Raw genomic sequence first — 90250 nt, 5'->3', positions numbered from 1 at the left:
GAAGAACAAGTCACCACTCCTCGTCGGACTCGGTGACGGCACGTTCAACGTCGTCGCATCGGACGCGATGGCGATGCTCCAGGTGACAGATCAGTACCTCGAGCTCCACGACGGCGAGATCGTCATCCTCACACGTGAGTCGGCGACGATCAAGACGCTTGACGGCGAAGTGCTCGAACGTGCACCGTACACGGCCGAGATCGATGCGTCAGACATCGAGAAAGGTACGTACGCGCACTACATGTTGAAGGAGATGGACGAGCAACCAGCCGTCATCCGCAACATCATCCAGCACTACCAGAACGAAAACGGCGACATCGAACTCACGGACGGCGTGCGCGAGCTCGTCTCGGAAGCGGACCGCGTCTATATCGTTGCGTGTGGAACAAGTTACCACGCTGGTCTCGTTGGGAAACAATTGATCGAGCGCGTCGCAGGTGTACCGACTGAAGTACACGTCGCGTCAGAGTTCGGTTACAACATGCCACTTTTGACAGAGAAGCCACTCTTCCTCTTCATCTCACAATCAGGTGAGACAGCGGACAGCCGTGCCGTCCTCGTCGAAGTGAAAAAGCTTGGCCATAAAGCGCTCACGTTGACAAACGTAGCAGGATCGACACTCTCGCGTGAAGCGAACGAGACGATGCTCCTCCACGCAGGACCGGAGATCGCCGTCGCGTCGACGAAAGCGTACACGGCACAAATCGCCGTCCTCGCGATTCTCGCATACGACATCGCTCGTGCAAACGGGAAGAAACTTCCGTTTGATTTGATGCAAGAGCTCGCGCTCGTTGCAACAACGATGGACTCAATCATGGCACAAAAAGAAATCTTTGAAGAGCTTGCTGATAAGTTCTTGAAAGAATCACGTAACGCATTCTTCCTCGGACGTGGATTGGATTCATATGTAGGTCTTGAAGGCGCATTGAAGCTCAAAGAGATCTCATACATTCAAGCAGAAGGATACCCAGGTGGGGAACTCAAACACGGCCCGATCGCGTTGATTGAAGATGGGACACCAGTCATCACGCTTGTGTCGCAACCAAACACACACCTCAACATTCGTGGAAACATCAAAGAAGTTGTGGCGCGTGGTGCAGTAGCTTGTACGATTTCAATGGAAGGCATGGAGCACGAGAACGATGCATTCGTTCTTCCACGTGTTGAACCACTTCTCACGCCACTCGTGACGGTTCTTCCACTTCAACTCATCTCGTACTATGCGGCACTCGCCCGCGACTGTGATGTCGACAAGCCACGTAACTTGGCGAAGTCTGTAACAGTTGAATAATCATCCATGGCCAGAATCTTTCGGGATTTTGGCCTTTTTTGTTGCAGTCAGTTAACAAATCATCGGAATGCTCTCAAACATGTCTGTTTCCTTGAAAGAGCGGGTACACTCAACGTGAGTATGAATAAAAGGAGAGATTCGATGAAACAGAAGAAATGGATGACGGGCTTAGGTGTCATCGTGCTCGCTACATCGTTAGCCGCATGTGGGGATACGGCGGACGATACATCGATGGAGATGTCAGAAGAACAAAGCATGGATCATTCGGCAATGGACCACTCAGGGTCTGGAGAGATACCGGACGGACTGATGGAAGCGAATGATCCGACATATCCGGTCGGGTCGACAGCGATGATGACAGCGGATCATATGCCGGGGATGGAAGGTGTCGAAGCCACGATTGTCGGTGCGTATGATACGACTGTATACGCAGTCAGTTATACACCGACGACAGGCGGTGATCCCGTAGAGAATCATAAATGGGTGATTCATGAGGAACTCGAGAACGTGGATGACGCGCCATTAGCAGAAGGTGAACAAGTCGTTTTGGCCGCCGATCACATGGAGGGCATGGATGGCGCGGAAGCGACAATTGATATGGCTGAAGAGACGACGGTTTATATGGTGGATTACACGACGGAAGATGGAGAAGAGGTCACAAACCATAAATGGGTGACCGAAAGTGAACTAGAAGCGATGAAGTAAGGAAAGAAGACCTCAAGAAATTTTTTGAGGTCTATTTTTTTCGATAAATATTTATTGATAAACGATAAATAAGGGCGTATGATAAAGGAAATAAAATGAGTGAGGTGTATGACAGGTGAAACGAGAAACCGTCTTTTTAAAACTATCGGTGATTGTCTTAACCCTTCCGATTCTTGCAGCCTGTATCTTTTTACTTCCGTTTCTTTGGCGAGACGCAACCGAGAGCGGGGGTTGGATTGCGAATTCGATGCGTTCGATTGTCGTCGGGATGTATGTGGCGGCAGTTCCCTATTTTGCGGCTCTTTTTCAGACATTTACCTTGCTAGGATTGATTGATCGGAATGAGGCATTCTCCTATGGAGCGGTGAAAGTACTTCGGGTAATCAAGTATTGTGCATTGACCATCACGGTCATCTATACGGCGTTGCTTCCGTTCTTCTATTGGTTCGCCGAGCGTGATGATTCCCCGGGTTTCTTAGTCCTCGGGCTCGTCTTCGTGTTCGCCGCATTTGTCATTGCCGTCTTTGCTGAGTTGTTACAGAAATTATTGAAGCGAGCCATCGATATGAAACAAGAAATCGATTTGACGGTCTGAGGTGAGAAAAATGGCGATGATTGTGAATCTAGATGTGATGTTAGCGAAGCGGAAAATGAGTGTGACAGAGCTGTCGGAACGGGTCGGGATCACCATGGCGAACTTGTCGATTTTAAAGAATGGAAAAGCGAAAGCGATTCGTTTTTCGACGCTCGAAGCAATTTGTGAAGCGCTCGACTGTCAACCGGGGGACATACTAGAATATCGAGCGGACGAACGAGCAGAGTGAATCTCTGCTTTTTTTGTGTGAACATGAAACGTATTTGAACGATATAGCGTATATAAGATAAATCATTCAGGGGGAGACTAGAAAATGGTTCAAACATGGACAGAACGGACACACGAAGCAATTAATGGGAAACGAGGTCTACTGTTAATCTGGTCGTTTCTCTGTGCCGTTATATTAGAATTTAGCGCATTGCTCGATCCGACACTTTACGGGGCGAAAGCCGATTCAGTACAGGCGATTGTATTCCTTTTAAGTACAATTGTTGTATCCTTCATGCTATATCCAATCATCATTGGGTATCACTGGGTCATTCTTTCAATCATTCGCGGACAAGACGCGCAGTTTCGTGATGTGTTTCGACCGATGAAGGAACGATTTGGTAAGCATGTGGCTGCTGTCATCCTACTAGCCATCTTCCAGACGCTTTGGACACTATTGCTCATTGTTCCGGGAATCATGAAATTCTTCTCTTACGCGTTCACGTACTTTATTTTGCGAGATGAGCCAGCATTATCGGTCAGAGAATCGATCACGAAGTCACGCGCGTTGATGCATGGTCGGAAGTGGGACGCATTTAAACTAATTTTGCCGTTCATCCCGATTTATTTGATTGGCTTCACGTTATTTATGGTCGTGAATTCGGTTTTACTTGCCGCATTCTCCCTATCGATTGCGACGATTCTGATTCGTCCATTCGTCGTTTCGCGTTTCGCTGTCATGTATGAAGACTCGCGTCGGGCGTACGACGAACAATGGAACAAACCAGCCTGAAGCATATCAAATAGAGGTTGAAAGGAAAGAGCATGCTACAATCTTCATGAAGGAAAGGGGAAATGCTGAATGAAGATTGGAATCATTGGGGCTGGTCTGAGCGGAATCATCGCAGCGCGTGAACTGATACGTCGAGGTCATACTGTCGAATTAACCGAAAAGAGTCAAAGCGTCGGGGGACGTTTGGCAACTCGTCGAATCGGTGACGGACGAGCGGATCACGGGGCCGTCTATTTCACCGTACGTGGGGAAGCGCTCAAACGCGAGGTACAGTCGTGGATGAGTGCGAACTGGGTACGTGTCTGGTATGCGGACCCTTATCCGCGATACGTGGGGACGGATGGCATGAATGGACTCGCCAAGCATCTTGCTGAGGGATTGACGGTACACTTGAATGAACATGTGGAGCACGTTCACATAGAAGAGGATAGTACCATCAGCGTGAAGACAGATGTGACGAGACGTTCATACGACCAAATCGTGATGACGGCACCGCTTCCGCAATCGTTCGAATTACTCGGGAGTTTGGTTGATCAGGTCACACCTTCCTTGCGACGTCTCGTGTATGCGCCGACGTTCGTTGGTCTCTTCGAATGTACGGGTGATGTACAGATTGGGGAAGATGGGATTCTCGATCATGACCTGACACCTGGATTGTTGAAGGTGATCAATAATCAGCAAAAAGGAATCACTGCGACCTCGCTCATCAGCGTCTATATGGAAGAAGCGTGGAGTGAGGAGTGGTATGAGCGACCGGAAGAGGAGACGCTTGCAGAAGTTGAGCGGTTATTCCGGGAGGAAGTACGCGATATCGACATCGTGTCACGGCAGTTGAAACGGTGGCGCTATGCGCAAGCGAAAGACGTGTGGCATGAACCGTTTTATCGAGTAAGCCATCAGCCCATCTATTTAGCTGGCGATATCTTTCTTGAAGCGGATGATCCATCCGGACGAACTCGATTTGAGAGTGCCTATTTGTCTGGATTACGTGTGGCAGAAGCCATTGAAAAGAACATAGGTCGATGAGGACACCCCTTATCGGTCTTTTTATTTGACGTTATTTAGTTTAGGACATAAACTATAACCATCTAGTTTAGGGGGTAAACTAAAAATGAAAGCATTGATGCGCGAAGCCGTGCAGTTATTTGAAGAAGTGATGTTCCATGGGACGGAACATGTCATCGAAGCGATGGAAGGGGATGTATGGCGTGAATATTCACGTGAACAACTCCAACTCTTAAAGCTGCTCGATCAATTCGGACCGACGCCAGCTGGACAGTTGGCACAAAAGCAAGGTGTCCATAAAAGTGCGGTCTCGAATCGACTCAAAAAACTGGTCGAAAAAGAACTTGTCACGAGTCGACGTGGACAAGACCAGCGCGAACGATTGATTGAATTGACCTCAGAAGGAAAGCGGCTCGTCGAGGAAGTGGACGGTGCCGTCTATCGATATGTAGAATCCCTCATCGATGGAGAAGTAGACGAAATTGAAATTGAGCAATTTGTCCGGACGTTCCGGAAAATAAAACAATTGCTCCGAATCGGGGAGGAATAACGCATGCATAAAATCATTCAATGGCGTTGGGGAATCCTCATTTCCCTCATCGTATTGACGGCGGCACTATTTGTCGTAGCGCCGAACTTAACAAAGCAAGCAGAAGAAGCTGGTAGTTTTCAGCTAGCGGACGATATGGACTCTCAGCGTGCACAAGCGATTTTAGATGAGGCCGGGAAGAGTGATAAAACCATCTCGCTCGTCTACGAGTTCGAGTCGATTGGCGAGACCGAGCGAACGGATGTCGCTCGTGTCATCGAAGAGCTTAGACAGGATGAAACGGTCGTGACCGATGTTCTCGATCCGTTTGAAAGTGAGGAGACAGAGGCACAGCTCGTCTCAGAAGACGGACGCATCGTCCTCGTCCCGATCACGGTCGAAGGTACGACAGAAGAAATCAATGCGTTTGCTGATGATGTCCGTGAAAACGTGCTTCCTCAAGAGGAAACAGTATATATCACTGGAGAAGAAATCATTAACAATGATGTGAACTTGAGTGCCCAAGAAGGATTGAAAAAGACGGAAATCATCACGGTCATATTGATTTTTGGATTGTTGCTCCTCGTGTTCCGTTCTATCGTGACACCGTTCATTCCACTCATCGCGGTCGGCTTCACGTATTTATTGAGCCAATCGTTTGTCGCGTTCTTTGTGGATTGGTTCGGATTCCCGGTATCGAACTACACACAAATATTCCTCGTGGCCATCTTGTTCGGGATTGGGACAGACTACTGTATCCTACTTCTTAGCCGTTACAAAGAGGAGCTGAGTGCGGGGCATGCGATTGAAGACGCAATCGTCAACACGTACAAGACGGCAGGACGGACGGTCTTGATCAGTGGGCTCGCGGTCTTCGTCGGTTTCGCGGCCATCGGATTTGCAGATTTTCCAATCTTCAAATCAGCCGTCGCCGTCGCAGTCGGGATTGCGGTGTTGCTGTTGATTCTCTTCACGGTCGTCCCATTCTTTATGGCGACGCTCAAGCAACGACTGTTCTGGCCATCGAAGAAAGCAGGCGAGCATCATGATAGCAAGCTCTGGGCTGGATTGAGTCGATTGTCGGTCAATCGCCCGTTCGTATCGATTTTGGTCGTTGGATTGATCACGGTGCCAGTCCTGTTCACGTATGACGATGCCCGTTCGTTCAATACGGTCGATGAGATTGGAGACGGGTACGATTCGGTTCGTGGACTGAATTTGATTTCAGAAGGGTTCGGTCAAGGGGAATCCCTTCCGGTACAAATCATTTTGAAACAAGATCAAGCCATTACAGAATCGGAAGTCCCATACATTGAAATGTTCGCAAGTGAGCTCGAAAAAGTCGATGGAGTGAGCGGCGTGCGTGCCCTCACACGCCCGACTGGTGAAGTCATCGACGATTTCTATGTCGACACGCAACTCGGTGAACTCAGTGAAGGCTTGTCTGACGCACAGACGGGTCTCGGTGATGTCCAGGCCGGATTAGGTGAAATTGAGCAAGGGCTAAACGCGGTCGTCGGACAATTGCCAAGCGGTTCAACCAATGCCGGGGCACCGCTTGCAGAAGCAGCAGCTGGGCTGAATCAGTTAAACGGTCAACTTGGTCTCATTGGGCAAGGATTGACAGCGACTCAAAACATCCCTGCTGCAGTCGGACAGCTCGGTCAAGTGTCGGCAGGGCTCACACAAATCGAATCGGGCATCAGTGAAGCCGCGTCTGCATTGAATGCGCAAGGATCTCAGGTTGGTGAACTTAGCACCGGACTATCGCAACTCGCGACAGGTGTCGGCGAAGCGAACGACGGATTAGGACAAATCGAGTCGGGCCTCGGCGAAGCGGTTTCGTTCTTGCAACAGTTGAGTGAAGCAGATTCGCTCCGTGAGACAGGCGTCTATCTTCCTGAAGGGACACTCACATCAGATGAGTTTTCACCTGCCGTCGAACGCTACGTCTTTGACGAAGAGACAGCGACTCAGCTCGAGGTCGTATTAGAGATGGATCCGTACTCACCAGAAGCGATTGATGTCGTCGAGACGATTAAAGAGACGATGGACCGTTCTGTGGCAGGGACACCATATGCAGATGCGACCATCGGATACGCTGGGATCTCAAGCATCAACAGCGATTTGAATGAAACATCTACGAACGACTTCAATCGGACGGTAGCCATCATGCTCGTGACGTTGTTCATCGTCTTGACGGCATTGTTCCGCTCGATGATCATGCCGCTCTATATGATTGCTTCGCTTCTCTTGACGTACTATACGTCAGCAGCGATCACAGAGCTGATCTTTGTGGAAGGTCTTGGCTATGACGGAATCAGCTGGGCCGTTCCGTTCTTTGGATTCGTCATGTTGATTGCACTCGGAATTGACTATTCCATCTTCCTACTGGATCGATTCCGGGAAGAGACGATCAATGGGAAGACGGTCCGTGATGCGCTCGTCTATTCGATGACGAAGATGGGTACCGTCATTATGACCGCTGCAGTGATCCTCGCCGGGACGTTCGGCGCCATGATTCCGTCAGGCGTGCTCAGTCTCGTTCAGATTGCGACCATCGTCATTACTGGTCTGTTGCTATACGGATTGATTGTATTGCCACTCTTGATTCCAGCCATTACGATTTCGTTTGGTGACGGTGTATGGTGGCCGTTCCGACAAAAGAAAAAGTCATAAACAGAAACGGATGTCTCGTACGATGAGATATCCGTTTTTTGGGATAGATTGCGGTAGATTCGGGAACAGAAAGGCAGGTCCATTATCGAAGGAGGAATACTGTATGGAAATCGTCATTACTGCAATCTTGAAAGCTCATCCTGGTAAAGAAGAAGCGTTACGTGAGGCGCTACACCGTGTGATTCCACCGTCACGAGCGGAAGAGGGATGTCTCGCGTACGTTCTTCACGAAGCAATCGATGCGCCAGGAACGTTTGTCTTCTATGAAAAGTATCAAGACGAAGAGGCGCTCGATCACCACATCCATTCATCGCATTATCAGGCATATCGTGATGAAGCTGGGGAGCTTCTCGCCGTGCGTGACGTCTATCGTTTGCATGAAGTCTGAAAGGAGACTTTCTCATGATTACGCAACCTGTGATCCCATGTATTTGGTTTGAGGAGAACGTCGAGGAAATCGCCAAGTGGTATGTCTCCATCTTTCCAGATTCGTTTGTCGACTATACGACGAAATTTTCAAGCTCGCCAGCAGGCGAGACGACGATTGTGACGTTATCGCTCGCTGGACAGTTCTTTCAGTTACTCGGGGGAGGTACGACGCAAGAACGAAATCCGTCCATTTCCTATATGGTATCGCTCCCGACGACAGAAGAAATCAATGCGCTATGGGAACGATTATCTGACGGAGCGGATATCTTGATTCCATTAGATACGTACGACTTCAGCCAGCGTTATGGATGGTTGAAGGACCGTTACGGGGTTTCTTGGCAAATCATGCATGATGGGGGGATGGACATTCAGCTCGTGACGCCATGCCTCTTATTTGTCCAGAATGCGTTCGGTCGCGCCGAGGCGGCGATGAACGATTGGATTTCCATTTTCAAAGATTCGTATGTATTGGACGGACATACGGTACGATACACGGAAGAAGACGGGGATGAGCTCAACGGGAAAATCAACTATGCCCGCTTCGTCTTATCCGGCCGAGAATTTGTCGTGATGGATAGTAATGAGAATCATATGTTTTCATTTAACGAAACACAGTCGCTCATCGCTTTTTGTGAGACACAAGACGAAGTCGATACGTACTGGGAGCGGTTATCGGCTGTACCGGAAGCAGAGGAGTGTGGGTGGCTGAAAGATCGCTACGGCGTCTCGTGGCAAATCATTCCGTGGGAAATGGAAGAGATGATGACGGTCGGTTCGCAAGAGCAGATTGAACAAGTCGTACAGGCGTGTCTGCCCATGAAAAAACTCGATATCGCGACGTTGCGTAAAGCCTATTAAACAAACCTCCCGAGACAAATAGCTCGGGAGGTTTTTCATGGACTCATTTGTGAGAGGGCATCTTTCTCGATGATGGTATCCGAGAGACGGAGCTGGCTGGCCGCACGGTCAATGTAAGGGGCGCATCGATCGAATGCGACCGGTTCTTCCGTCTCGACGGAATAGCATGTGCCGTTACCAGAACGTTCGGTCAAGTCTGGTTCATAGTAATGGTCTTCATATCGGAAAGCGCCCGTCCGAAAGACGGTCAAATTCGGCGTATCATTCAAGAGGGAGTCGCCAAGCATATACGCCGGGGAGATTCCAAGTACATCGAGAATCGTCGGTGCGATATCGATTTGTCCACCGCTCGCCTCCATGACTTTTCCTGTCGTCAATCCTGGTGGTTTGATGAAGAGAGGGACAGCACGGTCGAGTTGAAACGCGTCAACCGTTGAGTCCACTTCTTCGATGGTAGCCATTTCTTCTCCAGGTGCCGTCAGACCGCTATCATGGTCACCATACATGACGAGAAGCGTCTCATCCCACAACCCATCTTGTTTCAATCGTTCGATGAACTGACCGACCGCCGCATCGACGAAATGAACGGTATGGTAATAGTTTTCGAGAAGCGGGTCGTCAATTTCTGACAGGTCCAATTGTTTCTGGTCCTCCGGAATGTCGTACGGCGTATGACTCGTCAATGCGACTAAAAACGCATAAAACGGTTCATCCAACTCTTCCATGAATCCGACGGACGTATTCAAGAATTCCTGGTCGTTGAGTGCCATCCCGATGATGCCTTGGTCGGGGTAGTCTTTGTCGCTAAAGAAATGATTGAATCCGATATTGTCATAAAAATCATCCCGATTCCAAAAGTCTTTACGGAAGGAGTGCATGGCTGCCGTATCATAGCCGGCCTCGTTCAAGGACTGAGAGAGCGCGCTAAATTGATTTCCCGGGAAACGTGTGTACACTGAACCGGATTTGACAGGGTAGAGTGACGTGTTGACGATGAACTCCGCATCGGATGTCCGCCCCTCATGCGTCTGATGATACACGTTCGGGAAATAGAGCATGTCACGTCGCAATCGATTTAAGTTCGGTGTCAATTCCTGTCCATTGATGCGTTGATCGATGACAGATGTTTGGAACGATTCGAGTTGTAGGACGATGACGTTTGTATCCGGACTCGGGGCACTTAATTCTTGATAAGAGAGTGCTTGGATTTGAGAACGCTCCTCGTCTGTCAGGGCTTCGTTCCATCCCATCGCACGTTCGACACCTCGAGCGACATCCATCGCGTGATAGCCCCAATAACCGAGATGATAGTATTCACGCATATTCGAGATTGGGTCGTCTGCAATCCATTTTTCTCCGCGCTGATAACTGAGGGTGAGCGGAATCGTGAAGAGAAGAAATCCGAGTGCGAAGCCGGCAATTGCCAATCGTCTTCCGTTCCGCTTCGCTTCACGGACAGGGTGATACTTGATGTAACGTAAAATCAAGCCGTAGATGATGAGGTCGATGAAGAAGAATGCATCAATCGGGCGGATAAGCGTCAAGAAGCCACCCCCGACATCTCCCATCTGTCCGATATCAGACAGTAAGGCGACAGATAATAAGTCTTCAAAATAGCGATAGTACCAGACGTCCGAGACGAGTAGGGTACTATGTAAGAACAGAGAAACGTATAAAATCCATCGACGAATCGGGTAAGACACGGCGAGTGCCCAGCTCGTCAGGAGTAGAATCGTCGCCAAATTGATGAGGAAAAACGAGAAGTCGAACGCCGTCGCGGTCAACCAGCTAAAAAAGAAGAGCTTTGCCAGGGAGAGTGACAAGTAGCTCCAATAATCGAGATATTTGATCATGAACAACACATCCTTTTCATACCCATTCCCGATGAGGTGAGTGAGGGAAACGTGAAGATGTGTCCAACAAAAAAAGAGGCACGGGGCCTCAGTTAATCAGAAACGTATCGCGCAATTCGATGATGGTTCCTTCCGGTGCTTTCAATTTACTTAAATGACCGTCGACGACGAAGTAGATGTTGCCACCGTGCTTCGGCAAGAACGTGACACCGAGCTGTTCGAGTCGAGCGACTTCCGCTTCGAGATCATCCACATAGAGGGCGAAATGGACGGGACCGGCCGCATGTTTCGAATAGTCTTGTAACGTTTCATCCGTTTTAGCAGTCTGGAGCTCGATATAAAAATCTCCGAGTTTGAGCCAACTATTGAAGTCACGTGTGTGGAAGTTTGGCGACTCTTGGACGAGCTCAAAACCGAGCGCTTCGTAAAATGACTTTGATGCGGCATAATCTGGTGTTTGGATACAGATATGGTGAATTTGTTTCATTAAGACTTTCCTTTCGTTTGTAGGTCGTTCACGCGATTGCGGTGGAACGGGGAAGTCATATCTTCCGAGATAAGACTGATCGTATGGCCATCCGGGTCCACTACGTCAAAACAGGACATGCCTCCGAAATCGTGAAGCGGTGTCGCAATCAACCCTGCTTGTTCGAACGATTGATACGCGAACTGGATGTCTTCACAAATGACGTTGAAATAGACATGGGCTTGTCCTGACGCATCTTTGAACGTTACGGATTGTGGTGACGAGGTTTGGATCAATCCGAGCTGAGTCGAACCGCCTGGTAGACACAAACCGATGCCTCCTTCCCAGCGACCAATTTCTTGAGCATCAAAATAAGTGGTATACCAGTGTAGGGACCGTTCTACATCTGATACGGGAATGAAGATACTTCCGATTCGGAACATGTGATAACCTCCCTTTCTATTTCTAGTGTAGCGAATGCATGGTCTCGAAGATACGGGGGGAGAAACTTTTTACGGGAGAAAGCGTATGAAAGAGAGAGAAAATCAATGAGGTGAAAGCATGAAAGGAAATGAAATCACGATTCAACCGATTGATGCACTCAATCGAGAGGCAATCATTGCTCTGACAGTGGACGAGAAACAATCACGGTTCATCGAGACAAATGCCGAGTCGCTTCAAGAGATGGTCGAGGATACGAAATATAATTGGCAGAGCTATGCATTTTATGACGGTGCGCAACCGGTGGGTTTCATGATGGTCGGAGCAGAAAATCAGACAGAACGCTATGTGTGGCTCGATCGTTTCATGATGGATCAACACGAACAGGGGAAAGGCGTCGGGACGAAGTGTCTACGCATCGCAGTGGCATTTATCCAGACAGAGTACGATGTGGATGATATCATCCTGAGCCTCCATCAAGAGAATGAAGTCGCGAAACGATTTTATGCAAAGAACGGCTTTGTCGACAGCGGCTTAATCGATGAATCGAACGGCGAAGCAATCTGGGTCTATCACACAAAAAACCGACCGTCATGAGTCGGTCGGATTCCTAAATCAAAATACGTTATTTGAGTATGCTCGGTCGCAACTGTTTGACACGTGATAAGACGAGCCAACCGAGAAGCGCGCCTGTCAAACTAGAGGCAAGGAACGCTGGAACGAAGAAGAAGGCACCGAACGTCGAACCCATCAACAGTTTCGCATACGGGACGGCAATCAACGAGGCGATGACACCGGTTCCGATGATTTCTCCGAGAGCGGCAGCATAGACGCGATTCGTGCGAACGAAGAACATACCAGCAAGAAGTGCACCAATCATGCCACCGGGGAACGCGAGAAGTGACCCTGTGCCGGTCATGACGCGAATGAGTCCGGTCACGAATGCGACGAGGACGGCTCCGATTGGGCCGACGGTAACTGCGGCAATCACGTTCACCATATGTTGAATCGGATAAGCGCGGGCGACACCTGTAGGAATCGAGATGAACATCGAGCCGACGACGGCGATGGCAACGAGCATTGCCATCCAAGTGAGTTGTTGAATACGCATGAATAGTCTCCTTTCAAAAATAAAAACGCCACGTTTCCAGACGGAAAAATGGCGTGGACATACAGAGACGTATCCCAAGCCACTTCCCTACGCTGGTATGAGCCAGATCAGGTTCGAAGGGTCCGGCACAAATGCCGTCTCAGCCCGAAGGCTCCCCTAGTGGTCGTTTATTGACTTGAGTATAGCATAGCTAAAATCGGAAGGGGGGTGAACTTATCCCTCATTCTTGGCTAACAGGTCCTCATAGTCCTTCTCGCTCCAAAAGAGCGGTGAGATGGATTCGGGACCTTTTAAAATTTCTCCATCCTGGTCGTATACGATGGCATACCCGCTCTCGACATCGAACACGAACAAGTCGGCAGTGACTTCGGTCACGCCATTCCCGGCGATAATCACATCGTCGATTGGTTCCCGTGCCAGTTCGACACCTGCTTCATCGAGTTCGACGAGGAGGGCTGACGTGTAGGCGTGACGGTCATAGACCGATTGAAATTCATCCTGCGTAAGGACGACATCGGTAGGAGGGGCACTCGTTCCGAATTTCCGATTCTCTATCTCTTCGACATACTGAAGGAAAGACTCCTCTTGCCAAAACAGCGGAGCGACCGACTCGGAACCGTTGATCAACGTCCCGTCCTGACTGTCGAATACCGTGGCATACGTCCCGTCGTCGAGCTTGAACGGATAAATATCTGCATATGTGTGCTCGAGACCATTGCCGGCGATGATGACGCGTTCAAACGTTTCGCGGAACGGTTTGATGCCTTGTTGTTCGAGCGCAGCGAGGAGCGGTTTCGTTTGTTCATATTGGTCATAGACGTCTTTAAAGTCTTCACGTGTCCATTCTGTGATGGGTTCATCCGGTGATTCGATTGGAATCGGATTGTCTGCCACCGTATCCGTACAACCCGTCAGTAAAAGTGCACTTAATCCGAACATCGCCCATCGTCTCATGATTTCATCCCCTCAACTTACATTTTCCACCATTTTATCATTCATGACGAAAAAGCAGAACCTGTGCACATTCTCACTCGGGGTGAGGGCGTGTTGTGTAGGAATCGAGTGTATTCTTAAAGTGGAGTGTGTCTTCTTCAGAAATCGTTACTCCTGAGGATGTGCCGTAGCGAACCGCATGATAAACGGACGGATTCATCGGTAAATCGATGCGTCGGAACCACTCTTGCAGTGTCTCATGAGCACGCAATCGCTTGGCTGGTACGAGAGATTGGTTGAATGTGATCAGTGCATCGCGAATCGGGACGTTCGTGAACGCTGTGAGCGTCGAAACGGACGAAGCGTTTTCGTGTTGTAGCGATTCGACAAGCTGGTCTGCGTTTGAATCAACATGATCTCGTGCGCGAACCACACGTCGTTTCCGTTTTAGATAGATATAAAAGGACAGGCAACCGAGCGCAAGTAAAGCGACGAATAACCCGAGATTTCGTCGTGTGGATTCTCCAGATTCCGTGATTCTCTCAAAAAAGTTAAGCTTTCCTTTTCGAGGATCTAATTCATACGGGTAATCTGCTTTGGATTCACCAATTAAAATTCCATCATCTTCATCCGATAAGAGATCAGTCGGAGGACTATTATTTTCCTCGACCGGTATCGTTTCCGGGTTATAGAGCCACTCGAATACACTCGTCGCAATCACCATCATCGTGAACGTGCCGATGAGTGTGGTGGCAATCATGAGAAAAAACTTGTTCGTCCAGCGCAAGAAGTTACCTCCTTTTTGAATGTTCAGACTATTTGTTGTTTATCTTACCATAAAAAGGTAAAGTTTGATTAAGACAAAAAATGGAGGTCATCATATGGGCATGGAACAGGTCATCAAACAGTTGAACGAGGTGTATTTAGGCAAAGAGGATGTCGTACGTCTCTGTTGTACGGCGTTACTCGCGGAAGGACATATTTTGTTAGAAGATGTTCCGGGAACGGGGAAAACGTTACTGGCCAAGGCGATTGCAGCTAGCTTCGACGGCGCGTTTTCTCGGATTCAGTTCACGGCCGATTTGTTACCGTCTGACGTGATTGGCGCAGATTATTTCAACATGCAGACCCAGACGTTCGACCATCGACAAGGACCGATCTTTGCGAATATCGTCTTGATTGATGAAATTAACCGAGCGGTCCCACGAACGCAGTCCGCCTTGCTCGAGGCGATGGAAGAGCAGCAAGTCTCCATCGGGGGAGAGACGTATCCGATGCCAAAACCATTTTTCGTCATCGCGACGCAAAACCCGATCGAATCGGCCGGGACGTTCCCGTTACCGGATGCCCAGCTCGATCGCTTCTTGATTTCAATTCCAGTCGGTTACCCTGATGTCGCGGAAGAACGGGAGCTCCTCTTGCAAGTCATGCGTCAAACACGGAAAATCGTGGAGGCGGTCGCGACGTTAGACGAGTTACGCCGCGCACAAGAAGAAGTGAAGCAAGTATCGATTCAAGATGACGTTCTCGATTATTTACTCGGGCTCGTCCATGCGACACGAGAACATCAATCTGTCGAGGTCGGTGTCAGTCCACGAGGAGCCGTCGCGCTCATGCGGGCGTCTCAAAGTTATGCCTATCTGAACGATCGATTGTATGTCATTCCGGAAGATGTGAAAGCCGTGGCACCTTATGTATTGGCACATCGCCTGACGTTGACGCTTGAAGGAGGCATCAAATCAACGAAACAGGACATCATCCGTTACATCTTAGACACCGTTTCTGTTCCGGTCGAGGGTTGACGATGACGTTCTCGACACATAACGCCCTACAGAAACAATGGATTACGGTCTATGGATTCGCTGGGGTGATTCTCGTATTCGTCCCGTACATGGAGATTGTCGGATATGCCCTCTGTTTACTTGCGGGCATCGTCTGGTTCTTCGAATGGACGCGGAAACAGTTAGAGCGAGCCCTTCGTCTTCATATACATACACACGAATCTCTTCTCTTTGTTGGGGATGAGACGGAAGTGCAAGTGATGCTAGACGGAAGTGAAACCCTCGAACGACTCGGGCTTCCGGTTCGCGTTCGTCTGAAATCCAATACAGCGCTTAGCTTTCCAGACCACGATCGTTCCCCAACTAGTTTAGATATGACGTTACGGACGGATCAGGCCCGTCACGTGCTTCGTGTTCAGGCCGAATTTCGGGGACCGGCTTATATCGAAGAGTGTGTACTCGCTGTGACGCTCCCGTTTCATCTCGGGACGTATCTTCTTGAGTGTCCCATCGAGAAACGGTGGACGGTGCTGCCATCCCTCACGTTACATCCTCCGGTCGGTACGAAACGATTAGCACTCGGTGACCGTCCTTTGACCGCATCGCCTCTACGGAATCCATTACAGATTCTAGGTTCGAAGCCTTACGAAGGAGAACCGGTCAAGGAGATTGACTGGGTCGCGACGGCGAAGCTCGGACGTATTCAGTCCAAAGTCTTTCAAAAGACATCACTCGATACGTTCACGTTCGCAGTCGATTTGAGTGGACCGTCCGGCTATACGTTGCATCACGATTTTGAGTCGATCATCAGCCAAGTCGCGTACGTGACGACCCGACTCTTAAAAGAAGAGTGTAAAGTCGAGCTGTTCATCAACCGTTTCAATGGTGAAGGGAAGATGGAGCATATCTCCCTTCAGGAAGGAGAACGAGGGACACGGATCATCCTCATGTTGCTGGCCGACCTTCATCCCGGAAACCGCTTCATCTCGACAGACGCGTTCGTCCGAATGGTTGAACGGAAACGTTTGAAACAAAGCCATCTCGTCTGGTTCAATCAGCATAACCTGTACGACTAACAAGGAACTTTCCTTCTTCTGGCGAACTGTATCATACAGAGATGACCGAAAGGGAGAGATCCATATGGCAAAACGGAAGTATGCGAATCGACGAGACTGGGAGCGAATTTTAAAGAACCGTTATGCGCAAGAACGCGTTCAGACGGAACAATTTTCAGGGGTGGTTGCCTTATTCCAAATCGATGAGGTTCGAGCGCCACTATATAAAAAACATAAAGGGGAAGAATTTATTGTGGCGGATGCCGGTTTTAGTTGGCTCCAATATTTCCCGGACAATGAACCGTTCGGTGTGACGGCGATGATCAATCCAGAAGGTGAAATCGTGCAGTGGTATATCGACCTCGTCGACCGGATCGGAGACGAGGATGGCATCCCGTATATGGACGACTTGTTGCTCGATATTCTCGTGTTTCCGAATGGGGACATCGTCAAAAAGGATGAAGATGAGTTCGAAGAGGCGACCGAGAACGGCGAATTGACACCTGAACAAGTCGAGCGGGGATGGCGTGAGTTTGAAACGACACTCGAACGGATCAAACGTGGAGACTTCGTCTACTTTGATTTGGCAAAAGGACATTACGAACAGTTAAAACAAAAGCTATGAGTGGATTCACTCTCTCTGCTACAGTAAGAGCGTAGGAGGGGGAGTTTTTTATGAAAGAAATTGAAATCGAGACGTGGGCGCGACGAAAACACTTTGAGTTTTTCAAAGCGTTTGACGCGCCGCATGTTAACGTGACGGCGAACGTAGATGTGACAAATCTCTATACATATGCGAAAGCGAGCAATCAATCGTTCTTCAAACTCTTTTTGTACGGTGCGGTGAAAGCGGCGAACGCGATTCCGGAATTGCGCTATCGGATCCGTGGTGAAGCGGTCATCGAACACGAGGTGGTCCACCCGTCGTTCACGGTCATGTTAGACGAAGATGTCTTCAACTTTTGTGCGGCCACGTTCAGTGAAGATTTACCGACGTTCTTACAGGAAGTGACGACGCGGATGGAGCAAGCTGCTGACGAAGTCGTAGTTGGGGATGACGAGCCCGACGACTTACTGTATATCACGAGTGTGCCGTGGGTCACGTTCACAAGCATCATGCACCCGACGCATCAGCAACAACATGACAGCGTCCCGCGCATCGCCTGGGGCAAGTTTGAGCGTCAAGGAGAGCGTCTAAGGATGCCGTTATCCGTTCAAGCCCACCACGCACTCGTCGATGGGGTGCATATCGGCAAGTATTATGAAGCGCTCCAATCATGGTTAGACCAAGATTTCGCTCAGGAGGTGACCGACGTGACAGAAGAAAATGAGTTTAACCGAGCAGTACGTCTCCGTGAAGAGGGACAGCTCGAGCAGGCGAAGCAACTGTTTTTATCGCTCTTACGGAAGGATGAGAAGAATCCTAGACTTCATGCGTACTGTGCATGGTGTTATGACTCGCTCGGTGAAGAGCGTCAAGCGGTACCGCATTATGAGCGGGCCATCCGACTCGGATTGACGGGAGATGAGTTGGCGGAATCGTATCTCGGACTCGGTAGTACGTATCGGGCACTTGGTCGATACGCGGAAGCGGAACGGTTATTTGCAGAGGCAATCGAACATTTCCCGAATCATGGGGCGCTCAAAGTGTTTCAGGCGATGACTCACTATAACGTCGGCCGTCATGAAGAAGCGACGAGCGCGTTACTCGAGCTGCTTGCCAGTCCAAAACCGGACGAAAGCATCGCAAGGTACCGTCGTGCCATCGCGTTCTACGCACGGAATTTGAACGAAACATACGAGTAAAGGAGAATGACATGATTTCATTACGACCGATCGATGCACAAAATTGGTATACATGCTGTCACTTGGCACTGAGTGAACAACAGCAAACATATATGGAGCCGAATGCGATTTCGTTACTCCAGGCGATGTACGAACCGACGCTACACCCGCGCGCCATTTATGAGGAAGAGACGATGGTCGGCTTCCTCATGTACAACACGGAGCCAGAAGAGTTGGATGCATGGTGGATTTATCGAATCATGATTGACCATGCTCATCAAAGTAAAGGAATCGGTCGACAAGCGACAGAGCTGATGCTTGAAGAAATCGGAGAAGGGAAATCAATCGTTGTCGGGTATCATCCTGAGAACGAGGCGGCCCATCACTTATACGAAAGCTTAGGATTCGTCGATGAAGGACACCGATTCGGTCGTGAGATGGCTGTGATTCGTCGAGGAGAATAAGGCAGGAGAACCCTGCCTTGTTTTTTTAAAATCAAATCGATTGACGGCAAAATCGTCACGTGATATATTTATCTCGAATTAAAGATATTTGAATTTAAGTTAATGACTCTCTTGGACAAAGGAGGGAGACAGATGGAACCATCTGATGCATTAAAAACGATTACTGTGCTGTTACGCGCCTCTCAGTCGTTACAGGACCTGGTGAAACAGGAAGTAGCGTCTTACGGATTGAACGCGACCGAATTCGCGGTACTCGAGTTTTTATATCATAAAGGGGATCAACCGATTCAAGTCATCGGAAAGAAAATCCTTCTCTCGAGCGGCAGCATGACGTACGTCGTGGACCGGTTAGAAGAGAAAGGGTATCTCGTCCGAAAAGCTTGTCCGAGCGATCGCCGCATCACATATGCCGCGTTGACGAATGACGGAGAGCACTTGATGCAAGATATTTTTCCGAAGCATACGGAGCATATGAATGCATTGTTTGAAGGATTGTCTCTGACAGAAACGATTGAACAGTTGAAACAAATTGGGAAGCGGGCAGAAGCCGCAAAAAATTTTAATCATGTATCTTGAAATCAAGATATAAAAGGAGAGAGAACGATGAACCACGTAAAAGGAATTCACCACGTCACAGCGATTACAAGTAGTGCCGAAAAAAACTATGATTTCTTCACCCATATTCTTGGGATGCGCTTAGTGAAGAAAACAGTCAATCAGGACGACATTCAAACGTATCACTTATTTTTTGCAGACGATAAAGGAAATGCCGGTACAGACATGACCTTCTTCGACTTCCCGGGTATCCCGAAAGGCAAGCACGGAACAAATGAAATCGCGAAGACGTCGTTCCGTGTGCCGACAGATGAAGCGTTGACGTATTGGGTCCGTCGCTTCGACCGTCTCGGTGTCGAACATGAAGGGATTCAAGAACAGTTCGGGAAAAAGACGCTCTCGTTCATCGATTTCGACGAACAGGCGTATAAACTCATCTCGGATGAGTTCAACGAAGGGATCGCATCAGGAGAGCCGTGGAAGAACGGTCCAATCCCGCTTGAGTACGCCATCACAGGACTCGGTCCCATCTTTATTCGAATTGCCGACATCACGTATTTCAAACAAGTGATGGAGCAAGTGATGCTATTTAAAGAGATTGCAAGAGAAGGTGATGTCTATCTCTTTGAAGGAGGTGAAGGTGGAAACGGAGCGCAAGTGATCGTCATTCATGACGAGACATCTCCACAAGCGCGTCAAGGGTTCGGTACTGTGCATCACGTCGCATTCCGTGTCGAAGACCGTAGCGTCCTCGATGAATGGACAGCACGTCTCCAACAGTTCGGTTTGCCGACTTCTGGCTATGTCGACCGCTTCTTCTTTGAATCGTCTTATGCGCGTGTCGCACCGCAAATCTTGTTTGAATGGGCGACAGACGGACCTGGATTCATGGGAGACGAGCCGTATGAGACGGTCGGTGAGAAATTGTCACTCCCGCCGTTCCTCGAAGCGAAACGTTCGCAAATCGAGGCGATGGTACGACCAATCGATACGGTCAGAAGCACGAAAACATTTGAGAAAGAATATGAGGGCATGAAATGAGTTTCTTGAATCGCTTATTTGGAAAATCAGATGAATCACAACATAACCAAGGAGGAACTACTATGTTAAACATCGGAATCGTACTCGGATCAACTCGTGAAGGTCGCGTCAGTCCACAAGTCGGGGAATGGGTGAAAGAACTCGCCGACAAACGTGGCGATGCCAACTATGAAGTCATTGACATCGCAGACTACAACTTGCCGCTTCTCGGTGAAGCTGGTCAAGACGCATCAGGTGCAGCGGCCTGGTCGGAGAAAATTGCGCAAATGGACGGATTCATCTTCATCGTCCAAGAATATAACCATTCCATCTCAGCATCTCTTAAAAACGCACTCGACTACTTACGCGTCGAATGGAACAACAAAGCAGCTGGAATCGTCTCATACGGTTCTGTCGGTGGAGCACGTGCAACAGAGCATTTACGTGGCATCTTGAGTGAATTGTCAATCGCTCACGTACGTGTCCATCCTGCACTCTCACTCTTCACGGACTTCGAGAACGGCACGCATTTCGCACCGAAAGATGTGCAAGCACAATCGGTCAACGACATGCTCGACCAACTCCTTCCGTGGACGGAAGCGATGCAATCGGTCCGTACAAAAGCCGGAGAAGTTGCAAACAATTAACAAATCGCGAAGCCAGCCTGAATTCAGGCTGGTTTTTGTGCGTTTTCAAGTTGATTGCGCTAAAGTGGAGAAGAATGGAAAGAAAGGATGGATTCGATGGTGACACGAAAAATCATCGCAGCTTCCTGGACCGTACCACTCTATGCGCTTCTTTTAAGCATCGTTGAATTTTCGCAACAAACCCTTATGGAAACTTCATTTTTAGAGAGCGTATCGGGATTTCTTTTATTGTGTACGATTTACATGGCATATAGTTTCCCTATTATTTTGACATATGGTGTCGTGACATCATGGTTTAGCGATTGGGTCGCAAAGCGATTCAGTTCAGAACGCATACAGTCGTTCACTTCGATCGTTTTACATATTCTATTTGGGCTCGTCTTGTCATGGTTGAGTCTTCTCGCAGCCATCTTGTTCTTCCTGATTGATCGTCGATTGATGAATCGGATGACCTTGACCAAACGAGCTGCTATCAAAAGTTTTTTCATCCCGATCGGGTGTTTGCTTGTCATGATGGGAAGCGTGTATCTGATTGGGGTCGTTCAAGATTTTTTCGTTCGATTCAACTCCATTTAGGGAAACGAACAAGGACAACCTTACATAAGGAGGGGTAACCATGAGATGGATGATTTACGGGGCGAACGGATATACAGGGGAGCTGATTGCCCGTCAGGCTGTCAGTGACGGATTGCGTCCGATTCTTGCGGGTCGCACTGGGCGTGAGATTCATCGACTCGGAGACGAGCTCGACTGCGAGACATCGATTTTCGCATTAAGTCGTGAGGCGGCAATCAAAGCGCTTCGCGATGTGGACTTAGTACTTCACTGTGCGGGTCCGTTCACGGATACGAGTCAAGTGATGATCGAGGCATGTCTGGAAACGGGTACGCATTACTTGGATATTACCGGGGAAATCGATGTGTTCGAATATGTCCATTCCAAACAACGGGCGGCTCAAGCGAAGGCGCGAGGTGTCATTCTATGTTCTGGCGTTGGATTTGACGTCATCCCGACCGACTGTGTCGCGCGAAAATTAAAGGAACTCTTACCGGATGCGACATCACTCGCCCTCGGATTTTCGGCAGCAGGTGGCATCTCACCAGGAACGATGAAGACGGCTGTTCGTGGACTTGGGTCGAGTAGTGTGGAGCGCGTGAACGGAAAGCTATCACCGTTCCCAATCGGGGCAAAGCGCAGGACAATTGATTTTGGGCGAGGAAGCCGCACCGCGATTGCGATTCCGTGGGGAGACGTTTCGACCGCCTACTATACGACGGACATCCCGAATATTACGACGTGGGTGCCAGTGCCGACAGCGGCAGCCTATGTGGCACGCGTTTTGTCTTGGTTCAGTCCCATTCTTGGGAAAGTTGCTGTGCAGCAGCGATTGCTGCGTTATGTTGATGAGAACGTATCGGGACCGAATGAAGCCGAACGCGAAAAAACCTCGACGTATGTATGGGGAGAGGCGACAAATGAGGAAGGGCGCAAGATCGTCGTTCGCATTCAAACGGCGAGCACGTATGCCTTCACTGTTTACGGTGCACTCGCCGTCGTCAACCGATTGCTCGGTTCCGGTCGGATGCTTGCCGGAAGTTTCACACCGGCCATGTTGTTTGGATCACATTTCATCGAAGAGATCCAAGGTTCGTCTTCATTCACGATTGATGAGATTCGTCCATGAGCCGAGAAACGTGGGATTTACTAGACGAAAATCGGCAACCGCTCGGACGAACGCATTTTCGCGGAGATGAACTGGAACCGAATACGTTTCACACAGTCATCGAAGTATTCACATTTGATCCGGATGGTAAATTGTTACTCTCGAAGCGCCATCCCGATAAGAAATATCCTCTTCTTTGGGAAGGCACGGGTGGCTCGATTTTAACGGGTGAGACGAGTCGACAAGGTGCGGTCCGTGAACTCCAAGAAGAATTAGGACTAACCGTCGACCCCGAACAGTTGCGTTTCGTGACGACAATCAAGCGCGGGACGTACTTCTTAGATGTGTATGTCTACACGAGCGAGCAGCCGATTGATGTAAATCAACTTTCCTTACAAATCGATGAAGTGGTCGATGTGAGATTAGAGGAGTGGGACACGGTGCTCGATTCTGTTGAGCTCGTGCCTACTGTCAAAGAACGGTTGATCCAGTACGGGCACTTGATTCGAACGTGATATGCTACACTCAACATGGAAAAGCAAGGGAGGGAACAAAGTGAAACGTTTAGAATTGGCACGACGCATCGAAAGCATTAAAGCAGAGGGAACGTCTGCTTATATTCGACACCGCAAACAAACCCCTCCCTATGAAGGTGCGGAGTTGCACGTAGAAGGTAAGGGGCACGTGTTCAAAATGGGGAATATGAGCTTTGCAGTTGGGTTCGGACTCAATCGACCGACAAGCTTTTACGATCTGCACCAGATGGAAAAGTGGGTGCGTGGAAAAAATGTGTCCCGACTACATATCGAAGTTTGTCCGTTAGCGGACGATTCCTTACTGCGCTTACTGCAAGAACGTAACTATACGCTCGATCACTTTTTAGACGTATGGACGTTAGATGTGACGCAATATGACGGACCGCCTGCTTCGAATCAAGTGGAAAAGGTGCAAGATGAGACGCTCCATGAATGGGCGCACGCGATTGCGGCCGGATTTGCCGAATCTGGAACGATTCTTCAAGAGACGGTCGATACGGCGAAAGGATTTTATGCGCTACCGAGTAATCATGCTTATCTCGTTCGGGAAAAAGACACTGTCGTAGCGGGTGGGATTCTCGCCACGCAAGACGGAATCGGGGAACTGTTTCTGACGAGTACCGTACCGTCTTACCGTCAAAAAGGCTATCAAACCCAACTCATTTTAGAACGAATTGCCGAAGCGAAAGCGCTTGGCTGTGACGTACTCACCGTCACGACGAAGGTCGACTCAGCTTCAGGGCGAAATATGGAACGACTCGGGTTTCAACCGTTTTACCAAAAAGCGGTCATGAAAAGTCCGATTCTCAAATAAAAGCAGACCACTTCGCATGAGGTGGTCTGCTTTTCGATTACAAGAGAGATTCAGCACCGTCAACGTACACTTCAGAACCGGTGACGTGGCTCGACATGTTGCTCGCAAAGAATAAGACGACGTCAGCGACTTGTTTCGCGGCACCGGACTTTCCGGCAAGCGGTTGGTTGCCGAGCGGATACTCGATAGGGATGACGATTTCTTCTAGCAATGCATCGTCTCGATTGGTCGAATCGTCGATATTCGTATCGATGGCCCCTGGGCAAATGGAATTCACGCGTATTCCGAATTGCGCGAGCTCCGCAGCTGCCATTTTCGCAAATCCGGTCTGACCTGCTTTCGTCGTCGCATAGCCACTGAAACCAAAGTTTTTAAAGTATCGATTGCCGTTGATTGACGAAGTGATGATGATACTGCCACCATTCTCTTTCAAATGAGGAATGGCATGTTTGACGGTCAAAAACGTTCCCGTCAGATTCGTCTCCACGACACCATTCCAGTCTTCAATGGACAAGTGTTCAATTGGTGTGATGGTCCCGTTTCGTCCGGCGTTCGCGAAGACGATATCGATTTGTCCGAATCGTTCAATCGTCCGTGCATACGCTTCTTTCATCGCGGCTTCATCCGCAACATCGGCGCTGATGCCGATGGCCCGTTCCTCTCCGACGAGACTGGCGAGACGCATCGCGTCTTCTTCATTCAAGTCGAGAATGGCGACTTTCGCACCCGCTTGGATGAAACGGATAACTGCGGCACGTCCGATACCGGAAGCCGCTCCAGTGACGAGCGCTACTTTTCCAGATAGTAATTTATTTGAAATCAATCCGATCACTCCTTTTTATGACTCTTTCTCATATTCCACAGTTCTGGAAAAGTTACGCTTCATTTCAGAAAATCATGGTGATGTGACTTCAATCGTCCGTGCGATGTTCAAGTTGGACTCCGTGGGGATAACCTCGATGGTGACGAGCTGACCGCTTTGTAATCCTTGTACGCTATTGGCGATGCCCGTCACTTCGGTTTGGTCGTTGATTAAGATGACGCGCAACGTGACTTCTTCTGAGGATTCAGTGGATTCAATCAATAGCTGAGGGATGTCGACCCGTTCAATTTGGCCTTCGACCACATTGTCATTCCATGTACTCATCCAATACATGACGATTAAAAAAAGACCGAGAAAGACTAGGGCAAAGGTTAACCGTGCACTCATGCGCAACCCACTCCTTCATTGTCCGGCATCGCATCTTGTCTAATTTACCTTTACCCGGAAATTCTCTCAATCCTTGAAAAAATAGTAGGAATCTCAAGAAAAATGGGGAATAGAAAGAAAAACGAAAAGGTGAGGTGCGGGCGAATGTGGATGATGATTGCGGCGCTAGGATTTGTTGCTTGTGTATGGATCGCGTTTGGATGGTTTACAATCGGCAATTCGGGGCGACGAGTACGTGGAGGACTCTTTTCGCTAAGTATGACCTGTCTGTTTGCGCCACTCTTCCTTGTGAAGCTAGGAGAACAATACGGATTTATCGGGGTTCAAATAGGACTGACCGTCTTATTTGGTTTACTAGCGGGTGCCTTTTTCTTCGTGGCGCTCGGCTGGACGGGGCGACCGACGAAAGTTCGAAAAATAAGAACGTTATCAGAAGACCCTGATTTATTTTAAAGGTTGATTCACTAATCCTACGGTATAATGCCTCATAAAGACATCGTAGGATATGGAGTGAAACATATGATTGCACCACCACAGTTGAAGAACGGAGATACAATTGGAATCATCACGCCTTCTTTTCCGGCACCCGTGCAGTTTGAGGAGCGCTATCAACGAGGGATTGATCAGCTTAAGCGTATGGGGTTCAAGGTGAAAGAGGGCACATGTACATATGAATCAGAAGGGTATCGGTCATCCACCATTCAGAATCGAGTGAACGAACTGAATGCGTTTTTGCATGACCCTGAAGTGAAAGCGATCATCAGTACGATTGGAGGAACGAATTCGAACTCGTTACTCCCCTATATCGATTATGAGCAATTAAGACGCCATCCCAAAATCATCATGGGCTATAGTGATGTGACGGCAATCTTGATGGCGTGTTACGCTAAAACGGAAGTTGTCACGTTTTACGGACCGGCTGTCGTGCCGTCATTCGGCGAGTATGGAGGGATGTTCGAGAAAGGGACCCAGTACGTACGAGATATCCTCAGTTTGGAGAAGACTGCCCCGTTCGATTTGGACGTGCCGAAAGAGTGGACCGAAGAGATGCTCGATTGGTCGACGCAGCAACGCGTCAAAACCTTCCAACCGAATGAAGGGTGGATCTCATTAAGAGATGGAAAGGCGCAAGGAACGTTGATTGGCGGGAATTTGAACACGATGTCAGGATTCTTCAAGTCGGACTATTATCCCGATTTGAAGGGGGCGATTCTTTTCTTAGAAGACTCGTTCAAAACGATGGCTGAAGAAGAGCGTTCGCTCAGTATGTTGAAATTGGCTGGTGTATTTGATGAAATTTCGGGTCTAATTATCGGCAAGCATGAGCATTTCCAAGATCAATCGGCTCCGTTCTCGTTCAACGACTTGTTGCTTGAAGTCATCGGCGACACGGACATCCCTATTTTGACGAATGTCGATATTGGTCATACGTTCCCGTCACACGTCTTCCCGATTGGCATTCAGGTCGAATTGGATACGACGAATGGAACCATCCGGTTTTTAGAAGATGGGGTGTCAGCATGAAAGAATACCTCACGATATTTGACGAAAATCATCAAAAAATAGGAGAGAAAGAGCGAGGACAGGTTCATGTAGACGGAGATTGGCATGAGACGTTCCACTGCTGGTTCTGGAAAGACCAATTTATCTATCTACAGCGCAGAAGTATGGAGAAACAGGATTTTCCCGGGAAATATGACATCACCGCAGCGGGACATCTCGCTTCAAACGAGACGTTCATTGATGGTATTCGTGAAATTGAAGAAGAGCTCGGACTGTCATTGACGTTCGAACAGCTCACAGCTCTTGGAATATTTGAAGACGTGATTGAACTGGACGGTTTCCTCGATCGCGAGTTTGCACATACGTATAGCTACGCTTATCAAGACGAACCGCTCCGTTTTGACGACCAGGAAGTGATGGACGTGGTAGCTGTGTACAGGGACGAGCTGATGGCGCTCACGGAAGGACGATTGCGTACGATTGAAGGAAACTCCATCATGACGAACCATCTCGTTCAAATCACACAAGTTGATTTAGTTCCGCATCGTCTGACGTATTGGCACCGTATATGTGGGGGGGTGGCACGAATCGATGCGTCAAATCGATAAAGAGAGAATTCTCTGCTCGCCGATCGGTCCACCGATTCGACGTCCGGTATCGACCCATCCGTTTGTCGTATAAAGTGTAAACGCCACATCATTTTTCAGGTTGACGGACAATACGACTTCACGGATATGAGGGAAATGTTGACGCACGAACTTCGGAAGTTCTTGGAGTGCCGCTTTTGCGTACCCCTTGCCTTGATCTGCCTCATTGATGGCAAAAGCCGAGAAGAGCAGCGCATGTGGTTCATCCGTATAAGAAGCGACTCGTTCGTTGTCATGTAGTAAAAACATTCCGACTGGCTTCTGCTCGACGACAACAATCGGATGAACGCCTTCAGGAAGTGGGTCGTCCATGTCTTTTGGAAGGGTTGTATACTTTTCTTGGTCCGTCGGCAAGGCGAACGTATCGAGAATCGGTCGATGCGTATCATTTCGATATTCTAATGAGATGTTCATAAGGCGTCTCCTTCTGGCTTTATTGATTTCATTCAGAAAAGGGGAATTATATGACTACACAAGTTACATATCGTCAAAATCCGCCTGTACAAGATCTATATCGGGCGTTTATGACTGGTTTTTCTGATTATATCATTCCGTTCCAATTCGATGAGCAGACGTTTGAAGACGTCTTTCTCGTAAGAGACCAAAATCAGCCGTCCCGTTCAATCGTCGCTTATGACGGGGAAGAGCCGGTCGGCGTCGTATTGAGTGGGATTGCATATCTCGATTCGGGATGGCAGACGCGTTGCGGTGGACTTGCTGTCGCCCCGCACGCTCGGAAATTAGGCGTTGCGACCAAGTTGATGCAACGATTTGAAGAGGACGCCAAAGGAACTCGTTTGCTCGAAGTGATTCAAGGGAACGATGCAGCGTTGTCGCTTTATCATCAACTTGGCTATAAGACGACACGTGAAATCTATTACTTTCAGGCGGTACCACTTGAAACGACTGCTCACATGACTTCGGAACCGATTCAAACGCTGTTCGATCAACTGTATCCGACAGCTCAGCATGTTCCGATTTGGCAACGCGATGTACGCGTGACCCAACAGGAGGCAGAACTTGTGAAAGTGGTAGAAAATAAACAAGAAGGATTTTTGTTATACCGCGATCATGTACTGCTCGATGTTTTTGGTCACGCTGAAGATGCAGAATGGCTATTGCGCGTGGCTGCGAGTCGATCTCCGCTTCACCTCACTTTGACGTCGGACCGTCCTGAATGGATTGACGCAGCACGACGATTAGGATTTGTACAAGATGACATTTCACAGTTTGAAATGGTGAAGGAAGAGCGATGAAGCGATTGTTACTTGTCTGTATCATCGGATTGATGTTAGGAAATACAGCGACGATCATCGCGTTGACGACGAATCTCTCGCCAGGAACGGTGAATCTGTTGCTAACAGGTGGGGTTGGACTGACCATCCTGTCAGTCATCGGCATCGTCCTTGCCGGATATTATACGAGAAAACGCAAGTGAAATCCTTGTGAAGTAATGCTTGAACATATCACATTGTCCTGTCATGAATGACATGAAAATGAAAAACTTCATTTATTGAAATGTTTAACCCCCAGTGGTATATTCGCATATGTAGCTTTTTTGAAGTTCATGAATGTATCAATTTGGAGGGTTTATTATATATATGTGGAAACAACTGATCATGACAGCAGGTGTAGGCGTACTCTTGTTCCAAGGACAAACCGCATCCGCTAACGAAATGACCCCGCAAGACCTCGTTCAAACAGAAAAATCTGTCCAACAAACTACGAAACAAGTTAAAGAAACGAAACAAGTCATTCAAAAAATCCAGTCAAAGTTGGATGAAGTCAATCGCAACGCGGAAGTATTGCGTGACAAGATTGAAGGCACTTCTGAAGAACTAGAATCGGTCGAAGCGGAACTCGTTCCGACTGAACAGTCACTCTTTGCGAAAGTCGTATCTTCTGTTCTACCGAGTGCGAAAGCAGAGGCTGCTGAGGCCGAGGAAACGCATCAAGCACTCGTTGAGAAGAAAGAACAAGCGAACGAGACACTGAAGCAACTAAAAGAAGAGCAACAACAGATTGAAGCGACACGTCAAGACGTGAAGACGGCATATGACGAGAAATCGAAACAATATAAGAAACAAACGAACCAGTTAAGTGATTTGAAGAAACAGTACGAAGCGATGGCGCCTGATCGGTTCTTGATGCCTGCAGAAGGACGTCTCTCACAAGGGTTCGGTGCAGCAAGCGGACAGTTTGGATACACGTTCCACAACGGTTTGGATATTGCCGCTAAAACAGGTACACCGATTTACGCCGCAGAAGCGGGAAAAGTCACAAAAGTCAGCTCAAGTGGTCCTTATGGAAAGCACGTTCAAATCGAGCATAACGTAGATGGCCAAAAATGGACGACGGTCTATGCCCATATGCATAAGGTCGATGTGAAAAAAGGTCAGACGGTGCGTCAAGGTGAACCGATTGGTCAAATCGGAAACACGGGCAACTCGTCAGGTCCACACTTACACTTTGAAATTCATAAAGGGAACTACAATTTCTCAGCTAGTTCAGCTGGAAATGCCGTCAACCCGTTGAAAGTGGCAGAGCGCCTTGGTGGTGCTTCTCCAGTGAAAGCAACGTTTTAATCAGACAGATGCCCTGAGCCTCGTAAACGAGGTCAGGGCATTTTTCATTGTTCGCGTGTCGGGTCGTGGTTGCCTTCACTATCGGCAATCGTATCCGAACTTCCGTAATCTTCAACTTGTGAGAAGGCATCCGTTTTTTGTCCGGGTTCATCCGTTCCGTCCAATTCTTTGCGACGGGCCGTCTCGTTCGGGTTCAATACGTCTTCTTCGACCGGTCGATCGAGTTCATGTTCGTGCTCTTCCTCTTCCTGGGCACGAGCGTGCTCGATACATAACGTGGCTTCAGGGATGACTTCAAGCCGGTCCAGTTCAATGTCTTTCCCGCACACTTCACATTTGCCATACGTACCATTCTGGATGGCGAGTAGTGCTTTATCGACATCGCTCAAAAACTCTTCGTCGAGCTCGTTGAGCGCTTGATCGCGTTCCCGTAAAAAGAGTTCTTCACCGGAATCGGCCGGGTGATTATCGTAATGAGAGAGCTCGCCTTCATCATACGTCTCTTCTCGGCTATCCATGTAACCTTCTGTTTTTGCTTTTTCTTTCAACAGACGTTTTTTAAACGTTTCGATTTGTTCTGCAGTCAACATATTGATTCACTCTCCAGTTCTCAAGTCATTAATATAAGGTTTCCCATTTTATATGCGCACAAACCTTTTGAAGTGGAATCCATCATGTCGAGAGGGGAAAAGGGTATGATGACAATAGAGCATATGGATTTTAGTGAGGAGGAAAGAATCATGCGAAAAGTCGAAGTGGTCGCATATCATCCGGAATGGAAGCACCGATTTGAAGAAGAGGCACGGAAGTTGAGCCGATTATTTGAAGGAGAGCTCGTTGCGATTCATCATATCGGGAGCACCTCGGTCGAAGGACTCGCAGCGAAGCCAATCATCGATATGATGCCTGTCGTACGGGACATCGAACGAGTTGATGCGTATACGGAACGGATGGAAGCACTCGGGTATCGAGGGCTCGGTGAATACGGTATTCCAAAGCGTCGCTATTTCCGAAAGGGTGAAGAGGAGCGGACGGTTCACGTACATGTGTTTGAAGAAGGGAATCCAGATGTCTTGAGACACCTCGCCTTCCGGGATTACTTGCGTACATTCCCTGAGGTGCGCGATGCGTATGGAGAGTTGAAATTGCAACTCGCAGTGCAACATCCGGAAGATATGGAAGGCTACATCCAAGGAAAACATGAGTGGATCATCGAAACGGAACGACTGGCAACGAAGTGGTATAAAGAAAATCATGGCGTGTGAAACCTTTTTGTGGGAATCGTCGTATAATACATCAAACCTTGAAGGGGGAGATCTCATATGAAATGGTTTCTTGGAAAATGCGTGGAATACTCCTTGGCTGCACTCGTATTCGTCGGGTTGTTCTTCGTCCTCCGAATGATCGCCGGAGATACAGATAAAGGGTATATGTTGACGGTACTCGGTTCATTTTTTCTTGTGTTGCCGATTTCGCTTCTTATGGGTTACTTCTTGGCCCGTCCGCTTCAACGTCGCCTAGCAGGGAAAGGGACTTCTACTTCGAAAGAGCATACGTTGCATGGGACTGAAAAACCACATGGTGTAGTAGAAGATCGGAATCACACAGGATTTAGCGGTTGATGGACAGCGTGTTCGTCTCGACAACGGATGCCCGGCTCATTGCACGATTGAATCGTTCCATTCATGAACATCACGTCCGCATGAATTCAGATTACTTTGCGGAATATGAGGAAGAGAAGATGTATGAAGCCTTTTTGACGCTGATGGGGAGACCGAATCATCATTTCATGGTGATGGAAGTAGAAGCAACCCCTGTCGGCTACATATGGTTCGAGGAGAAGGTGAGTGAGGCGACCGCGTTCCGTCAAGCTGTCCGAACCGTGTATGTGCATCACATCAGCATCGATACGATCTATCAGCGCAAAGGATACGGACGACGCATGATGGAGTGGATCGAGCAATGGGCACGTGATCACCAATTCAAGTCGATTGAGTTGGACTATTGGATGATCAACAGCGAAGCGGCCTCTTTTTACGACGAGGTCAAATTCGCTCCGAAACGTCAGATTGTCATGAAAACATTGGGGGAATGAGCAAATGGAATGGATCGCAATTGGATTAGGAATTCTCGGGGTACTTTCATTGGGGTGGTTCTTTTATAGTTATTGGCTCGGATATAAAGGGGGAAACATCGTCATGACCCTCGATGAGCATTACACGAAGCTAGAAGAATACGTGCCTGCCATTTTGGCGAAGCTATATGAAGACGGCAAGGCTGCCCACTACCTTGGGGACCGCAAGTTCGAAGTCGAAGGCAAACGTTACGTCCTCGTGGAGCGTACTGTACCAATCGGTCACGTTCCGACACAACAAACCGTATTGCAACCGGAAAAATGAACGGAAGGGAGCTCTCGCGAATGAGATGCTCCCTTTGTTTATTTGACGGCCGGTGGCCCGAAGCCGCCGCTGTGATAGTCGCGGAAGGCTTGGCGAATCTCTTCTTCGGTATTCATGACAAAAGGACCGTACGCGATATACTCTTCCCGAATCGGTTTTCCCGAATAGATGAGGACGCGTGTGCGGCTTGTCGCTTGGAGGTGAAGGCTACTCATCGCATCGGACGTTTCATCAAACGTCAGTGTCGCCACATCCGTCTTATCGAGCGGGGTACTGGATGTCCCGACTTCAACAGATCCTGCTAGAACATACAGGAAGCTGTTATGGTTCGCGGGAAGGACATGTTCGTACGCACTCCCTTCTTTCAGCAAGACCTCGGTCATCGTGATTGGAACGAGACTCTCCATCGGTCCTTTTACACCAGCGATTTCGCCAGAGTAGACACGAAGCTGCCCACCGTCAATCAGAACAACCGGCGCGTCTTCGACATACACATTTTGATAAGAGGTCGTCGTTGTTTTTAGTGACTTCGGCAAATTCAACCACAATTGAAGGGTATGGATAAGGTCATCATCGACGGCTTCCTCAGCGTGGCGAGCCGCCCATCCGGCATTCATATATTGGACATCACCAGCATCTAAAATCGAATGTCCTCCATGATTGTCAATATGTTCGAGGCGCCCATCGATGACGTATGTGATCGTCTGGAACCCACGATGTGGATGATCGGAAAACGTTCCTCGCTTGAACCAGTCTTCGGCCATCAAAATGAAGGGGTCGAACGCCTCTTTTTGTTCAGGGGGTAATACCCAACCTTGTTGAACGTGCGGATATCCGTTTTGGCGATAGTTGACGCGCCAATGCTTGTCGACATCTCTAACAAATGAATTGGTCACAACACTTCACTCCTTTCTCTTTTTATTTTCCCAAAAAACGTTTTCGTCAGGGTCTAATTTGCCTCATGGATATGCAAAAAAGGCAGATGCACTTGGCATCTGCCGAATCAACTATTGTCTGTGAACAGGTTATGCCACTTGATGGCGTCCTCACGTAACAGTTTAAAGTGGGCCCCCGTCTCCGCATTCGTTACGTAGACATCGTTCCCGTCATAACTCACGTCAAACGTTTGGGCACATACACCTTGAAACAGTGTTAAGTAAGGAACGGGTGCAGGTGTTCCTGCGTGAGATGTCGCATTCGCCTGTTCAATCGCACGGAAGAGAAAGTCTACTTCTTCTGTTCCGACATGCTGTAAAAACGAGGCGTCTTTTGACTCTGTACCAAGAAGCGCTAACTCATGAAACAGGGCATGGCGTTCACCGCTTAACGTTTCATGAATCTGTTTATTCAATTCCTCTCCATCCATTAATTCTGGTTGATGATACGTGATGGAGACGAGCTGACGGTGCGCCGTTCCGTCTTTCATGTACGTAAAACTATACAGTGGATAGCTGTGTCCGGGTATAAGAACAGATGGCAATTGAGATGCTGCCTTCGCACCGAATACCTGTGACATATGACCATCTTTCGGTCGTAAGACCGTTTGATAATCGTTTTGATCTGAACTGGTGTAAATCGCATATTGTAACGTATCATCCGATTGCTCTGTCCCGAGACCTACTGACAGATAAGGATGACGTGATGCATCAATCGGAATCATCAGACGCTCTTCTCCTTCTGACGATGTCAATGTCAGTTCAAATTCTCCGTTAAACGGCATCGTGATATGGAAGAGGGTATGTTCGATTCCGGTTCGTTCTGGATAGGGCTCATTACCTATCGGCTTTTTCATCTCTTCAGCAAAGTGGTCATATTCATGTGGTTCGGCAGAGCGAATCTTCGCGATATCTGGATAAGAGTCTGCTGTATATTGGACATCATGTAAGCTTTCAGGAAGATTGTTTGTTTTAGTGACATACGTAATCGAGTCTAGCTGACATTGTACGTACGATTCATTATTGACTGTAAACAATGTGGCCGTCGGGAACGCGGATGATGTGGCGACATCTGTTAAGGGCTGTGTCAGCGTGACCGTTCCAAGCCAATGTCTCTCGCCGCTCGGGATTGTCGAAACTGCATTGTCCGGTTGACACAATTCGATGATCAATGCGCGATCGGATTCTGGCATTTCGATTTGTTGTCCATTCGGTAACAAGGCACGTCCTTGATAATATTCTGGGGCAGGTTGGAGTCGGAGTGCGCGTTCTTCCTCGCATCCGAATAAGAAAAATAGGATGACGAGGGTACTGAAAATCAGGTACTTTTTCACATCGGTACTCTCCTTCGATGAATCACTTTCACCATTCTAGCACCATTTTTTTGTGACTTTAGTCTTAGGAAAATTAATGTGTTATTTTTAAAAAAAATTAAAAAACCCGTCCAACTTGAACTGGACGGGGGATAAAACCATTTATGTTTTATTTTTACTTTTAACCTTTTTTGCCGTGTCGATTTTTGACGAAAAAACGTTGATTTGAAGCAGATTCAAAAAATAGCAATTTTTCGTCTAAATCATCAGATTAGAATCCGATGGGATTTATTTGATGAAGTTCCCTTCAATCAACATCTCGACCGCGTGCTGCCTTCAAAATTTCGAACCATTCTTCACGCGTGAGATCGATTTGAAGTGCGTCGACACCTGTTTGAACGCGCTCGATTTTTCCTGATCCGATGATTGGCATAATGTTCGCAGGGTGTTTGATGAGCCATGCATAAACAATCGAATCGATTCCGCTCGCATTGTGACGTGCGCGAATCTCCTCGAGTTTTTCACGAAGAGGGGCGTACTGTTCGTCTTTGAAAAGTTGCCCCCCTGCGAGTGGGCTCCAAGCCATGAGTGGCATCCGTTTTTCGTGACAAAGATCAACCGATCCATCTTCGAAATGCTTCAATTGCATTGGAGAGAGTTCAAGTTGGTTCGTCACGAGTTGGAACGGGAGACGTGATTGAAGCAAGTTCTGTGTAGACGGTACGTGGTTGGATACACCGAATTCACGTACTTTCCCGCTATCACGCAACGTAATGAAGGCCTCGGCCACTTCATCCGGGTTCATGAGCGGATCTGGGCGGTGAATCAATAATGTATCAATGTGATCGATGGCGAGTTCTTTTAACGAACGTTCCGCTTGCGCGATGATATGTTCTTTTGTCGTGTCATAATAGTTGAGCGTTTGACCCGGATTGAATGATCCTGTCAATTTGATGCCCGTTTTTGTGACAATCTCCATTTGGTCACGGAGCTCAGGTTTTAGTTTTAACGCTTCCCCAAATAATCCTTCACATGTATAACCACCATAAATATCTGCATGGTCGAACGTCGTGATACCGAGTTCGAGACATTGTTCGATGAACGTGAGACGTTCCTGTGGGGTCATGTCCCAATCAGCGAGTCGCCACATTCCATGGATGACGCGTGAGAATGATAATTCTTCTGTTAAAGCGATGCGTTGCATAATAACTCCTCCTTGGTTGTCAGTCGCTTTTCATTATACGTCTTCAAAGAAAGCGCGTCACTTGTCACCCCCCTCGAGCAGTTTTAGCGTCAAATGAGCTTGTATGCGCTATGATGATAAAGAAGAGAAACAGGAAAGAGGCGTGACAGATGAGTGACTATAAACCATATGCGGACGTCACCTTCGAGCGGGTGGGCGACTCGTTTCAGGTAATGGCGATGCATCCCGAGCTTCAGTTACACGGGATTGGACGCAGTGCGGCCGTGTTTCGTTTAAAAGAAAGGGACCGTGTCATTAAAGTATTCTTTCCGGGGTACGAACAAATCGCAATCGAAGAGGCAGCCATCTATGAAAAACTAAAAGGGCTTCCTTATTTTCCGACTTGTTATGATGCGGGTGACTCTTATTTAGTCATGGATTACATCGAAGGGAAGACGCTGTTTGAGTGTCTGACAGAGGGCATCTGGATTGACCCGTCTTATATTGAAATCGTGGACGAAGCACTTCGTCAAGCACGGTTGTTAGGATTGACGCCATCGGATGTCCATCTGCGAAACATTATTTTGACACCGAACGGACAAGTTTTCTTGATTGATTTGGCACGCTTTAGACAAGGACAACAAATCGACCATCAATGGGAGGATTTGAAGCGAATGTATCGTCTCTATCGTTATCGTTTCATGCCGAAACAGTATAATGAGGCCTTACTTAATCGAATCGCTTATTTGTACCGTAAATTCGTGAACGATCCGGATTCTTGATCTGGGTCGTTTTTCTTTTGTCGATTAGGGAACAAGGGTAACGTGTCCAAATCCAAAGGGGAAGTGAAAGGGGAATGACGAATGGCTCATCGAATTTATGCAAATGAACTCGTAACACTCCACGAATGCGTGGAGACATGTAATGATTGCTTGGAATCCTGTCTAGAGGAAAAAGACGTACAGATGATGGTCGATTGTATCCGACTCGACCGTGAATGTGCCGCGGCCTGTGCGTTTCTCGCCGAAGCGATGACGCGTGACTCGGCATTTGTCCCGGAACTTGCTCGAGCGTGTGCGATCATCTGCGAAGCCTGTGCACAAGAGTGCGAGAAACATAAACACGCGCATTGTCAGGAATGTGCGCGCGTCTGTAAAGAATGCGCCTCGATGTGTGACCGCTTAGCAGCATAATCTGAGTGATCGGTCGATGGGACCGGTCACTTTTTTCGTGTCTTTTGAAGAGGGGATTCGTATAATGAAAAAAACGAGAAGTAGGTGTTAAAATGATTCGCAACTGTCGGCGAGACGATCTTCAAATGATTTTACATATTTATAATGATGCAATCGTAAACAGCACGGCCGTCTATCATTATGAACCGGTAACGCTCGAGAATAGGGTCGCCTGGTATGAAGAGAAGAAAGAACAAGACTGTCCAATCATCGTGTGGGTCGAGGATGATGTCGTCATGGGATTTGCGACGTTTGGGCCATTCCGCCCGTGGCCGGCATACCACTACACGGTCGAGCATTCCGTGTACGTACACCCTGGCTATCGAGGGAAAGGAATCGGCAACAAATTATTAAAGGAAATCATCCGTATCGCAGAAGCGAGAGGAATGAAGACTGTGATTGGTGGAATTGACGCGTCGAACGTGACGAGCATCCGTGCCCATGAAAAAGTCGGATTCGTACATTCAGGAACGATTCGAAACGCCGGGTATAAATTCGGAAAATGGCTCGATTTATCGTTTTATCAGCTCGATTTAGAAGGTCCTGTGTCACCTACAGAAGGATGAACAGTCTAGAAAGGGTCCCCCTCCATACGATATACTGAAACGAGTGAATCGAATGGAGGAAAACGTATGAATGAGTACCCGAATTGTCCAAAATGCCAATCGTCTTATGTATATGAGGACGGTCCACTGCTCGTCTGCCCGGAGTGCGCCTATGAGTGGTCACCGAGCGAGGCAGCCGAAGCGGAAGCAGCGTCCCAAATCAAAGACGTGAACGGAAATCCGCTTCAAGATGGAGATACTGTCACTGTCATCAAGGACTTGAAAGTGAAAGGCACATCGCTTGTCGTCAAACAAGGGACAAAAGTAAAAGGGATTCGACTTGTGGACGGTGATCATGACATCGACTGTAAAATCGACGGTCTAGGTGCGATGAAACTGAAGTCAGAGTTTGTGAAGAAAATCTAACATAACGTCAGACTGTCGACGAATTGGGGCGTGAAATGCGCCTTGGTTCGTCTTTTTTGTAAATTATGGCTTATGATAATATGTAAGCGTGTTCAAAATGTAAAGGAGGGAGAACATGTTATTGAAGAAAATGATTACCTTCCTCAGTGTGATTTCGTTATCTATATTAATAGGATGTGGTCAACAAGAACGAGAGCTCGTTGTTGGCAATTATACTGATGAACAAACAATTGTGTACTCTGAAAATACGGTGACAGATAAAGAAAAGATTGATGATTTCAAAACGATGATTGAAGCAAGTTCAATCACGAACGAACGTCCAAAAGGGCTTCCTCAATATGTAGTGACCATCAATAACCCAGCTGAATCTACGATGGAATTGATGGTGAACTTTTGGATAAGTGATAACAACGAGTTCATTTTTTCAAAAGGAATAGAAAGTCGCGAATATTTTAAAGTTGATGAAGACCACATCAAGGATGTAAATGAATTCTTAGAATGATTCAAATGGTAAAAAATAGTATGTTCCTTATGTGAATATGAGATGATAATGAAGGTATTCTAAATCAAAAAAGAGGAGGAAGACATTTCGTGGGACAACGATTTGTATTGAAGTCAAAACAGCATATGAGTGGTGGAATTATAAAAATTGTCGTGGATAGCTATACAGGCGTTCACTATTTGATGACTAGCGGCTTAGGATTGAGTGGAATGACGCCTCTCTTAGATGAACATGGAAAAGTCGTCATTGAGAAGCCGAAATCGACTTCGTGAAATCGTGGAGTATAGAATTCATACAAAAAACCAGGCTGATCAGCCTGGTTTTTTGTATGGACCGTATTATGAGAAGAATGGTTTATACTCGCGACGTTCATGCATGACCGACACCCATTGGAGGGTCGTGAACTCTTCGAGTACCCATTCGCCGTTGAAACGTCCGAGACCAGAGTTTTTCTCGCCTCCGAACGGCATGTGCGGTTCATCGTTGACCGATTGGTCGTTGACGTGAATCATGCCGGTTTCGACTTTTCGTGCGAAATTGGTCGCACGGTAAACTGAACCGTGGACGGCACCGCTTAATCCATACGGCAATTCATTCGAGAGACGGAGTGCCTCTTCGTCATCTTTAAACGACAGGATGACCGCAACTGGACCGAAGATTTCATTTTTCGCAAGTGGCATGTCATTCGTGACACCACTGAGGACGGTCGGTTCGAGAACGTTGCCGTCGGCTGTCCCGCCAGTATGGACGGTCGCACCTGCATCGACGGTTTTCTCGATTTGCTCTAAGATACGATCGATTTGGTCGTGGTCGATGAGCGGACCGACTTGCGTGTCTTTGTCGTTCGGGTCGCCTGCTTTCAATTGTTTAACGCGCTCGACGTAACGTTCCACGAATTCATCATGAATCGATTCGGCGACGAGGATTCGGTTCGTCGACATACAAATTTGCCCTTGATGGTAGAACTTGCTGTATACCGCTGATTCGACGGCACGATCGAGGTCGGCATCGTCGAGTACGACAAACACGTTATTCCCACCGAGTTCAAGAGCCGTCTTCTTCAAGAGGCGACCCGCTTTCTCTGCGATTCCTTGACCAACCTCGGTTGAACCTGTGAACGAGATGAGACGCGGAATCGGATGTTCGACAATCGCATCACCGATTTCAGACCCTCGTCCGACGACGACATTGAGTACGCCTTTTGGAAGTCCTGCTTCTTCAAAGAGCGATGCGAACAGAAGACCACCTGTGACCGGTGTCGCTGTAGCCGGTTTGACGACGACCGCATTCCCGGTCGCGAGAGCCGTCACGATTGAACGAACAGCCAAATGGAACGGGAAATTCCAAGGACTGATGATTCCGATGACCCCGAGTGGTTTACGATAAACCCGGTTCTCTTTATTCGGAACGACCGAAGGTTTGATGAGTCCGTCCATACGGAATGGGAATGTCGCGGCTTCTTTGATGATAGCCATCGATGCGGCAAATTCGCCTTCTGCCTTGATTCGTGTACTGCCAGACTCTTTCACGAGCCAATCGACGATGAGTTCCTTGTTGTCCATCGTCACCTGGGCAAACTTCTCGATCAATTCTCGTCGTGCTTGCGGAAGCATGTCAGCCCAGTCCGTCTGAGACGCTTTGGCTGCTTCATAAGCACGATTCAAATCATCTTCATCCGCTGATTGAATCGAGAACAGTGTTTCGTTCGAGAACGGATTGACGTTGTCGATCGACTTCTCACTTGATCCGCTTACCCACTCACCATTGATGTACATTTTCGTAAAATCTGTATGCATGTAGAACACTCCTTTGTTTTTCTTCACCATAGGAAGTATTCACTTATTTTATAAAAATAAACATCTGAAAGTGTAACTAACTTGTTTTACAAAGTAGTTGTAAATGGGATTGGTTTCCATTACTATTATGTATAACAAGATAGTTGATTGAAAGTGAGGTCACGCCATGGCAATGAGTCAAATGTTAAAAGGTCTGCTTGAAGGATGTCTGTTAGCCATTATTAGTAAAGGTGAGACATATGGATATGAAATGTCTGAGAAACTACAGAATTATGGTTTTACAATGGTGAGCGAAGGAAGTATATACCCGGTGTTATTGCGTATGAAAAAAGATGGGTGGGTCGAAACGATTCAAAAGACTTTACCGTCAGGAGGTCCAAAGCGGAAGTACTATATTCTGACAGAATCCGGACAACAGGAATTACTCGCCTTTAAACAGCGATGGGCTGAAGTATCGAATGGTGTGAACCGTGTACTCGAGGAGGATGAATAAGCATGGAACTTTCAAAGAAAAGTCGTGATTTTTTAGATGATTTGTCGGTATATCTGATATCAAGCGGGAAATCTGAGACTGAAGTGAAAGATATTGTCTTTGAATTAGAGGATCATTTGCTAGAAGCGGAGCAAGCAGGGAAGGATGTGGACGATGTCATTGGACAAAGTCCGAAATCCTATATGCAATATATTGGTCGCGAGATGGCATTCGATAAGAAGGGGTTTATGAAAATCATCGCAATGATCATTCTCAACTTATTCGCTTATATCATCATTGGGAACTTCATTCAAGGTGAGATGACGTTCTCGACGATTCAAATGGTTGGGTTTCCACTAGTGGCCTTACTCTTCTTGTTGGCTGCCTCACAAGCATTCCGAGCGATGTCGATTCGCACAAAAGAAAGCAAATTTAGAAATATACTAACTTATAGCTTACTTGCTACATTACCAATGTTATCTTTTCTCGGCTTGATGGTGCTTGATATTTTTATTGAAACGCCAACGGTTACATTCGGTTCGAACGGTCAACTTGTATTATTCGTAGTTGCTGTGATCATATTACTTATAACCTCTGTATGGACAAAGACATGGATTAATTTAATCATCCCGATTCTTTTGTACGTACCTCAATATGCATTTTCCCGCACAAGTTTACCATTTGAGCAACAATCGATTTTTTCGATGTTGATTTTATTCATTGGAATGGCGATTTTCTTTCTTGTCTGGGCCAAGAAGAATAAAGAAGATTAAGTTTGATATGTTGTCCATTCGGTTCATCGTTAAGAAGAGATGAAGGGAGATTGCGTTCATCTCCCTTTTTTGATGTTCGTTTCTACTTCCTGTACAGTTAGACGAAGAGAGGGGTTAGAAAGAAATATGAAACGTTATGAAGCGATTTTATTTGATATTGATGATACGTTATTAGATTTTAAACAAAGTGAGCACGTCGCCTTGGAACAATTACTCGCATCCTACAATGTCCGGATGACGGATGAAGTGAAGGCTCGGTATGTCGACATTAACAGCGGCCTATGGCGCGCATTTGAGCGCGGCGAAGTAGACCGTGAAGAAGTACTCGTCGGTCGTCACACGAAACTGTTCAATTCGCTCGGACTCACGGTCGACGGTCCGCAGGTCGAACAGCAGTATCGAGACTACTTACATGCAGGCGTACACATGGTCGACGGCGCGTTAGAGATTGTTCAAACGCTGAGCGCGGACTATCCGCTCTATATCGTCACAAACGGTGTGACGGAGACGCAATTCAAACGGTTAGAGTCATCGGGACTATTGCCGTACTTCCAAGACGTCTTCGTATCGGATGCGACTGGCTCGCAAAAACCGATGAAGCCGTTCTTTGACTACGTCTTTGATCGAATCCCGAACGTAAAGCCAGAGAAGGGCTTAATCATTGGCGACTCAGTCACGGCAGACATCGCCGGTGGGCGGATGTACGGCCTAGATACATGTTGGTTCAATCCGAATGAAGCGGCTGCGACGATGGAGTCGACGTACGAGATTCGACATTTAAACGAGTTGAAATCGCTTCTCTAAGTTCAAGCCGGATTTAGTGAATGAGACGGCAAACGATTCGGTAGTTGTGCGAGTACTTCTGGATAGAGCGTGACCTCTCGAAGACGGTCAAGTTTTTGCCAACGATAGATGAGGTGGTCTCCTTCAGGTCCGTAAAAGTCTCCTTCTTGGAGCGGGAGGTCACCGTCTACATAAAAGTACAGTCCAATCTCATGAAACGGTTGGTCGTTGTAGGTAAACAAGTTCTCGTGGACGAAGGCGAACGTGGTATCGGTCACGCGCATATCCAATTCTTCATGTAGCTCGCGTGCGAGGGCGGTTGCGGCTTCTTCACCGAGCGTCACGCGACCACCAGGCAGTGCCCAAAAGTCATCCCGGATATTTCGGTGAATCAATACGTGTCCGTCTTTCACGAAAATACCGGCGACGCGGTAATTGAAGACGCCTTGTTCAGTCGGGAATACGAGGTCCATCTATATCACTTCCAATCTTTGTAATCTGTTCTAGTATACCTGAAGGAGGGATATTATGTTTCAACCACATACGCAATATCGAGACGAAGATTTCCGCGACGTGACACTCCGTGACGAAGAGCTGTCACACGTCACGTTCGAGAACTGTCGCTTCACATACGTCGATGCGACGGAACTACAAACGGAACGCTGTCAGTTCATCAACTGTGATTTTACCGATTCGAAATGGAATGCGTCCCGTCATGTCGGCAGCTCATTTTTGAACTGTCAGTTCCATGGTGCCAATTTGTTCACGAGTGAGTTTGAGCAATGTAAAATGACGGGGTCTTCCTTTGAGGAGAGCCAGTTTGAGGGCGTCCATGTCACAGAAGGGGACTGGTCATTCGTCAACCTTCGTCACGTGTCTCTTAAGAAAATGGATTGGTCCCACGTTCGTTTGGTTGAGGCGGACCTATACGGTGCTGATTTGACCGAGACGGTTTGGCATCAGGCGGACTTGTCACGGGCGACACTTCAACATGCGGTGTGCCGTGGTGCCGACTTCAGAGGAGCATTTGTCGACGGGGTTGATTTTTCGAACGTGACCTTACAACAAACAAAACTAGACGCGATGCAGGCAATCCAAGTCGCGCGCTCATTGGGGGCGATTATAGAATGAAACCGGAACAAATTATTGAACAGTTGATTGCGTTCGCGAAAGAACGTGAACACATCCGAACGGTTGTCTTGAACGGCTCGCTCGTCAATCCGAACATCCGCCCAGACCCATACCAGGATGTTGACCTTGTTTTTTACGTAGAAAATGTGAGAGCGATTGCGACCGATCGCTCATGGATCGACATGTTTGGAGAAGTCTTGATCATGCAGACACCTGAAACGTTTGATTCCGAACGACATGTAACGTTTTTGGTGCAATATGTAGACGGACACCGTATTGATTTGACAATTCGAAGCATAGAGCAACTTGATGAGATGCTCGAAGCTGATTCGCTCAGTCAGATTGTGTTCGATCGAGATCATCATCCGAGTGTGACACCTTCAGATAACACATACCGTGTGACACGCCCTTCTGCTGATGAGTATGTGGCTTGTTGGAATGAGTTTTGGTGGGTGTCACTCTATGTCGTCAAAGGAATCAAGCGACACCAGGTGTTATACGCGCTCGATCACCTCGACATCATGCGAAATATGCTCCGTCAGATGATGGAATGGAACATTGGCTATGCGACGAACTTTTCTGTGAATCTTGGGAAATCGGGTGACGGGATGCGCGACCACTTGCCTGAAGAGCTGTGGGAAATGCTCGGGGCGACATATGCCTCAGCTGAGCTGAGCGCGATCGAAGACACACATGACCGCTTGCAATCACTCTTCTTCTTTTGTGCACAACGTGTCGCCGAGCAAGGTGATTTCGTGTTCCAAGAAGAGGAAGCCAGACGTGTTCGTGCTGCATGTGCAACACTTCGACATTCGAACGATTAATGACGGCGTGAGCCGGGAAACGCTCCTTATAGAGAAAGGAGCGTTTTTTCATGAATCCATATACGACATTTATTGCTCTTCTAGTCGGAAGTCTTGTCCTCTTTGTCGGCATTCGCTTAAAAAAATGGCCGATTATTTTGGTCGCGATGCTACCACTCGGTCTCGTCGCATTTAATATGTTCTTACTGATCACGGGACGCTAGGAAAATCTTCGTGTCTTGACCGACCGAGTAGGAAAAGGTTTGCAATTGATCAAAAGATTGATAGAATGTGGTCGAAGACGACTGAATTTCATAATGTTTGCCACTAGGGGAGTCGCGTCACGCGGCTGAGATGGACAAGGTCCAGACCCTTCGAACCTGATCTAGTTCACGCTAGCGTAGGGAAGTGGGCGAGACGACTCATATGGCTTCACCTAGATATGACTGTTCGAGACGCCGCTTCCGTTATGGGAGGCGGCGTCTTTTTATCTGTTATAAGGGGGAGTTACTATGAAATTTACAGATCACCTACGTCAGGAAGCGGATGGATTGTTTGAAGCAAGCTTTCATCATCCGTTCGTCCGTTCACTCGGAGAAGGAACGCTTGATGAGAAGAAGTTTAGACATTACGTCATGCAAGACTCGTATTATTTGAATCAATTCTCGAAAGTCCAGGCCAAAGGGGCGACGCTTGCACCGACGATGGAGCTATCGAGTCGCTTTTTGACGCATGCGTTGCACACGATTGAGGCAGAACTTTCACTTCATCGTGAGTTCTTTACGATGCTCAACGTGACGGATGTTGAACTGGCGACATTCGAGCCGGCACCGACCGCTTACGCGTATGCGCTTCATATGCAACAGGCAGGACCGACACTCGGTGACGTATTGGCGTCAATCCTTCCGTGTTATTGGGTGTATTACGAAATCGGTGAACGCTTAAAAGATAAACGACCCGACCATCCGATTTATTCAGCTTGGATTGCGACGTACGGTTCGGAGTGGTTCCGTGAGTTGGTGGAAGAACAGATTGATCGGTTGGATGAATTGGCTGGACAAGCGACAGAAGAAGAACGGCTTCGTCACACAAAACTCTTCTTGAAGAGTTGCTATTACGAAGTCGCTTTTTGGGAAATGGCGTGGACACTAGAGTCATGGACATTGTCACAGGAGGTCAACCAATGAGACATGAGATTTGGAGTGAGGTTCGAAAACAATCGCCATTGATCCACAACATCACAAACACGGTCGTTGCTAACTTTTCGGCGAATGGACTGCTCGCCATTGGTGCTTCTCCCGTCATGGCCGACGCGATTGAAGAAGTAGCGGAGATGACGTTTGTGAGCGATGCACTCGTACTCAACATCGGTACACTTGGGACGATGACGGAAGCGACGATGATTCGTGCGGGGCAAGCTGCAAATGAAGCGGGATGTCCGGTCGTGCTCGATCCTGTCGGTGTCGGGGCGACATCATTTCGTCGAGATGTCGTCGAGCGGATCCTTCGTCACGTCCGCGTGTCAGTCATTCGTGGAAATGCAGGAGAAATTGCCACATTGATTGGCGTTGATTGGACAGCGCGAGGTGTCGATGCGGGTGACGGGGCGTATGAACCAAATCAATTGGCACTCGAAGCGGCGAAACGATATGGATGTGTCGTGGCCGTGACAGGAAAAGAAGACGTGGCCAGCGATGGAAGTGTCGTCATAGAAGTTCATGGAGGGACAAAACGGATGACTGAAACGACCGGTACAGGCTGTTTACTCAGTGCGGTCGTCGGAGCATGTCTAGCGGTCGAAAAGAATGCCCTCAAGGCGACGGTGACAGCCGTATCAGGATATGCCTATTGCGGGGAGTTGGCGAGTGAACGGGCAGAAGGACCAGGAGATTTTCCGATTCACTTTTTAAATGCCCTCCATCAATTGACGCAATATACAATCCCGACGAATCGAATCGAGGTGTCGACCTCATGAGACCACAAGTCTTGACGATTGCAGGATCTGATTCAGGGGGCGGCGCCGGTATTCAAGCTGATTTAAAAACGTTTCAAGAGCTCGGTGCGTTCGGGACAAGTGTACTTACCGCCATTACAGCCCAGAATACACTCGGTGTGCATGGGATTGAAGCGATTTCCCCGGAAATGATCACTCGGCAAATCGATGCAGTGGCCAATGACTTTCAGATTACAGCATGTAAGACAGGTATGTTGGTAGATGCGGAGCGGATTGAGACGGTAGCAACAGCACTTGAACGGTATCGTTTCCAACACGTCGTCGTCGACCCTGTCATGGTGGCGAAAGGGGGCGCTTCTTTGTTGCAAGATAGCGCGGTCGAGGCACTTCGGACGAAGCTGTTACCACATGCGACGGTCGTGACACCGAATATCCCTGAGGCAGAGGTATTGGCCGGAATCGAGATTCGGACGGACGCAGACCGGATGCAGGCCGCCCGATTGATTCGGGCACTCGGTGTCGATGTCGTCATCATCAAAGGTGGACATATGGAAGACGTGGAGGCCGTCGATTTGATTGTGACTGAGTCTGAAGCGTTTCAAGTGAGCGCGCCCCGAGTCGAGACGAAAGACACACATGGAACGGGGTGTACGTTCTCTGCCGCCTTGACGGCTGAGCTGGCATACGGAAAGACACTTCGTCAAGCTGTCGTGGACGCGAAGCAATTTATTCATCAAGCGATCACGCACGGGTTGTCGATTGGACAGGGGCATGGACCGACAAATCATTGGGGACATCGTTTAGCGAAAGAAGAGGTGATTACCGTTGAAGTCATGTACGAAACAAGCACTCGCTAAGCAACTTCGTCTTTATTTTGTGTGCGGGACGACGGATACATCTGATATAGTGACGACCGTCAAAATAGCACTTCAATGTGGTGTGACATGTTTTCAATTTCGCGAAAAAGGTAAAGATGCATTGTATGGAGATGAAAAAGAAGCAATGGCAAGGACGCTCCATCAGGTATGTCGACAAGCGAATGTTCCATTCATCATCAATGACGATGTGAACTTGGCAATCTCGATTGATGCAGACGGTGTGCATGTCGGACAAGACGACTTGCCTGCCGAATGGGTCCGTGCAAAGTTAGGCCCTGACAAATGGTTAGGGGTGTCCGTCCATACGATGGAGGAAGTAAGTGCAGCTCTTCCGTTTGCAGATTATGTCGGGATTGGCCCGATTCACGCGACGAAGAGCAAGTTAGACGCGGGATGTGTGCGCGGGACGGAACTGATTCAGCAAGTTCGTCAGCGATATCCGCGGCTTCCGATTGTGGGGATCGGAGGTATTCTTCCGGAGCATGTTCCTTCCATCATTTCTGACGGGGCAGACGGCGTTGCCGTCATCTCTGCCATTGCTTCTGCACCGGACGTAGCAACGGCTACCCGGCGTTTCGCTTGTCTCTGAATTTAATTCTTGAGGAGGAAGACAGATGAACGTATTTGTAATCGGTGCAAACGGCCAGATTGGCCATCAATTGGTGGAAAAGTTACACAATGAAGGGAAGCATCACGTCACAGCGATGGTGCGTAAAGAAGAGCAACTCAATGACTTCAAGTCAAAAGGATACAACGCCGTACTCGGTGACCTCGAAGGTTCAGTGGCAGACTTGGAAAAGGCAATCGACGGGATGGATGTCATCGTGTTCGCAGCTGGTTCTGGTGGAAGCACTGGAGCAGACAAGACGCTTTTAATTGACCTAGATGGTGCAGCGAAGAGTATCGAAGCAGCACAAGCGAACGGGAACATCAAACACTTCGTCATGCTCAGTGCCTTGAAAGCAGAGGATCGCTCAGCTTGGCCAGATTCGATGAAGCCGTACTATGTAGCGAAGCATCATGCCGATCGCTTACTCGAACAGAGTGGACTCACATACACGATTGTTCGTCCGGGCGCATTGACAGATGATGCGGGAACGGGCAAAGTGAACACGCAATTCGAGGGAAGTGGAGAGATTCCACGCGAAGACGTGGCATCATTCTTGGTGCACGTCCTTCATAACCATTCAAACGCGCAGAACAAAGCAATCGATTTGATCAAAGGGGATACCCCGATCGAAGAAACGCTATAAGTATGTGACATCAAGAACGGGATGTGAACCATCCCGTTTTTTGTCGCGTTAAAGAGGGAAAAGAACGCAGAATAACGAAATAGAAGAATACGAACAGATGAGGAGGTCCCGCATGACCGAGATGTTTATTTATCTGGCGGTCTATTTGTTACCGTCATTTTTGCTCGGATTTTTAGCACTCGATGTCTTTCAACGCAATCCGAATAAAGTAGAGCATCGTTTGCTGAGCCTGTTTGTGTTCGGTTATTCGATGCTCTTCTTGGCTGAATTTGTTCGCCATCTTTCTCCGATTGAATACAGTCCGGCACTCATTGCGTATTGGTTTGGGAATGCCGGCATCTTCATCTTTATCTTTTCTGTTCATTTCATATTAAGTATCACAGGCGTCGGAGCAAAGGCACCGAAGTGGCTGTATCCTTGGGTCGTCTATTTGCCGCTGATTCCCGTCATATTGACGTATATCCGGCGAGAGAACATCATCAACAGTCAGCAGTTTGAGCAAGTTGGGATTTGGATTTATCCCGAGTTCAACGCTTCTTATTTGATTACGCTGACCGTCGGGAACATCTTTCACATATTGATCATCGGTCTCATTTTTTATGCTCTCAAGCGTGCGGAACGAAGAGAACACCAACGCGTGTTGCGCATGCTTTTTTGGACGGCGAATGTCGTATTGTTATGGGATGTTGTCTTCGGTTATTTTCAATTCCGTGGGTTCATTCCGCCGTACTCTTATATGTATGGAGGGCTCGTATGGGCAGTGGCGCTCGTCATCGCAATGAATCGTTTGGATTTCTTGACCTCTTACGTGAAACGATACGGGACACTGTATAACTTGAATCCATCTGCCATCTTGTTGATTGATCCCGATGGAAAAGTGGAAAGTGCGAATCCAGCAGCGCGCACACTCTTTCATACGGTCCGTGTCGTAAATGAACGCTTTGTCGATTTATTACCGGAAAAGAAAAAGGCGGAGTGGATGGAACATTATCATCAACATTTCCAGACTCGCAAAAAGTTTTTAGAGTTCGAGACGAAGATTATGACGAAATCTGGGCAAGAGCGGTATGTCGTCATTGATGGGGACTTTGTTGATATCGATCGAACGATCCATGGGATGATTATCATTCGAGACGTTCATTCGTTCAAAGAAGCCGAGCAAACAATCCGTTTCTTTGCGTATCATGATCCATTGACGAAGTTGGCCAACCGACGTGCGTTTTATGAACGGGCAGACCATGCGCTGCTTAGCTCCTCAAAGTTATCTTTATTGATTATCGATTTGGACGGTTTTAAAGCAGTCAACGATACGTACGGTCACCAGATTGGAGACCACTTCTTAACGCATTTGGGTGGATTGTTGGAAGCGTCGACACAAAACGTCGGATTGGCTTCTCGTGTCGGAGGCGATGAGTTTTATATCTACTTAGTCGACCTGACGGAATCCGAAGTGCTCGCATTTATTCACGAACTTCAGACGACGTTGAATCGGAATCCATACAGAACGTCGGATGTGATGATTCCAATCCGGGCAAGTATTGGGGTCAGTCATGCGCCGGATCAAGGGACGGACTTGGATACGCTGATTCATAAGGCGGACCAAGCGATGTACCAAATCAAGCAAGACGGGAAAAATGACTATGCGATTTATGACGAGGCGTTACATGGTCCGAAATAAAGGGAACATAGAAGTGTTTGATGATGAAGAGGAGGATGGAACATGTCAGAAAGACCGTTAGTGACGATGCGCGCCGAGGGAGAAGCGGGAGGCGTCAAGACGACTGTACGTGTAGGTGAGCACAAACCATTTATCGTAGATGAGCCGGAACGACTCGGTGGAACGAATATGGGGCCGAATCCGCTTGAGTACCTTCTGGGTGCGTTATCGTCTTGCACGACCATCATGATTGCCTATGTCGCACAGGACTTGAACTTTGATTACGAGGGTGTCCATTTCGTGACGGAAGGGACACTCGATCCGAGAGGGTTCCAAGGGATGGAAGGTGTTCGAACTTACTTTGAGTCAGTTCAGATGAAGATCGTATTGGACACGACTGAATCGGATGAGCGAATTGCCGAATTACGAAAAGGTGTCGAGGCACGATGCCCGATTCATAATTTGATGCATGAAGCGGACGTGGAAATGACGGCAGAATGGACTCGGAAATAAGGATGAGGGCGACCTCATCTTTTTTACATAGAAATTGTTAAAAGAGTACGGAGGGAAGACGAATGGATCACCGACCGATGACGCGTGAATGGGCAAGTCAAATTCAAGAATGGACGTACGGAGCTCCATATGATTTCTATAATCAGTCGCCTTCTGAAGAGGGGATTGACGAGTTGATGACATATCAGGCGATGTTAGAGAATCATGAGCTGATTGGATTTTATTGTATCGGTGCTGCTGCACAAGTGCCCAATTCGACATATCTGCATTCGTCAGACTTCACGGACATTGGGCTTGGGATGCGACCTGACTTGACGGGTAAAGGACGCGGACGATCGTTTGTGGAATACGTCATAAAGAGAGCGACGGAACAGGGGAAACCGCTCCGTCTAACTGTCGCCTCTTTCAACGAGCGTGCGATTCACCTATATGAAATGGTCGGTTTTTGCACGATCACAGCGTTTGAGCGAAATAAGGTTCCGTTTCAAGTGATGGTGCGCGATTAGCCATATTGTTTCTGATGTGCCTTTTTACGTCGTAAATAATCCTCATCGGCACGGAGTTGATCCCAATACGTTTTAAAGATGCGGGCAGACTCTGCCTTCTCTTCGTCGATTTCGCGCTCGTGGATGTCACCATCTTCTTTATATTTACGTCCTCCTTTGTAATTGGCGTAGCGTCGGGCTCGCGTATAGCCCATCTGGATAAACTTTCGGGCCATGTCCATCCCGACAAAATCATCGTTTGCACGATACGCTTCAAATAATTCCATGATTTCTTCAGCAGATTGTTTCGCAATCTCTGGCGTCTTGAATCGCCAATGGGGCAAAATCTCACTTTTATACGGCTCAACGAGTAGTACCCCTTGTTCACCACGGCCGACTCGGTACAGTTCGGGTTGTTGTCGGAAGTCAATTTCATCGAAGTTTAAGTCATAATCAAATGGCATGTTCATTCCTCCTCGCCTAACGTTTTCCCATTAGGTCGGGGAAAGAAACAACTTGAAGGAAAAGGATGGGTTTGTATGATCAAGGTGGAGACAGAACGATTGATCTTAAGAGCATTTACGCTAGAAGACGCAGAGGATATGTATCGTTACGCCAAAGACGAACGTGTCGGACCGATGGCCGGTTGGGCGCCACATGAATCCGTTGAAGAGACGAAAGATGTCATTCGACTGTTTATTGAGGAAAAAGACGTGTGGGCGATCGTGTTGAAAGAAACCGGGCAAGTGATTGGTAGCATCGGATTACACGACCGAAGACCGGATCCTACGATTCAACATGAGGCCCAACGTGAAATCGGTTATGTACTCAGCCCCGATTATTGGGGGAACGGCTATGTGCCGGAAGCCGTTCAGGCGATGATTCGATTTGGATTCGAAGCGTTAGGGCTGGAGCGGATTTGGTGCGGCTATTTCAGCTTCAATGACCAATCCCGACGTGTCGTTGAGAAATGTGGGTTCACCTATGCGTTCACGAAAACGCAAGAATTGACTCGACTCGATGGACGAACGGTAGAATGCCTCGTCTATGTCCAACTCAATCCGACGTTCTCTACACATTGAAGCGCTGTTTCGATGTGTTTTTTCATGAAATCATAAAAACCCCTTGATATGTAACCGGTTACACATTAAGATGGTTTTGTAAGCGTTTCCAGAACGGAGGATGTCAAATGGCGACCATCAAACAAGTGGCAAAACATGCGAACGTCTCAGTGGCGACCGTATCACGCGTCATGAATAAGAGCGGATATGTGAGCGAAGAGGCGAAAGAAGCGGTCGAAAAGGCGATTGCGGAACTGAATTACGCACCGAACCGAGTCGCTCGTTCGCTCTATAAAAAATCGTCGAATTTGATTGGACTCATCATGCCGGACATCACAAACCCGTTCTTTCCACAGCTGGCTCGGGCGATTGAGGATGTCGCCAATCAGCATGGGTATCAAGTCGTCTTATGCAATACAGACGAACAACTCGAAAAAGAGCAGACGTATTTGGTCGCCTTGCAGACGATGCATGTCGACGGGCTGATTATCACCACGAACCATTCGCACAACCCGAATTACGAGACGTTGGATTTACCGATGGTCGCGCTCGACCGAATCGTGAAGGCGGGAATCGACGCCGTTGTATCGGATGGTTACGAGGGCGGAAAGTTGGCAGCCGACACGTTGTTACAACGCGGTGCGACACGACTGGCTCACATTGCCGGACCTGATCATCTCAAGACGGTCAAGCGTCGGACAGAAGGATTCATCGAAGCGTCAGGAGACAAGCTCGTCGGGATGACCGAGTCCACGTTCACGTTCAAAGACGCCTTGAAAGCGTCCCAAGAGCTGTTCAATCATGCATGGCCGTTCGACGGCATCTTTGCAGCAAACGATGTGATTGCAGCAGCCGTATTGCAGGAAGCAGTTCGTCGAAACATTCGTGTCCCAGAAGAGCTACAGGTCATCGGATATGACGGAATCGAGCTAGGGGAGATGACGTCTCCGCCGCTGACGACCATCGTTCAACCGATTTATGAGATGGGGCGAGTGGCGACAGAACGATTGCTCGATTTGATTGAGAAAAAAGATACACGACCGAGAGAGATGCTGTTACCGGTCACGTTACTTGAAAGACAAACGACAAAGCGGAAGGAGAAATAAAGAATGAAACGCATTGTTGTCATTGGCAGTATATCGATGGACCTTGTCGTCACGTCCGACAAACGTCCGCAAGCAGGGGAAACCGTCATCGGCGAGTCGTTCCGTACCGTTCCAGGAGGGAAAGGTGCGAACCAAGCGGTCGCTGCTTCTAAGTTAGGAAGTGCGGTGCAGATGGTCGGTTGTGTAGGGAATGATCCGTTCGGTCAGCAGATTGTTGAGAACTTCAAACAGTATGGCGTCGATGTTGCGCACGTTCGGGTCATACCGAATGAAGTGACGGGGACGGCCCACATCGTATTGGCGGAAGCAGATAATTCGATTGTCGTCGTCCAATCGGCGAACAAGCAAGTCATCTTCACGGAAGAGGAACTGAATCAGCTTCTCGATGAGCAGTCTTTCGTACTCTTGCAGCTCGAAATTCCGATCGAGACCGTTCGGCAAGTGACCGCTTACTGTAAGGAGAAAGGGATTCCGGTGCTCCTCAATCCGGCACCGTCGCAACCACTCCCGCCAGAAGTGATTGAAGACGTCACGTATTTGACGCCGAACGAACATGAATGCCGAGATTTATTTAAGGGATTGTCCGTGTACGAAGTGCTTGAACGATATCCGAACAAATTACTCGTCACGGAGGGCGTCCGAGGTGTTCGATTCCATGACGGACGAGAAGTGCGGCATGTGCCAGCTATCCGAGCGAACGTCGTCGACACGACAGGAGCCGGTGACACGTTCAACGGTGCGCTCGCTGTCTCCCTCATCGAACAAGATGATTTAGAGACGGCCGTACGGTTTGCCGTAGTCGCATCCGGCATGAGCGTCGAAGGCTTTGGTGCACAAGGTGGTATGCCGACACGAGAAGATGTACAACAACGATTGGAGCGCGTCTGATGAAAAAACAAGGGATTATAAATAGTCATCTAGCAAAAATCTTTGCCGACCTCGGGCATACGGATCGCGTCGTCATCGCAGACTGTGGGCTTCCGATTCCGGACGGGGTGAAGCGTGTCGACCTTAGCCTCCGAATCGGGGAACCTTCCTTTCTTGAGGTACTTGATGTCGTCGAATCGGATTTGGTCGTAGAGCGCATCACGATTGCCGAGGAGATTCTCACACACAACCCAACGATTGCAGATTCACTGAAAGAACGATATACAAGCATCGACATGTGTTCGCATGAAGATTTCAAACGGGAGGTCGCAAAAGCAAAAGTGGTCATTCGAACTGGGGAAGCGACACCTTACGCGAACGTCATCTTACACGCCGGGGTCATTTTTTAAGGGGGGATTTCGATGCACATTCAGTTGAAAGGCATCCATAAGTCGTTCGGTCCGGTCTCCGTCTTGAAAGGGGTCGACTTCGAACTATTGCCCGGAGAAATTCATGCGCTCATGGGGGAAAACGGAGCAGGCAAGTCAACGTTGATGAAAGTGATGACCGGTCTTCACGCTCAAGATGAAGGAGACATCCTCATCGATGGGAAGAAGCGTCAATTCAAACATCCAAAAGAAGCGGAGCAAGAAGGGATTGCCTTCATCCATCAGGAACTCAACATTTTACCGGAGATGACGGTAACGGAAAACTTATTTTTGGGTCGGGAGCTGACGGGACCGTTCGGGATGGTCAAACAGCAGGAAATGACACGACGCGCTCGTGAATATTTGGCAGAATTGAACGTCTTCATGGATGTCGATGAAGTGGCACGCAACTTATCGGTCGGTCAGCAACAGATGATTGAGATTGCCAAGGCACTCATGACAGATGCGAGAGTCATCGTCATGGACGAACCGACGGCCGCCTTGACCGATCGCGAAATTCAGGCGCTCTTCGCCGTCTCACGTGCCTTACGAGATCAAGGTGTGTCCATCATCTATATCTCTCACCGCATGGAAGAAATTTTCGACTTGTGTGATCGAATCACCGTACTTCGGGACGGACAGTCCATCTCGACCCGTATGATTTCGGACACTTCTTTTGAGGAAACCGTACGCGATATGGTCGGACGTGAGATCGGTGAACGCTATCCGACGCGCACCGCGACGCTCGGGGATGTCGTTCTCGAAGTAGATGATTTAATAGGTAACCGGTTCCACAACGTATCATTCAACGTTCGAGCCGGTGAAATCGTCGGATTCTCCGGATTGATGGGAGCAGGACGGACTGAAGTGATGCGTGCTTTGTTCGGAGCAGACACCCACAAAGGGGGAGTCATCAAACTGAACGGGAAACCGATTCGGATCAAGACTCCGGCAGACGCCATCAAACATGGCATCGCCTTTTTAACAGAAGACCGAAAAGGAGAGGGCTTGCTTCTCGACTTCTCGCTAAGAGAAAACTTGTCACTCCCGACACTCGATAAACGGGCAAAAGGGTCCGTCATCTCGAAGCAGCAGGAAGCAACGTTCGCCGAGACATACTTACAAAAACTGCGGGTCAAGCATCATTCGATGGAGCAAAAAGTGAAGTCGTTGTCCGGTGGGAACCAACAGAAGATTGTGCTCGGTAAATGGTTAGGTGTCGAGCCGGACGTCTTGATTTTGGATGAACCGACCCGTGGAGTCGACGTCGGTGCCAAAAAAGAAATTTATAACATCATGAGTGATCTTGCGGAGTCAGGTGTTGCCATCATCATGGTCTCCTCCGATTTACCGGAAGTGCTCGGGATGAGTGACCGAATCGTCGTCATGCGGGAAGGTGTTGTGACCGGAACGCTCACAAAAGAAGAGGCGACGCAAGAAAAAGTAATGACGTATGCGACAGGAGGGCAATGACATGGAATTGAAAGCAACGACTGCACTGAAGCGCCCGGGTCGACTCGGATGGGGACAAAAGTTAGGACCGCTGTTTGGTCTACTCGTCATCGTCGTCGTCGTGACCGCGCTCGAACCTGGATTTTTATCATTAAATAATATCTTTAACGTACTTCGACAAGTTTCCATCAATGCCTTGATTGCCTTCGGGATGACATTCGTCATCTTGACAGGTGGGATTGATTTATCGGTCGGGTCGATTTTAGCGCTCGCCTCCGCACTAGTGGCAGGCATGATGGTGGACGGTCAACATGCGGTCATGGCCGTTGCACTTGGCTTGATTGCGGGTGCCGTTCTCGGGGCCTTTAACGGGGCGGTCATCACATATGGGAAAGTGGCGCCGTTCATCGCGACATTGGCCACGATGACGATTTACCGAGGTTTGACGCTCGTCTATACGGATGGGCGACCGATCACTGGTCTCGGAAATTCTGGGTGGTTCGAGATGCTCGGACGTGGCTACTTCTGGATCATCCCGGTGCCGGCATTGACGATGTTACTCGCGTTCGGTGTTCTCTATTTCATTTTGAAAAAGACGACATTTGGTCGTCACACTTACGCGATCGGTGGGAATGAAGAAGCGGCAAAATTGATGGGGATTGGCGTCAATAAAGTCAAAATCATGATTTATTCGCTATCGGGTATGCTTGCAGCACTCGCAGGCATTATTTTGACATCGCGCCTTAACTCCGCACAACCGACGGCAGGAACGTCGTATGAACTCGATGCCATCGCGGCGGTCGTTCTCGGGGGAACGAGCCTTGCAGGTGGTCGAGGTTGGATTGTCGGAACATTGATCGGGGCACTAATCATCGGAACGTTGAACAACGGATTGAACCTTCTCGGCGTATCATCTTTCTTCCAACTCGTCGTAAAAGGTGCAGTTATATTATTTGCAGTATTGCTTGATCGTCGACAAAACGCGTAACACGCGAAAGGGGAAACGGAACATGAAAAAATGGACAGCTTGGCTACTCGCACTAACAATGGTACTGATGGCAGCTTGCTCGACTGAACAACCGGGGTCAACGTCTGAGACGGAAACGAAAGATGGGGATTATGAAATCGGCTTATCCATCTCGACATTGAACAACCCGTTCTTCGTCGCATTGAAAGAAGGCGCAGAAGAACAGGCGAACGAAATGGATGCGACGTTGACGGTAGCGGACGCGCAAAACGATGCCGCAAAACAAGTGAATGACGTTGAAGACATGATTCAAAAAGGAATGGATTTGATTCTCATCAACCCGACAGATTCAGAAGCAGTCGGTGCAGCGGTACAGGCAGCAAATGACGCGGGCATTCCGGTCATCACGGTAGACCGTAATGCAGAGACAGGTGAAGTGGTCGCACACGTCGCTTCAGACAACGTCGCAGGTGGACAGTTGGCGGGTGACTACATGGTCGAACTCGTAGGTGAAGGTCAAAAAGTGGTCGAGCTCGAAGGGATTCCAGGAGCGTCAGCGACACGTGATCGTGGACAAGGATTCAACGAAGCGATCGATGGGAAATTGGAAGTCGTGGCAAAACAATCTGCAAACTTTGACCGTGCAGAAGGATTAACGGTCATGGAGAATATTTTACAAGACAATAAAGACATCGTCGCTGTATTCGCACATAACGATGAGATGGCACTCGGTGCTGTTCAAGCACTTGAAGCGGCTGGAATGAGTGACGTGAAAGTCATCGGATTCGATGCGACAGACGATGCGGTCAAAGCGGTCGAAGGTGGAACGATGGCAGCAACGGTTGCTCAAAAACCAGCTGAGATTGGTAAATTGGGTGTAGAAGCGGCAATCAATCATTTGAAGGGTGAAACGGTGGAAGAGAATATCCCGGTCGAACTCGAATTAATCAAATAAGGAAGATGAAACCTCACGATGCCTTGATTTCGGGTAGAGCTCGTGAGGTTTTTTCAATGTTCACATATCCCTCTTCATAAATTGGATAGTTTCTCCCTTTTTCAGGGTATATCTAGGTAAAATACAGGAAGGGGGAGTCGTTTCTTCTTTTTGAGAAACGCAGCACATATGTATAAACTCAAACCGGTGTTTAAAGAACGTATTTGGGGTGGCCGTCAGTTAGAGACGTTATTTCATCTTTCGTTACCGAAAGGGAAGATTGGCGAGTGTTGGGCTGCATCCGCACATCCTAGTGGAATGACTACATTTGAAAATGGACCATATGTAGGACAGACGCTCGCGGATTTATGGGATGCCCACCGTTTAGAGTTATTCGGTCCGTATCCATTCGCGACGTTTCCGTTACACGTCAAACTACTCGACGCGCGTGCCTATTTATCGGTACAGGTTCATCCGAACGATGAGCAGGCGCAACGTCTCGAACAAGAGGAGTTTGGGAAAGAAGAATGTTGGTACGTGTTAGATGCGGAACCGGATGCCGAGATTATCGTCGGCCATACGTTCCGAACGAAACAAGAAGTGTATACATGTGTGCAACAAAAAGAATGGGCGACTCGTCTAAAGACGCAAGCCGTGAAAAAAGGCGACTTCATTTACATCCCGAGCGGAACCGTTCATGCCCTTGGTCCGGGTGTCGTATTGCTTGAAATTCAACAGACGAGTGACCGGACATATCGCCTTTACGACTTTGATCGAGTGGATGACGCGGGTCGTCTCCGTGACCTTCATATCGAGAAAGCCGTGGAAGTGATGAACATTCCGGATCGTCGGACAGATGAACTCGTACGGACGGATTTAAAAGATGCGTTGACGACCGAGTTGATTTCAAAACCATCCTTCAAAATCATGCGACACCAAGTGAATGGAACGCCAGCGATTTTAGAGAAGTCGGAAACGTTCCGATTGATCTCGGTCGTTTCGGGTGAAGGGTTCGTGCAAGGTGAAGATGGCGTCCAAGCCATCCGGGCAGGAGATCACTATTTCGTTCCAAAAGGAAAAGGACCTCACTTGTTCACCGGAAAGGTGGAAATCGTCACAAGTGAAGTCCCTGTTCCAACAGCGCATCGCGTCAATACTGTTTATCAAGTGGAGACGGCACAGGACAAGCATCGTCGAGTGTCCAATCGTTTGAATACTGAACCTCGATGAACACGACGTCTTCGTGAGCTTTGAGCGTGTGAGCCGCACCGCGTTGAATCGAGATGACGTCGGTCGGCTTCGCCTCAAACGATTGTCCGTCAATTGTGACGGTAGCCATTCCTTGAAGCATCGTCCAAATCGTATCAGTCGCTTCGTGATAATGATAGCTGAGTTCTTTCCCAGCCTGCACGAGCATCCGTCGCGTCACACTGTGATGACCGTCCGCGAGCGTCTCGTGATGAATCACTTCGGATTGTCCCCAGCGCTTCCATTTGAACTTTGGATAGTCGTCAGAGGAGGCGAGATAATCTTTCAACTGTGGCGTCGCATCTTTCGTCGAGACGAGAATTCCGTCCGCGTTGACGGCGACGACGAGGTCTTCGAGCCCGATTCCGATCAACGGAAGATTCAGCTCGTTGATGACATGTGTGTTCGTCGACTCGAATAAATCAACCTGACCGTGGGTGGTGGACGTCATTTCTTCGGTCAAGGTATTCCATGTTCCTAGATCCTTCCAATCCCCATCGTAACGATGGACGAACACGGACTCCGCATGTTCGACGACGGCATAGTCGAACGACGTTTTTTCTAAATCATCGTAGCGGCTCGTGAGTTCTGAATATGTCGTTGGTAAGTTTCGCTCCGTAAGCTCATCGAGCAACAAGTGCAACTTACAAGCGAAGATTCCACAGTTCCATAATGCACCTTGTTCAATCAACTGTTCCGCCACATCGACAGTCGGTTTTTCTTGGAACAAGCGAACGGAGGAGATTTGAGCCGTTTCGTCTGGGACGATGTATCCGTATTTCGATGTCGGGTGAAGGGGAGTGACCCCAATCAAATGCAATGCATCGTCACTCGCTTGTACCGCTTCATCTACTTGGGGGAAATATTCAAAGAAACGAAGGTCGACATAAGCATCGACCGGCATCACGAGTACCGTTTCATTCGGGTCGACACGTTGTTCGTTCAAATAGCTAGCGCCGAGCACGATGGCAGGGAACGTATCTCGGCGACTCGGTTCGGTGATGATATTGGCGTCGGTCCCAATTTGGTAAACGATGGCATCGCGTTGATGCGCGTTTGTTAAAATAAAGGCATCTCGATCTAACTGCATGTCACTTAGTTGGGAGAAGACCCGTTCAATCATCGATTGTTTGGCACCTTGACCGTCATCAAGTAATCGAATGAACTGTTTCGAGTTGATATCGTTTGAAAGTGGCCATAGACGCTTTCCAGATCCACCTGATAGTAAGAGTAGTTTCATTTCGTGACACCCTTTCTCGATTAAAATTTCGGAGGTACACAACATGGCAAATTACTTACTCGTCGAACCGCACGAGCATACGCGAAAGACGTTGGCTCGTCTGTTGATGAAAGAAGGAGAATTCATTTTTGAAGCGACGGAAGCGACGGAAGCGATTGAGATTTTAGAATCGAGCGACATCGACGTCGTCATCACTGAATTAAGACTCCCCCATACGGACGGGGTCGAACTGTTATCGTATGTGAAGAAAAAATTCCCGCTCATTCATCAAATCGTATTGACGGATTACACGCATACCCATACGTTGATCGCGGCCGTCAATTATGGAAACGTCAAGCGCATCATGACAAAACCGATGAAAATCGATGAATATGTGATCCGCGTCATCAAGGATGTCGGTCAACAAGCCGTCAACATGAAGACGAATAAGTATCGAGTCGCAGACATGTTGACGGAGTTTCTAGACGATCTTGGACAGGCATACTGTCTGTTTTATGAGAGTGGAGACTTAGTCAGCTCGGAAAATCTTGTCGTCCCGTTCGAATCAGGGGAGACGAGCGAGCTGAAACGGTTCGTCATCCCGACGCAATACGGAGAATTTATTTTGTATCAGTCACGGAATCGTTCTTCCCGAACTTGTGGGTAAAGAGTTGCGATACCCCAATCATCGTTAATCGAAGATACATGTAGGCGACCCCTAATGTTAATACAGGGTGTCGTCTATATTTTTTGAGGTTGGACGGATGATAGAGCACCGGTCTGAAGAAATACCAGCGAGCGAGTGCCTTCTGGAATCCGCCTTCCTCTGTCTCGAGCGTTTGCGGCATCACTTGGAAGTAATAGCGCTTCTTCTCGAGTAGATTTTGGAGTGTCACTTCCTTCTCGTTATGTTTCACCGCGGTGAAGGTGGCGCGACGGATGATTCCACCTTGTTGAATGTAACGAATGGTCGGTTGCGTCTCTTCAAAACTGATTTGAGCAGGGTTGATCCCGCCTGATGCCTCGTATGCTTCCATCCGCCAAAACCGTGCCGCCTCGATGGAGCGGTCATCAATCCGTTCTTCTGGGATTTGGAATAGATTCCGTTCAAACACCTTCACTTTGGAGAAAAAGTTGGTGTATGTGCTATAGGCCTCTTCTGGGATGACGAGCGCCCCGACCTCTTCGTGATGCTTAAGGTAAAGCAGGCAACTCGTCAACAATCCCTCGGTCAACACCATGTCCGAGTCGATGACATACAAGACATCGACGTGGAGTTCACGAAGTCGACTGATTGCCTCTTTACGGGCGATGCCACGCTCCCCATGTGGGAGGGAAAGAATGATGAAGCGGTCATCGTCTACAGTCAACTCTTGCATGACCTCGACGGTTCGATCGGTCGAGCCGTCATCCGCGATCACACAGACAAACTCGGCCGTTTGCTGTTGGATGGACTGAATCGTTTCCCGAATGATTTCCTCGTTACAATACGTAGACATCGCGATTCCAATCATGATGTTCTCCCTTCCTGAATCAAGATTCCTAACTTTTGATTCAACCATTGTTCAAATGCCGCGCCGGTGCGACTCCATTGCAGTGTTTTTGAAAATGCATGGGCATCACGCCTCACGACCTCATAATGATCGTGATCGTTCAAACAGCGTCTCATCTCGAGCGCGAGCGCCTCTGCGGTCTGTGCCATCGTCATGTAACCGAGTTTTCCATATTGAACCGCGTCCCGAAGTCCCGGCGCATCGTACACGATGGTCGGTGTCCCGACAGCAGCGGCCTCGCTGACGGTCAAGCCCCATCCTTCACGACGGGACGGAAAGAGGAGGGCTGTCGCCCGACTCATGCGTTCGAGTTTCTCTTCTTCACTGACGAATCCGAAGTAATGAATATCCGACCGTACATCCTCAGGCGTGATCGGATCAAGTTGTTCGGCAATGTACGCCTCGTTCTTCTTCCCGATGATCCACAGTTGTGCGGTCGGGAAATCGCGCTTGATCGATACGAACGCCTTGACGGCATCATTGATCCCTTTATAGGCGGACATGCGTCCGACGTATAAGAACGTGGGATGCTCTTCTTTCTCAAACCATTCTTCTTCTGGCCAAGGTGTGAAGTTGAGTCCTTCCGGCAAAATCGTGATATGAGACTCAGGAATTCCGACGGCGACGAGGTCATCTGCCGTCGACTGACTGACGGTCAAGACATCGTTTTGCCGATAGAGACGCAGACGACTCGTTTCCGTCCATGCACCGACCCATGAAACGGGAGGTGATAGGTTGATTCGCCAAATCTCACGCGTCAATTGGTGGATGAAAAGAACACGTTTATGTGCAGGTACATAGAATGGCGTGAAGTAATGATGCGTATTCATTTGGTCGAGAACGAGATCGATTTCCTCTTCGTGAGCTTTGTAGTAGCGCCGTGACTCTACGATGCTCGTCATATCTGTACCGGAGCGAATATAGCGAACGCCATCAATCCATTCCTCATCCTCACGTCCTTCGATATGAGGGGACAGATGGATGATGTTGTAACGAGGGGCCACGTAAGCTAGCATCTCATGCGTGAATACTTCGGCTCCTCCTGCTTTCGGATGTTTGATGTCTCGCCAAGAGAGACATAATAAAGTGGGTTTCATCACGATTCCTCCTTTAATTGTTGGCGTCGTTCAGAATGGAAGCGCAAACGAAGGAGTAGAGACCCTCCGAGTAAGACGACCGCTTGTGCCAAAAGCCACATCTCCATCGATTGCCGGAATAGGAATAAGGCAACGAGAAAGACGAAGAGTAGCGCCCAATACCAACGCAAGTACCGATTGTTTCGTAAGATAAATTGCAACATCGCCTCATATTGCACGATGATGATGCCGATATAGGTGAAAATCATATAGCGTACGAAATAGCCTGCCTCGTCATATCCTTGACCGAAGAAAATCGGTACGACCGACGGAATGACCAAATAATAGACGATGGTGATGATTCCGAGAGCGGCTAATAATAATCGGAATACGGTGCGCTCGAACGATAGGAACGAATCCGTCTCGGCCGCCCGGCTCAGACGTGGCAAAAGGACTTGGAAAATCGACAGACAGACGAATAAGACGAGCTGACTAAAGCGTAGGCTGACGGAATAATCTCCGACTAAAGATGGAAAGAATAAGGTGACGAGTAAACTATCGACCGAGAAGAAAAGTGTCATGACAATCTGCACATGGATGAGTTGGAACAAACCATGGAACTGTTTGTCACCAGCCGTTTCCGGGAAGTGAGTTTGCCAGATGCTGAGTCCATATGTGAGAATCATGCCGATCAAAATCCCAATCAAAGCGAGCGTAATATCAAGCTGTTCGAGAAAAATCCATGTGACCCCCACTTTCACAATCGCTTCAACGTAATAAGAAAGGGTGAGGGCATAAAATCGTTCATTTGCCTGCAAGACCCCACGCCGGAATGACACGAGGATATGGAAAAATACTGTAACTGCAAGTAAAAAGAGGTTAATCCTAGATAAAGGAAGAATATATGGGATAAGTATAAAGAGTACACTGGATAAACCCATCGCGACGAGTAAGATAATTCGTTCGATATACCGGTAATCGGTCGCAATTTGTTGTCCTAGGTTTCGGGTGACAATCCATTGGACGGCACTCCCGATAATAAGTAACAGTCCGAGAAGGGCGAGATAAGCGTTTAAGAGACCATAATCTTGACTCGTCAAACCGCGGGCTAAAAAGAAATGATACGAGTAATTGATGATATTTAGTAACGCATCAAGAACAGGGAAGATAAGTAAAATAGAATAACGACTCATGACAGCTTTCATACAATCACCTCTTTCAATTCGTCAATCTTAAAAGGAGGACCATGTGATGGATAAAGGTAAAGTAGTGATTTTTACAGATCAACAACGAAATATTCCGTATGCTTCGTCTATTCCGCACTACGAACTTATTATTTCTGAATCAGGTACATCATCTGAAACGAAAATTTCACCAGACATTCGTGCCATGAAAGAGCAAATTAAAGTGTATGTGATTGACTATATCGACTATGAAACGGGTTTGAAAGTGGCGGAAGCGCTACGTACCTATCATCCCCAGTCGTCGATTCTGTGGGTTGATGACGTTATTCGACATAAAGGAAACTTCCCCTTCAAACAATTGTTAGGGAATGGGATATTTAGAATATTTTATTATAGAGAAGAATACACAGATGAACTGTTAGCTGAAATTCAAAATATCATTCATCCAGAATATGCTGTGAAAAAAGGGACTGTAGCCTTTATATTACCAATTTTCAATGAAGAGAAACGGTTTTCACACATTCATGCTTTTTTGACATCCCTTACCAAAATGATTGAACGGAACTATTTGCACGGATCCATCTACTTTGTGGACGATGCCTCCTCCGATCAGTCGAAACACTTGTTACAGGAGTATCGGGACATCGTCATGAACGCGACGGACACGTTGTTCAAAATTGATTATTTAAAGATGTATGAGTTAAAGCAGAATACGAAAAAAGCGGGTCTCTTTATCGAAGGGATGACGCATATCTCGAGCGAATATTATGTGTTCGTTGATGCGGACAATTCGTTCAAAGTCGATGACATCGCTCAACTGCTGAGTATTGCGGAAAATGATTATTACGATATCGTCATCGGGACGAAAGATTTGACGATTGAAGACCGAAGCTTTGTCCGAAAGTTTGTCAGTTTCGCAAAACGAACCATCACAAAACCGTTTCTACCAGAAGGTGTGTCAGATTCTCAGACGGGTCTTAAAATCATCAATCGTCGGGCGATTCCACGGTTACTTCCGTATTTGAGCGCGACGAGCGGATTTGCCATCGATTTAGAGATGATGTACGCCGCCAAAAAAGAACGTCTCCGCGTCTATCAACAGCCGGTGACTTGTATCGAGCGGGAAGGGTCTCACGTCGACCTCGTGAAAGACTCGATTGCGTTCCTCAAGACGATGGTCCTTCTTTTACGACGACAGCGAGCTGTCAGTCGGGCAAGACGATAAACGCACATCACGCATAAAGCCCACGTCGTGTATTGGACGTGGGCTTTTGTTTGGGCTTATTCGTGGGTGATTGATTCAGCGATCGAAGAGTCCGTCTCTGTATATTCAATCGTGATAACATCTCCGACGTTCAGTGTATCAAGGTGGTTGGGTTTCCCGTCGACAATCGTCGACGAAGTAAGTGTCACCTCCCGTAGCACATACTGTTCCTCAGGGTCTTGATGAGATGGCGCAATCCATAGGGTGTCGCCTTGTCGGTCTTCAATCACACTGTCTTCGTCACCCATCGTACAAGCGCTAAGAATCATCATGCAGCTCGAAAAAGTCGTGAGCAGTAAAGTCCGAAGCATGAGCCGTCACCCTTTCTTAAATCGTTGTCGTACTCGGCGGAGGAGCGGCTCTTCCTGCCGCGCATTCCAATAGAAGAAGAACGAGACAGGTGTGGCGAGTAACAAAAGGGTCATGCCCGCGAAGTAGACGAGACGTAAGACGGCATTCACCTGTACGTCACTTTCAGAGGACATGTACAGTTGTGTCACGCCATTCAATGCGACTTCACCGCGCTGTGCCCCTTCACTGGTCGAAAGCTCGAACAACGGAGATGGGGAGTCGTTTAACGTGAAGCGGCCGAGTGAATCTTCGTGAGAGACTGTCCGCTTCATGACACTTCGCGTCACATCAAGAGGTTCGGCTTCTGTTGTAGTGAGTAGCGGACGTTCTGTCACTTCCTCGACGGTCACTTGGTCGGTCAGGAGAAGGTGATCGTAGCGGACGACGTTCAAGTTCTTCATCTCCAGTCGTCCTGCATTTTCAACATTTCCACGTGCCCAAATATGAAGCTGCATCGAGTCGGTTCCCTTCGGTGGAATCAAAATCTGCTCGTAGTGGTTCCATGTCGATTTACGATACTCTTCCACTTCGCTGATGAAGTCGGTCCCGATCACGCGACGTTCCTCATCAAGATAATACATCTTCACATGGCGATTTCGAATCTGTTCGCTCCGTGCGTCAAAAGCGACCAAGTATTCTCGGTCGGGAAGTGCTTCGATTTGTTCTGAGGCGAAGATATACCAGTCACAGGAACAGGTCGGTTCGTAAGATGCGATAAACGTGTCATCTTCCACCGTTGACTCGAACATATCGTCTGTAATGGATACACAGGTCGCACACGTGGCGGCAGCTTCAGGTGTCGCGAGTGGTTCGGTCACGACAATTTCGTTCGGGTCGAACTTCCGTAAGTCCTCCAACTCGATTCGTGACGGCACGTTACTGTCTACGGTCAATTCGAGCATGTATGATCCCGGCTCCATCTCGAATGTATTCGGTGTCCACCGTTTCAATGTCGGATGCACATCTTCGAGTGATTGAAGTTGGTATGGAAAATCACGACGCAAGGAGTCATACGTGACCGTCTGTGTACCGATATCCGTTTTCACATCAGGCAGTTGCTGCATCGCCGTGACGCCAATCGTCTCTTCTTGAACGACTTCTTCGTCCTGCAAGAGGCGTAAGCGAATCGTCCCATCTGTCGAAACAGGAGGTGTCAGGTTGATGTGGAAACGGTAATCACCAGGCTCTGCCACATCGATTGTACGAGACAACGTACCGGATGTGAGTGAGACGCCTTTCCCGAAACTGAGAGACGGATAGTTGCGCTCAGACTGGATCGTCCCGCTATAATCGAAATCTTGTTCACCTTCGAGAACCATGAAGGTGTTCGTAGGTTCTAATACGTTTTGGAGTGACTGCTGTAACGTCTTCCATTCTTCCTCTGGTAAGAAGACGATGTTTTGAATGGCATTGAAACCGACCGTATTCTCGACAGTGATGGTCGTTTCATTCGTATCGACATCGTGTATTCCGAGCGGCACCCACTCGAGCCGTGCCCCCGTTTGTCGGGTCGTTTCGACGATTTGCTCGTCGTCATTGATCGTGACGTCAAGCTGTCCGCCACTTTGATTCATCAAGACACGCGCGAACCCGATATAGCGACCCGGTGGAGTCTCTTTCGTAATGGAAAACGTGTTCGGCACCATGTGTGACTCGAAACTCTCGATTTGGACATCGTGAATCCACCAGTACGTCTTGCGTTCTGGTCTTTGATAACTTAGTAAGTCGATTCGCATCGTCTCGGCAGCCCGTGGCGTCACGTATTCTCCACGAAGGTGAATTCCGTCTAAATTCCCGGAATCTCTCGGAGCGACAACATAAGTCTGGTCGATTTCTTCACCGGATGCATCGAAGAAGCGGACTTTCACGTGCAAGCGGTCGACCCCTCGACCCGATGCGACGATATCGAACCGATAAGCGTTATTCGGGAGTGCCGGTAACAGACCGGACTTCGCGACTTGCCAAATATAGTTTGGATCTCCTTTGGCGACTTCCGCTTGAAGCAGTGGCAAGTCGTTCGTCGAAGACAACGGGTTAGGTGACAGCTCGACGATATCCGGGTTATCGGCTTTAAAGAATGTCTCATCTTCGAGCATCGAATTGAATGAAGCGACTTGTTTCGTCGACAAGTCATCGAGCTCGTAAGGGGGGGCATCGATTCGGGCAGAAGCGAAGGAAAGTCCGACGCCGTCTCCGAAATCAAGGTCGAACGCAGGATCTTTAACCCCTTGCGTTTGTTGATACCAACGCCAGTCACTGTTTGCGAAAAGGGTCTTGCCCCATGTGAGGAACGGGTTGGCGGAATCGATTGCCTCAAACGGCTTCCAATAATAGTCATCGGGCACCTGACTGAGCAGCATGTCTTTTTGTTCGATCATCTCAATCGCATCACCCTTACGAATCCAATCAAAGTCGTCACTATGTCGCTGTGTCGTGAATAAAATCGATTGTTTTCCTTGCTCATATCCAGGAATCGTTCCATATGTGATGGAACGGTCGATTCCGTAAGGCGTCACGATAAGCTGTGGGACGGTCCGATCGGTGAGCGGGGCGACGACATCGAACAAAGTGAACAGACCGACTTGTTGAGTTCGCAGTAAATCACGTTGCGAGGCAAGGACCTCTAAGTTGAACTGCTGCCGCTCTTCCATCCCTAAATATTCATCCCGATATGCGAACTGGTCGACACCGAACACTTTGATCAAGTTACTCGCCTCGTCTGAACGTCCTGTATCGAGCAAGTATTGTAAGAGTGAAAACAGATAACGAATCGCAGGTGTCGACCCTTCATGATGGAACACCGTATTTTCAAGCGAACTGTACACGTGGAAGTCCCCGGTCGGTTTGACCGTCTCGCCGAGTGCGGGATTTTCGTTCCATCTCGGTGTCGCCACCCCGGTGATCGGCTGGGTCATCTCATCGGCAACGGGGAACTGTAGCCACTTCCCATCGATTTCTTGTTGTACGGTCGCGTATTCTTCAGGAACGTCGACCGGTTTATAAAAACCTTCCATATACACGGTGCGATACGGATAAATAAAGAGCGTCAACGCGACAAAGCTGCCGATGAAAAGGATACCGCGATAGAGCGGACGTGGTATCGCTTTAGATTGTCTGGCATCAACAATCCCGATACCTAGAGAGAGCAGCAAACTGTAACTGACAATCAATAGACCGACGAGCTTGTTCGGATCGCGAAACATCGGACCGATCAACGGTGTGTACGTGACGAGCGCGACGAACGCCGTCGCGACCCATTCATACGTTCCAGTCGCAAAGATGATCAAACCGATGCCGAGTAAGCCGAAGAACAGGTGAATCGGTCGTTTGTAGCTTCCGAGAAGACCGATTCCGATGAAGAAGAGCAAGATTCCTCCGGCCACCCAAAACGTCAGTGGAAGTATATGCAAGTCGAACATCGGCCACCAATAACTGATGGTATACAACACGTTCTCAATCGACGAGTTTCGACTGAACAGCATCAACGTCTCGGTGACGTTAATATTATGTTGGGACGCCTGGGCCCCGAACAGGATGGATCCGACATACATAAAGAACCAGTAGCCGTTGAACAAGATGAACACGAACCCGACCGCTGTGATGAGACGGACGTAATAGAAGAAATAGGATTTGAACAATAGCGTCTTCCGCTCGGTCCAAAGCGTTTTGAGCACAATCAGCCCGAGCATGATGCCCATATAAATGGCTGAGAAGAAAAAGTAATGGATTCCGGCAGACATGAACATGAACACAACGGACAACCCGATGGCATCAATCCAGATTCTCGGTGAGAGTCGTTTGTTAAACGAAAAGTCTGGATCCAACTGACGCCGGAATTTTGGATCAAACAAGTTAAAGAAGAGTAGAAGTGCGAACGGGAACAGCGCATAGCCGCACAGGAGATAAATATGTTGAATGCGTGTGATGATCCACGGGTTCAACGCGTAAAATAAACCGGCAAGCGTGAATGTCAAAAGCGTCATCAACTGAAAGTGTTTCGTGATATAAATCGAATGAAGTCGTTTGACGAGCGCATACATGCTGAGCGCTGAAACAATGAGCAACGTCAGGATGAAGGATTTGATGAGAAATGGTCCGGATGCGCCGAATAATAGACTCAGTCCATAAAGTGGTGCGATGAATACGAGTCGAGGGACGTTCAACAATGTCGTCGTGCTCCATCGTTCATTCCAGGCACCAAAAATTTCTTCGATATAGCGGTCAGACGATAGACCAAACGCGATGTCGCTGAAGACAACCATTCCTGACGAAAAAAGCGGGTACGCATAGACGAGGATGCATAACATCATAATCGTCAAGGCGATGAGGTCATAACGGTACGTATGCAGACCGTTTCGTAGAGTGGATAAGATGCGTTGCAAACCCGATCTGCCTCCTTTCATAACGTATGTCATCTATTTCGCCAAACGTTGGAGTATCCCTGTCTAATCAAAAAAGAGACAGCCGATTCCGGCTATCTCATTACGATATGGAGTTAATAGATTAATGAAAATTCTTCCATCAAATTGAGCGATATTGAGAAGGGGTCATTCCTGTTTTACTTTTAAAGAGTTTGCTGAAATACTGCGGATATTCAAAACCTAGTGTGTAGGCAATTTCACTAACAGAATGTGTGGTACTAAGAAGCTCGTTTTTGGCTCGATCGATTAACATATAATGAATATGTTCTTGTGCACTTTTCCCTGTTTCTTGCTTCAACATATCAGACAGGTAATCAGGAGACATCCCTATTTTATCAGCACATTGTTTTACAGTTGGAAGACCTAAATCGCTAGCTTTCCCAGAATCAAACCAATCTATGAGGTGAGCTTCAAACATTGATACAAGATCACTATTTTGAGCTGTTCTAGTAATAAATTGCCGACTATAAAATCTTTGGGAATAATTGAACAGTAACTCTAGCTGTGACACAATGACTTCTTTCGTGAAAACATCAATATTATTCGAATATTCCTCACGAATTTGATGGACTAGTGCACTGATGATACTTTTTTCTTTTTCGGATAAATGGAGAGCTTCATGAACATTGTAGTGGAAAAAGGTATACTCAGACATTTTTTTTGCCAATTTGCTGTGACGGATCAGTTCGGGGTGAAATATCAATGCCCATCCAGAAGAGGTTGTATCATCAGTACTACTCATTGCTTGGTTGGGCCCGACAAACATCATTGAACCTTCACTAAAATCGTAAGTGTTTCTACCATATTTCAACTGACCACAAGGAAAGTCTTTTACACTAATAATATAAAAGTCAAAAACTGCTAGTAAATCATTCTTCTCATTTGCAACTTCTTGAGGTTGAACATCCTCCCAATTGAAAATACTAATATGAGGATGTTGAGGAGGAGTTAGTCCGAGAAGCTTATGCATGTCACTTATTGATTCGATCCGGACGGTATTCATAATCATTCTCCTATATGGATTTATTCTTTCTTCAATTCACTTTAAGATTTTTAAAATGGTTCATAAATGGCAAGAATTATATTTTTACGATTGTGTCAGTTCTTCTAGTAAAGCTTTAGCTACTAATTTCCCAAGTTGGTCACAGGCTTTAGGACTATCCCCAGAGTAGAGTTTGCGATCGACATATACTGCTCCTTCAACTTTATTATTAATGAAACTCAAACCTTGATTAGAAAGTTTTTCACCTTGGTACCAAGGTAGCTTTCCAGGTAGATATCCTAGTGAAGGTGATTGTCTGTCAACACTGTCTGGAAAAATAGCCATCTTATAGCCGCTATATGGGTGGGGCTCGCTCGTATTTACGGATGCAGCCAATAGTGCAGCAGGACCGTGGCAAACAGTGACCATATAGCGATCAGATTGGTGGATCCAACGTATTAGTGTCCCAACATGCTCATTTGTTGGTAAGCCGACCATTGAACCATGGCCACCTGGTAAAAAAAGCGCTACATAGGGGGAGTCATCGTTTAGGTCTCCACGGCTAATCATATTTTGAAGTGAAAGTGGTGTATCAAATTTCGATTTATTTTCTTTCATATATGTCAACACTGCATGATCTTTTCGTGGAATCGACCATTCTTCTAGTACTGCTGATAAACCTGATGGTGTCACTACATCAAAATCAAACCCCGCATTCGTTAAATGCATCAATGGAACCGCAGTTTCTTGAACATTATTTCCGGTAGAAAATAAAGAACCATTTTCCATTTTAAAGTAACGTTCTTCTGTACATAGCACTAATATTTTTTTATTCCCTTTATATTTACCAGCAATACTATTGTTATGCTTGTAGCCACTTTTTTTATCTACACCAAGCAGTAACCCAAGCGGTGAAGGAATAAATCCTCTACCGTTTTTTTCTTTGGTTGGGGCAATACCTAGTGCTTTCTTTATAACTGTTGCCATTATGACCCTCCTTGATTATAAGCCGTATGATTTTCTCATATACTCTACAAATTGCTCATCTGTATCGCTTGAGTATCGATTTTCCAATGTTGCTCTCGCGTCACTTCCAGAGATATATCGCAACTGATCGCTATCATCTGTTGCTGCTTCCCAAATAACATTTGCTACTTCTTCAGGGCTTTGGTTTCTAGAAGTATCCATATTAGACATCGCTTCTATGAACGCCCCTACAAGTGGTTGGTACTCCTCTAAGTTTTCGTCATTTGAAAAAACAAAAGATCTTCCGCTGAAATCTGTATTCACACCGCCCGGTTCAATGATTTTAACGCGACCACCAAAAAGACGTACTTCAAAATGTAACGCCTCTGAAAGTCCCTCTACAGCCCATTTTGAACCATGGTATAGAGAACCAAAAGGGAAGGTCATTCGTCCCCCGATGGATGATACGTTTACAATCGTTCCACTTTTATTTTCTCGCATGATAGGTAGTAATTCTTTAATGACTTCTGCTAATCCAAATAGATTTACATCAAATTGTCTTCTTAATACATCCATCGGTGTAGCTTCTAGAGGACCGTAAGCGCCATAACCTGCATTGTTAATCAAAACATCTATTTTTCCAAAATGTTCTATTGTTTGTTGGACCGCACTTTTAATTGTTTCTGAATCGAGTAAATCAAGCTTTGTGACAAGAACACCATCTCCTTCAAGATCAGCACCATCTTGTGTGTTTCGCATTGTAGCAACTACATTCCAGCCTTCTGCCTTGAACCGCTTTGCCGTCGCTTTCCCGATACCGCTTGACGCACCTGTAATAAACACTGTTTGTTTCATATAAATCCTCCTTTTAAAAATTAAATTAAAATTCATTTCATAAAATATTTTTAAGATTGATATTTATTTATATTATAATTCGGAAAAAAGTACGGGGTCTTATACGAATCTGAGGAACTTCAATACAAATCCAGAATGTTAAATTATTTTCTGAACACGGTCTCAACGCTGTATTTTGAATACCGTATACATTTTGAGTTTTATGTACAACAAAAAGACGCGGATTCTCGAAAAGTAAAGAGAATCCACGTCTTTTGAAAATAGTGCATTTACTTTTATTCCAATTTTCGTGCTGGTCCAAAAAAACTGATTTACATGGGGCGAAGCAGTGCACGAACGGGACTTCCGTCACCTTCGACGATTGGGAGCGGGACGGCGTTCAAGTCATAATCTCCCGGCAAAATGTCGTCTAGGACGAGCCCTTCTAATATATGGACACCATTTCGTGCTAACGCATGATGGGCCCCCATCTCTTTACTGTCAATCGCATCAACGGAAGGCAAGTCGAGTCCGATTAAAAAGATTCCGAGTTCTCCGAGACGATCGGCAAGAGACGGCGTCAGTTCAGGAATCGTCTCTGGGAAGACGCTCTTATCTGGCCAACCATCTGTCTTCAAAATGAGGCGTTCGACCCCGGTCAAGTCATGACCATCTAAATCAGATGCTTCAATTTTTGTCTTATGCGGCATATGAATGACACGGGCTGGGCCGATATAAAGGGAAGGGTCGAGGTCGATGACGCGCTTCCCGTGGTCGTCAAAGTGAAACGGGGCATCGATATGCGTCCCGACATGTAAACTCATCGTCACTTTCCCGACATTCACTGAACCGCTCTGTGCCATCGGCCAAGCGATCTCGTACGAAAACTTCGTGTCTCCCGGCCATGTCGTCACATCGGCATGAAGCGGTTGGGATACATCAATCCATGTCATTTCGTTCAGCTCCTCTTATAATGATGTCCGGACCGTCCAAAGCTCCGGGAAGAAACGATGATCGAGCACGCGGCGCAAGTAGTTCACACCGGACGAGCCCCCTGTCCCCATCTTCTGTCCGATGATGCGTTCTACGGTACTCATATGGTTGAAGCGCCACATCTGTTGTTGGCTCCCGATATCGAGTAGTTTTTCACCGAGCTCATACAAATCCCAATACGTGTCGACATCGCGATAGACCTCGACCCATGCCTTCTCGACACTCTCGTTCCATTCCCAGTCCTGCGTGACATCTCGTTCGAGCACGCTCGCATCAATCGGAAGACCACGGCGATGCATCTCACGGACGGTCACGTCATAAATGCTAGGTGCTTGAAGCGAGCCTTCGAGAAGCGGATACAGTTTTTCATCATGCGCATAGACGCTGAGCGTCCGTGCGTTTTTGAAGCCGAGCGCGAATTCGATCTGTCGGTTTTGGTAAGACTGAAAACCAGATGAAGAGCCGAGTTGGTCTCGGAACTCTAAATACTCGGCCGGTGTCAATGTCGCGAGGACGCCCCATGACTGGATGAGTTGCTGCTGAATCTTCGAAACGCGAGCGAGCATCTTAAATGAGCGCTCGAGCTCTCCGTTCGTGATGGCCGTCGTGGCTGCCGTCAATTCATGCAAGATGAGTTTCATCCATAACTCGCTCGTCTGATGGATGATGATAAAGAGCATCTCATCGTGATGGTCGGAAAGGCGATGCTGGCTTGATAAAATCGGGTCGAGCTGGAGGTAGTCCCCGTACGACATATCTTTAGAGAAGTCGGTTTGAATCGTTTTTTCCACTTTATGTTCCATACGTTCACTCATGACAATTCCCCCTTATGCGACCACTTCGCGGACGTTCTCGAACGCCTCATATTCTTTGTCATCCATGATTTTCTTCAACGTCACGATCACGTCGTACACGTCGGTAAACGTGTTATACAATGCGACGGGTGCGAGGCGGATGATGTTCGGTGCCCGGAAATCAGGAATGATGTGATGCTTTTTCAATGCTTTACAGATGCGTGCCGCCTCTGGGTGCTCGAGGCTCAAGTGGGCACCGCGTTGACGTGTGTCCGTCGGGCTTCCGATGAAGAACCCGTGTGGTGCGAGCATGTCTTCAATCAATTCCATCATATATGTGGTGAGGGCGAGTGATTTTTGACGAATCGCTTCCATTCCGACCTCGTTAAACATCTCGAGGGCACCGAGTTGCGGAGCGAGGCTCATGACGTGTGGCGTCCCGATTTGGAATGCGCCGGCATGTTCAGCCGGTGTCATCGTATGGTCCATATCGAACTGCTTATCTTTGCGTGAACCGAACCATCCAGCGAGTCCTGGTGTCGTGCCGAAGTGACGTTCATGTACGAATAAGCCGCCGACCGTCCCCGGACCGCCGTTCAAATGTTTATAGTTGCACCAGTAAGCGAAGTCGACACCCCAGTCGTGGAAGTCGTGAGGGATGGCACCGACGGAATGACAAGCATCAAACCCGATCAAAATACCACGCTCGTGCGCCGCTTTCGTCAGACGCGGCATGTCTAAAATCTGACCGCTCCGATAGAGGACAGTCGGCAATACGATCAGGGCGATCTCGTCGGTCATCGCAGCAATCAAGTCGTCTTCTACTAAGAAGCGCCCATCCGGACTGTCGACTTGAACGAGATGCTCCGAAGGGTCGAGTCCACGTAGTTCGAGCTGACTCTTCAAAGCATAAATGTCAGACGGGAATGTGAGGGCGTCTGCTAAAATTTTCGTGCGTTTGCCTTCTGGTTTAAAGAACGAAGCGACGAGTTGATGTAAGTTCACGGTCGTCGAACCGGTGACCATCACTTCTTCTGGCTTTCCACCGATGAGCGGCGCATTCAGTGCGGCCAACTCTTCAGACAAGTTGAACCAAGGATGACGACCGGACATCCAGCCGTCAATCCCGAGTTCTTTCCAGTCCGCAAGCGATTCAAGGAGCGTGCGCTCGGCTCGTTTCGATAAGAGCCCGAGTGAATTCCCATCCATATAAATCCCGTCTTCCGGTAAATAAAATTCTTCCCGATAAGATGCGAGCGGGTCTTGTTTGTCTAGTTGTTGTGCGTAAGCACGTGTGAAATCGTTCATATCCCCATTTCCCCCTTCATGCTGTGTACGTTGTCAAAATCGTAGCAATCGGTCATGAGGAAGTCAACAAACAACGAGATGTCGGCGAGACAAACTAAAAAACGCTCAAGCGTGATCTTGAGCGTTTAGAAGTGTAGCTTATTTTATTTTTCGTACATTCTCTTGTCGGAGTAGCTTGAATAGTGTGAAGACCATCAACAAAAGGATGATGGTAAACGGCAAGGCGGAAATCAACGATGCGGTTTGAAGTCCTTCTAAGCCGCTCGCAATCAATAGAACGGCGGCGATGCCTCCTAACAAAACACCCCAGGCGATTCGAACGGGGAGGGGAGGATTCAAGCTTCCGTTTGTCGTCATACTACTGATGATATAAGTAGCGGAATCGGCCGATGTGATCAAGAACGTCAAAATCAAGAGAATCGACAACACTGAAAGAATGAAACTGAACGGAAGCTCGGCAAACGTTACAAACAACGCGCTCGTCACGTCCGCATTGACGGCTTCGGCGATAGAAGTCCCTTCGAACAAGTCTAAATGGAGGGCAGTGCCGCCGAACACGGCAATCCATAAGAGTGCGATGAACGGAGGAACGATGAGGACACCGACGATGAACTCGCGAATAGTCCGTCCTCGTGAGACACGCGCGACGAACGCTCCAACAAACGGTGACCAAGCAATGGCCCACGCCCAGTAAAAGATCGTCCAATCTCGGACCCATGTCCCTTGCTGATACGGTTGTAGACGCAGACTATAGCGAATGAAATTTTGTAAGTAGTCACCTAAGCCAAGGGTAAGAGTCTCTAGGATGAAGATGGTTGGACCGGCAAAGAAGACAAACACCATCAACACGAGTGCAGTCCCTAAGTTGATGTTACTCAACCACTTGATGCCGCGATCGAGCCCCGTCGTCGTCGATGTTAAAAAGAGGACAGTCAAGACGACGATGATGGCGACCTGCATCCAAGCGGTGTTCGGAAGCCCGAATACACTGTTCAGTCCGCCATTGATTTGTAGAACGCCTAAACCAAGTGACGTCGCGACACCCATGACAGTGGCGATAACCGCTAAAATATCAATCGTCTGGTTCAACGGTTGTTTGTACGGGCGTTCTTTTATAAGCGGTGAGAGACTAGTCGAGATGAGTCCGTCCGCATTACGACGGAACTGGAAGTAGGCGATAATCAGTCCGACAATCGCAAAGACGGACCATTGACTGACACCCCAATGGAAGAACGAATAGGCCATCGCAAGACGTGCCCCTTCGACCGTCAGTGCCTCCGTATCCGCGTATGGTGGCGTGAAGAAATGGCTCATCGGCTCGGCAACACCCCAAAAGACGAGTCCGACACCGAATCCAGCGGAGAATAACATGCCGATCCAAGTGAAGAACGGATACTGGGGACGGTCGTCATCTTTCCCGAGACGGATTTTTCCGTATTTACTAAACGCTAAAAAGACTAAAAAGAGCACAAACAAGAAGACGGACAGTAAATAAAACCAACCGAACGAGCGAGTCGTAAAGTTAAAAATGGATCCTGCGATTGAAGCGAATGTCGTTGGTGCAATCGCTCCGAATAGAACGAGTAAGGCGATCAAAGTTGCTGAAATATAAAAGACGCGATTCAAATGTGGCTTTTGTGTAGAATCTTTCATAGATGTCTCCTTTCAAAAAATATTATGTAGCCCTAATAAACCGTTCCCTAATCTCCACATTGCAAACAGGGGGCGCGTTTTATCGTGTTGTGGATAGGTGAATCGGGAAAAGAACCAAAGAGGAGGGAATGCTATGAAATTGATTGCGATTGATTTAGACGGGACGCTGTTATCGCGCACGGGTGTGATTACAGAGGCGAACCAGGAAGCGATTCGTCGTCGACAAGAAAATGGTGATATCGTCGCCATTTGTTCAGGACGCTCCATCCATGATATCGAAGAACTGTTGAAGCGGAGTGACCTCGTCTGTCCGATTTTGTCCGGTAACGGAGCGATTGGCTTTTATGAGAACGAGCGAATTTACTATCATGCGATGGACCAGACAATCGTAAATGAGCTATGGGAAATCGCAAAAGCGGACGATGCGTACGTCGAATTTTATACGAATGCAGGCGTGAAAGTGCTCCGTTCAGGAAGCGATTTATTGAAGCGAGAACTCGATGAAGTGTTGCCGCACGATCAATCATTTAGTCGTGAATGGGCAGAACGTGAGATTGAAATTCAAAATGAACAGTTTGGTCTGACATATATGGACTCGATGGAAGACATCGAGTTTGCACGAGATGAAGTGTACAAAGTATTTGTCTATTCGTTCGATCGCCAAAAGCTACATCGCTTGCGCAAAGTGTATGAACCACGGAACGACATTTTGATTACGACAGCGGGTTGGACGAAAATTGAGATTGGGCATCCTCATGCAAGTAAAGGAGCGGCGCTTAAACAGTTAGCAGAGCATTATCAGATTTCGATGCGTGATGTCGTTGCCATCGGAGACAATTTGAATGACGTGTCGATGTTTGAAGTAGCAGAGACAAGGATTGCGATGGGGAATGCCGTGGACCCGCTAAAAGATTTGAGCACGCATATTACCAAAGATGTGGAAGAGGACGGGGTCGCTTACGCGCTGACGCATTATGTATGAATCGGATTATGGAGAAATCGTGAACGAGGATTGAATCTCGCTTAAAACGGATATTGTATACATGTAACCATTCACTTTCTGAAATGAGTCGGGGGACAGGGAGGCACTTTCGTCACCTGTAGCTGATGGCAGAAAGCGGTTGGGAAAGTCCATGTGAGCGTGAATCGTGTATTCCAAACGATGATGCGTCGGCCTCTGCTTGCCATACGAGAAAGCATACCAGACAGACTGTTTGTATAAGGAATTCCACATGATCCGCGCAAGAAGTGGACAGCATAGGTGCCAAGTCCTGTCGTGCCCATTCAATCCAAATGTCTACGAGTCACCTGTCCGATTTCATTTCGTTTAAGGCAAGACGACTAGTGAGCCAATAGACAATGAACCGATTCGAATGATGCGTCACGCTGGCTTGGACATCTCTAGTCAAACCAAATCATAGATGGGACGGTCAATCGAGCGGGGCTTGGTTGGATGAAAGTCCGGGGACTAGAGAATCAAGAAAAGCGCCGAGTGAGGGCGCTTTTCTTGTGGTATCCTATTGGATGAATGCAACCGATGGAGGGATCATATGCCAAAGCTATATTGGTTGGGGACGTTCCTTAGTGGAATGATTCTTTTGACCACGGGAACGATGGAAGGTCTTTATCGTATACTCCCGATTGGGTTGATGGCCATCGCGGTCATCGGCTATCTCATACAGACTGGATTTGAGCAAAAGAAGCGGCATCCTTGATGGGGTGCCGCTTCTCTTTATAGGGATTCGAGTAAACGTGTCATCACGTCATCGATTTCGATTTGCAGTGCATCAACTTGTCGTTGTAGCACCATCAATTCATCGAGGTCATCCAATTCATTCATTCGTTGGAGCAGTGCCCGATGTTCTGCCTCTAATCGGGTCAGGTGAGCTTCCTCGTCAATCGTAGATGGTGCGGATTTCGTCTGCTTCACCGATTTCGATGGTTTAACGTGTTCGGTAATAGGTTCATCTTTCGATTCCTGTCCACGTTTGTCGAGGGCATAAGCGACATTACCTTCAAACCGCGTCATCGTCCCGTCGAGCCAATACGTGATGGGAAACAATTTATTTAAGAAGTAGCGATCATGGGAGACGGTAACGACCGTTCCGGGGAAACGTTCGAGCGCTTCTTCAAGTGCCTCTCTCGATTCGATATCAAGGTGGTTCGTCGGCTCGTCTAAGACGAGGACATTGATTTCTTCATGGACGAGAATCGCAAGCATGAGGCGCATCTTCTCCCCGCCGCTTAAATTTGAGACAGGTTTAAATACACTCGGACCATAGAACAAAAACTGAGCAAGGAGATGTCTCGCTTTTCCTTCATCGACCGCGATTCGGTCTCGGAACGCTTCAATCAACCGATGCGACTCATCGAAGATGATGTGTTGTGATAGATAACCGATTTTGGCTTGGTCAGCTCGCTTTACGGTTCCGGCTTGCGGCACGACTTCACCGAGCAATATCTTCAACAGCGAAGACTTCCCGCTCCCGTTCGGTCCGACGATGGCGACGCGTTCTCCATGCCCCGTGTAAAAATGCACGTCTTCAAATAGAGGACGATCATAGGCGAGTGTCACGTCACTCACTTCGAAGACGTCACGTCCAGTTCGTCCGTTCGTCGTGAAGTGGATGTTCGGTTGGTCAGCTTCGAGTTGTGGTTTCTTGATCCGCTCGATTCGTTCAAGAGCCTTTTCCATCGATTTGGCGCGACGATAGAACTTTTCATTCGGTGGATGACCTTCGTTGGCCCATTGCCGTAACTGCCGAATCGTTTCTTTCATCTTTTTAATCTTCTTTTGTTGCTCGGTATAGGCATGGAACTGATCGAGCAATTGTTTTTCTTTTTGAGCGACGAAATCGGTATAGTTTCCGGGATAACTCGTCAATTCACCGTCTTCACACTCGACGATTCGCGTGGCGACCGCATCCAAGAAAACCCGGTCGTGGGACACAATCAGGAGCGCTGAATCGTAATCCTGTAAATAGGATTCGAGCCACGTCATCGCTTCTAAATCCAAATGGTTCGTCGGTTCATCCAAAATGAGTAGCTCTGGCTCTTGAAGAAGCGCCAAGGCGAGACCGATTTTTGTAAGTTCCCCGCCGCTCAACGTATCGAACGGTTGGTCCACGAATGAGGTCAGCTTCAACCCGTCAATCATCGCACTGATTTTTGACTCGTAGACGTAGCCGCCCGCATGTTCGAATTGCGCTTGGACCGTCCCGTATGTTTCGAGAAGACGTTCGAGCTGTTCAGTCGTCGCCATCTCTTCCTCGAGGCGAGACATCTTCTCGCGAAGGCGAAGGACTTCCTCGAAGGCGGTCTGAAGGACATCGCGTCCACTGTTTCCGGGATAGTCGGGAAGCTGGACCAAATAGCCGATGGAGAGTCGTTGCCGACGGTAAATCGTTCCGGCGTCATGCTCTTCAGAGCCGACGATCATGCGTAACAGTGTTGTTTTACCGCTGCCGTTCCGACCGACGAGCCCAACTCGTTCGCGTTCATTGATCATTAAATTCGCATCTGTGAGAACGGCGTGACCACCGTATTGTTTTTGAATGTGTTGTAAATCGATTAACATAATAGGTTCCTCCTGAGATCAGGGCCTATCAAAAAAACCGAGCGCAAAGAAGCGCTCGGTTTAGAGAGAGAGGCGCTTTGTCGTATATTCAGCAATGTCTAAAAAAGGACAGACGGGTCCCTTGATTAAGCGACATCGTGAAAAATCGCACGCAAAATGTACAAATGTTCAGTTGTCCAATGCGTACGGTCGACAAATTTCACCTTTCTCCCTCCTTTCATTCATCTATGTCTTGATTGTAAGCGTTTTTCTTACGACTGACAATGAAAATAAAGGAAATGGACGCAAGGACGTCGTATATAGTCGCCATTGAGGAGGCGAAAGCATGAGGAAAGAATGGCTAGGAGCACTCAGTTTGACACTTGCGGCGAGTATATGGGGCGGGATGTATGTGGTCAGTAAGTATGCGCTCGCTTATATTGAACCGTTCACGTTTGTATGGTTACGATATGCCGTTGCATTTATGGTCCTATTTGTTGTCTGGCTTCGGTTTGGACGGGAGCGGATTCGACGGACAGATTGGAAATGGATTGGACTCGTCGGTGTCATCGGGTACGTCGCTTCGATTTCGTTTCAATTTATCGGAACGAAGCTATCGGATGCGCATACCGGATCTCTCGTGACCGCAGCGACGCCAGCGTTCATGGTCTTATTCGCTCGAATCCTATTAAAGGAGCGATTGACTCCAGTCAAAATCGGGGCGCTCGGACTGGCGACGGTTGGTGTTCTTATTGTGGTCGGTTGGGAAGGGGAAGGGACGTATCGCGTAGGTAGTTTTATACTCGTATTGGCCGCCGTGACGTGGGCGCTCATGTCGATTTACGTGAAAATCGGGACACAGACCTTATCGACGTTGACACTGACGACGTTTGCAATTGGAGTCGCTTGGGTGTTGATGACCCCTTTGATGAGTATGGAGGTCATGCAAAACGGCTTTCCGGAATTGAATGGTGTTCTTTGGCTCAGTGTCCTATATATCGGTGTCGTGTCGACGGCAGGGGCGTTCTTCTTTTGGAACAAAGGGCTTGAGTTGATGGATGCGAGTGTCGGGTCACTCTTTTTCTTCTTCCAGCCTTTGGTTGGAGGGACGCTCGGATGGCTCATCTTGAATGAGACGCTTCATCTGAATTTCTTTATCGGTGCCGGTTGTATCATGACGGCCGTGACGTGGTCGACGCTCGCGGAACGGCGACAACAACTGCCCATTTCAGAACGAAATCTTTGACGACAAAACGGTCGCCCTCATGTTTAGAGGGCGACCGTTTTTATTAAAATCCATGATGCTCGAGCTTCTCTTGTTCGCGTTTCATTTCGAGTTGAAGACGTTGGATGGCGAGCTTCTCTTCTTCAATTTTTAGGCGACGCTCTTCGACACTTGATTTCTTCATCTTGATGATTGTATCTGAACCGATTGCGGCGACAACAATGACCATGACCATGATATAAACCACACATATTCCTCCTTTATGCGAATAACTTCGAAACAAGCCGCTGCGTTTCTAGCGCAGCACGACCGTCTGTTTGAATGGGTGTATCCTCGATGAGCGCTGAAATGAAGTGGTCGATTGCCCCTTGGAATCCACGTTGGGTAAGTGTCGGGTCCCACGATCCGAACGTCTCCACTTCATGTCGTCCATCTTTGAAGCGATGTAGCGTGACCATCTCGTCAACGGATAGTCGCTCTCCGTCACGGACGATGGTGACATGCTCATGGTTCGCTCCGGCCGAGCGATGCATCGATGTCGTATGCATCCCATGCTCGTCTTGCCACACATGACGGGCGAAGCGAAGTTCTTGCTTGTCATTGACCTCGAGTTGACCAGAGATGAGTCGAAGCTCGTTTCCGGCGAGGAAGCGTAACGTATCAACGACATGCAAATAATCGTCGAGTAGGGTGAACATCGCATCCTGTGGACCAACATCGTTCTCCCGATGTTTCACCACATCGATCATATGTGAAGGTGATTCTTGTTGGAGACGTCTATACATCGGGGCAAAGCGTCGATTGAACCCGACCATCAATTTGCGGCCGAGTCGTTCGGCTAGTTCGACGAGTTGTTCCGCCTCATCCAATGTTGCGGCGAGAGGCTTATCCACGTAAACATCGACCCCACGTTCTAGTAAATACGAGACAACATCATAATGGGTTTCAGTTGAACTATGTACGAATGCCGCATCGACCGATGAGGCGAGTTCCTCCAACGTGTCGAACGAGGTCATCCGATACGTTCGGCAAATCTTTTCCCGCTTCGATGTGTTCGGAGAAAATGCACCGATTACATCAATGAGGGGGTGGTTCGCAAGGATTGGTAAATACGCTTTTTGGGCGATGTTTCCGAGTCCGACAATCCCGATTTTAGGTTTTTGCATCCCATTCACTCCTTTGGTCCATCATAACAAAAAAACCGGACAGCATATGTGTCCGGTTGAAGGATTAAAGGCTAGCACTTAACACGATTTCGCCTTCTGGTGTCTCGTTGCCACGATTCGGTTCTTTTGTGACGGCGACTGTATCCCAGTCGACATCGACTTCATCCGAGTCGAGCGTATAGATGACCGTCCCGTTACCCTTATCGTCTGTGACGAAGGCACCGGTAGGAATTGGGGAACCATCTTTTAACAGCCACACTTGGTACACTTCATTGTCGTCGAGTGAGCTTAAGCCGTTCGTTTGAACAATCAATTGTGTTGTACCATCCTGTTCTGCAAGATAAGCGGTTCCTTCAGACTCACCTTCAAGTGGAATCGATTCGGTCAGTGCGATGCCAGGTGAATCGGGTTGATTGGTAAGCAGATACCCATTTCCAATCAAAGAGAGCAGGAGTGCCGCTGCGAGCGTAACCACTCCCCAGACAGGTACTTTCCGTTCTCGTTTCTGTTTGAAGGGTGTGACAGGTGGAATAGATTCAGATGTCACGGGCGATGGGACAGGTTCATTGTCTTCTTCTTCGAATACACGATCGAGGACACGTGCTTTCATGCCTCGGGGTGGTTCAATCGGAGTAGACAAGAACGCGACGCCACCGACAAGTGCTTCGAGTTGCTCGAGCTCTTCTTGACAATCTTTACACGATGCTAAGTGTTGTTCGAATTTCTCTCGTTCATCTTCCGGTAGATGTTGGTTGAAATAGTCAATCAATTGGTCGCATGCGTTCATTGTTCTACCTCCTTTCCGATGAATTCATGGGATAACTGTTTCCTCAGTTGCTTCAGCGCTAGTCGAATCCTTCCTTTCACTGTACCAAGCGGGATACCACATGCATCAGCAATCTTTTGCTGACTTAACCCTTGGAAGTACATGAGTCGGACGACTTGCTGTTGTTCGGCCGGCAGTGTCGCCATGGCCGTCTCGATTTGAGCGCGTTCTTCTTGCCACTCCACTTCTTTTTCAACAGATGGTGACTCAGAAGGAATGGCTTCAGCATAAGATTCGTCTAGTTGTAAATCAGGTTTCCGCTTTCGAATCAAGTCGATGGCCACGTGACGGCTCATCGTAAAGAGCCAAGACCTGAACTTGCCTTTCGAATCATCATAGACGCCACCGCCGCGCCACAACTTGATAAATACTTCTTGCATGGCTTCTTCGGCTAAGTCGCGATCTTTTGTCAGCTGTAAAACAAAAGCATATAAAATTCGTTCATACCGATCATACAATATTTCGAGCGCTTCTTTGTCTTTTTGCCGGACACGCTCGTATAATTCTAAGTCAGTCATAACATACTCCTTTGCGCAGAAGGGATGTCCCTTGTATTGATCTAACGTACAAAACAGAAAAATGGATGACTATTTTGTGTGACTATTTATTGAACACGTAGATGATGGGATTGGAAGTTTCGTATAAATGAACAATCGTAATTTCTCTGAAAGCGTATAGGTGATCACACTTAACCCGACCGCCGTCACGAGCATCAATCCGATCGCGATTAAGGAAGAGCTTACCGTCGCCCAAAAGAAATACGAGCGGATGCCAAAAAGAAAAGCAAATACAATGAAAAATCCTGTAATCAGGCTACTCATTTGGCAATAGGTTTGAGCGATACGTTGAATCATAAGATGCCTCCTTTGTTTCATTGTACTATAGGAGAAAGAGAAAACGATAAGGAGACGATAGAATGAGACGATTTACATACGAAGGGCGTACACTCATTTGCTTTGATTTTGATGAAACGTATTTTCCCCATGCTTGTTTACCGACTCAATTGGAATCCGTCCGTCGGCTCGAAGATTTTTTGGAACGACATTCGTCAAACGTGTCGACGATGTGGGTGACGGGTAGCTCGCTGGCGTCGTTACACAAAAAAGTAAAACGGGCGAATTTTCGCTTTTGGCCTCATCGAATTGCCTCGAGTCTCGGCACAGAATTATATCGAATCGAGACGGACGGAACATTCATTGAGGACGAGGTCTATCAAGAACTATTTCCGAGCGATTTTGTATCACGTGTGGAACGCATCGTGTCACAGACAGGACAGATGCGTATTCAATTAGATGAACAGCCGGGGAACGGGATGAGTTCTTGGATTCGAAGTTACTACGCCCGCGACCAAGTCGGGTCATGGAGAGAAACGATTCGGATGCTGACAGATTCAGCTGGCATCGCAGTCAATATCAGTCAATGTAATCCGAACGCAGGTGATCCGGCTGATGCATTTGATATCGATTTTTACCCGATCCATGCCGGGAAAGTCTCAAGTATTGAATATGTATGTGCCACTTCTTCTTTTGTACGAGAAGATACATATGCTTTTGGAGACAGCGGGAACGACATTGGCATGCTAGCATATGTCGGTAACGGATATTTAGTGAACAACGCGACCGAACAGGCGAAGCGGTTACATTCAAAGGTGACAAAAAAACCTTATGCGGAAGGTATTTTAGAAGTGCTCGAGGCGGATGTTTCTTCGTTCATCTGATAAATGATGTGTTCTAAAGAACGAATCAGGGTTACACGAACGGTTTCTGTATGAGGTTCGAATTTGAGACGTTGTTGCCAGACACGACAAAATAAATCAGTCAAAGCCGCTTCTGCAGTTGCAGGGCGGTTATTTAAATGAAGCGCGTATCGATAGAGTAAGTTTTCATAACGGGCATATAAGTGTTCTAGGGCTTGTCGATTTTTTAAACGAATTTGATCGATTAGGCGCTCGTCGAGTGTAGGAAGCATATGCAACTCCTTTCGTATGAAATGAAGGTTCAACAGTGAAAAACGAGGAACTTTACTTAGATAAAGCATCCTTTTTCTTATTTCACTAATTTGAGGTCATTCAAACAAAAAGAATGTCAAAATACATGGTGAAATATGCAATCTACTTCTTCCATCTAGAACGTGTGATAACAATTCGGACAAGTTTGTGCGTCTCCCGGTGCGCGTTTAAAGGATGTTTTACAATTCGGACAAGTGACGGTCTCGCTCTGTTCATTGAACAAACTGCCACGGTTGAATAAAATGTTTCGAAGGTTGGGTAATGCCAGTGCGGCGAAAATCATCGCGCCGAATAAAAAGGCAGCTAAAACGAGTAATAAAACGTAGGTCATCGTCTTCTTTCCTTTCCTGTTGAATTTCTTCCATCATAATCGAAATTTACATATGCGAACAGCTTATCAATAGAAATGAGAACAAATGTTCTGTATACTTATACTAAATAAAAGGAGGGGAAAACAGGATGAGAGAAGAATTGTTACGATGGATGCGTTCGGGTCTGGTTACAGAAATGGTATATGTTGATCGACATGGAGTGTTTTCGAAGCGGCGGGTCAAATTGATTAAAGTGCAGGGAGAACATGTCGTGGCGTGGGATTTGAATAAACGGGCCAGACGAACATTTCGAATCGAACAAGTTCTTGCCTGTCTTCCCATCAACGAACGATTTAGAAAGCGGAAGGTGGAGATCGGATGATTGCCTTACCGAAATTAGCTGCACCAGCCAAAAGAGCTTTGATGTCAAAAGGAGTCGATTCCTTAGATGACTTGTCTCTTTATACGCGTCGTGAAGTAGAGAATTGGCATGGCGTTGGTCCTAATGCCATCCACGTCCTGCAAAACGAGTTAACTAAACATCATCTAGCATTTAAGGAAGAGAAACCTAGTACGTGAATGAAACGTCTAGGTTTTTTTCATGAAGTGATTGCTTTTCATTGAAAACGGGAAGTAATATATTTGTCATCTCAATTGCCGTTAAAATCTAGTAACATGACGATAAGGTTTATACACCTAGCGACACCCATGAGAAAGGACGTACACAGCATGAGAACGAAACGCTTATCCGCCATTTTACAAAATGAGATGGATGACATGAAGCTTGATCCATGGGTGACCGGAGTCGAAACGGACTCCAGAAAGGTCAGTTCAGGGAATGTCTTTATTTGCATTCGCGGCTACACAGTTGACGGACATAAGTTTGCGGAAGACGCCGTGGCGAATGGTGCGAGTGCGGTCATCTCAGAATATCCACTCGATCTCGATGTACCGAATGTGGTTGTTGCCGATACGAAACAGACGGCAGGAGAGGTTGCAAGTACTTTCTATGATCATCCGTCTCATCGGATGCGCATATATGGTGTGACAGGAACGAATGGAAAAACAACAACAGCGACATTGACATATGATTTGTTACGCCTTTCAGGACAACGCGCCGGAATCGTCAGTACGATTGGTGCCCGTTTCCACAATCAAACGATTGAAACGGCCAATACGACCCCAGAAGCCGTCGTCTTACATCGTATTTTAGCGGATATGGTCGATGCAGGTGTCACGGACTGTGTACTTGAAGTGTCATCTCATGCATTGATGGAGGGACGTGTGGCCGGAATTCACTTTCATGCGGCCGCATTTACGAATTTGACGCATGATCATTTAGATTACCATCGTTCGATGGATGAATATGCTCGTGCAAAAGCACGATTGTTTGAACAGGTAGAAGTGACGAATGGAGACGCAATCGTGTTAAACGCGGAGGATAAGGCGAGCCGAGTCATGTCCGAGTTTGCACCGACACGCCAAACCATTATGTATAGTACATCAGAGCAAATAGAGGCCGACATTCAAGTCATCTGGCGTGAAGATACGGTTCTTGTTCATATGAAAGAATTTAAGCTAGAAGTTCCCGTCCGGTTTATGGGCGCATTCAATGCGTCGAATTTGGCAGCAGCAATCGGACTTGTCTCCACTTCTGACATGGCACTTCGAACGATTGTCTCGAACGTACCGGGACTTACGTTGCCAAAAGGACGTCTCGAACGTCTTGATACAGAAGATGCTGAAATTTTTATTGATTACGCACACACTCCGGACGGTCTAGAGAAATGCTTATCCACGTTACAACAAGACGACCGATCTCTTGTCGTCGTCTTAAGTGCGGCGGGAGACCGCGATCCGACGAAACGTCAAGACATGGGTCGCATCGCGAGTCAATATTCAAACGACGTGATTGTTACTGTACATGACGTGCGTATGGAAGACCCGAAACAAATCATTGGCGATTTAGTCAAAGGGATCCAGCCGAACGTGAAGTACGTGACATTCGAAGCGAGAGAAGATGCGCTTCGCCATGCGGCGATGCAGGCGTTAAAAGGGAAACGAGTCGTGGTCGTCGGCAAAGGACACGATCACATCGAGCGGATTGGTCGACATTCGATTCCGTTCAATGAATCAGATATTCTATTGGAAGAATTGAAAAAACAAAAAGGGCAGGAACCTGCCGTTTAACAAAACGATGACGTTTGTCATCGTTTTTTAATGTGTGAAAAATGACGAGGAAGGTAATACATAATAGTGTAGTAGAATTGAAGGAGGAGAATAGACATGTCAGTTTTGTACAAAGAATTTACAAATGATGAAGAAGTCGTAACCGCCGTTCAATCGATGAAATCAAATGGGATAGATGAATCCAACATCTACGTCATCACACATGACGATGACAGAAGTAAACGTGTTGCGGACAACGCGGATGCGAACACCGTTTCTGCAAGTGACGTCGGCTTGGGGACAGCCGCTAAAAACATGTTCCGCAAAAAAGGGGACGAACTTCGTGCTGAGTTCCAGGAACTCGGCTTCACGAAAGAAGAGTCGGAACGTTTAGAAGAAAAACTAGACAAAGGAAAAGTGCTCGTCGTTGTGAAAGACGCACCGGCTGGCTTTACCATCTAATTCCACGCCATGGAGAATAGAGAGAAAAGAGGCTGAATCGCGAGCGATTCAGCCTCTTTTGATGTGCTTAGCGCAGACGGACGACGGTGCGACCGCTCAACTCGCCGCGCATCATCGCTTCGGCATGACGTGGAACGTCGTGTAGTGGAATCTCATGAATCATGTCATTCAACACTTTCGGATCAATGAGTTCCTCAAGGCGTTCCCATGCGTTCGTACGGCGTGCCATCGGCTGCATGACCGAGTCGATTCCAATCAGTTTCACCCCACGAAGGATGAACGGATAGACACTCGTAGGCAATTCGGCGCCACCGACGAGCCCGCACGCGGCGACAGCACCTTCATATCGGGTTTGACTCAAGATGTTGGCGAGGGTATTCCCACCAACCGAATCGATGGCGGCATCAAAGCGTTGTTTAGCCAACGGACGAGCAGGTCCTTCTAATTCGCTCCGATCGATGATGGTCTCGACACCGAGTGAGCGTAAGTATGGTGAATCCGTTTTACCAGTCGAGGCGACGACATGATAGCCGAGACGACGAAGCAACGTAATCGCGAAGCTTCCGACACCACCTGTCGCGCCTGTGACAAGTACTTCTTCCCCAGGGCGAACGCCAGCATGTTCAAGAGCGTCAATGGAAAGCATGGCTGTGAGTCCAGGAGTCCCGATTGC

109 protein-coding genes and 2 riboswitches (1 of these 111 cut by a window edge) are annotated in these 90250 nt (G+C 47.9%); of the genes, 71 read left to right on the top strand and 38 right to left on the bottom strand.

What is annotated here, in order from left to right:
- The 10 genes from glmS to PJK55_RS10585 form a co-directional block, all read left to right on the top strand.
- The coding region (gene glmS / locus PJK55_RS10630) for a glutamine--fructose-6-phosphate transaminase (isomerizing) (protein WP_271305778.1) at positions 1-1291 on the top strand (1291 nt) is incomplete at its 5' end.
- A 141-nt stretch (positions 1292-1432) separates the two neighbouring features.
- Positions 1433-1996 carry a YdhK family protein gene (locus PJK55_RS10625; RefSeq protein WP_271305777.1) on the top strand — a complete coding sequence of 188 codons (564 nt, stop codon included), beginning with the start codon at positions 1433-1435 and terminating at the stop codon, positions 1994-1996.
- Between the two features lie 115 nt (positions 1997-2111).
- On the top strand, positions 2112-2591 hold the full coding sequence (locus PJK55_RS10620) for a DUF2975 domain-containing protein (protein ID WP_271305776.1): 480 nt from the start codon (positions 2112-2114) through the stop codon (positions 2589-2591).
- 10 nt (positions 2592-2601) lie between these two features.
- The gene (locus PJK55_RS10615; RefSeq protein ID WP_012727632.1) at positions 2602-2820 is read left to right on the top strand and encodes a helix-turn-helix domain-containing protein; all 219 of its coding nucleotides are present in this window, start codon (positions 2602-2604) and stop codon (positions 2818-2820) included.
- Positions 2821-2904: 84 nt separating this feature from the next.
- Positions 2905-3591 (top strand): DUF975 family protein, encoded by a 687-nt coding sequence (locus PJK55_RS10610; RefSeq protein WP_271305775.1) that lies wholly within the window; start codon positions 2905-2907, stop codon positions 3589-3591.
- Positions 3592-3660: 69 nt separating this feature from the next.
- Positions 3661-4617, top strand: a complete 957-nt coding sequence (locus tag PJK55_RS10605) for an NAD(P)/FAD-dependent oxidoreductase (RefSeq protein ID WP_271305774.1) — start codon at positions 3661-3663, stop codon at positions 4615-4617.
- Between the two features lie 85 nt (positions 4618-4702).
- On the top strand, positions 4703-5146 hold the full coding sequence (locus PJK55_RS10600; protein WP_214785181.1) for a MarR family winged helix-turn-helix transcriptional regulator: 444 nt from the start codon (positions 4703-4705) through the stop codon (positions 5144-5146).
- A 3-nt stretch (positions 5147-5149) separates the two neighbouring features.
- Positions 5150-7804 (top strand): MMPL family transporter, encoded by a 2655-nt coding sequence (locus tag PJK55_RS10595; RefSeq protein WP_271305773.1) that lies wholly within the window; start codon positions 5150-5152, stop codon positions 7802-7804.
- Between the two features lie 103 nt (positions 7805-7907).
- On the top strand, positions 7908-8192 hold the full coding sequence (locus PJK55_RS10590; protein WP_214785177.1) for a putative quinol monooxygenase: 285 nt from the start codon (positions 7908-7910) through the stop codon (positions 8190-8192).
- 14 nt (positions 8193-8206) lie between these two features.
- Positions 8207-9091 carry a VOC family protein gene (locus tag PJK55_RS10585; RefSeq protein WP_271305772.1) on the top strand — a complete coding sequence of 295 codons (885 nt, stop codon included), beginning with the start codon at positions 8207-8209 and terminating at the stop codon, positions 9089-9091.
- A 35-nt stretch (positions 9092-9126) separates the two neighbouring features.
- Here the strand turns inward: PJK55_RS10585 and PJK55_RS10580 are convergent, their stop codons facing one another.
- From PJK55_RS10580 to PJK55_RS10570, 3 genes are all read right to left on the bottom strand, one after another.
- Positions 9127-10944: an LTA synthase family protein gene (locus tag PJK55_RS10580; RefSeq protein WP_271305771.1), complete on the bottom strand. Its 1818-nt coding sequence runs from the start codon at positions 10942-10944 to the stop codon at positions 9127-9129.
- 88 nt (positions 10945-11032) lie between these two features.
- A complete protein-coding gene (locus PJK55_RS10575; RefSeq protein ID WP_214742322.1) occupies positions 11033-11431 on the bottom strand; it encodes a VOC family protein in 399 nt (132 codons plus the stop codon).
- Positions 11431-11853, bottom strand: coding sequence for a VOC family protein (locus PJK55_RS10570; protein WP_271305770.1), 423 nt, complete (start codon positions 11851-11853; stop codon positions 11431-11433). Before PJK55_RS10570 ends, PJK55_RS10575 begins: the two co-directional genes overlap by 1 nt.
- A gap of 118 nt (positions 11854-11971) precedes the next feature.
- Here PJK55_RS10570 and PJK55_RS10565 point away from each other — a divergent pair, with 118 nt between their 5' ends.
- Positions 11972-12448 carry a GNAT family N-acetyltransferase gene (locus tag PJK55_RS10565; protein WP_271305769.1) on the top strand — a complete coding sequence of 159 codons (477 nt, stop codon included), beginning with the start codon at positions 11972-11974 and terminating at the stop codon, positions 12446-12448.
- A 28-nt stretch (positions 12449-12476) separates the two neighbouring features.
- Here the strand turns inward: PJK55_RS10565 and thiW are convergent, their stop codons facing one another.
- From thiW to PJK55_RS10550, 3 genes are all read right to left on the bottom strand, one after another.
- Entirely contained in the window at positions 12477-12962 is a 486-nt protein-coding gene (thiW, locus tag PJK55_RS10560) for an energy coupling factor transporter S component ThiW (protein WP_271305768.1), read from the bottom strand.
- A gap of 67 nt (positions 12963-13029) precedes the next feature.
- Positions 13030-13130, bottom strand: a riboswitch (TPP riboswitch).
- Positions 13131-13175: 45 nt separating this feature from the next.
- Positions 13176-13916, bottom strand: a complete 741-nt coding sequence (locus PJK55_RS10555; RefSeq protein ID WP_271305767.1) for a hypothetical protein — start codon at positions 13914-13916, stop codon at positions 13176-13178.
- Between the two features lie 73 nt (positions 13917-13989).
- A complete protein-coding gene (locus PJK55_RS10550) occupies positions 13990-14682 on the bottom strand; it encodes a hypothetical protein (protein WP_271305766.1) in 693 nt (230 codons plus the stop codon).
- A gap of 94 nt (positions 14683-14776) precedes the next feature.
- Here PJK55_RS10550 and PJK55_RS10545 point away from each other — a divergent pair, with 94 nt between their 5' ends.
- From PJK55_RS10545 to PJK55_RS10490, 12 genes are all read left to right on the top strand, one after another.
- On the top strand, positions 14777-15697 hold the full coding sequence (locus PJK55_RS10545) for an AAA family ATPase (protein ID WP_271305765.1): 921 nt from the start codon (positions 14777-14779) through the stop codon (positions 15695-15697).
- A 2-nt stretch (positions 15698-15699) separates the two neighbouring features.
- Positions 15700-16752, top strand: coding sequence for a DUF58 domain-containing protein (locus tag PJK55_RS10540; RefSeq protein WP_271305764.1), 1053 nt, complete (start codon positions 15700-15702; stop codon positions 16750-16752).
- A 64-nt stretch (positions 16753-16816) separates the two neighbouring features.
- Positions 16817-17356 (top strand): DUF402 domain-containing protein, encoded by a 540-nt coding sequence (locus PJK55_RS10535; RefSeq protein WP_271305763.1) that lies wholly within the window; start codon positions 16817-16819, stop codon positions 17354-17356.
- A 50-nt stretch (positions 17357-17406) separates the two neighbouring features.
- Complete coding sequence (locus PJK55_RS10530; protein WP_271305762.1) at positions 17407-18537, top strand: tetratricopeptide repeat protein; 1131 nt, start codon at positions 17407-17409, stop codon at positions 18535-18537.
- An 11-nt stretch (positions 18538-18548) separates the two neighbouring features.
- Positions 18549-18980, top strand: a complete 432-nt coding sequence (locus tag PJK55_RS10525) for a GNAT family N-acetyltransferase (RefSeq protein ID WP_271305761.1) — start codon at positions 18549-18551, stop codon at positions 18978-18980.
- A gap of 132 nt (positions 18981-19112) precedes the next feature.
- Positions 19113-19556: a MarR family winged helix-turn-helix transcriptional regulator gene (locus tag PJK55_RS10520; protein ID WP_214785152.1), complete on the top strand. Its 444-nt coding sequence runs from the start codon at positions 19113-19115 to the stop codon at positions 19554-19556.
- Positions 19557-19583: 27 nt separating this feature from the next.
- Entirely contained in the window at positions 19584-20576 is a 993-nt protein-coding gene (locus tag PJK55_RS10515) for a ring-cleaving dioxygenase (RefSeq protein ID WP_271305760.1), read from the top strand.
- Entirely contained in the window at positions 20573-21202 is a 630-nt protein-coding gene (locus tag PJK55_RS10510; protein ID WP_074035419.1) for an NADPH-dependent FMN reductase, read from the top strand. Before PJK55_RS10515 ends, PJK55_RS10510 begins: the two co-directional genes overlap by 4 nt.
- 96 nt (positions 21203-21298) lie before the next feature.
- On the top strand, positions 21299-21778 hold the full coding sequence (locus PJK55_RS10505) for a hypothetical protein (RefSeq protein WP_271305759.1): 480 nt from the start codon (positions 21299-21301) through the stop codon (positions 21776-21778).
- Between the two features lie 40 nt (positions 21779-21818).
- A complete protein-coding gene (locus tag PJK55_RS10500) occupies positions 21819-22886 on the top strand; it encodes a saccharopine dehydrogenase family protein (protein ID WP_271305758.1) in 1068 nt (355 codons plus the stop codon).
- Complete coding sequence (locus PJK55_RS10495) at positions 22883-23380, top strand: NUDIX hydrolase (RefSeq protein ID WP_271305757.1); 498 nt, start codon at positions 22883-22885, stop codon at positions 23378-23380. The genes PJK55_RS10500 and PJK55_RS10495 overlap by 4 nt, the downstream gene beginning before the upstream one ends.
- Positions 23381-23420: 40 nt before the next feature.
- Complete coding sequence (locus PJK55_RS10490) at positions 23421-24215, top strand: GNAT family N-acetyltransferase (RefSeq protein WP_271305756.1); 795 nt, start codon at positions 23421-23423, stop codon at positions 24213-24215.
- Positions 24216-24252: 37 nt separating this feature from the next.
- On the opposite strand, the gene PJK55_RS10485 is transcribed toward PJK55_RS10490, so the two are convergent.
- Positions 24253-25038 (bottom strand): SDR family oxidoreductase, encoded by a 786-nt coding sequence (locus tag PJK55_RS10485; protein ID WP_214695037.1) that lies wholly within the window; start codon positions 25036-25038, stop codon positions 24253-24255.
- 72 nt (positions 25039-25110) lie between these two features.
- Positions 25111-25425: a hypothetical protein gene (locus tag PJK55_RS10480; protein ID WP_271305755.1), complete on the bottom strand. Its 315-nt coding sequence runs from the start codon at positions 25423-25425 to the stop codon at positions 25111-25113.
- Between the two features lie 144 nt (positions 25426-25569).
- Here PJK55_RS10480 and PJK55_RS10475 point away from each other — a divergent pair, with 144 nt between their 5' ends.
- From PJK55_RS10475 to PJK55_RS10465, 3 genes are all read left to right on the top strand, one after another.
- The gene (locus tag PJK55_RS10475; protein ID WP_271305754.1) at positions 25570-25878 is read left to right on the top strand and encodes a hypothetical protein; all 309 of its coding nucleotides are present in this window, start codon (positions 25570-25572) and stop codon (positions 25876-25878) included.
- A 66-nt stretch (positions 25879-25944) separates the two neighbouring features.
- Positions 25945-26949, top strand: coding sequence for a S66 family peptidase (locus PJK55_RS10470; protein WP_271305753.1), 1005 nt, complete (start codon positions 25945-25947; stop codon positions 26947-26949).
- Positions 26946-27536 (top strand): NUDIX hydrolase, encoded by a 591-nt coding sequence (locus tag PJK55_RS10465; protein ID WP_271305752.1) that lies wholly within the window; start codon positions 26946-26948, stop codon positions 27534-27536. Before PJK55_RS10470 ends, PJK55_RS10465 begins: the two co-directional genes overlap by 4 nt.
- On the opposite strand, the gene PJK55_RS10460 is transcribed toward PJK55_RS10465, so the two are convergent.
- A complete protein-coding gene (locus tag PJK55_RS10460; RefSeq protein WP_271305751.1) occupies positions 27525-27989 on the bottom strand; it encodes a GNAT family N-acetyltransferase in 465 nt (154 codons plus the stop codon). The genes PJK55_RS10465 and PJK55_RS10460 overlap by 12 nt on opposite strands.
- Positions 27990-28039: 50 nt before the next feature.
- Here PJK55_RS10460 and PJK55_RS10455 point away from each other — a divergent pair, with 50 nt between their 5' ends.
- From PJK55_RS10455 to PJK55_RS10445, 3 genes are all read left to right on the top strand, one after another.
- A complete protein-coding gene (locus PJK55_RS10455) occupies positions 28040-28831 on the top strand; it encodes a GNAT family N-acetyltransferase (RefSeq protein ID WP_271305750.1) in 792 nt (263 codons plus the stop codon).
- Positions 28828-29013, top strand: coding sequence for a hypothetical protein (locus PJK55_RS10450; protein ID WP_214759951.1), 186 nt, complete (start codon positions 28828-28830; stop codon positions 29011-29013). Before PJK55_RS10455 ends, PJK55_RS10450 begins: the two co-directional genes overlap by 4 nt.
- Positions 29014-29176: 163 nt before the next feature.
- Complete coding sequence (locus PJK55_RS10445) at positions 29177-30160, top strand: M23 family metallopeptidase (protein WP_271305749.1); 984 nt, start codon at positions 29177-29179, stop codon at positions 30158-30160.
- Positions 30161-30204: 44 nt separating this feature from the next.
- On the opposite strand, the gene PJK55_RS10440 is transcribed toward PJK55_RS10445, so the two are convergent.
- Positions 30205-30750 carry a TraR/DksA C4-type zinc finger protein gene (locus tag PJK55_RS10440; RefSeq protein WP_074035454.1) on the bottom strand — a complete coding sequence of 182 codons (546 nt, stop codon included), beginning with the start codon at positions 30748-30750 and terminating at the stop codon, positions 30205-30207.
- Between the two features lie 150 nt (positions 30751-30900).
- Here PJK55_RS10440 and PJK55_RS10435 point away from each other — a divergent pair, with 150 nt between their 5' ends.
- From PJK55_RS10435 to PJK55_RS10420, 4 genes are read left to right on the top strand one after another with little or no spacing between them, the layout of a single operon-like run.
- Entirely contained in the window at positions 30901-31425 is a 525-nt protein-coding gene (locus PJK55_RS10435; RefSeq protein WP_271305748.1) for a GrpB family protein, read from the top strand.
- A gap of 57 nt (positions 31426-31482) precedes the next feature.
- Positions 31483-31782 carry a hypothetical protein gene (locus PJK55_RS10430; RefSeq protein ID WP_224862650.1) on the top strand — a complete coding sequence of 100 codons (300 nt, stop codon included), beginning with the start codon at positions 31483-31485 and terminating at the stop codon, positions 31780-31782.
- The gene (locus tag PJK55_RS10425) at positions 31782-32255 is read left to right on the top strand and encodes a GNAT family N-acetyltransferase (RefSeq protein ID WP_271305747.1); all 474 of its coding nucleotides are present in this window, start codon (positions 31782-31784) and stop codon (positions 32253-32255) included. The genes PJK55_RS10430 and PJK55_RS10425 overlap by 1 nt, the downstream gene beginning before the upstream one ends.
- A gap of 4 nt (positions 32256-32259) precedes the next feature.
- Positions 32260-32559 (top strand): hypothetical protein, encoded by a 300-nt coding sequence (locus PJK55_RS10420; protein ID WP_271305746.1) that lies wholly within the window; start codon positions 32260-32262, stop codon positions 32557-32559.
- 38 nt (positions 32560-32597) lie between these two features.
- On the opposite strand, the gene PJK55_RS10415 is transcribed toward PJK55_RS10420, so the two are convergent.
- The 3 genes from PJK55_RS10415 to PJK55_RS10405 form a co-directional block, all read right to left on the bottom strand.
- Positions 32598-33455, bottom strand: a complete 858-nt coding sequence (locus PJK55_RS10415; RefSeq protein ID WP_271305745.1) for a pirin family protein — start codon at positions 33453-33455, stop codon at positions 32598-32600.
- Positions 33456-33562: 107 nt separating this feature from the next.
- Positions 33563-34828, bottom strand: a complete 1266-nt coding sequence (locus tag PJK55_RS10410; protein ID WP_271305744.1) for a hypothetical protein — start codon at positions 34826-34828, stop codon at positions 33563-33565.
- A gap of 286 nt (positions 34829-35114) precedes the next feature.
- Complete coding sequence (locus tag PJK55_RS10405) at positions 35115-36011, bottom strand: aldo/keto reductase (protein ID WP_271305743.1); 897 nt, start codon at positions 36009-36011, stop codon at positions 35115-35117.
- A 149-nt stretch (positions 36012-36160) separates the two neighbouring features.
- Here PJK55_RS10405 and PJK55_RS10400 point away from each other — a divergent pair, with 149 nt between their 5' ends.
- From PJK55_RS10400 to PJK55_RS10375, 6 genes are all read left to right on the top strand, one after another.
- On the top strand, positions 36161-36772 hold the full coding sequence (locus PJK55_RS10400; RefSeq protein ID WP_271305742.1) for a protein kinase family protein: 612 nt from the start codon (positions 36161-36163) through the stop codon (positions 36770-36772).
- An 81-nt stretch (positions 36773-36853) separates the two neighbouring features.
- Entirely contained in the window at positions 36854-37183 is a 330-nt protein-coding gene (locus PJK55_RS10395; protein WP_271305741.1) for a four-helix bundle copper-binding protein, read from the top strand.
- Positions 37184-37275: 92 nt separating this feature from the next.
- Positions 37276-37788 (top strand): GNAT family N-acetyltransferase, encoded by a 513-nt coding sequence (locus PJK55_RS10390; RefSeq protein WP_271305740.1) that lies wholly within the window; start codon positions 37276-37278, stop codon positions 37786-37788.
- Positions 37789-37854: 66 nt separating this feature from the next.
- The gene (locus PJK55_RS10385; protein ID WP_074035492.1) at positions 37855-38193 is read left to right on the top strand and encodes a zinc ribbon domain-containing protein YjdM; all 339 of its coding nucleotides are present in this window, start codon (positions 37855-37857) and stop codon (positions 38191-38193) included.
- Positions 38194-38308: 115 nt separating this feature from the next.
- On the top strand, positions 38309-38695 hold the full coding sequence (locus PJK55_RS10380) for a hypothetical protein (protein ID WP_271305739.1): 387 nt from the start codon (positions 38309-38311) through the stop codon (positions 38693-38695).
- An 89-nt stretch (positions 38696-38784) separates the two neighbouring features.
- On the top strand, positions 38785-38967 hold the full coding sequence (locus PJK55_RS10375) for a DUF6440 family protein (RefSeq protein WP_074035494.1): 183 nt from the start codon (positions 38785-38787) through the stop codon (positions 38965-38967).
- A gap of 66 nt (positions 38968-39033) precedes the next feature.
- Here PJK55_RS10375 and PJK55_RS10370 read toward each other — a convergent pair whose 3' ends face one another.
- Positions 39034-40491 (bottom strand): aldehyde dehydrogenase family protein, encoded by a 1458-nt coding sequence (locus tag PJK55_RS10370; RefSeq protein ID WP_271305738.1) that lies wholly within the window; start codon positions 40489-40491, stop codon positions 39034-39036.
- Between the two features lie 166 nt (positions 40492-40657).
- Between PJK55_RS10370 and PJK55_RS10365 the strand changes: the two genes are divergently transcribed.
- The 3 genes from PJK55_RS10365 to PJK55_RS10355 all read left to right on the top strand — a co-directional run bounded on the left by PJK55_RS10365 (position 40658) and on the right by PJK55_RS10355 (position 42540).
- Positions 40658-40984, top strand: a complete 327-nt coding sequence (locus PJK55_RS10365) for a PadR family transcriptional regulator (RefSeq protein WP_224862632.1) — start codon at positions 40658-40660, stop codon at positions 40982-40984.
- 2 nt (positions 40985-40986) lie between these two features.
- The gene (locus PJK55_RS10360; protein WP_271305737.1) at positions 40987-41736 is read left to right on the top strand and encodes an HAAS domain-containing protein; all 750 of its coding nucleotides are present in this window, start codon (positions 40987-40989) and stop codon (positions 41734-41736) included.
- Positions 41737-41862: 126 nt separating this feature from the next.
- Entirely contained in the window at positions 41863-42540 is a 678-nt protein-coding gene (locus PJK55_RS10355) for a YjjG family noncanonical pyrimidine nucleotidase (protein ID WP_271305736.1), read from the top strand.
- Positions 42541-42542: 2 nt separating this feature from the next.
- Here the strand turns inward: PJK55_RS10355 and PJK55_RS10350 are convergent, their stop codons facing one another.
- Positions 42543-42992: an NUDIX hydrolase gene (locus tag PJK55_RS10350; protein ID WP_214744919.1), complete on the bottom strand. Its 450-nt coding sequence runs from the start codon at positions 42990-42992 to the stop codon at positions 42543-42545.
- Between the two features lie 55 nt (positions 42993-43047).
- Here PJK55_RS10350 and PJK55_RS10345 point away from each other — a divergent pair, with 55 nt between their 5' ends.
- The 11 genes from PJK55_RS10345 to PJK55_RS10295 all read left to right on the top strand — a co-directional run bounded on the left by PJK55_RS10345 (position 43048) and on the right by PJK55_RS10295 (position 51214).
- Positions 43048-43650 (top strand): pentapeptide repeat-containing protein, encoded by a 603-nt coding sequence (locus tag PJK55_RS10345; protein ID WP_271305735.1) that lies wholly within the window; start codon positions 43048-43050, stop codon positions 43648-43650.
- A complete protein-coding gene (locus PJK55_RS10340) occupies positions 43647-44474 on the top strand; it encodes an aminoglycoside 6-adenylyltransferase (protein WP_271305734.1) in 828 nt (275 codons plus the stop codon). Before PJK55_RS10345 ends, PJK55_RS10340 begins: the two co-directional genes overlap by 4 nt.
- Positions 44475-44524: 50 nt before the next feature.
- On the top strand, positions 44525-44677 hold the full coding sequence (locus tag PJK55_RS10335; RefSeq protein ID WP_012727577.1) for a hypothetical protein: 153 nt from the start codon (positions 44525-44527) through the stop codon (positions 44675-44677).
- A 95-nt stretch (positions 44678-44772) separates the two neighbouring features.
- Positions 44773-44877: riboswitch (TPP riboswitch) on the top strand.
- A gap of 88 nt (positions 44878-44965) precedes the next feature.
- Positions 44966-45640, top strand: coding sequence for a thiaminase II (gene tenA, locus PJK55_RS10330; protein ID WP_271305733.1), 675 nt, complete (start codon positions 44966-44968; stop codon positions 45638-45640).
- Entirely contained in the window at positions 45637-46428 is a 792-nt protein-coding gene (gene thiM, locus PJK55_RS10325) for a hydroxyethylthiazole kinase (RefSeq protein WP_271305732.1), read from the top strand. Before tenA ends, thiM begins: the two co-directional genes overlap by 4 nt.
- The gene (gene thiD / locus PJK55_RS10320) at positions 46425-47264 is read left to right on the top strand and encodes a bifunctional hydroxymethylpyrimidine kinase/phosphomethylpyrimidine kinase (protein WP_271305731.1); all 840 of its coding nucleotides are present in this window, start codon (positions 46425-46427) and stop codon (positions 47262-47264) included. Before thiM ends, thiD begins: the two co-directional genes overlap by 4 nt.
- Positions 47233-47874, top strand: a complete 642-nt coding sequence (gene thiE / locus PJK55_RS10315) for a thiamine phosphate synthase (RefSeq protein ID WP_271305730.1) — start codon at positions 47233-47235, stop codon at positions 47872-47874. Before thiD ends, thiE begins: the two co-directional genes overlap by 32 nt.
- 25 nt (positions 47875-47899) lie before the next feature.
- Positions 47900-48538 (top strand): SDR family oxidoreductase, encoded by a 639-nt coding sequence (locus tag PJK55_RS10310; protein ID WP_271305729.1) that lies wholly within the window; start codon positions 47900-47902, stop codon positions 48536-48538.
- Positions 48539-48650: 112 nt separating this feature from the next.
- Positions 48651-50216, top strand: a complete 1566-nt coding sequence (locus tag PJK55_RS10305) for a diguanylate cyclase domain-containing protein (RefSeq protein WP_271305728.1) — start codon at positions 48651-48653, stop codon at positions 50214-50216.
- Between the two features lie 42 nt (positions 50217-50258).
- The gene (locus PJK55_RS10300; RefSeq protein WP_271305727.1) at positions 50259-50708 is read left to right on the top strand and encodes an OsmC family protein; all 450 of its coding nucleotides are present in this window, start codon (positions 50259-50261) and stop codon (positions 50706-50708) included.
- A gap of 62 nt (positions 50709-50770) precedes the next feature.
- Entirely contained in the window at positions 50771-51214 is a 444-nt protein-coding gene (locus PJK55_RS10295; RefSeq protein ID WP_271305726.1) for a GNAT family N-acetyltransferase, read from the top strand.
- On the opposite strand, the gene PJK55_RS10290 is transcribed toward PJK55_RS10295, so the two are convergent.
- On the bottom strand, positions 51211-51657 hold the full coding sequence (locus PJK55_RS10290) for a DUF4385 domain-containing protein (protein WP_271305725.1): 447 nt from the start codon (positions 51655-51657) through the stop codon (positions 51211-51213). The genes PJK55_RS10295 and PJK55_RS10290 overlap by 4 nt on opposite strands.
- A gap of 75 nt (positions 51658-51732) precedes the next feature.
- On the opposite strand from PJK55_RS10290, the gene PJK55_RS10285 reads away from it, so the two are divergent.
- The 8 genes from PJK55_RS10285 to manA all read left to right on the top strand — a co-directional run bounded on the left by PJK55_RS10285 (position 51733) and on the right by manA (position 59238).
- Positions 51733-52275, top strand: coding sequence for a GNAT family N-acetyltransferase (locus PJK55_RS10285; protein ID WP_271305724.1), 543 nt, complete (start codon positions 51733-51735; stop codon positions 52273-52275).
- 107 nt (positions 52276-52382) lie between these two features.
- Complete coding sequence (locus PJK55_RS10280) at positions 52383-53360, top strand: LacI family DNA-binding transcriptional regulator (protein ID WP_271305723.1); 978 nt, start codon at positions 52383-52385, stop codon at positions 53358-53360.
- Positions 53361-53363: 3 nt separating this feature from the next.
- Positions 53364-54248 (top strand): ribokinase, encoded by an 885-nt coding sequence (gene rbsK / locus PJK55_RS10275; RefSeq protein ID WP_271305722.1) that lies wholly within the window; start codon positions 53364-53366, stop codon positions 54246-54248.
- Positions 54248-54637, top strand: a complete 390-nt coding sequence (rbsD, locus tag PJK55_RS10270; RefSeq protein ID WP_214785078.1) for a D-ribose pyranase — start codon at positions 54248-54250, stop codon at positions 54635-54637. The genes rbsK and rbsD overlap by 1 nt, the downstream gene beginning before the upstream one ends.
- 12 nt (positions 54638-54649) lie before the next feature.
- A complete protein-coding gene (locus tag PJK55_RS10265) occupies positions 54650-56128 on the top strand; it encodes a sugar ABC transporter ATP-binding protein (protein WP_271305721.1) in 1479 nt (492 codons plus the stop codon).
- A gap of 1 nt (position 56129) precedes the next feature.
- Positions 56130-57095, top strand: coding sequence for an ABC transporter permease subunit (locus tag PJK55_RS10260; RefSeq protein WP_214694930.1), 966 nt, complete (start codon positions 56130-56132; stop codon positions 57093-57095).
- Positions 57096-57117: 22 nt separating this feature from the next.
- Positions 57118-58029, top strand: a complete 912-nt coding sequence (gene rbsB, locus PJK55_RS10255; RefSeq protein WP_214694925.1) for a ribose ABC transporter substrate-binding protein RbsB — start codon at positions 57118-57120, stop codon at positions 58027-58029.
- A gap of 168 nt (positions 58030-58197) precedes the next feature.
- Positions 58198-59238: a mannose-6-phosphate isomerase, class I gene (manA, locus tag PJK55_RS10250; RefSeq protein WP_271305720.1), complete on the top strand. Its 1041-nt coding sequence runs from the start codon at positions 58198-58200 to the stop codon at positions 59236-59238.
- Here manA and PJK55_RS10245 read toward each other — a convergent pair.
- Positions 59159-60496, bottom strand: coding sequence for a sugar phosphate nucleotidyltransferase (locus PJK55_RS10245; RefSeq protein ID WP_271305719.1), 1338 nt, complete (start codon positions 60494-60496; stop codon positions 59159-59161). The two genes, manA and PJK55_RS10245, sit on opposite strands and share 80 nt — an antisense overlap.
- 43 nt (positions 60497-60539) lie before the next feature.
- Between PJK55_RS10245 and PJK55_RS10240 the strand changes: the two genes are divergently transcribed.
- Positions 60540-61142 carry a response regulator gene (locus tag PJK55_RS10240; RefSeq protein WP_271305718.1) on the top strand — a complete coding sequence of 201 codons (603 nt, stop codon included), beginning with the start codon at positions 60540-60542 and terminating at the stop codon, positions 61140-61142.
- On the opposite strand, the gene PJK55_RS10235 is transcribed toward PJK55_RS10240, so the two are convergent.
- Genes PJK55_RS10235 through PJK55_RS10225 form a run of 3 tightly spaced genes read right to left on the bottom strand, consistent with a single transcriptional unit; the run spans position 61096 to position 64309 of the window.
- Complete coding sequence (locus PJK55_RS10235; protein WP_271305717.1) at positions 61096-61989, bottom strand: glycosyltransferase family 2 protein; 894 nt, start codon at positions 61987-61989, stop codon at positions 61096-61098. The genes PJK55_RS10240 and PJK55_RS10235 overlap by 47 nt on opposite strands.
- Entirely contained in the window at positions 61986-63125 is a 1140-nt protein-coding gene (locus tag PJK55_RS10230) for a glycosyltransferase family 4 protein (RefSeq protein WP_271305716.1), read from the bottom strand. The genes PJK55_RS10235 and PJK55_RS10230 overlap by 4 nt, the downstream gene beginning before the upstream one ends.
- Positions 63125-64309, bottom strand: a complete 1185-nt coding sequence (locus tag PJK55_RS10225) for a lipopolysaccharide biosynthesis protein (RefSeq protein WP_271305715.1) — start codon at positions 64307-64309, stop codon at positions 63125-63127. Before PJK55_RS10225 ends, PJK55_RS10230 begins: the two co-directional genes overlap by 1 nt.
- Positions 64310-64355: 46 nt before the next feature.
- On the opposite strand from PJK55_RS10225, the gene PJK55_RS10220 reads away from it, so the two are divergent.
- The gene (locus tag PJK55_RS10220) at positions 64356-65513 is read left to right on the top strand and encodes a glycosyltransferase (protein WP_271305714.1); all 1158 of its coding nucleotides are present in this window, start codon (positions 64356-64358) and stop codon (positions 65511-65513) included.
- 56 nt (positions 65514-65569) lie between these two features.
- On the opposite strand, the gene PJK55_RS10215 is transcribed toward PJK55_RS10220, so the two are convergent.
- From PJK55_RS10215 to PJK55_RS10175, 9 genes are all read right to left on the bottom strand, one after another.
- Positions 65570-65863, bottom strand: a complete 294-nt coding sequence (locus PJK55_RS10215) for a hypothetical protein (RefSeq protein WP_271305713.1) — start codon at positions 65861-65863, stop codon at positions 65570-65572.
- A gap of 6 nt (positions 65864-65869) precedes the next feature.
- Positions 65870-70285 carry a hypothetical protein gene (locus PJK55_RS10210; protein ID WP_271305712.1) on the bottom strand — a complete coding sequence of 1472 codons (4416 nt, stop codon included), beginning with the start codon at positions 70283-70285 and terminating at the stop codon, positions 65870-65872.
- A 139-nt stretch (positions 70286-70424) separates the two neighbouring features.
- Complete coding sequence (locus tag PJK55_RS10205; RefSeq protein WP_271305711.1) at positions 70425-71327, bottom strand: helix-turn-helix domain-containing protein; 903 nt, start codon at positions 71325-71327, stop codon at positions 70425-70427.
- Positions 71328-71411: 84 nt separating this feature from the next.
- Positions 71412-72293 (bottom strand): DJ-1/PfpI family protein, encoded by an 882-nt coding sequence (locus PJK55_RS10200; RefSeq protein ID WP_271305710.1) that lies wholly within the window; start codon positions 72291-72293, stop codon positions 71412-71414.
- Positions 72294-72308: 15 nt separating this feature from the next.
- Positions 72309-73127, bottom strand: coding sequence for an SDR family oxidoreductase (locus PJK55_RS10195; RefSeq protein WP_271305709.1), 819 nt, complete (start codon positions 73125-73127; stop codon positions 72309-72311).
- Between the two features lie 311 nt (positions 73128-73438).
- Entirely contained in the window at positions 73439-74059 is a 621-nt protein-coding gene (gene kynB / locus PJK55_RS10190; RefSeq protein ID WP_271305708.1) for an arylformamidase, read from the bottom strand.
- Between the two features lie 15 nt (positions 74060-74074).
- Positions 74075-74914 carry a tryptophan 2,3-dioxygenase gene (gene kynA / locus PJK55_RS10185; protein ID WP_074035540.1) on the bottom strand — a complete coding sequence of 280 codons (840 nt, stop codon included), beginning with the start codon at positions 74912-74914 and terminating at the stop codon, positions 74075-74077.
- 12 nt (positions 74915-74926) lie between these two features.
- Positions 74927-76201: a kynureninase gene (gene kynU, locus PJK55_RS10180; protein WP_271305707.1), complete on the bottom strand. Its 1275-nt coding sequence runs from the start codon at positions 76199-76201 to the stop codon at positions 74927-74929.
- 138 nt (positions 76202-76339) lie between these two features.
- Complete coding sequence (locus PJK55_RS10175) at positions 76340-77854, bottom strand: glycine betaine uptake BCCT transporter (RefSeq protein ID WP_271305706.1); 1515 nt, start codon at positions 77852-77854, stop codon at positions 76340-76342.
- 133 nt (positions 77855-77987) lie between these two features.
- Here PJK55_RS10175 and PJK55_RS10170 point away from each other — a divergent pair, with 133 nt between their 5' ends.
- Together PJK55_RS10170 and PJK55_RS10165 are read left to right on the top strand one after the other, a co-directional pair.
- A complete protein-coding gene (locus tag PJK55_RS10170; protein ID WP_271305705.1) occupies positions 77988-78836 on the top strand; it encodes a Cof-type HAD-IIB family hydrolase in 849 nt (282 codons plus the stop codon).
- Between the two features lie 568 nt (positions 78837-79404).
- Positions 79405-79569, top strand: a complete 165-nt coding sequence (locus PJK55_RS10165; protein WP_271305704.1) for a hypothetical protein — start codon at positions 79405-79407, stop codon at positions 79567-79569.
- A gap of 17 nt (positions 79570-79586) precedes the next feature.
- Here the strand turns inward: PJK55_RS10165 and abc-f are convergent, their stop codons facing one another.
- A complete protein-coding gene (abc-f, locus tag PJK55_RS10160) occupies positions 79587-81431 on the bottom strand; it encodes a ribosomal protection-like ABC-F family protein (protein WP_271305703.1) in 1845 nt (614 codons plus the stop codon).
- Positions 81432-81756: 325 nt separating this feature from the next.
- On the opposite strand from abc-f, the gene PJK55_RS10155 reads away from it, so the two are divergent.
- On the top strand, positions 81757-82656 hold the full coding sequence (locus PJK55_RS10155; RefSeq protein WP_271305702.1) for a DMT family transporter: 900 nt from the start codon (positions 81757-81759) through the stop codon (positions 82654-82656).
- 43 nt (positions 82657-82699) lie between these two features.
- Here the strand turns inward: PJK55_RS10155 and PJK55_RS10150 are convergent, their stop codons facing one another.
- From PJK55_RS10150 to PJK55_RS10130, 5 genes are all read right to left on the bottom strand, one after another.
- Positions 82700-82882, bottom strand: coding sequence for a hypothetical protein (locus tag PJK55_RS10150; RefSeq protein ID WP_271305701.1), 183 nt, complete (start codon positions 82880-82882; stop codon positions 82700-82702).
- Positions 82883-82895: 13 nt separating this feature from the next.
- A complete protein-coding gene (locus PJK55_RS10145; RefSeq protein WP_271305700.1) occupies positions 82896-83801 on the bottom strand; it encodes a Gfo/Idh/MocA family protein in 906 nt (301 codons plus the stop codon).
- A 64-nt stretch (positions 83802-83865) separates the two neighbouring features.
- Positions 83866-84588, bottom strand: coding sequence for an anti-sigma factor (locus PJK55_RS10140; protein ID WP_271305699.1), 723 nt, complete (start codon positions 84586-84588; stop codon positions 83866-83868).
- Positions 84585-85145, bottom strand: coding sequence for an RNA polymerase sigma factor (locus PJK55_RS10135; RefSeq protein WP_214744848.1), 561 nt, complete (start codon positions 85143-85145; stop codon positions 84585-84587). The genes PJK55_RS10140 and PJK55_RS10135 overlap by 4 nt, the downstream gene beginning before the upstream one ends.
- Positions 85146-85214: 69 nt before the next feature.
- Complete coding sequence (locus PJK55_RS10130; protein ID WP_271305698.1) at positions 85215-85481, bottom strand: hypothetical protein; 267 nt, start codon at positions 85479-85481, stop codon at positions 85215-85217.
- Positions 85482-85543: 62 nt separating this feature from the next.
- Here PJK55_RS10130 and PJK55_RS10125 point away from each other — a divergent pair, with 62 nt between their 5' ends.
- Positions 85544-86344 carry an HAD-IIB family hydrolase gene (locus PJK55_RS10125; RefSeq protein ID WP_271305697.1) on the top strand — a complete coding sequence of 267 codons (801 nt, stop codon included), beginning with the start codon at positions 85544-85546 and terminating at the stop codon, positions 86342-86344.
- Here the strand turns inward: PJK55_RS10125 and PJK55_RS15185 are convergent.
- Entirely contained in the window at positions 86290-86595 is a 306-nt protein-coding gene (locus tag PJK55_RS15185) for an RNA polymerase sigma factor (RefSeq protein WP_442899504.1), read from the bottom strand. The genes PJK55_RS10125 and PJK55_RS15185 overlap by 55 nt on opposite strands.
- A 155-nt stretch (positions 86596-86750) precedes the next feature.
- A complete protein-coding gene (locus PJK55_RS10120) occupies positions 86751-86966 on the bottom strand; it encodes a hypothetical protein (protein WP_271305696.1) in 216 nt (71 codons plus the stop codon).
- A 128-nt stretch (positions 86967-87094) separates the two neighbouring features.
- Here PJK55_RS10120 and PJK55_RS10115 point away from each other — a divergent pair, with 128 nt between their 5' ends.
- The 4 genes from PJK55_RS10115 to PJK55_RS10100 all read left to right on the top strand — a co-directional run bounded on the left by PJK55_RS10115 (position 87095) and on the right by PJK55_RS10100 (position 89577).
- A complete protein-coding gene (locus tag PJK55_RS10115) occupies positions 87095-87328 on the top strand; it encodes a hypothetical protein (RefSeq protein WP_214744842.1) in 234 nt (77 codons plus the stop codon).
- On the top strand, positions 87325-87525 hold the full coding sequence (locus tag PJK55_RS10110; RefSeq protein ID WP_271305695.1) for a hypothetical protein: 201 nt from the start codon (positions 87325-87327) through the stop codon (positions 87523-87525). Before PJK55_RS10115 ends, PJK55_RS10110 begins: the two co-directional genes overlap by 4 nt.
- Before the next feature lie 150 nt (positions 87526-87675).
- Positions 87676-89136: a UDP-N-acetylmuramoyl-L-alanyl-D-glutamate--2,6-diaminopimelate ligase gene (locus PJK55_RS10105; RefSeq protein WP_271305694.1), complete on the top strand. Its 1461-nt coding sequence runs from the start codon at positions 87676-87678 to the stop codon at positions 89134-89136.
- A gap of 96 nt (positions 89137-89232) precedes the next feature.
- Positions 89233-89577 (top strand): general stress protein, encoded by a 345-nt coding sequence (locus tag PJK55_RS10100; RefSeq protein WP_074035567.1) that lies wholly within the window; start codon positions 89233-89235, stop codon positions 89575-89577.
- A gap of 67 nt (positions 89578-89644) precedes the next feature.
- Here the strand turns inward: PJK55_RS10100 and PJK55_RS10095 are convergent, their stop codons facing one another.
- On the bottom strand, positions 89645-90250 hold the 3' portion of the coding sequence (locus PJK55_RS10095) for an MDR family oxidoreductase (protein ID WP_271305693.1). It continues 387 nt past the right edge of the window; 606 of the gene's 993 nt are visible here — the last part of the coding sequence; the start codon falls outside the window, past its right edge; the stop codon is at positions 89645-89647.

This window comes from Exiguobacterium sp. MMG028, assembly GCF_027947425.1.
GTDB lineage: Bacteria > Bacillota > Bacilli > Exiguobacteriales > Exiguobacteriaceae > Exiguobacterium > Exiguobacterium aestuarii_A.
The sequence above is the reverse complement of the archived record's forward strand: the minus strand, read 5'-3'. Positions and strand labels throughout refer to the sequence as shown.

Coding starts and splice junctions, on each gene's coding strand:
- PJK55_RS10625 (WP_271305777.1), top strand. CDS start 1,433: ATGAAACAGAAGAAATGGATGACGGGCTTAGGTGTCATCGTGCTCGCT.
- PJK55_RS10615 (WP_012727632.1), top strand. CDS start 2,602: ATGGCGATGATTGTGAATCTAGATGTGATGTTAGCGAAGCGGAAAATG.
- PJK55_RS10610 (WP_271305775.1), top strand. CDS start 2,905: ATGGTTCAAACATGGACAGAACGGACACACGAAGCAATTAATGGGAAA.
- PJK55_RS10605 (WP_271305774.1), top strand. CDS start 3,661: ATGAAGATTGGAATCATTGGGGCTGGTCTGAGCGGAATCATCGCAGCG.
- PJK55_RS10600 (WP_214785181.1), top strand. CDS start 4,703: ATGAAAGCATTGATGCGCGAAGCCGTGCAGTTATTTGAAGAAGTGATG.
- PJK55_RS10595 (WP_271305773.1), top strand. CDS start 5,150: ATGCATAAAATCATTCAATGGCGTTGGGGAATCCTCATTTCCCTCATC.
- PJK55_RS10590 (WP_214785177.1), top strand. CDS start 7,908: ATGGAAATCGTCATTACTGCAATCTTGAAAGCTCATCCTGGTAAAGAA.
- PJK55_RS10585 (WP_271305772.1), top strand. CDS start 8,207: ATGATTACGCAACCTGTGATCCCATGTATTTGGTTTGAGGAGAACGTC.
- PJK55_RS10580 (WP_271305771.1), bottom strand. CDS start 10,944: ATGATCAAATATCTCGATTATTGGAGCTACTTGTCACTCTCCCTGGCA.
- PJK55_RS10575 (WP_214742322.1), bottom strand. CDS start 11,431: ATGAAACAAATTCACCATATCTGTATCCAAACACCAGATTATGCCGCA.
- PJK55_RS10570 (WP_271305770.1), bottom strand. CDS start 11,853: ATGTTCCGAATCGGAAGTATCTTCATTCCCGTATCAGATGTAGAACGG.
- PJK55_RS10565 (WP_271305769.1), top strand. CDS start 11,972: ATGAAAGGAAATGAAATCACGATTCAACCGATTGATGCACTCAATCGA.
- thiW (WP_271305768.1), bottom strand. CDS start 12,962: ATGCGTATTCAACAACTCACTTGGATGGCAATGCTCGTTGCCATCGCC.
- PJK55_RS10555 (WP_271305767.1), bottom strand. CDS start 13,916: ATGAGACGATGGGCGATGTTCGGATTAAGTGCACTTTTACTGACGGGT.
- PJK55_RS10545 (WP_271305765.1), top strand. CDS start 14,777: ATGGGCATGGAACAGGTCATCAAACAGTTGAACGAGGTGTATTTAGGC.
- PJK55_RS10540 (WP_271305764.1), top strand. CDS start 15,700: ATGACGTTCTCGACACATAACGCCCTACAGAAACAATGGATTACGGTC.
- PJK55_RS10535 (WP_271305763.1), top strand. CDS start 16,817: ATGGCAAAACGGAAGTATGCGAATCGACGAGACTGGGAGCGAATTTTA.
- PJK55_RS10530 (WP_271305762.1), top strand. CDS start 17,407: ATGAAAGAAATTGAAATCGAGACGTGGGCGCGACGAAAACACTTTGAG.
- PJK55_RS10525 (WP_271305761.1), top strand. CDS start 18,549: ATGATTTCATTACGACCGATCGATGCACAAAATTGGTATACATGCTGT.
- PJK55_RS10520 (WP_214785152.1), top strand. CDS start 19,113: ATGGAACCATCTGATGCATTAAAAACGATTACTGTGCTGTTACGCGCC.
- PJK55_RS10515 (WP_271305760.1), top strand. CDS start 19,584: ATGAACCACGTAAAAGGAATTCACCACGTCACAGCGATTACAAGTAGT.
- PJK55_RS10510 (WP_074035419.1), top strand. CDS start 20,573: ATGAGTTTCTTGAATCGCTTATTTGGAAAATCAGATGAATCACAACAT.
- PJK55_RS10505 (WP_271305759.1), top strand. CDS start 21,299: ATGGTGACACGAAAAATCATCGCAGCTTCCTGGACCGTACCACTCTAT.
- PJK55_RS10500 (WP_271305758.1), top strand. CDS start 21,819: ATGAGATGGATGATTTACGGGGCGAACGGATATACAGGGGAGCTGATT.
- PJK55_RS10495 (WP_271305757.1), top strand. CDS start 22,883: ATGAGCCGAGAAACGTGGGATTTACTAGACGAAAATCGGCAACCGCTC.
- PJK55_RS10480 (WP_271305755.1), bottom strand. CDS start 25,425: ATGAGTGCACGGTTAACCTTTGCCCTAGTCTTTCTCGGTCTTTTTTTA.
- PJK55_RS10475 (WP_271305754.1), top strand. CDS start 25,570: ATGTGGATGATGATTGCGGCGCTAGGATTTGTTGCTTGTGTATGGATC.
- PJK55_RS10470 (WP_271305753.1), top strand. CDS start 25,945: ATGATTGCACCACCACAGTTGAAGAACGGAGATACAATTGGAATCATC.
- PJK55_RS10465 (WP_271305752.1), top strand. CDS start 26,946: ATGAAAGAATACCTCACGATATTTGACGAAAATCATCAAAAAATAGGA.
- PJK55_RS10460 (WP_271305751.1), bottom strand. CDS start 27,989: ATGAACATCTCATTAGAATATCGAAATGATACGCATCGACCGATTCTC.
- PJK55_RS10455 (WP_271305750.1), top strand. CDS start 28,040: ATGACTACACAAGTTACATATCGTCAAAATCCGCCTGTACAAGATCTA.
- PJK55_RS10450 (WP_214759951.1), top strand. CDS start 28,828: ATGAAGCGATTGTTACTTGTCTGTATCATCGGATTGATGTTAGGAAAT.
- PJK55_RS10445 (WP_271305749.1), top strand. CDS start 29,177: ATGTGGAAACAACTGATCATGACAGCAGGTGTAGGCGTACTCTTGTTC.
- PJK55_RS10440 (WP_074035454.1), bottom strand. CDS start 30,750: ATGTTGACTGCAGAACAAATCGAAACGTTTAAAAAACGTCTGTTGAAA.
- PJK55_RS10435 (WP_271305748.1), top strand. CDS start 30,901: ATGCGAAAAGTCGAAGTGGTCGCATATCATCCGGAATGGAAGCACCGA.
- PJK55_RS10430 (WP_224862650.1), top strand. CDS start 31,483: ATGAAATGGTTTCTTGGAAAATGCGTGGAATACTCCTTGGCTGCACTC.
- PJK55_RS10425 (WP_271305747.1), top strand. CDS start 31,782: ATGGACAGCGTGTTCGTCTCGACAACGGATGCCCGGCTCATTGCACGA.
- PJK55_RS10420 (WP_271305746.1), top strand. CDS start 32,260: ATGGAATGGATCGCAATTGGATTAGGAATTCTCGGGGTACTTTCATTG.
- PJK55_RS10405 (WP_271305743.1), bottom strand. CDS start 36,011: ATGCAACGCATCGCTTTAACAGAAGAATTATCATTCTCACGCGTCATC.
- PJK55_RS10400 (WP_271305742.1), top strand. CDS start 36,161: ATGAGTGACTATAAACCATATGCGGACGTCACCTTCGAGCGGGTGGGC.
- PJK55_RS10395 (WP_271305741.1), top strand. CDS start 36,854: ATGGCTCATCGAATTTATGCAAATGAACTCGTAACACTCCACGAATGC.
- PJK55_RS10390 (WP_271305740.1), top strand. CDS start 37,276: ATGATTCGCAACTGTCGGCGAGACGATCTTCAAATGATTTTACATATT.
- PJK55_RS10385 (WP_074035492.1), top strand. CDS start 37,855: ATGAATGAGTACCCGAATTGTCCAAAATGCCAATCGTCTTATGTATAT.
- PJK55_RS10380 (WP_271305739.1), top strand. CDS start 38,309: ATGTTATTGAAGAAAATGATTACCTTCCTCAGTGTGATTTCGTTATCT.
- PJK55_RS10370 (WP_271305738.1), bottom strand. CDS start 40,491: ATGCATACAGATTTTACGAAAATGTACATCAATGGTGAGTGGGTAAGC.
- PJK55_RS10365 (WP_224862632.1), top strand. CDS start 40,658: ATGGCAATGAGTCAAATGTTAAAAGGTCTGCTTGAAGGATGTCTGTTA.
- PJK55_RS10360 (WP_271305737.1), top strand. CDS start 40,987: ATGGAACTTTCAAAGAAAAGTCGTGATTTTTTAGATGATTTGTCGGTA.
- PJK55_RS10355 (WP_271305736.1), top strand. CDS start 41,863: ATGAAACGTTATGAAGCGATTTTATTTGATATTGATGATACGTTATTA.
- PJK55_RS10350 (WP_214744919.1), bottom strand. CDS start 42,992: ATGGACCTCGTATTCCCGACTGAACAAGGCGTCTTCAATTACCGCGTC.
- PJK55_RS10345 (WP_271305735.1), top strand. CDS start 43,048: ATGTTTCAACCACATACGCAATATCGAGACGAAGATTTCCGCGACGTG.
- PJK55_RS10340 (WP_271305734.1), top strand. CDS start 43,647: ATGAAACCGGAACAAATTATTGAACAGTTGATTGCGTTCGCGAAAGAA.
- PJK55_RS10335 (WP_012727577.1), top strand. CDS start 44,525: ATGAATCCATATACGACATTTATTGCTCTTCTAGTCGGAAGTCTTGTC.
- tenA (WP_271305733.1), top strand. CDS start 44,966: ATGAAATTTACAGATCACCTACGTCAGGAAGCGGATGGATTGTTTGAA.
- thiM (WP_271305732.1), top strand. CDS start 45,637: ATGAGACATGAGATTTGGAGTGAGGTTCGAAAACAATCGCCATTGATC.
- thiD (WP_271305731.1), top strand. CDS start 46,425: ATGAGACCACAAGTCTTGACGATTGCAGGATCTGATTCAGGGGGCGGC.
- PJK55_RS10310 (WP_271305729.1), top strand. CDS start 47,900: ATGAACGTATTTGTAATCGGTGCAAACGGCCAGATTGGCCATCAATTG.
- PJK55_RS10305 (WP_271305728.1), top strand. CDS start 48,651: ATGACCGAGATGTTTATTTATCTGGCGGTCTATTTGTTACCGTCATTT.
- PJK55_RS10300 (WP_271305727.1), top strand. CDS start 50,259: ATGTCAGAAAGACCGTTAGTGACGATGCGCGCCGAGGGAGAAGCGGGA.
- PJK55_RS10295 (WP_271305726.1), top strand. CDS start 50,771: ATGGATCACCGACCGATGACGCGTGAATGGGCAAGTCAAATTCAAGAA.
- PJK55_RS10290 (WP_271305725.1), bottom strand. CDS start 51,657: ATGCCATTTGATTATGACTTAAACTTCGATGAAATTGACTTCCGACAA.
- PJK55_RS10285 (WP_271305724.1), top strand. CDS start 51,733: ATGATCAAGGTGGAGACAGAACGATTGATCTTAAGAGCATTTACGCTA.
- PJK55_RS10280 (WP_271305723.1), top strand. CDS start 52,383: ATGGCGACCATCAAACAAGTGGCAAAACATGCGAACGTCTCAGTGGCG.
- rbsK (WP_271305722.1), top strand. CDS start 53,364: ATGAAACGCATTGTTGTCATTGGCAGTATATCGATGGACCTTGTCGTC.
- rbsD (WP_214785078.1), top strand. CDS start 54,248: ATGAAAAAACAAGGGATTATAAATAGTCATCTAGCAAAAATCTTTGCC.
- PJK55_RS10265 (WP_271305721.1), top strand. CDS start 54,650: ATGCACATTCAGTTGAAAGGCATCCATAAGTCGTTCGGTCCGGTCTCC.
- PJK55_RS10260 (WP_214694930.1), top strand. CDS start 56,130: ATGGAATTGAAAGCAACGACTGCACTGAAGCGCCCGGGTCGACTCGGA.
- rbsB (WP_214694925.1), top strand. CDS start 57,118: ATGAAAAAATGGACAGCTTGGCTACTCGCACTAACAATGGTACTGATG.
- manA (WP_271305720.1), top strand. CDS start 58,198: ATGTATAAACTCAAACCGGTGTTTAAAGAACGTATTTGGGGTGGCCGT.
- PJK55_RS10245 (WP_271305719.1), bottom strand. CDS start 60,496: ATGAAACTACTCTTACTATCAGGTGGATCTGGAAAGCGTCTATGGCCA.
- PJK55_RS10240 (WP_271305718.1), top strand. CDS start 60,540: ATGGCAAATTACTTACTCGTCGAACCGCACGAGCATACGCGAAAGACG.
- PJK55_RS10235 (WP_271305717.1), bottom strand. CDS start 61,989: ATGATTGGAATCGCGATGTCTACGTATTGTAACGAGGAAATCATTCGG.
- PJK55_RS10230 (WP_271305716.1), bottom strand. CDS start 63,125: ATGAAACCCACTTTATTATGTCTCTCTTGGCGAGACATCAAACATCCG.
- PJK55_RS10225 (WP_271305715.1), bottom strand. CDS start 64,309: ATGAAAGCTGTCATGAGTCGTTATTCTATTTTACTTATCTTCCCTGTT.
- PJK55_RS10220 (WP_271305714.1), top strand. CDS start 64,356: ATGGATAAAGGTAAAGTAGTGATTTTTACAGATCAACAACGAAATATT.
- PJK55_RS10215 (WP_271305713.1), bottom strand. CDS start 65,863: ATGCTTCGGACTTTACTGCTCACGACTTTTTCGAGCTGCATGATGATT.
- PJK55_RS10205 (WP_271305711.1), bottom strand. CDS start 71,327: ATGAATACCGTCCGGATCGAATCAATAAGTGACATGCATAAGCTTCTC.
- PJK55_RS10200 (WP_271305710.1), bottom strand. CDS start 72,293: ATGGCAACAGTTATAAAGAAAGCACTAGGTATTGCCCCAACCAAAGAA.
- PJK55_RS10195 (WP_271305709.1), bottom strand. CDS start 73,127: ATGAAACAAACAGTGTTTATTACAGGTGCGTCAAGCGGTATCGGGAAA.
- kynB (WP_271305708.1), bottom strand. CDS start 74,059: ATGACATGGATTGATGTATCCCAACCGCTTCATGCCGATGTGACGACA.
- kynA (WP_074035540.1), bottom strand. CDS start 74,914: ATGAGTGAACGTATGGAACATAAAGTGGAAAAAACGATTCAAACCGAC.
- kynU (WP_271305707.1), bottom strand. CDS start 76,201: ATGAACGATTTCACACGTGCTTACGCACAACAACTAGACAAACAAGAC.
- PJK55_RS10175 (WP_271305706.1), bottom strand. CDS start 77,854: ATGAAAGATTCTACACAAAAGCCACATTTGAATCGCGTCTTTTATATT.
- PJK55_RS10170 (WP_271305705.1), top strand. CDS start 77,988: ATGAAATTGATTGCGATTGATTTAGACGGGACGCTGTTATCGCGCACG.
- PJK55_RS10165 (WP_271305704.1), top strand. CDS start 79,405: ATGCCAAAGCTATATTGGTTGGGGACGTTCCTTAGTGGAATGATTCTT.
- abc-f (WP_271305703.1), bottom strand. CDS start 81,431: ATGTTAATCGATTTACAACACATTCAAAAACAATACGGTGGTCACGCC.
- PJK55_RS10155 (WP_271305702.1), top strand. CDS start 81,757: ATGAGGAAAGAATGGCTAGGAGCACTCAGTTTGACACTTGCGGCGAGT.
- PJK55_RS10145 (WP_271305700.1), bottom strand. CDS start 83,801: ATGCAAAAACCTAAAATCGGGATTGTCGGACTCGGAAACATCGCCCAA.
- PJK55_RS10140 (WP_271305699.1), bottom strand. CDS start 84,588: ATGAACGCATGCGACCAATTGATTGACTATTTCAACCAACATCTACCG.
- PJK55_RS10135 (WP_214744848.1), bottom strand. CDS start 85,145: ATGACTGACTTAGAATTATACGAGCGTGTCCGGCAAAAAGACAAAGAA.
- PJK55_RS10130 (WP_271305698.1), bottom strand. CDS start 85,481: ATGATTCAACGTATCGCTCAAACCTATTGCCAAATGAGTAGCCTGATT.
- PJK55_RS10125 (WP_271305697.1), top strand. CDS start 85,544: ATGAGACGATTTACATACGAAGGGCGTACACTCATTTGCTTTGATTTT.
- PJK55_RS15185 (WP_442899504.1), bottom strand. CDS start 86,595: ATGCTTCCTACACTCGACGAGCGCCTAATCGATCAAATTCGTTTAAAA.
- PJK55_RS10120 (WP_271305696.1), bottom strand. CDS start 86,966: ATGACCTACGTTTTATTACTCGTTTTAGCTGCCTTTTTATTCGGCGCG.
- PJK55_RS10115 (WP_214744842.1), top strand. CDS start 87,095: ATGAGAGAAGAATTGTTACGATGGATGCGTTCGGGTCTGGTTACAGAA.
- PJK55_RS10110 (WP_271305695.1), top strand. CDS start 87,325: ATGATTGCCTTACCGAAATTAGCTGCACCAGCCAAAAGAGCTTTGATG.
- PJK55_RS10105 (WP_271305694.1), top strand. CDS start 87,676: ATGAGAACGAAACGCTTATCCGCCATTTTACAAAATGAGATGGATGAC.
- PJK55_RS10100 (WP_074035567.1), top strand. CDS start 89,233: ATGTCAGTTTTGTACAAAGAATTTACAAATGATGAAGAAGTCGTAACC.